This is a genomic window from Bacteroides sp. AM16-13, assembly GCF_003602705.1.
In the GTDB taxonomy this organism is placed as follows: Bacteria; Bacteroidota; Bacteroidia; order Bacteroidales; family Bacteroidaceae; genus Bacteroides; species Bacteroides xylanisolvens.
Genome location: NZ_QTLK01000017.1, coordinates 57,672 through 138,974, shown reverse-complemented (window position 1 = coordinate 138,974; position 81,303 = coordinate 57,672). Strand labels below are relative to the sequence as shown.

The following is an 81,303-nucleotide window of genomic DNA, read 5'->3' as shown; positions in this document are numbered from 1 at the left end:
ACAGTTCTTAATGGGGAATGCGGCGGTAACGCCGCAAACCTACATAACAAAAACCTGGAAAAGATATACGATCATGGAACATCCTCTTGCCCAATTCTTATATTGCCCTGAATGTGGTTCCTCTCATTTTGAGATCAACAACGAGAAATCTAAAAAATGTGCAGATTGCGGCTTTGTCTATTATTTCAATCCTTCTGCCGCCACAGTAGCACTCATCTTGAATGAGAAAAATGAACTGCTTGTCTGCAAACGTGCCAAAGAGCCAGCCAAAGGGACTCTCGATCTTCCCGGCGGATTCATCGATATGAATGAAACAGGCGAAGAAGGTGTTGCCCGCGAAGTACTGGAAGAAACAGGGCTGAAAGTTAAAAAAGCCGTTTACCAGTTCACACTTCCCAATATTTATGTTTATTCAGGTTTCCCTGTACATACTCTCGATATGTTTTTCCTCTGCACTGTAGAAGACATGAGCCATTTCTCCGCCATGGATGATGTAGCAGATTCTTTCTTCCTACCTCTCTCCGAGATTCATCCGGAAGATTTTGGGTTGGATTCTATCCGTCGCGGACTTAGCTTGTTTCTAGCTCAATGCCGCTAAGATAATCTCATCAGCCTGATAGATTGAGAGTATTTCATCTATAGTTATGTCCCATTTTTAAGATATTCCTCCAAAACATCAGATAAAAAAATAATGATCTGGAGAATAAAATGCATAAAAACATGCAACTGTATGCAAAATCACAGGCTAATACCGTATAAATTCAAGTCGAATATGCATCTTTTTCTATCAAGAAAAGATTCGTTGGTTTAAAACCAAGGAGTTCTTCCCCACCGAGGAACGCTTCCTTTCTCACCGACGAAGCAGCTTTTGCTCGGTGAGGAAGACAAATAAGGGAAAATTAAGACCGTTTTTCTTCTATTTCATCACAAATATCGAAAAGGCAACAAACAACAAAATGCCAGTTTCTAACCACATTTCAGTTTACACAACAAGTGAAAAAGAAGAAAAGCATTACAATTTAATCGACAAACATCTCATATAACAAAAAGAAAGAATTTCGCACCTACAAATCTCTGCGTTTTTTTATATTTCTCAATCCTCCCAGTAATTACGCCTTTTATTCTCGTTTAAATATTCCTTTTCTTAAGATGGGCCATTTTTCAGTAGCCAATTGATGTATTTGTAAAATAGAAGTTCATCTCAACCAAATAGATCAAAGTAATTTATCACATAATCTTAAACAATCATATTATATTACTATAAATGAACAAAATACAACATATTGTGTTATCTTTGTAACCACCATTAATTTAATGGCCATTAAATTAACTGCCATTAAGATAGCAATAATATGAAGTTCTACGACCGAAAGAAAGAAATGGCGATACTGTATGCAGCTAAAAAGCAATCACAAACGAGCGCTTGCTTTACTGTAATGACCGGACGCCGACGAATCGGAAAAACAGCTCTACTCTTAGAGTCTGTCAAAGACACCCGATTCGTATATATATTTGTAGCAAGAAAGAGTGAAGTCCTGCTTTGCGCACAATATCAACCTGTCATTCAGGAAACGCTTGGCATTCGTATCTATGGAGAAATCAGAGAGTTCGCACAGCTCTTTGAACTGCTGATGCAACATTCCCAAAAGGAAAATTTCACATTAATCATTGACGAATTTCAAGAATTTCTCTATGTCAATCCGTCTATCGTCAGTGACATACAACGTATTTGGGACCAATATCACGCGACTTCCAAAATCAATTTCATTGTATGCGGTTCCGTTTATTCAATGATGAAAAGAATATTCGAAGACCGCAAGGAGCCACTATACGGACGCCTTACCGCCCGAATTTCTCTGCATCCATTCACCACCACCGTTATCAAAGAGATTCTAGCAGACCATGCCCCCCAATTCACATCGGAAGATTTGCTTTGCTTGTATTTGCTGACAGGTGGAGTAGCCAAATACATCACCCTATTGATGGAAGCGAAAGCATTTAATAAAACAGCCATGATAGATTATGCGCTTTCCGAAGGCTCACCATTTCTGACAGAAGGCAAAGACATGTTGATTTCCGAGTTCGGGAAAGACTATGCCAATTATTTTTCTATCCTATCTCTCATTGCAGAAGGAAAAACAACACAACGAGAGATTGATTCCATCATCAATAAAAACACCGGTTCCTATTTAGCCAACCTTGAGGATGAATATTCATTAATCAAAAAAGTGAAACCGATGTTCGCTAAACCTAATAGTCGTGCTACCCGTTATTGCCTGCAAGACAATTTTCTACGATTCTGGTTTCGCTTTATTTTCCCAAACAACGCAGTACTGGAAATGGGGAAAAACCATTTACTGATAGAATATGTAGAAAAGAACTATGAACAATACAGCGGCCTATTGTTAGAAAAATATTTCCGTGAACTTATCGCTGAAGAAGAGGAAGTTACCGACGTAGGTAACTATTGGGACAAAAACGGAGAAAATGAAATAGACCTGATCGCCCTCAACCGGTTTAACAAAACAGCACTTATCGGAGAAGTAAAAAGAAATCCGAGAAAAATAAGTATCCCGGCATTGGAAAAGAAAGGAGAAACTTTACATAAAGAATTAAATGATTATAAAATAACTTTCAAAGGATTCTCATTGAAAGATATGTAGTACTTTTGCATAAACACCCGATTATGAAAAAAGAAATTACTAGACTCATTTGTGCCGCCATCTGCTGCACGCCCATTATAGGATTTGCCCAGACAGGTGATAAGTTCACTTCGACTGACAACCTTTATAAAGAAGGGAAAGAACTTTTCCAGGAAAGAAATTATGCAGCTGCTCTGCCGGCATTGAAAGCATTTGTAAAACAAAAGCCTGCAGCCAGCCTTCTTCAGAACGCAGAGTATATGCTAGTCAGTTCGGCTTACGAACTGAAAGACAAAAACCGCATCGAACTCCTCCGCAAATATCTCGACCGTTATCCTGATACTCCATACGCTAACCGCATTTATGCGCTGTTAGCCTCCTGCTATTTCTACGAAGGAAAATATGATGAAGCACTGGCACTCTTCAACTCTGCCGACCTCGATTTGTTAGGTAATGAAGAACGGGACGACTGCACCTACCAACTGGCTACCTGTTATCTGAAAACCGATAATCTAAGAGAAGCAGCCATCTGGTTTGAAACTTTGCGTGCCAACAGCCCCAAATACGCCAAAGATTGTGATTACTATCTTTCCTACATCCGCTATACACAAAAACGTTATACTGAAGCGTTGAAAGGCTTCCTCCCCTTACAGGACGACTCAAAATACAAAACCCTCGTCCCCTATTACATAGCCGAAATTTATGTGCAGCTCAAAAACTACGATAAAGCACAGATTGTAGCTCAAAACTATCTGTCAGCCTATCCGAATAATGAATACGCAGCAGAAATGTACCGTATTCTGGGAGATGTCTATTACCATTTCGGACAATATCACCAAGCCGTAGAAGCATTCAACAATTACTTGAATAAGGATCGCTCAGCTCCCCGGCGGGATGCCCTTTATATGCTAGGACTCTCCTACTACCAAACAAAAGTATACTCCAAAGCAGCCGAAACATTAGGTAAGGTAACAACTGACAACGATGCCCTTACCCAAAATGCATATCTCCACATGGGACTCTCTTATCTGCAACTGGCAGAGAAAAACAAAGCACGCATGGCTTTTGAACAGGCAGCCGCCTCCAATGCTAATATGCAAATCAAGGAACAGGCAGCTTACAATTACGCTCTTTGCCTGCACGAGACTTCTTTCTCCGCTTTCGGTGAATCAGTTACTGCCTTTGAGAAATTCCTGAATGAATTTCCGACTTCTCCATACGCTGAAAAAGTCAGCAGCTACCTAGTAGAAGTTTACATGAATACACGTAGCTACGATGCAGCTTTGAAATCAATCGACCGGATTGCCAAACCAAGCGCACAAATATTGGAAGCCAAACAGAAGATACTGTTCCAATTAGGAACTCAATCTTTCGCTAACGCCGACTTCGAACAAGCTCTGAAATATCTGAACCAATCCATTGCCATCGGACAATACAATCGTCAGACCAAGGCAGACGCTTACTATTGGTGCGGAGAATCCTATTACCGTCTAAACCGAATGGTAGAAGCCGCGCGTGATTTTAATGCTTATCTGCAACTCACCACCCAACCCAATAACGAAATGTATGCGCTTGCCAATTATAACTTAGGATATATCGCTTTCCACCGGAAAGACTATACGCAAGCAAGCAATTACTTCCAAAAATACATTCAACTGGAGAAAGGTGAAAATGCAACCGCACTTGCCGATGCATACAATCGTATTGGTGACTGCCACCTGCATGTACGTAACTTCGAAGAAGCCAAACAGTATTATTCGCAAGCCGAACAGATGAATACTTCTTCCGGAGACTATTCTTTCTATCAACTGGCTCTTGTATCCGGTCTGCAGAAAGACTATACCGGTAAGATTACCTTGCTGAACCGTCTGGTAGGAAAGTACCCTGCTTCTCCTTATGCCGTAAACGCTATTTACGAGAAAGGGCGTTCCTATGTTTTGATGGACAACAACAATCAAGCCATTACTTCTTTCAAAGAATTGCTTGCTAAATATCCTGAAAGTCCGGTCAGCAGGAAAGCTGCCGCCGAAATCGGATTATTATATTACCAAAAAGGAGATTACAACCAAGCAATCGAAGCCTACAAACAGGTTATCGAAAAATATCCGGGCAGTGAAGAAGCCCGCCTTGCCATGCGTGATTTGAAATCTATTTATGTGGATCTCAACCGCATCGACGAATTTGCTGCTTTAGCAAATGCCATGCCAGGACACATCCGTTTCGATGCTAACGAACAAGACTCGCTTACGTATGCCGCCGCAGAAAAGATTTATGCACGAGGCAGAATGGAAGAAGCCAAAACAAGCCTCAACAAATACCTGCAAACTTTCCCGGAAGGAGCCTTCAGCCTGAACGCACATTATTATCTCTGCCTGATCGGAAACGAGCAGAAAAATTATGATATGATTCTTCTCCATTCCGGTAAGTTGTTGGAATATCCAAACAATCCGTTTGCAGAAGAAGCATTGATCTTGCGTGCTGAAGTGCAATTCAACCAGCAAAATATGGCTGAAGCATTAGCTAGCTACAAAATGCTGAAAGAAAAAGCAACCAACGTAGAGCGCCGCCAACTTGCTGAAACGGGTATTCTGCGTTGCGCCTTCCTATTGCGAGATGACATAGAAACCATCCATGCAGCTACCGGCCTGCTTGCAGAAGCCAAACTTAGTCCGGAGCTAAGAAATGAAGCTCTTTATTACCGTGCTAAAGCCTACACCAAGCAAAAGGCTGACAAGAAAGCAATGGAAGACTATCGTGAACTGGCCAAAGACACACGTAACTCTTACGGTGCCGAAGCTAAATATCAGGTTGCACAATCCCTCTACGACGCAAAAGAATATGCCGCTGCAGAGAAAGAGTTGCTCAACTATATAGAACAGAGTACGCCACATGCTTATTGGCTAGCGCGCAGTTTTATCCTTCTATCCGACGTTTATCATGCTACGGGTAAAGATCTGGACGCACGCCAATATCTGCTAAGTCTGCAACAGAATTATCAAGGGAATGACGATATTGAAAGCATGATTGAAAGCAGACTTAGTAAATTGAAAGTTGAGAATTGAGAATAAAAAAATAGAAAAATATGAAACGATCTCATTATATAATAGGAGGACTCGCATTGGCAATCTCAATGCCATCCTGCCTTCAAGCCCAAACCACCCAACCGAAGGATACAACAATGACCCGCACGGTCGTTGTGGAACAAGAATATAACCCGGACATTATGGACGCTTCGAAAGTAAACGTCCTGCCTAAAGTAGAAGAACCGACAGTGAGCAAGAAAGAAGTAGAGTATGCTACAACATTCTTTCCGGCCACTTCCGTTCCGGCAGGCCTGATGCGCCCCTATACCGGAAAAGAAGTTCAACCCGGCACTACCCCGGGATATGTACGTGCCGGATATGGTAATTATGGCAATTTGGATATTCTTGCCAATTATCTATTCCGTCTGTCGCAGAAAGACAAATTGAATGTACGTTTCCAAATGGATGGAATGGATGGTAAGTTAACTCTTCCCTTCACAGATGGAGAAAAATGGAATGCATTTTATTATCGCACACGCGCAAATGTAGATTACACACACCAATTTAATAAACTGGATTTAAATATTGCCGGAAACTTCGGATTGAGCAACTTCAACTTCCAACCGGAAAGCGTAAACAGCAAGCAGAAATTCACATCCGGTGACTTCCATGCGGGCATTCATTTCACTGATGAGACTGCACCACTGCGTTTCAACGCAGAAACAAATCTGTTGATGTATGAACGTCAGCATAACATGTTCAATGAATCTGAAGCCAATACAGGTATCAAGGAAACAATCATACGTACCAAAGGCGATGTCACGGGAGCTATCAGCGACCAACAATTAATAACTATCGCTTTGGAAATGAACAATCTTCTCTACAACGGATATACAAAGAATGTTTCCACCGGAGATGAATACTTCAAAAACTACACAACGCTTCTTTTAAATCCATATTATGAACTGAATAATGATGACTGGAAATTGCATATCGGAGCCAATGTAGATTTATCTTTCGGATTTGATAAGTCTTTCCGTATTTCACCCGATATCACTGCACAGTATATTTTTTCTGATAGCTACATTGTTTATGCAAAAGCAACCGGCGGTAAGCAATTGAATGATTTCCGTAGATTAGAAAGTATCTGTCCTTACGGTGAACTGCCGGAGGCAAATACCACTGCTACTTTGGGATACGTACAACGTCCTTATGATACTTACGAGCAAATCAACGGTAGTATCGGATTCAAAGCAAGCCCTTATCCGGGACTTTGGTTCAACGTGTTCGGTGGTTATCAGAATCTAAAGAACGACTTATCTTATTTAGGTTTTGACCCAAGTAATATTCATTCAGGTTCTTATCTTTCTTTTGCTCAAGACAATACAGACAATCTTTACCTTGGAGGTGAAATCAGTTACGATTACAAAGATATCCTTGGAATATCAGCTAAATATACTTACCGTAATTGGGACAGCAAAACAGAGGAATATCTGTTGGCTGTGAAACCGGTCAGTGAAATGTCTTTCAATGTACGTATTCATCCGATCTCTGCTCTTAACATAAATCTAGGTTATGATTACATCAACCGGAAAGAAGTGAAAGAGTATGCAAAAATGACTGCAGTGAATGATTTGCATATCGGAGCCAGCTATAATGTATTCAAAGGAGTATCTGTCTATGCGCAAGTACATAACCTGCTGAACAAGAAATATCAATATTATTTAGGTTATCCTACGGAAGGATTCAATTTCTTAGGAGGATTGAGTTTCCGATTCTAAATTAATGAAAGGGGCGTTTCCATTTCCGGATAACGCCCCTTCTCAAAAACTTAAACTTCAATTATTTTGTTGTCTTCACTACAAATCCGTCACCAATAGATTTACAAACCTTGTATTTCTTCTGCCGACAGACCTGTTATCTGTGAAATAGTATTAATAGGAATATTCAAAGCCTTCATATTACGTGCTGTTTCTCTTTTTTCTTCCGCACGACCTTCCGCACGACCTTCTGCGCGACCTTCCGCACGGCCTTCTGCACGGCCTTCTGCACGTTCTGTCAATATATTATCTTTCAATATTACAATATTATCCAAATGACGATAATATGCTTCAAGTTCAGTTTTCGTCATTTTATCGAGTTTCAATCGTTCACGAGCCTCCGTCAAACCGGGAGCAGTAGCACTATCTGGTATATCACCTGTATTCAGATAACAAATCCATTCTTCCAACGGACTCTTGGCAACCTGATTAAAGTCATTCACCTTTAATATATAATATTCAGGATAAAGCTGACTGACAGCATCGACCTTAAACGTCTGTTTTTGGAACGGAGTCAACTCCAGCACATCATTCTGATGAATCCCTCTAAACTCCGTTTTACCATGATATACTATATCCTTTCCATTGCCTAATGAAAAATAGACAATATTGACGCTATACACTTTACGTACTTTATCATAACCTTCTCCACGATTGATGTACTCGGTCACCAATTTAGAAGTACCAAACAACATACGTTGGAAATAAGCATACTCATTGTTATTCTGAACTTCAATCAGAATAAGTTCTCCTTTAGAGTTCTCCGCAAGCATATCAACACGATTATACTTATCAAACTCATCTTCTTGATTTCCTTCACTTTCCAATAATTTCTGAATGACAATCTTTTCATTGAGAAGAGTAGTCAGAAAGCCTTCAAGAACTGCAAAATTGGCTTTATTACGCAATAAGCGTTTCATAGCCCAATCGAAACGAATATAATTACTAGCCATAGGTTCGTCTCCTTTCCCATTTTCTTTTTTCATGCAAACAAAGGTAAGCAGAAAATGTTTAATATCAAGTATATATATCCGATAAAATGACTCATCCTACCTTTATATAGACTACCGATCGTCCCGCTCCATACTTTTTTAAAATCCCTTTTTCAATAAATGCATTAATATCCTGCAATGCCTGTGTTTTTGTCTTTCCAACAAGTAAGGCATAATCCTGCCGATTAATACATGGATTCTTTTCCAAGAATTTATTTAATCGCTGCAAGCACTTTTCTTCTGCTAATGGATTCTTCACACGAAAAGGCGAATGATAACGTTGTAATACCAATTCAGTCTCAATATCCTTCTTAAACTGACGGTTGATTCTCAAATTAATATCTTTAAGAGATACTGACGGTGAACGCAAGTCTTTTGAATCAGTCACTTCTTTGTTCACATTCAAAGAAAGAGTAAAATAACCAATATCACCCAATTCAACGGAAAATCCCTTCAAAAGCAAATGTCTTAGTTCTTTCGAGATAGCTTCTATGACACCTACCACTTGCGCATGAGGCATATGCTGAAATGCAGTCACTTGTTCTACAAATTCTTCGGCTGTATAACTGCCCTTCAGTACGACACGTGCATGCAAAGGTTGTTCTTCCCCACTTTTTGTGAGATCGGGAGTCTCATAAAGATCATAATTTACACTCATTATTTATTAGTATTTCATTAGGAAAGATTAAACTCCACTTCCCTATATATTAATTATTTATCATGCTATTGAATTTTCGTTCGACTTAAGTCAAGCGATAGTTTTAGTTAAGTCAAGCGATAGTTCAACTTAAGTCAAACGAAAACCAACTTACTAATGAGACAAATGTACGTAGAATATAGAGAAACTAACCTATACCAATTGATATTTTATTTCCTGCAATAAAATGTAAATCTTAAGATTTTATTAAATTCTCCTTATAATATAAGGTAGGGAGAATCTTTTTTTTTACTTTTGTCCCCGAATATTGTGGTACAAGCCATTATAAAAGAAAGAATTATGCAGAAAAACCTTGTCATTGTCGAGTCTCCGGCAAAAGCAAAAACGATTGAAAAGTTTCTGGGGAAAGATTTCAAAGTCCTTTCTAGTTACGGACACATACGCGATCTGAAGAAGAAAGATTTCAGTATCGACGTAAATAATGATTTTAAACCCAGCTACGAAATCCCGGCAGACAAAAAGGCGCTGGTTAGCACACTAAAGACAGAAGCTAAAGAGGCAGAAACCGTATGGCTCGCATCCGATGAGGACCGCGAGGGAGAGGCGATTGCCTGGCATCTGTATGAGGTCTTAAAACTAAAACCTGAAAACACAAAACGAATCGTATTTCATGAAATTACGAAGAGCGCTATCTTAAAAGCTATTGAACAACCACGCGACATTGACCTCAACCTCGTAAATGCACAGCAAGCACGACGGATTCTGGACCGTATCGTAGGTTTCGAACTCTCTCCCGTACTTTGGAGAAAAGTGAAACCGGCACTCTCTGCCGGACGTGTTCAGTCTGTTGCCGTCCGCCTGATCGTTGAACGTGAACGTGAAATACATGCTTTCAAAACGGAAGCTGCTTATCGCGTCACTGCCGTATTCCTCGTCCCGGACGCGGATGGAAAGCTGGTGGAAATGAAAGCTGAACTGGCTCGCCGTATCAAAACAAAAAAAGAAGCAAAGGCTTTCCTCGACGCTTGTCAGGGAGCGAGCTTTGCAATCGATGATATTACCACCCGCCCAATCAAGAAAACGCCTCCTGCTCCGTTCACAACGTCTACTTTACAACAGGAAGCCGCACGCAAACTGGGATATACCGTAGCGCAGACCATGATGCTCGCGCAGCGTTTATACGAATCGGGATTCATCACTTACATGCGTACGGACTCTGTCAACCTTTCGGAATTTGCAACGGCAGGCAGTAAAGACGCTATCATCAAAATGATGGGCGACCGCTACGTACATCCCCGCCATTTCGAGACCAAGACCAAGGGTGCACAAGAAGCTCACGAGGCCATCCGCCCTACTTATATAGAAAACCAATCCGTTGAAGGAACAGCACAGGAGAAAAAACTGTATGACTTGATCTGGAAACGCACCATTGCTTCACAAATGGCAGATGCGGAACTGGAAAAGACGACTGCTACCATAACGATAAGTGGCAGCAGCGACGTATTTACAGCTATCGGTGAGGTGATTAAGTTCGACGGTTTCCTGCGCGTGTACCGTGAGTCTTATGATGACGACAACGAACAGGAAGATGAAAGCCACCTGCTTCCTCCTTTGAAGAAAGGCCAGAAGTTGGAACATGGACCTATCATCGCAACCGAACGTTTCACTCAACGCCCTCCACGCTATACGGAAGCAAGTCTTGTACGCAAGTTGGAAGAACTGGGCATCGGACGCCCGTCTACGTATGCGCCTACCATCTCTACCATCCAGCAACGTGAATATGTAGAGAAAGGCAATAAAGACGGTGAAGAACGTCAGTTTAATGTCATGACATTAAAGGATCATCAGATTAAAGACGAAAATCATACTGAAATTACCGGCGCAGAAAAAGCTAAATTACTACCAACGGATATTGGCACTGTGGTAAATGATTTCCTTACCGAATATTTCCCGGACATTCTGGATTTCAACTTTACCGCCAGCGTAGAAAAGGAATTTGACGAAATTGCAGAAGGAGAAGTAAAGTGGACTTCTATCATGAAGAATTTCTATGATAAGTTCCACCCGTCTGTAGAAAGCACGTTGGCTATCAAGACGGAACATAAAGTAGGCGAACGCATCCTGGGAGAAGACCCGGAGACAGGAAAACCCATTTCCGTTAAGATTGGCCGTTTCGGTCCTGTTGTACAGATTGGTACTGTAGAAGATGAAGAAAAACCACGCTTTGCACAAATGAAGAAGGGCCAGTCCATGGAAACCATTACATTGGAAGAAGCACTGGAATTATTCAAATTACCTCGTACATTGGGCGAATATGAAGGAAAGACAGTCAGTGTCGGTGTAGGCCGTTTCGGTCCGTATATCCTGCATAATAAGGTATATGTATCGCTCCCTAAAGGACTCGACCCGATGGAAGTTACTTTAGAAGAGGCGGAACAACTCATTTTAGACAAACGCCAGAAAGAAGTGGAACGCCACATCAAGAAGTTTGAAGAGGAACCGGAACTCGAGATTCTGAACGGACGCTATGGACCTTATATTACCTATAAAGGTTCCAATTATAAAATCCCCAAAGATATTGTCCCACAGGATTTAACGCTGAAAAGTTGTCTCGACTTAATCAAGCTTCAAGACGAAAAAGGAGCGAATCCAGCACCAAAAAAGAAGTTTTCGAAAAAGAAGTAAGAAAATAAAATAAGAATGATGGCAGATATATAAATCTTTTTATATATTTGCCATTTATTTTACTTATTTTCAAAAACTTATGAGACAAACAATATTTGTAAAAACATTAATGGGTCTATTTTGTGCCCCATTAATATGTGGTTGTGTAGACGACCAGCGTGATTTATTTCAAGAGCCGGAAAAACTTCCCAAAGAAAGCTTTTTTGATTTCAACATGAACCAGAATCTGGCTATAGACATTGACTATGGCTTCAAGGAAGATTACGTGGTTCTTTTTGAAATTTATGATCAAGACCCGATTGAAGTAAATGATAAAGATGGTAGCTGGAAGAAAAAAGACATAGAACCTTTCTACCGTGCCGCCACCAGCAAAAAGGGAACGTTCAATGAAGATGGAATAACTATACGGGCAGATATTTCAGAAGTATGGTTATCATCCGACTATTTAGGTGCTGCATCGCCTGTAAAACTCACAATTGGCGAAGACCATCGTATTTCTTTCAACCAAAATGAGTATATTCAATCTCTACTCGCAAAAGCATCAACACCCGTCAGCAGAGGAGTGACAACCAATCAGCATAAATATCAGGATGACTGGATGCTTCTACCCAATGTAGACTGGAACGACAACGGACGTCCCAATAACTTATCTGCAGAAAAAAACATTCCGCCTGCCAGCGTACTTTATAATATAAAAAACGTTTTTAGAAAAACGGACGGGAAAAGCATTCGTGACAACTATCCCGAATTCTTTAACGGAAAAATGATATCAGACATCCCTATCACTAAAGAAACCGAAGTAAGTCTTGTATTTGTCAATAGTACTGCCGCTTGGTACAACACTGTGGGATATTACACCTATCCTACTGGCGAAACACCAACTCTGGAAAATATCCAAAAGGTACTGGCATTTCCAAATGCTTCTCCTGTTTATAAAACAGCCGGAGTGGGTGCTTTAGTTTGTGGCGATGAAGTTAAATTGAAATACTGGAACGAAAAAGAAGGTAAATTTGAAGAAAAATTTCCTGCTGGGATCACTATTGGTTGGTGTCTGCAAGGCATGGGATTCAGAAGCAAGCCTTTAGATGAATACGTTCAAGGTGACCTTGTTCAAGGCATGGGAACCCGATACTCTACTACCATTTTGAACAAAGCGGGAAGTGATGGCATAAAGAGACAAAGAACCGTATCACTGCGAGATACAGAATCCAATCAAATTGTAGCAATAGGATTTGAAGATAATATAGACTTAGATTATTGCGATGCCATTTTCTATATCCATACTTCCGAAAAAAATGCGATTGATGAAGAAGTAGTTCCTCCTTTGCCCGAAGATCCTGAAGTTCCAACTGATGAAGACAACTACACTACTTACTCCGGAATATTGACATTCGAGGACTTATGGCCGGAACAGGGAGATTATGACATGAATGATGTCATGATACGATATAAGAGTAAAGTATATAAATCCATATTGACAAATCGGGTATACAAAATTGTTGATGAATTCACTCCGTTTCACCGAGGAGGTTATTTGATAAACGGCTTTGGCTATCAATTACATAACATCGCTAACAGCGATATTAGTGACGTTTCTATTGAAGGGCCTTCTTATGCCTCCAAATCTCAATATATGCCTGGGAAAACAGAGACCGGCCAATCTCATCCTACAATTTTATTATTTGATAACATGAGGATTTTTGACGGAAAAGAAGAAGCAGACAAAAAGTATACTGTAACAATTCAAGTGAATGATGTAAGCTCAAAAAACGTATTACCACCTTATAATCCGTTTATTTTCGTAGAGTCAGATAAAACCAGAGGTAGAGAAGTGCATTTGGTAAAATACCCCCCTACAGATAAAGCCAATCCATCACTATTAGGCACTGGCAAAGATGTTTCCAGACCTGACGAGGGATTATATTATGTTTCGATAGACTTAATGCCATTTGCTCTCAATATGCCAATTAGCGAATTCCCTATCCCTGAAGAAGGCGTAAGAATAGACGAATCATATCCGAAATTTGCAACATGGGTTAAATCTAATGGAGCACAAGCCAAAGACTGGTACAAATACCCTAAAAAATAACAGTCATCAACAATAATGAAAAGTCAGACTAGGGTTAAACTTAGTCTGACTTTTTCATTTGATCTTAAAACCTTTATCAGGAAATAACATATCAAACACAATCACAAATATAAAAACAGATGTCACCAGGATATTCATTGTCAATAAAGAAATGTGATAAGGCCAGGAAAGCAGTAAAGCTAAAGCAACCACAGCAATAATATGCGATAAAAAGAAGAATACGAATCGGCCTGGTATCCGGATTAAACCGGTTAGTCACCCAAATGGTGTGTTACCACAACATCCAGACAGCAAACCACAAGATGGTTTCTTTCAATAATCCTGCCCAAGTAAGATTATGGAGCAAATAATGTGAAAGCTGCGTGACCGAGAAAACATAGATCAGGTCAAACAGCAGTTCGGAATAAGAGACAGTAGCAGTTTCCGTTTCTCTCTTCCGAAGTAAGGGATGGGGGGGGGGGGGGGGAATAAAACATACGGGATTCCTTTTATATATAAAAGAAACCCCGCAGAAGTATATTTTGTTCAGAGAAAGTCTTACATTCTGGAAGGAACCTCAATACCCAGCAAGTTCATTCCCAAACGAACAACTTTGGCTACATTAGCAGACAGAGCGATACGGAATACTTTCACCGCCTCATTCTCTTCACGCAAAATGCTGAAGTCGTGATAGAATTGATTGTATTCTTTCACCAAATCATAGGTATAATTAGCGATAATAGACGGGCTATAATCTTCACCGGCTTGTTTTACAACAGCCGCAAAGTCAGCCACCATCTGAATCAAGCCTTCTTCTTTTTCGCTCAATTCAATGCCAGCCGGAATCTGTTCAGGAATGACAATACCCGATTCTGCCGCTTTCCGGAGCACCGACTGAATACGTGCATAAGTATATTGGATAAATGGCCCTGTATTACCATTGAAGTCGATAGATTCTTTCGGATTGAACGTCATGTTCTTACGGGCATCCACTTTCAGGATGAAATATTTCAAAGCTCCCAGACCAACGATACGGGCAATATCATCCGCTTCTTCCTGTGTCAAACCATCCAGTTTTCCGAGTTCTTGTGAAGTTTCTTTAGCAGTGGAAATCATTTCTTCCATCAAGTCGTCAGCGTCCACCACAGTACCTTCACGGGACTTCATCTTACCTTCCGGCAGTTCCACCATTCCGTAAGAGAAGTGAACCAGACTCTTACCCCATTCGAAACCAAGCTTATCAAGCAAAATAGAAAGTACCTGGAAGTGATAATTCTGTTCGTTACCCACTACATAAATCATCTTATCAATCGGATAATCAGCAAAACGAAGTTTAGCCGTACCTATATCCTGTGTCATATAGACAGAAGTACCGTCACCACGGAGGAGTAATTTGTGGTCCAGTCCTTCGGCAGTCAGGTCAGCCCATACGGAACCATCCTCTTTTTTGAAGAAAAAGCCTTTTTCCAGTCCTTCCATCACCTTCTCTTTTCCTTCGAGGTAGGTGTTGGATTCATAATATATCTTGTCGAAGCTGACACCCATCTTTTTATAGGTTTCGTCGAATCCGGCGTATACCCAGTTGTTCATCATTTCCCACAATCCGCGTACTTCGGGATCGCCAGCTTCCCACTTCACCAACATTTCACGGGCTTCCTGCATCAAAGGAGATGCTGCCTCGGCTTTCGCCTTAGCCTCATCGTCACTCATTCCCTGCGCTGTAAATCCAGCCATCAGTTCTGCCAGTTCCGCTTTATAATGTTTATCGAAAGAGACATAATAATCGCCTACCAGATGGTCGCCTTTCTTTCCGGAAGTCTCCGGAGTTTCGCCATTTCCATATTTCTTCCATGCCAGCATGGATTTACAGATATGGATACCACGGTCGTTTACGATATTAGTCTTTACCACCTTGTTGCCGTTGGCAGCTACAATGTTAGCCAATGCGTTACCTAAAAGGTTGTTACGCACGTGTCCCAAGTGAAGCGGTTTGTTTGTATTCGGAGAAGAATACTCGATCATTACCAACGGAGAAGTTTCGGTAGCTTTTACCAGACCATATTGCTCGTCAGCCTGAATCTCATTGAGCAGTTCAATCCAGGTAGCCGATGCGATAGTCAGGTTCAGGAAACCTTTTATCACATTAAAGGCAGCTACAGCCGGTTCATTGGCTTTCAGATATTCACCGATCTCCTGTGCCGTCTGTTCCGGTCCTTTTCTCGACATCTTCAGAAAAGGGAACACGACCAGTGTCAAATGTCCTTCAAATTCTTTCTTCGTTTTTTGCATCTGCACCATTTTTTCAGGGACTTCCTGACCGTAGAGTGCTTTCAGTCCGCTGATGACGGACGCTACAAGTTTATCTTCTATCTTCATAATCAAGTTATTTCTTGCGCGCAAAGATACAAAAAAAGGAGACGCATCGCGTCTCCTCTCCTAATTTCTTTCAACTATCTATCTTATTCAACAGCTGCAGATAATTCAGCACCAGCTTTAAATTTAGCTACTTTCTTAGCAGGAATAGTAATAGTTGCCTTTGTAGAAGGGTTAATACCAGTTCTTTCAGCTCTTTCGCTTACAGAGAAAGTACCAAAACCTACGAGAGATACTTTGTCACCAGCTTTCATAGCATTAGTAACTGAAGTGATGAAAGCATCAAGTGCTTTTTTTGCATCGGCTTTGCTCATTTGAGCTTCAGCAGCCATTGCACTAATAAGATCAGACTTATTCATAATACGTAAAATGATTAATTAATATATATGTTACACAAAAGATTATCCCACAATGGATTGATTCCACAAATATAGCCGAACAAAACAACATATCAAATAAAAACATAAAAAAAACGCAGCAAATTATTGAAAAAGAGCTAATAGGAAGCGTTTTTCATGCTTTAAAACAGAATTTATTCGTACTTTTGCGTCTATTATCTAAATATTCAGAAATTAAAATGATGCCAACTGTAACTAAAAACCTGATAATTATCAATGTACTAGTATTTTTCGGGACAATCGTAGCCCAACGTTACGGCCTGGATTTAACGAATTATCTGGGATTACATTTTTTCCTCGCAAGTGACTTTAATCCGGCACAGCTTATCACTTATATGTTCATGCACGGCGGATTCAGCCACATTTTCTTTAATATGTTTGCAGTTTTCATGTTCGGACCGATTCTCGAACAAACCTGGGGACCCAAACGTTTTCTCTTCTACTATATTCTCTGTGGTATCGGTGCGGGACTTATCCAGGAAGGAGTGCAATATATTCAATATGTGATAGAACTTAGCCAACATACACAAGTGAATTTGATCGGATATGGCGTTATCCCTATGGAGCAATATCTGAACATGATGACCACCGTAGGTGCCTCGGGAGCCGTTTACGCCATTTTGCTGGCATTTGGTATGCTGTTTCCCAACAACCGGTTGTTCATCTTTCCGCTGCCTTTCCCTATCAAAGCGAAGTTCTTCGTGATAGGATATGCCGCAATTGAATTATGGGCAGGGCTTGCCAATAGCGCCGGAGATAATGTCGCTCACTTTGCTCACCTGGGAGGAATGTTATTCGGATTGATCCTGATTTTATATTGGAGAAAAAAAAGCAATAACAATGGGACATATTATAGCTGATTTAAAGGAGACATTCAGAAGAGGAAATATTTTCATCCAACTGATTTATATCAACGTAGGCATCTTTCTGATCGGCACGTTGATTAACGTTTTCTTGCGACTTTTTGAAGTAAGTACCCCCGATATATTCGGTATATTTGCCTTACCGGCATCCTTTATCGGATTTATTCATCAGCCGTGGTCGTTATTTACTTATATGTTTATGCATGCCGGTATCCTGCATATTTTATTCAATATGCTCTGGCTGTATTGGTTCGGAAGTTTGTTTCTCTACTTTTTCTCGGCCAAACATTTAAGAGGACTATATGTATTGGGAGGTATCTGCGGAGGCTTACTGTATATGATCGCCTACAATGTATTTCCTTTATTCAGTTCGCAAGTGGTAGGCTCAACATTGGTAGGAGCGTCGGCTTCCGTATTAGCCATCGTAGCCGCTACGGCTTATCGTGAGCCTAATTACAGGGTGCAACTTTTTCTTTTCGGCGCTATTCGTCTCAAATACCTGGCACTGGTTGTTATCGGAATCGATGTATTATCCATCACCTCAAGTAATGCCGGAGGACATATCGCCCACCTGGGCGGTGCTCTTGCTGGACTTTGGTTTGCTGCCAGCCTAAATAAAGGAACTGATTTGACTTCCTGGACCAACTGGATTCTGGATGGTTTCATCTCCTTGTTTCAGAAGAAAACATGGGAACGGAAACCGAAAATGAAGGTACACTATGGAAACAGTGCCACCGGTCGCGAGAAGGATTATGATTACAATGCCCACAAAAAAGCACAGTCTGATGAGGTGGACCGTATTTTGGAAAAACTAAAAAAATCCGGTTACGACAGTCTGACAACTGAAGAAAAGAAAAGCTTGTTCGACGCAAGCAAAAGATAAAAGAATGGAACATATTGGCAAATTTGTCGCATATCTGATACTTGCTGTCAACGCTCTCTTCGTGGGAACGTTGATATTAAGCGCTTATAGCCCTTACCTTAACCCGAAAATAAACCCACTTGCCTCCAGCTTGGGACTTGCATTTCCGATATTCCTGACGATTAATCTGATTTTTATCGGCTTCTGGGCATTCGTCAACTACCGCTATGCACTCTTGCCTGCCATCGGTTTTCTGATTTGTATTCCGCAGATACGAACTTATATTCCTTTTAACTCCACCACTAAAACCATACCGGAAGGAAGCATCAAAATCCTATCCTATAACGTAATGAGTTTCAACAATCTGGAGAAGAAAGATGGAAAGAACCCTGTATTATCTTATCTTGTAGATAGCAACGCCGATATTATCTGTCTGCAAGAATATAACACCGCTACCAACAAGAAATACCTGACGGAACAGGATATTAAAAAAGCATTGAAAGCCTATCCTTACCAATCCGTCCACCAACAAGGGAAAGGAGATGTGCAACTTGCCTGTTTCTCCAAGTTCCCCATACTCTCGATACATCCCATCAAATATGAAAGTAATTATAACGGTTCCATGAAATATGTATTGAATGTAAATAACGACACTCTTACATTAATCAACAACCACCTGGAATCCAACAAACTCACCAAAGAAGACAGAGGGATGTATGAGGATATGATTAAAGACCCGAATGCCAAGAAAGTAAAAACCGGACTTAGGCAATTAATCAGAAAACTGGCGGAAGCATCGGCTATCCGGGCTTCACAAGCTGATTCTGTGGCTAAAGCCATTGCAGCATGTAAATATCCGACAACTATCGTATGCGGCGATTTCAACGACGGTTCTATCTCGTATACACATCGCATCCTGACTCAAAAACTAGACGATGCATTCACACAGTCCGGTAAAGGATTGGGCATTTCCTACAATCAGAACAAGTTCTATTTCCGCATAGACAATATCTTGATCAGCCCCAACCTGAAAGCCTACAATTGCACGGTAGACCGGTCTATCAAAGCATCAGACCACTACCCGATCTGGTGCTATATCAGTAAACGATGAGAACTGAAAACTCTAATAAAAAACACTTATGATGATTAAAAAGACACTAACCATTTTAGCAGTAAGTTGTATGATGTACTCCTGTGCTACGAAAACAGAAAGCAATCCTTTCTTTACAGAGTTTCAAACCCAGTATGGTGTTCCTTCTTTCGACAAGATTAAATTGGAGCACTATGAACCTGCCTTCCTGAAAGGGATAGAAGAGCAGAATCAAAACATCGAAGCTATCATCGAAAGTCCGGAAATTCCGACATTCGAAAATACAATTGTAGCTTTGGATAACAGCGCACCTATCCTGGACCGTGTGAGCGCCATTTTCTTCAATATGACAGATGCGGAAACGACTGACTCACTAACCGCACTTTCCATCAAACTGGCACCGGTTCTTTCAGAACATGATGATAATATCTCTCTGAACGAGAAACTGTTTAAGCGCGTGAACGACGTCTATCAAAAGAAGGATTCGCTGAACCTGACATCGGAACAAGAACGTCTGCTGGACAAGACTTATAAAAGATTTGTCCGTTCCGGAGCAAACCTTAATGCCGAAGACCAAACCCGCCTCCGCGAAATCAACAAGGAACTTTCTACACTCGGCATTACTTTCAGCAACAATATACTGAATGAGAATAATGCTTTCAAACTCTTCGTTGACAAAGAAGAAGATCTGGCAGGATTGCCCGAATGGTTCCGCCAAAGCGCCGCTGAAGAAGCAAAAGCAGCCGGACAACCCGGAAAATGGCTATTCACCCTGCATAATGCCAGCCGCCTGCCTTTCCTGCAATATTCAGAAAATCGCCCGCTTCGGGAACAAATATACAAAGCTTACATCAACCGCGGTAACAACAACGACGAAAACGATAACAAGGAAAATATCCGTAAGATCGTTTCTCTCCGCCTGGAAAAAGCTAAATTATTAGGTTTCGACTGCTATGCAAACTTCGTTCTCGACGAAACGATGGCAAAGAACGCCAGTAACGTAATGAGCCTTCTAAACAACCTTTGGAGCTATGCACTGCCAAAAGCAAAAGCGGAAGCTACCGAACTTCAGAAATTAATGGATAAGGAAGGCAAAGGAGAAAAACTGGAAGCATGGGATTGGTGGTATTATACCGAGAAACTACGGAAAGAAAAATACAACCTGTCCGAAGAAGATACAAAACCTTACTTCAAGCTGGAGAATGTGCGCAATGGCGCTTTCACTGTAGCCAACAAGCTATATGGTATCACTCTTACCAAGCTCGAAGGTGTCCCTACCTACCATCCTGATGTGGAAGTCTTCGAAGTGAAAGACGCAGACGGTTCGCAACTCGGTATCTTCTACGTCGATTATTTCCCACGCTCCGGAAAAAGCGGTGGCGCATGGATGAGCAACTACCGCGAACAACAAGGAGATACCCGTCCGTTAGTATGCAATGTTTGCAGCTTTACCAAACCGGTAGGCGATACTCCCTCTCTATTGACAATGGATGAAGTAGAAACTTTGTTCCACGAATTTGGGCACGCTCTGCATGGACTGCTGACAAAATGTGAATACAAAGGAACATCAGGCACTAATGTAGTACGCGATTTTGTAGAACTTCCTTCTCAAATCAATGAACACTGGGCTACTGAACCGGAAGTACTGAAAATGTATGCCAAACATTATCAGACAGGAGAAGTGATACCCGACGAAATCATCGAAAAGATACTGCAACAGAAGACTTTCAATCAGGGCTTCATGACTACCGAATTACTGGCTGCCGCCATCCTCGACATGAACCTGCACACCGTAACAGATGTAAAGAATATAGACATGCTTGCATTCGAAAAAGAAGCCATGGACAAGCTCGGTCTCATCCCCGAAATAGCACCGCGTTATCGCGTGACTTACTTCAATCATATCATTGGTGGTTACGCAGCCGGATACTACAGCTATCTATGGGCCAATGTACTGGATAATGATGCTTTTGAAGCCTTTAAAGAACATGGTATCTTTGATAAAAACACCGCCGACCTCTTCCGTCACAACGTATTGGAGAAGGGCGACAGCGAAGACCCGATGGTGCTTTACCGGAATTTCCGTGGAGCGGAACCAAGCTTGGAACCGCTACTGAAAAACAGAGGAATGAAATAATTCAGTAAAAAAGCCCTTAAACATCAAATATTTGAGGGCTTATTACACATGAATGTGAAAAAAAAACTATATTTGCAGCCTTGTATACGGCAAAAAGAACTTGTGTACGACAGAATTTAACTGAAAATTAAATTAAAAAAGTAATCATCATAAATTAAAAGTAAAATGCAAAACAAAGGATTTGTAAAGGTTTTTGCGGTATTACTCACGCTGGTATGCGTGTTCTACCTCTCCTTCTCCTTCGTAACACGCCATTATACCAACAAGGCGAAAGAAATTGCGAACGGCGACCCGAAAGTGGAACAAGACTACCTCGACTCTCTCTCTAACGAGAAAGTAATGCTGTGGAACTGGACACTGAAACAATGTCGTGAGATGGAGATTAGTTTAGGTTTGGACCTGAAGGGTGGTATGAACGTTATCCTCGAAGTTTCCGTACCTGATGTTATCAAAGCATTGGCAGACAACAAGCCTGACGAAGCTTTCAACAACGCATTGGCGACAGCTGCAAAACAGGCTGTCAACAGTCAGGATGATGTTATCACCCTGTTCATCAGAGAATACCACAAAATTGCTCCGGACGCAAAACTTTCCGAACTTTTCGCAACACAACAGTTGAAAGATAAAGTTAACCAGAAATCATCAGATGCAGAAGTTGAAAAAGTGCTGAGAGCAGAAGTAAAAGCTGCTGTTGAAAACTCATTCAACGTTCTTCGTACCCGTATCGACCGTTTTGGTGTTGTTCAACCGAACATCCAAAGTCTGGAAGACAAAATGGGACGTATCATGGTGGAACTTCCGGGTATTAAAGAGCCGGAACGTGTGAGAAAACTTCTCCAAGGTTCTGCCAACCTGGAATTCTGGGAAACTTATACAGCTAGAGAAGTTCTCCCTGCCATGCAATCTGCAGACGCCAAATTGCGTGTTATTTTAGCTGAAGGAACAACAGCTGATACAGATACTATTGAAGCAGTCCTTACCGAAGCCACTCCGGTTGAGAAAAAAACTGTAAGTGCTGCCGACAGCCTTGCAGCTGCCCTGAAAGGTGACGTAACTGCTGAAGATAAGTCTGCCGCAAATATGGAAGAAATCAAAAAGCAATATCCTTTGCTGTCCATACTTCAGTTGAATTCTAGCGGACAAGGTCCCGTTATTGGTTATGCCAACTACAAAGATACTGCTGACATCAACAAATATCTGGCTATGCCGGAAATCAAAGCTGATCTTCCAAAAGACCTTCGTCTGAAATGGGGTGTTTCTCCTTCTGAATTTGACAAGAAAGGACAGACTTTCGAATTATACGCTATCAAGTCTACCGAACGTAACGGCAAAGCTCCGTTGGAAGGTGACGTAGTAACAGATGCGAAAGATGAATTCGACCAATACAGCAAACCGGCTGTAAGCATGACAATGAACTCTGACGGTGCACGCCGCTGGGCTCAGTTGACTAAGCAGAACATTGGCCGTTCCATTGCTATCGTTCTTGATAACTATGTATATTCTGCACCAAACGTAAACTCTGAAATTACAGGTGGACGTTCACAGATTACAGGTCATTTCACTCCTGAACAAGCAAAAGACTTAGCTAACGTATTGAAATCAGGTAAGATGCCGGCTCCGGCTCACATCGTACAGGAAGATATCGTTGGTCCGTCACTGGGTCAAGAATCAATCAATGCGGGTATTTTCTCATTCGTTGTAGCCCTGATTCTGTTGATGATTTACATGTGCTCTATGTACGGCTTCATCCCAGGTATGGTTGCTAACTGCGCGTTAATCCTCAACTTCTTCTTCACGCTAGGTATTCTTTCATCCTTCCAGGCTGCGCTGACAATGTCCGGTATAGCCGGTATGGTATTGTCACTTGGTATGGCTGTGGATGCGAACGTACTTATCTATGAACGTACAAAAGAAGAGCTTCGTGCAGGTAAGGGTGTGAAGAAAGCACTTGCCGACGGTTATTCAAATGCATTCTCGGCTATCTTCGACTCTAACTTAACATCTATCATCACAGGTATCATCCTGTTTAACTTTGGTACCGGTCCAATTCGTGGTTTTGCTACGACATTGATTATCGGTATCTTGGTATCCTTCTTTACTGCAGTGTTCATTACTCGTATTGTTTATGAACACTTCATGAACAAAGACAAGTGGTTGAACCTGACATTCACAACCAAGATTTCAAAGAATCTGATGACCAATACACATTTCGATTTTATGGGTACAAACAAAAAGTCCCTTATTATCGTCAGTGCAATCATCGTTGTTTGTATCGGTTCATTTGCCATCCGTGGTTTGAGTCAGAGTATCGACTTCACTGGTGGGCGTAACTTTAAGGTACAATTTGAGAATCCTGTAGAACCGGAACAAGTTCGTGAATTGATCTCTAGCAAATTTGGCGACGCCAACGTAAGCGTTATTGCTATCGGTACAGACAAAAAGACCGTACGTATCAGTACAAACTACCGTATCGAAGATGAAGGCAACAATGTAGACTCTGAAATCGAATCATATCTATATGAAACCTTGAAGCCGGTATTGACTCAGAATATCACATTGGAAACTTTCATCGACCGTGACAATCACACAGGTGGCAGTATCGTAAGCTCACAGAAAGTAGGTCCGAGTATCGCAGATGACATCAAGACAGGCGCTATCTACTCTGTAGTATTGGCACTGCTCGCCATCGGTTTGTATATCTTGCTCCGTTTCCGCAACATTGCTTACAGTATCGGTTCTATCGTAGCTTTGAGTTGCGACACCATTATGATTATCGGTGCCTATTCACTGTTCTGGGGTATCCTGCCATTCTCTCTGGAAATCGACCAGACATTTATTGGTGCTATCCTGACAGCTATCGGTTACTCTATCAATGATAAGGTGGTAATCTTCGACCGTGTACGTGAGTTCTTCGGTTTATATCCGAAACGTGACAAACGAGTATTGTTTAACGACTCTCTGAACACAACTCTGGCTCGTACCATCAATACATCATTAAGTACATTGATCGTATTGCTGTGTATCTTCATCCTCGGTGGTGATTCAATCCGCAGCTTTGCATTCGCAATGATCCTGGGTGTTGTTATCGGTACATTATCTTCACTGTTTATTGCATCTCCGATTGCATACAACATGATGAAGAACAAGAAAGTCGTAGTACCAGCTACGGAAGAATAATAAACTCCACAAATAGAAAAGCCTCTTCCGAACATTCGGTAGAGGCTTTTTCTATTGATTATTAAAACAAATAGAAGCTATAAGACGTTCATCTTAAAAGAAGCTATTGTTACACTTAAAACTTGATACAATATGAAAGCAAAACAATACCACTCTCATAGATTCTTCTGTAGTAGCCCCGAGGGGAATCGAACCCCTATCTAAAGTTTAGGAAACTTCTATTCTATCCGTTGAACTACAAGGCCGCTTCAAATTTGCTTGCAAAGATAACGGTTTCTGTCGATTTAACAAGAATAAAAATGCAGGTTCCTTTCAGATATTTCAAATAATTGGCGTCAATAGGACAATAAAGTAGGATTTATTTTGATAATTCGATTAACTTTCCGACCTTTGCGCTCACAAATTGAAAGTAAAATCAGTTTTTAAATTAAATATAGTAATTAAAGTTATGGCAGACGAAATGATGGTTAAAGAATTGGAGGAAGTAGTAGTACGTTTCTCCGGCGACTCCGGCGATGGTATGCAGCTGGCCGGCAACATCTTCTCGAACGTGTCGGCTACAGTGGGAAATGACATCTGTACATTCCCTGACTATCCGGCAGACATCCGCGCCCCGCAAGGTTCGCTAACCGGTGTTTCCGGTTTCCAGGTCCACATCGGTGCCGGACAGGTTTACACTCCCGGAGACCGTTGCCACGTATTGGTGGCTATGAACCCTTCCGCACTGAAAACACAAATCAAATTCTGTAAACCGCAAGGACTTATCATCACCGACTCCGACTCATTCGAAGCCAGAGATTTGGAAAAGGCACAATTTAAAACCAACAATCCCTTTGAAGAATTAGGAATAAAACAGGAAGTATTGGAAGTTCCTATCTCTTCCATGTGCAAAGAGAGCCTGAAAGACTCCGGATTGGATAACAAATCGATTCTCCGTTGCAAAAATATGTTTGCACTCGGATTGGTTTGCTGGTTGTTCAACCGTAACCTTGCTGCTGCTGAAAAAATGCTGCGCGAGAAATTCGCCAAGAAACCCGAAATAGCAGAAGCTAATATTAAGGTATTGAACGATGGCTTCAACTACGGAGCAAACACTCATGCTTCTGTCTCTACTTATAAGATTGAAAGCAAAGCTCCGAAATCAAAAGGACTTTATACAGATATCAACGGTAATAAAGCAACCGCTTACGGGCTGATTGCCGCAGCTGAAAAAGCAGGTCTGGGGCTCTACCTGGGTTCTTATCCTATCACTCCGGCTACTGATATTCTGCACGAATTAGCTAAACATAAATCATTGGGAGTCAAAGCTGTACAGTGCGAAGATGAAATAGCCGGTTGTGCTTCTGCAGTTGGTGCCGCTTTTGCCGGTGCTTTGGCAGTGACTACGACTTCCGGCCCCGGTGTTTGCCTGAAGAGTGAGGCGATGAACCTTGCTGTAATCGGTGAACTTCCATTGGTGATTGTCAATGTACAGCGTGGCGGTCCGTCTACCGGTCTTCCTACTAAATCAGAACAGACCGACTTATTACAAGCCCTTTACGGACGCAACGGCGAAAGCCCGATGCCTGTAATCGCCGCAACATCGCCGACCAACTGTTTCGACGCCGCTTATATGGCATGCAAGATTGCCTTGGAACACATGACTCCGGTTGTATTGCTGACTGATGCTTTCGTAGCTAACGGTTCTGCCGCATGGAAACTCCCTAATCTGGATGAATATCCTGCCATCAATCCTCCGTATGTGACCCCGGATATGGCCGGCAACTGGACTCCTTACCAACGTAATCCGGAAACAGGCGTACGCTACTGGGCTACTCCGGGAACTGAAGGATTCATGCACCGCATCGGTGGTCTTGAAAAGAGCAACGAAACAGGCGCTATCTCTACCGAACCCGAAAACCACAATAAGATGGTTCATCTGCGTCAGGCCAAAGTGGATAAGATTGCAGACTATATCCCCGAACTCGAAGTATTGGGTGACGAAGATGCAGACTTATTGATTGTGGGTTGGGGTGGTACTTACGGTCATCTCCGTCTGGCTATGGACTTTATGCGTGATCACGGAAAAAAAGTGGCATTCGCACACTTCGAGTACATCAATCCGCTGCCGAAGAATACAGCCGATGTATTGCGTAAATACAAGAAAATCGTGGTAGCTGAACAGAATCTGGGACAATTCGCAGGTTATTTGCGCATGAAAGTGCCCGGATTGAACATCAGCCAGTTCAACCAAGTGAAAGGACAGCCTTTCGTTACGAGAGAATTGATAGATGCATTCACTAAATTATTGGAGGAATAAAAGATGAGCGATAAAGTATATACCGTACAAGATTATAAATCAGGCCAACCACGCTGGTGTCCGGGATGCGGTGACCACGCTTTCCTGAACTCACTGCACAAAGCTATGGCCGAACTGGGAGTAGCTCCGCACGATATTGCCGTCATTTCCGGTATCGGTTGTTCTTCCCGTCTGCCTTACTATGTAAATACATATGGGTTCCACACTATCCACGGACGTGCCGCTGCTGTTGCAACAGGAGCTAAAGTAGCCAATCCCAATTTGACTATCTGGCAGATTTCCGGTGATGGTGACGGTCTGGCAATTGGTGGTAACCACTTCATCCACGCATTACGCCGTAATGTCGACCTGAATATGATTCTTCTGAACAACCGTATCTACGGTCTGACAAAAGGACAATATTCACCGACTTCAGAACGCGGACTTGTCACCAAATCATCTCCTTACGGAACAGTGGAAGACCCGTTCCATCCGGCAGAGCTGGCTTTTGGCGCCCGCGGACGTTTCTTTGCACGCTGCATTGCAGTAGATGGTGCCGCTTCTGTAGAAGTGTTGAAAGCAGCAGCCAATCACAAAGGTGCTTCTGTTGTAGAAGTTCTACAGAACTGCGTGATCTTCAACGACGGAACTCACGCCAGCGTTGCCACCAAAGAAGGACGTGCCAAGAATGCTATCTATCTGGAACATGGCAAACCGATGTTATTTGGTGAAAACAAGGAGCTCGGATTGATGCAGGAAGGCTTCGGGCTGAAGGTAGTGAAACTGGGTGAGAACGGTATCACAGAAAAGGATATCCTTATCCACGACGCACACTGCCAAGATAATACGCTTCAACTGAAGCTGGCTTTGATGGAAGGTCCCGACTTCCCGATTGCACTCGGTGTAATCCGTGATGTAGACGCTCCGACTTACAACGATGCTGTCGTTGAACAAATCGAAGAAATCAAAGGCAAGAAGAAATATCACAATTTCCAGGAGCTGTTGATGACTAATGAGACTTGGGAAGTGAAGTAATTCACTGCTCATCAATAATATAAAAGCTGGAGGAAGGATAAAACAATCCCTTTCTCCAGCTTTCATTATAAATACACCTCAAGTTTGCTTAAAGGTCATCTTCAGTCATCCCACAGCATACTGGGCGTCACCCCACAAGCCGTGGTTTGTTTCATGCCATGAAACCATTTGTTTCTCGGTGTGAAACGAAATGTTTCAAGCAGGGAAACAAAGTGTTTCACGCCGAGAAACAAACAGTTCCAAACAGGGTTGGAACTAAACGGCTGCAATGAAATCAAAAGCGCTCCATTATCTCCATACACATACGCCCGTTATGGTAAGGACATTTCCAAAATCCGGCTTTATCATCCTCACGGTTGACAGTCCCATCAGCCGAAAAGCTCCAGTACCATTCTCCATTTGCATAATCAATTAAATGCTTTTTGATGAACTCCCAACACCGGACAGCGCGTGACAAAGATAGCTTGTCACCGAAATGTTGATATAGATTCATAAATCCTACCACTGTTTCAGCTTGTACCCACCAATGCCGGTCGGCATCAATAGACGAACTGTCAGTCCGTAATTCGTAAATCATTCCTCCGTCGGAAAGAAAGCCCTCCGCAGCAGCTTCAGCCATCTCAACGATATACATTTCTATTTCGGTCAATAGTTGGCGGTCAGCAAGTACGAGTGCCGCCTCATGAATAAGCCACGACGCTTCAATATCATGACCGTAAGATATAATATGGTAATTGCTTCGCCAGTTGTCGTCAAAGAAAAGTTGCAGATGCCTTGTGTCCATATCCATAATCTCATCAATGAACAAACGGATAAGATTATGCAACCGGCTTTTCAGCATTTCATCCTTCCATACCCGGAAAAGATTGGTATAAGGCTCAAGAATATGCAAATGAGTATTCATCGTTTTGCGTTCATTAGCATCCTTGTCACTGAGACGCATATCTGCTATTTCTCCCCATTCTCTGGAAAACGCTTCATAATACCCATTTTTTCCTTTGTCAAAACAATGCAATTCGATGTCATGAAAAAGGCGGACAGCATATTCCAAAGCCTCGTCGTCCGCCGTTGCCCGATGATACTCACTCAGTCCATAAATAGCAAATCCGATAGCATAGACCTGCTTCTTTGTATCCAAAGGCTGCCCATGAGCATCTATGCTCCAATAAATTCCTCCAAATTGTGTATCATAAAAGCGGTCGATTATTTCACGTTTGGCACGAGTGGCAATTTCCAGATATTCGGTCTTATGCAACAGGCGGTAAGCAGCAGAGAACGTCCACAGAATGCGTGCATTCATGACAGCTCCCTTCTCCGCTTCAGCAACCAAACATTCCTGCCCTGTGATGCGACCGTAAAATCCTCCATTCCCTCTATCCTGCATTTTTTCTATCCAGTAAGGAAGAATATTAGTGGTAAGCACTTGTTGCACTTCCTCTTTCAGGCATTCAATAGTAGTTTCCATAATCCTAAATGTTTAATGTTGGTTTCTCTTCTGTTCCAGTTCCCCGATGATTTCTTTCATTCTTCTTTCGGATAGCGGATACATGCTGATGAATAAAATACTCAATAAGGTACCTATGGCAGGCAAAAAGCTGAGAAACATCCTGATACCATTAATAGCCTGGTCGTTTTGCACCACATTCGCCTGGAAACCGAAGTACCCCAACAACCAGCCAGTGACAGCGCTGCCGATTGCCCACCCGAACTTCTGGCTCATGGATGAAGAAGAAAATATCAGTCCGGTAGCCCTGTTACCCGTTTTAAGTTCGGAATAGTCTACACAATCGGCATACATGCTCCATAAAAGAGGAAAAATACTGCCGGCACAAATACTGATAAGTATCTGGAAAATAAAAATGAGTACGAGATTCTCTTTATCGAACCAGTAGAAAACGATACTGAGCACCGTTGCAACTACCATAGCCCACATATAAGTTCTTTTCTTCCCGATGCGGTTGCTGACCGGAGCGGCCAAAACCACTCCGACAATATTAGCCGCCTGTCCAATAGCCAGGTACAGTCCGCTTAATACAAATGGGATACCTAGAAAAGTAACCGGCTCATTACTATTTTCTACAATAAAGTACTTGAAATAATACACAGTGGCACCGTCACGAATGGAATTGAAAATCAAGGCAGCAATACCCGCTCCCAACAAAATCCACCAGGGACGGTTGTGCAACAAATCTTTCAAATCATCTTTCAGCGGGGCTTGCTTCTCCCTGATAGGTTTCACACGCTCACGGGTCAAAGCAAAACAACCGATAAAAAAGACAGTACACATGACAGCTATCACAGTCACAGCCATTTCCCAACCATATTGCTCGCCATGTCCCTCGCTAAAAGCATTCACCATAGGCATGAACAGCAACAATGCGATGAAACTGCCCAAATAGGCAAATACCATGCGGTAGACAGACAGTACATTGCGGTCGTGCGGTTCGGCACTCATTACACCTAACAGAGAAGCATAAGGCACATTGATAGCAGAATAAACCATCATCATCAGTGAGTAAGTAATATAGGCATATACAATCTTCGCCGTCATGCTCCATTCGGGAGTAGTAAAAGTAAGGATTCCGATGAAGGCAAACGGAAAAGCAAGAAATAGCAGATAAGGGCGGAACTTCCCCCACCGTGAATGAGTGCGGTCGGCAATGATTCCGACAATAGGATCGAATGCCGAATCCCATACACGAGTGACGAGGAACATAGTCCCCACAACGGCTGCAGACATCCCGAATACATCCGTATAGAATATCATAAGATAAGAGCCGAACAACTTCCAGAACATAGAGGAAGCCATGTCTCCCAAACCGTAGCCAATCTTTTCTTTTAGTTTTATCATGGTAGACCGTTATTTAAGGATGCTGTGCATCAACTCATCAATTTCAGGTTTTTCGCAATCTGGCGTTTCAGTGTTTCCACAGAAGCAGATGAAGAATAACCGTCTTGCGGAGTATTCAGACAATAATCCACCAATCGGTCTATGGTAGAAGTTGCCACATGCATACGTGTATCACTCGAAGCGTAATAAATGAATACTGTTCCGTCTTCATCTGCAATCCAGCCATTGGAAAACAGTACATTCGAAACATCTCCCACACGCTCCCCGCCTTCGGGAACCATGATTGCCCCGGCAGGAGAAGCTATCACACGCGTCGGGTCTTCAAGAGAAGTCATATACATATAAAGAACATATCTTAACCCGGCGGCACATCCGCGAACCCCATGTGCCAGATGCAGCCACCCTTTAGGAGTCTTGATAGGATGCGGCCCTTCTCCATTCTTCACCTCTTTGATTGTATGATAATAGCGCCGGTCGATAATCGTTTCCTCTCTTACCTCCGCATGAGTCATATCGTCCACCAATGCCCAGCCGATTCCCCCTCCGCTTCCGGCATCGATGAATCCGTCCTGCGGACGGGTGTAAAGTGCATATTTCCCATTGACGAATTCGGGATGAAGCACGACATTGCGTTGCTGGCTTCCGGTCTTCAAATCAGGCAGCCGCTCCCAGTTCACAAAATCTTTGGTGCGAGCTATGGCAGCAGTGGCAGTTGCCGACGACAAGTCGCCCGCCGGTGCTGCCGGGTCATGTCTTTCCGCACAGAAAATGCCGTACACCCAGCCGTCTTCATGCGCCGTAAGGCGCATATCATAAATATTGGTAGCCGGAATCACATCTTCGGGCATCGTAATAGGATAATCCCAAAAACGGAAATTGTCAATGCCATTAGGACTCTCGGCCACCGCAAAAAACGATTTACGGTCGGCACCTTCCACACGTACTACCAACAGGTACTTGCCGTTCCATTTAATAGCTCCGGAATTCAATGTAGCGTTCATACCGATACGCTCCATCAGATTAGGGTTGGATTCAGGATCCAAATCATAACGCCAGAAGACAGGAGTATGGGCAGCTGTCAGTATCGGATACTTATAACGGGTGAAAATACCGTTACCGTCTTCCAAAGGCACATTCTTGCGGGTAATCAGTTTATTGTAATCATCAAACAGAGTATTCAACTTCTCTTTAAATGTAATCATATCAATCGTCAAATTAAATGTCGTTATTCTCTTATATATATTCACTTAACCTCTTCCAGATAAAGTACCCGGCTGGAATAATCACTCAACTTATGGTAATCCACTTTGTGATTATAAGGCATTTCCAGCCCGTTCGCCATCAGATACGCACCGCTGAAAGCTTTTCCTTCGTAATCCAGAGGCTGGTTGTCTATCTTGTTCAGCTCGGTCACCTTATAAATCTTATCCGGATGAAGCCCCGCCATCCTGATACGCGGCAAATGCTGGTTGCAAAAATGCTCGGTCTTCCACCAATAGAACACAGCCTTCTCTTTTTCCGGTGCGACATACATCAGCGAAGCTGCTCCCAGCCTGTCATACGGAGAAAGCAACCGGTAAATATCTCCCAACTGTACCACAGGACGAATCATTTTATAATCAGCAATAGCTTTACGGCATAGCTCTTTCTCTTCGTCTGTCATATTCTTGGGCTGTATTTCCATTCCCAAACGACCGCTCATAGCCACATCGATACGATATTTCAAAGGAATGGTGCGGAAAGTCTGATGATTGGGCGCAGCACTGATATGTGAAGCCATAGCTATAGCCGGGAAGAAATAAGAGGCTCCCCATTGCATATAAATTCGCTGCAACGCATCCGTATTGTCACTCACCCAAAACTCATCAAAGTAAGGAAGCACTCCATAATTGGCACGCCCGCCTCCACTGGCACACGCCTGTATGGTGAGTTCCGGATATTTGGCACGTATCCGGCGGCAAACATTCTCAAATCCCCGATGATAGGCAATATACAGATGACTTTGTTCATCCTTCGGCAGATAGTCCGACCCATGATTCATAATAGCCATGTTCGCATCCCATTTGATGTAATCTATTTCCGGATAATTGGTCATCAAAGTGTCTACAAGATTGAATATGAAATCCTGCACCTGCGGATTACCCAAGTCAAGCACCACCTGCGTCCCTCCACGCCCCAATACCGGTTCGCGCAAGGGAGCTTTCAATATCCATTCCGGATGTTTTTCGTAAAGTTCGCTAGTGGTATTGGCCATTTCCGGTTCAATCCATATACCGAACTTCACCTTATATTGGCGGGCATCGTCCACCAATTTACGGATACCACCGGGCAGCTTCCCGGTATCCACCTTCCAGTCGCCCAATGAAGAATTATCAGAGTTACGTTTGTATTTATCGCCAAACCACCCGTCATCCATCACAAACAGTTCACCGCCCATAGATGCGATATCTCCCATCATCTGGTTCATACCGTTCTCGTTGATATCAAAATACACTCCTTCCCAACTGTTCAGCAATATTTTACGGAGAGAATTTCCATGCGCCAGTTTGTATTTGCGCGCCCAACGATGAAAGTTACGGCTGCATCCACTCAACCCTTCGGCACTATAAGTCAATGCTAAAGCCGGAGTTATGAAAAGCTCTCCTTTCTTCAAGTTATAAACTGAATTTTCTTCATTTATGCCGGCATAAAACTGGTGATATTCACTGTCGTCCGTATCAATGCGCAGTTTGTAGTTTCCGCCATAACAAAGAGCTGCACCAATGACATTGCCATAGTTCTCCTGAGGTTTCCCGTCAAGCGAGAACATCACCTCGGCATGTGCCGTATGTGAATTTCTCACACCGTCCCGGTTCTTTATCACTTTCATGCCCGGTTCAAGAGGTTCCTGCACAAGCCTTCCCTCGTTGGCCCATGAGCCATACAGACTTGATAACCATACATCTCCCCTTCTCACAGGCAGAAAAGCCGAATCAAACTTACGTAACATAACGTTCTTTTTCTCCGCATGGGCTATCTCCGTCCAAGTCTCTATGATATCGACATCGGAGTAGGCCTTGTAGCACACATTCACAGAAAACGGATAGACCTTGTCTTTCAGTTTAATGACAGCAGTAACTGCTCCGTCAGTGTTCTTTATTTCCGTACCAGCCACTTCCATTTGCAAAGTCATATTCCCGTCGGCATGAGTCACTGCCAGCGCCGACTCACCCGGGCAGTTCATACCATATACCGGATAAGCCGCATGTTGCATGGTAGGTGCATTATAAACTTCGCGACAGTCATTTTCAGTAAGCTTACTGCCATAATATACATACTTCAACTCTCCTCCCGCCGGAGCCGAGAGCACCAGTGAGGTACGAGGGGTTGACAAATGTATATTTTGGGCAGCCAGGTCTCCTGTTACAAACAAAAGCATAGTAAACAGGCAGATTCTAATCAGGTTCTTCATCATGTTTCCTTATTTATAGAGTTCAAAATTGTCTCCGACAAACAATATTTTCGGAGACCGACTGAATTTCACAAAATCATCGGCAGATACTTGTCCGGGATAGGGAGCATAATAATGAGTGGACTTTTCACGCGCATTACGCCAAACCAGTACATAACTGAGGGGATATTTCTCAATGACAGGCAACAGAGTCCCTGTCCACCACAAAGAATCGGGAATGCCTTCCAATCCTGTTTCGGTCAGGGCAATAGGCTTATCGTGCTTCTTGCCCGCCTCGGTTAGAATCGTCAGCATCTTGTTCAATTGCTTGATATACTGGGAACGTTCAAACTGATATACATCCGTACCAAAAACATCTATAATATCATCCCCCGGATAGCGTTCAAGATATTCCTCAACCGTATCAGATTCCATTCCCGGAGAGTAAGCTAACAGCACATTATTCACTCCCTTCAGACGCAAACGGTCATTAGTCATCCGCCAAAGAGTCTTGTACTGTTCCGAAGAGCACAAATCCTTTCCCCACCAAAACCAGCTTCCGGTATGTTCATGCCAAGGACGGAACACCACAGGAATGAGTACACCCTCCTTTGTCTTCAGCGAAAGCAGGAAATCGGCCACACGGTCTATCCATTCGAGCATTTTCACATGGTTCTCTCCCCCTTGCATGACAGAAGCCACTACGGTGCTATCGGTCACATCCCATGAGTCACCGCCCGTTTTCGGATTACGTACATGCCAACTGAGCGAAATCATGCCGCCACGGGCATACTGCTCGATAATATATTCACGAAGATGCGCAAAGGATACTTTGTCAAGATTATGTGTTCCTCCGAGTTCAATCTCGCCCAAATCGAAAGACATCACCCCCGGATAGGCACCGCAGACACTTTTAACATCGCTACGACCCTTATCTCCTTCCCAGCCTATTCCGTAAGCAGTATCATCATGATGACCGAAAAGAATGCCTTTCCGTTCCGCCTGTTTCAAGTTCTGCAACAAGGCAACTGTTTCCGGAGTTTTTCCACCGGTCTCTCCACTTCCGCTACATGCAGTCGGCAAGAGGAGGCAAAATATCGCATTAATAGTCAGAATAATATATTTCATCATAAAAGTTGAATAGTCTGTTATTTAAACGAAGGCAAATCACTACGGCAAATCACACCAGGCTGGCTGAAAGCGTTGTTCCACCAGGCTTTGTCGGCATGTTCGTGCTGTCCGGAATTAAAAACAGGCGCAGTAGTGTCCTTTGTCACTTCATAATCATACCAAGTCATGAACCATGCCCATTGGGCTCCGGCTGCCAGTTGCTTGTCTATGGTTGCCACATCACCACATTCGCTAAGTGCAATCAGCTTGTCCGGAAAAGCTTTTTTTAGTGCATCAAAATCCGTTGCCAGTCCGGCAGCGCTGGTCTTGTGGTACACGTCCCGTCCGATAATATCCACGTATGCATCACCGGGATACCAGTCCCTGTCATTCGTTTCGCTAGTCCATACCCAGATAAGATTGTTCAGTCCTTTCTGCTTGAAAGTCTCATATACGAGTTTCCAGAGCCGTTTGTATGAAGCTGCATCTTTCCCCCACCAGAACCATTTGCCTGCAGCTTCGTGCAACGGTCTCCAAATTACAGGAATATTCTTCTGCTTCAAAAGCAGTAAGTAACCCGCCAATTCTTCCAAATCGGCTTTAATGATTTCATTTTCCCGGGTTCCCTCCTGCAATGCCTTGGCGATGTCAAAATCCGTTTCACTAATCATACATTTATACTCACTGCTATTTTCCGTGACCGGCACATTCCAATGCCAGCAAGCAGCAACCAATCCTCCGGCATTCCACCAGTCTTCAACAACCGATGTCTTATTATAATCAATCCAGTCGGCCGGTGAAGCGGGAAGGTTCATGTAATCAAAGCAGGCAATGGCAGGATACTTCCCGGTCTGACGATTTACCCATATTGCTTCATTGACGTTCCATGCCACGTTCGCCATTGTACTGCTCAAAGTTTTTCTCCCCCAGCAGTTTCTCAGATATGTATACACTTTCTTAGCCTCAACGGATGCACCTTCGGTGCAAAGTTCTTTCTTTATCAATGAATTGTCCACCGGTTCCGGCTTCGGAGCCGGAAAGTCTTCCCCGAACGAGGAAGAACATCCCGCTCCTATGCCGCAAAAGATGAAATAAATCAAAAAGTTATATATATTCTTCATACCTATTTTCTATAATCATTTACCGGATTTTCTTCTCAATACGGATATTGGCGAAACTATGGTCTACGTTCCAGTCCGAATTAGGTTGGAGAATGAATGACAACCCTGTCCATCCTTCCGAGAAAGCATTACCCGACACGGTCTGCAAATCAATCGAAACAGTACACCACTTCCCGTAAGTATTGAAACTGCCATTCGCAGAAGGATTCCACGGATAATTGCCATTATTGAGCTGAATCAGATAGCCATATCCAGCCGAATCGTAGAACGGATGTCCCGTAGGAGAGTAAACCTCAAACTTAAAGTTGTAATCGGCAGGAGCTGCCGCCACATCAGCCGGACAGTTGAATCCTCCGCAAACAAGATTCGTCCAATTCCAGGCACCATAACTGCCGGTTACTCTAAAATAAGGTCCATAGAGAATCTCGGGCTCATTGTCGCCTGCTTCATTGATGATAAGTTCTTTGCCTGCCCAGAGTCCGTAATCATCAGGATGAGAAAGGTTCCAGATAATCGCATCCGTCATACGATAAGGGATTTTTTCGGTATGTGCAACAGAACCCGCTCCCATATAACTCACTTCGATGACAGAGTTATCCTGAGCATCTTCAGGAATGACAACTGACATATATTTGTCCGAGATGGAATCTACCTCAAGCTCGACACCATTCATTTTGACAGTAGAAGTGGAATTCGCGCCTCCGAACCCATAGAGGTCGAAGTATTTACCTTTCAGCTGTACAGATGTGCCGGGAAGAGCAAACTCATTATACAGACCGTCCACCTGAACCAAAGGTACAGACACCGTGAAATCATAAGTGGTACTTCCCAACTCCGTTTCATAATAGAGTTTATTATTCACTTCCAACGGAATCTGACGGGGAATGGGAAGGTAGGCACTGCCGGCAGTCGCATATACCTCACCGACAGGAAGTTCAACATCATTGAACATCACTTTCCTCACACGGCTTAAATTGGAACCGTCGAGTACAATCATCTGCTCCAGATTTCCGTCAGTGATTGGCAACAATTTATCCCTGTCTTTGGAGTCATACACAGCGTCAATAACGGGGGCACCGCTTGACGCCATTTCGTCATCATAATTATCATTATAGGTCACTATGTCCTGACAAGCACCAAAGCTCAACGCCATACAGCACATAAGAGTTATGGATTTGAAAGATAATCTTTTCATGAAATATTGATTTTAAATTTCTGACTTTATTCTAGAATAGGGAAGGCACTTTAACTCCAACCCGGATTATTGCTGTCAATCGCTTCATTAGTAGAAACCTCATCAGAAGGCAATGGAAAGAGCAAATGACGCTGTTCACGATGTTTGTTCACACCGGCTTCATCGTAGTGGGTCTGAGAACCGTCCTTGTTGATTCCGCCGATAGAGTTCATCACTTCCACATAGATTCCCCAACGAATCAAATCCCATCGCCTGTCTCCTTCCAGCGCAAGTTCTTTGGCACGTTCTTCAAAAATGGCGGAACGCAGGGCTTGTTTGGAAGCAATGGCTCCATCACCGGAACTCGATGCAAGAGTAGCATTCGAACGGATACGTACCCTATTCAATGCACTGATAGCCTCCGAAGATACTCCATTATCCAATTCACATTTCGCTTCTGCGTAAATCAGCACGATGTCAGCCAGACGAAGGAAAGGCCAGTAGGCATCCGATTTTTTCTGTGTGGCGTCTGTAACGTCTGCATATTTGTTGGTGAATGCCAGACACTCGTTCGATACGTTAAAGTAATAGTTACGTCCGTCGTTGTAGGGAGCTTCCGGTTCTGCCACATAATTTCCGTTAGCATCATAGCCTGTGGCCTTCAGCACGTACTCCGGCGTGTTCGGATAGAAAAAGCCGCTCTTCGGTTTTCCCTCTTCGTCCTGATAGCTTACTATAAAACGATGTTTCACTCCTTGTGTGACACGGTAATCCTGAGAGGTGAACAGAGTATACCAGTGATAACGGTTGCCGATATACAGACCGCTGGCCACTACACCGCGTCCATTGTCAATCCCATTATACCATTCAAAGATACTGTTTCCATAAAGTTCATCACCGTTGGCACCTTGCAAGGCAAACAGGTGTTCGGTACTTTGCCCCAGTCCGGAACGCTTCCACAGTTGGTCATAAGGAAGCAGGTCATGGCTGCCGTAGTTGTTGTCCGGAGTAGGATAGAGCAGATATCCCGCCCATTTGGCAGCCTTTTCATAGCAATCCCTCCAATCGAAACTTTCGTAACCTTTCACCTGAGTCTTTACAAACTCCCGCCTTACAGGCATATCCAAGACTTTATCGTCACCATTGTATGAATAAGACGAACCAGTCATCACTGTCATTTTCTCACCTGCAGGAAGTGCACCGGAAGCCATGGTTGCATATACTTTAGCGAGCAGTCCGACAGCTGTTCCTGCACATACATGCCCTGTCTGATACTCCGCATCCGTATTCTTATAAAGACGGGGAATGGCTTCCTCTTCCAAAAGACGAACTATTTCAGCATAGACATCGGCTATCGGACGGCGAGGATTGTTGTATCCCGCCCCGTCCGTGACAGCCCTGTCAAACAACGGAATCTCACCATACGCCTTTACCAGCATAAAATAGGCAAAAGCCTTTTGGAAATACACCTCACCCAGACCATTCGTCTTTACCCGTTCATCGGCACCCGTGATTGCATTGATATATTTAATAGCCACATTAGCGCGATTAATCAAGTTATAGCAACCCTTCCAAATGGTATTGGTCACATCATCTCCCTGATAATTGCCGGCACCTGCATTGCTGAATGCCCAGTCAGGACCGGAAGCATAGTCACAGTCCATATCAAGCACGCGGGGGAAATTCCCCCAACGGAACATATCGTCCGCCCATTTACTGTACACGCCGGTCACCCATTGGCTGACTGCAGCATCATCGTTGCCCACCTCTTCCGGGCCCACAAAAGAATATGGCTTTTCGCTCAAGAAATCCTGGCAAGCGGAGAAAGTTGTCATGCCTGCTAAAGAAAGAGATAACAGGATATATATTTTTTTCAGTTTCATGGAGTTACATTTAATTGTTTATCATCTTAAAAATCTACTTTTATGCCTAATGAGAATGTGCGGCTGCTGGGATAGGAATACACATCAACACCACGCCGGGAGGCATCCGAACCGAAAGCATTCACTTCGGGGTCGAACCAGCTATAGCCGGTAATGGTGAAGAGATTGGTTGCGCTGGCATACACATTGACATTGCTGATACCTTTGAAATTAGGTTTCCAGACATATCCGATATTCAAGCTTTTCAGCTTCAAGTAAGAGCCGTCTTCTACATAACGGTTAGAGATAAGCATATTACGTTCGTAGCCCGAAACGGCTTTCGGCCACTTTGCCTGGGCGGCATTGGCTTCTGTCCAGCGGGTATTATAGGCTTCACGGGTGATATTACCCACATTCCCCATCTTCATATCCATCAGGTTGCCATTGAAAATGTCGTTTCCCTGACTTCCTTGCAGGAAAAAGCTCAATGTAACACCCTTCCACTCGAAGTTGCTGGTAAGTCCATAAACAAAATCAGGATTCGTATCTCCGATAATCACCCGGTCGGCCGAAGTAATATCGGGATTATCATCAAAGTTCCTGTATTTTATTTCACCAATCATACCGGCGCCTTTTGCGCGGATATCTGCACTGGGCGAAGCCATCACCTCTGCCAGATTATCATAGAATCCATCTTCTACATAACCATATATAGCCCCGATAGGACAACCGTTGCGCTGTATGAACACCTCATCAGCCGAACTCCATAATTTCTGCGCAAACTGGTCAGCTTTCAGTCCGCCAATCCTGTTGCGGTTGAACGAGATATTCGCATCGATATTCCATTTCAGCGGTGTATTCTGCAACACATAGAACTTACCGGTCAGTTCAAGCCCTTCATTAGTGATGTGTCCGCTATTGACCATCATGCTACCGAAACCGGTACTTGAAGGGATTTTCACATCCTGAAGCAAATCGCGTGTTTTCTTATGATAATAATCCACCGTCAGGTTAATACGGTTATTCAAGAATCCCATATCAATTCCCACATTATATTGGGCAGTCGTCTCCCAACGCAAGTCATCGGAAACCGGGCCTCTCCAGTCCACTTCGGCAAAGCCGCTGTTGATAGCCCCGCCAAAAGGATAGTTTGCCATATTAAGCATTGGCAGCGTACGATAACTTCCGATACCTTGGTTACCCGTTTCACCATAGCTCAGGCGCAACTTCAAGTTACTGAATATCCCCAAGTCTTTGATAAACTTCTCTTCCGACATACGCCATGCAATAGCTCCGGAAAGAAAACTAGCCCACTTGTTCTTATCGGTAAACTTACTCGAACCGTCAGCACGACAGGATGCGGTAAGGATATATTTATCCATGAGAGTGTAATTGACACGTGCCAGGAATGAAGCTAAAGCTGCATCTCCCCTGTCAGACCTCAATTTGCCCGGATTAGCTCCCAAACTCATATCGAAGTCCTGAGTGATGTCGTTGGGAAATCCCGTGGCCGACATTGCTTTGCTTCCCCAACTGGATTTCTCTGCCGTAAAACCTGCCACCGCATTAACGCTATGGATACCGAACGTCTTATCGAACGTCAGCAGTGATTCGGCGGTGATTCCCAACCACCAGTTGCTTGACTGTTCGGCCTTGCCATTGATATTAGTAGTGGACGAACCTTCCTGCGTTTCGCGGCCATAGTACATACCACGGTCATTGTTAGTGTAACTGATACCCAAATTCTGTCTGAACTTCAGAAAAGGCAAAAGTTTAACCTCCATATAGCTTGAATTGAACACATTTATGCTGCGCAAATTATCTTTTGTGTTGGTTATATAAGCCAACGGATTGGATGCAAGCCAGCTCAATTCACCAGTTTCCGCTTTATTCTTCTGCGGATCATACGTCGAGGGAAACACCAATGCAGAACGGATAACACCACAATCAGAAGAGTTGGTCTTCGAGAAATCCGTATCAGTATGTGTGAAACTGGTATTCATGCCCATTTCCAACCATTTGGTTATATACCTGCCTATATTGGAACGTAACGAATAACGAGTAAAACCGGAATTCTTGATGATACCGTCCTGTTTGAGGAAATTACCGGAGAATGAATGCCAGCCCTTGTCCGAACCGCCCGATACACTGATATTATATTCCTGCGAAAAGCCGTTCTGATAAATCAAATCCTGCCAGTCGGCCACCCCCACATAGGAAATGTTACCATATTCATCTACATAATCACCCGGTCGGAGGAAGTCTTCCGGTGCCGGCAGGTATTTGCCTGCAGAAGTATCGTTTCCGCCACCCGGCAAGGCCGGATATTCCCAAGCCCCGGGATACGGCAGCTTGCCATAAGGCTTATTACTATATTTATAATCATTGAGCACTTGTTCGTTTTGATAATTGGCATAAGTGAATGCGTCGAGCACATCCATACGTTTCGCTATCTTCGAGAATGTAAAGTTGGCACTGAATTCCACCTTTTCATTTCCCTTCTCACCTCGTTTGGTGGTTATGATAACAACCCCGTTCGCCCCACGGGAACCATATATGGCAGTCGCAGAAGCATCTTTCAAGACATCAATACTCTGAATGTCGTGCGGATTGATAAATGCCAATGGGTTTGATTTATTCTGACTGTTATTCGTGTCACTTGCAGGAGTATCTCCCGTATCAAACGGCACGCCGTCTACAATATAAAGAGGTTGTGAATTGGTAGAGAAAGAGTTCGTACCGCGAATTTGAATACTGATGCCGCCCCCCGGAGCGCCGTCACTCTGATTCACCTGCACACCGGCAATCTTGCCCGCCAACCCCTTACTCAAATCAGTAGGATTGCCTTTCATCAGGTCGTCACTTTTTATCTGCGAAACGGCACCGCTCAAATCACGTTTCTTCATTGTACCATAACCCACTACGACAACCTCGTCCAGCAGTTCCGCATCATCCTTAAGAACAACAGTCACCTGGGCCTGTCCGTTCTTTAAGGATACTTCCTGCTGCTTATAGCCAATAAAACTGACCTGTAAAACCGCCCCTTGCGAAACGGTTAATGTAAAATCACCGTTCAAATCAGTGATAGTTCCGTTTGTCGTACCTTTCTGTACTACATTTGCACCAATCACCGGTTCTCCCGAAGCATCCGTCACCCGTCCTTTTATTTTAACGGATTGCTGTTGTATCATTGCTGTCGTGTCGGCAGACGCATTAGCGGGAAGAGGAACACCACTAACCAGAGATGCCAGGCAGAGCCCTGTGATAAATACTGTTTTTCTGGATTTTAGATTCATAATATAAATATTTGATAGGTTTTTATTCTGTCGATTTAAGGACTTCCTTTTGACTGTGGCAAATGTACGAATAAAAAAGTACCGCCTATTTCTCATTTGATTTTCAAACTATCCGAATTGTATCCCGACCGGAGAATAATCGATTCGGGATAGAAAAAGATACAAAAGACACATATCTTCCCCTAAAATGATACATTCGGGATAAGGGATTTATGAACGGAATTCTTAACTTAGCAACGTGAAAAGATACAATTATGAAAAGACACTTACGAATTCCTTTGTTTCTTCTTATCTCCTTGCTGAATAGCCTGGCATCATACGCTTCAAACGAAATGAGTTTTCACCAGCTGGGAGTAAAAACAGGCATGTCCGACAATTATATTCAGGCGATAGAACGGGATAAATATGGGTTCATGTGGTTTGCTACCCGTGATGGCCTGAACCGCTATGACGGTTATCATTTCAAGACATATACCACCCTCCGGCAAGGAGCTTACAACAATAGCGTAGAATGGGTAGCAGAAGATGCAGCAGGCAATATATGGATAAAAACTCCGGTTAACTATTGTTTTTATGACCGTGAAATGGACGAACTGGATAACAGAACGGAGCTTCTTCTGCACAAGATAGGTATCTTTGAAAGCCCTAGGCAATTATTCATAGATGACGACAAGAACCTGTGGTGTGTTGCAGACAACACATTGTATTACTACATCTTCTCCGATGAAACGCTATACAAACAGTCACTTCCGGGCAGCGTAAACATTGCCGACATGGCATGCCGCAACAAGAGATGTTACATTCTCATGACCGATGGAAATGTAATTAACATAGACTGGATGCATAAATCCATAACCAAACTGTTTCATACGGAAATACATACCACTTATATGCCTCACATTTATCTGGACTTTTCTTCCCGGCTTTGGGTGTACGCCCCGCACAGCGCGGATGTCAAATGTTATTCTCTGACAGAAAACAACTGGATTGACTTTGCCGCCCGAACGGAACTCAGTAGAGAACGAACCATGATTACCACAATAACCGACGACGGCAAAGGGAATATCTGGATAGGAACCGATGGCAGAGGAATATTCATATGCCCGTATAATAAAGAAAAGGGCAAGGTGACGCGTCTATTCAAGGATGTCGACAAATTATATTCCCTGCCGGACAATCACGTGACCTATATCTACAAGGACAACCGCGACGTGATATGGATAGGAACCGGCAAACAGGGCGTAGCCTATTCAGGTTTGAACAATCTGATATTCGAAAACCATTATTGTCCCCAACTGGAGGATGTCAGTTGTTTCTACGAAGACGGAGAGGGCAAACTATGGCTAGGATTTGACGGTGAAGGCATAGCCAGTTACGACAAGGATAAAAACACCTATACTTATTATAAATCAAAGAACAAAGAGATTCCTTCCGACTTGATTGTTTGTTCTTTCCATGACAACAAAGGCAGAGTGTGGTGGGGAAGTTTCGGCGGTGGAGCGTTTTATTATCAGAATGGTCAGTTCACTCCGCTCAAAGCGGCGGAAAATAATCCGGTGGAACTGCCTCAATACATACGTCGTATCACACAGGATAATGCCGGTAACTTATGGTTTGCCACTTACTCGCAAGGACTCTACTGCCTGGAACCTTCCGGAATGCTCAAAGATTATACAATGAGTAATTCGACTTTACTGACCAATTACATTGCCGACCTGGCATACGTTGATGGTCATTCTCTTTATGTGGCTACCAGTTCCGGAGTGTACTACATGAATACTTCCACCCGGGAGATGACGATATTGGAACAAACTGCTGACGGTGAAGAAGTGATACAAGATAAGTTCGCCAATTGCATCTATCAAGATTCACGCGGACTACTATGGATAGGCGGACGGAAAGGGGTCAATGTGTATAGCCCGAAGCAAAATAAGTTAATCAATTTGAATACCGCAAACGGTGTTTCCCATTCATATATACGTGCCATTATCGAAGATGCATCTCACAATATGTGGCTCACTACAGACCATGGCATCACCCACGTGGAAGTAGTGGAATCCGATGCTGCCAGTATGCCCGACTTCCGTTGCCACCCTTATTATGAAGAGGATGGAATCGGTAACCTTACTTTCAATAATTTTTCAATCTTCTGCAATCACAGGAATGAAGTAATTGCTGGAGGCGGAGGAGGATACGTAAAAATTATCCCACGCGGCAATGACTTGTTTTACTTCGACCGCCAAGTAATATTCACCGACTTATATATTGATAATGAGTGTGTCAATGCAAACAGGCCCGCACACAACGGACGTATCATTCTCACAAAGAACATCCAGTTGCTTAACAACCTCAACCTGAACTATTCAGACAACAGTTTTGCTGTGGAAGTCTCGGCTATGGACTATGGCAATCTACACAAGCTACAATACGAATACAGACTCAATAAAAACGAAGAATGGACAAAGCTGGAGGGAAACCGGATTTATTTCAATAAACTGGCTCCCGGAACTTATCAACTTCAAGTACGGGTAATGAAGGTTCATGATTATGAAAACGATGCAAGTGCTACACTTTCCATCAATGTGTATCCGCCATTCTGGCTTTCTAATATAGCTTATAGCATCTATGCATTACTGTTGGTGAGTGCCATATCACTTATCTTTATCCACATGAAACGGAAACACCGTCGATTATTGCTTCAACAAAAACGTGATATGGAAACGGTGCAGCAGCATGAAATTGACGAAGCCAAATTACGCTTTTTCACTAATGTAAGCCATGACCTGCGCACTCCTTTGTCACTCATCATCACTCCTCTTGAGCAAATATTGGCTACTAATACGGCACAAGACATAAAAAAGGAATTGAAGTTGATTCATCGCAATGCATTGGCACTCCTGGACGTTATCAACCAACTGCTTGATTTACGTCGGCTGGACAATGGTAAAGCCCAACTCAATCCTTCCCACGGTGATTTGGCAGATTTCATCAAAGAAGTATGTGATTCTTTCTATTCGTACGGCGACAAAAAGAATATTGCCTTCAGCCTTTCATTGAAAACCGATAATCTGGAAACAGACTTTGATAAGAATAAAATGCAGCGCATAATGCTTAATCTATTATCGAACGCATTCAAATACAACGTGAATCACGGGAGCGTGAACGTAGTGCTGGATCATATCATAAAAGATGAAAGAGAATATGCCTGCATCCAAGTGGCGGATACCGGAATCGGGATACGTGAAGAAAACAAAGCTAAAATATTCGACCGTTTCTATCAAGAAGAACACTCATCCACTGATTATATCGGCAGTGGCATAGGCATGCATATAGTCAAAGAATATGTTACTCTCCATAATGGCGACATTCAAATTCGCGATAATCATCCCCAAGGTACTATCTTTGAATTTATGTTCCCCATACGACATAAATGCAAGAACATATATCCCACGGCAACGCCAACTGAAAGACCAGACATACAGGAAGAACCGGAGCAAGCAAAAACGCCAACAGGTTGTTCATTACTTATTGTGGAGGACAACGAAGATTTCCGACAATTCATTGTTGACTGCCTGAAAGACCGATTTACTGTTTATGAGGCCGAACAAGGTGAAAAAGCAATGGAGATATTGGCCCTGCATGATATCAGCCTTGTGATAAGCGATGTCCGTATGCCGATAATGAACGGACTGGAGCTATGTAATAAGATAAAGGGAGACTTCCGTTACTCACATATCCCTGTTATTTTACTGACTGCACGAACCGCCCAGGAACATATGCTGGAAGGATTGCGTGAAGGTGCCGATGACTATATAACCAAGCCTTTCAATCTGGATATTCTTCTACTCCGTATTCAAAAGCTGTTAGAATGGAGTAGCCGCAACCATCAACGATTCGGAAAAGTTGAAGTGTCTCCTGCCGAGATTACCATCAGCACTATTGATGAAAGGCTTATTGAGCGAGCCATACAAGCAGTGGAAGAGAATATGGACAATACAGATTTCTCTGTCGAAGACCTAAGCATGACTGTCGGAATGAGTCGTGGTCACTTATACAAAAAACTAATGACGATAACAGGCAAGTCCCCTCTTGAATTTATCCGTGTCTTGCGCATAAAAAGAGGAAAGCAATTATTGGAACAGAGTCAGGAAAGCATTTCTCAAATAGCTTATCAAGTGGGACTGTCACCCAAACAATTCGCTAAATATTTCAAGGAAGAGTTTGGATGCCTGCCTTCAGAATTCAACTGTAAAAAGGACTGATTCCCTATAAGAAAGCATACTTTTGTTGCAATGAAAAATAAAAGATGGAGAAAGAAACTCGGTTCCCTTTCTTGTTACAGTCAAATTCCTTACTAACTATTAGAATAAAAACCGCCTTCAGCCTTCAGTTCTTTAAAAAATCCCCTTTTCATCGGTGATTTTTGCTGAAAGCACTCCTGAAAGCAAAAGTATTTAACTCCAGTTACTTTTGCCATATTTACTTTCAACAGAGGCTCTGTTGTAACAAAACGGAGCCTGCATTTCATTGTAACAGAGCCTCTGTTTTACCCAAATACAGGCTCTGTTTTGTTCAGCCCACGTGCTGGCGTGTTCCAGCCCACGCGCAAGCAGCCATAAGCCCACATTTCACCTCACTTTTGCCCACGTGGTGGATCTATAGATCCCGTTTGGTGGACATGTATATTCAGCATGGTGAGTATATATACCCATCACGCTGAATATATAGCTCTATAGCTATGAGGGTATACGCCATTGTCCCATACGCCAGTTCTTAATGGAGTAAACCATACGATATACGAAAAATAAATGCAGTACACCATCGGGTTACCACGAGCAATCAAATCGCCTTTGGTGTGCTGCATTTACATTTGAGTCAAGTCATCTATAATACCATGGGGGTTGCTGCAAGACAGGCGGCAATGACCATTGTTAGTTAGTAATAGACAGCTCGGTTACCTTATATGGATGCTTTACTGCTGCATGGGCAGCTTTCTGGGCAACAGCTTTCCTCGCCTCATCCAACCCTTCCGGGACATAAGGATTCCCGACTACACTGTGTTTGAAGATACGTTCGAACCAGGTACAGGCAGCGGTATAACGTCCAATCTTCACATCCAGATGATAGCCGTCCCGATTCAGATGGTCGCCGATGAAAGAGGTGCGCGCATTTTGTATGGCAGTGCCCGAAGGGATGACAATCTTTATCTTATTCGCCTTAGCCGCTTTCTTCACTGCATCGGCAATAGCCTGATACATGGTCAGTTGATTGCAGTTGTAGTTTTTAAATCCACTATGCTTGGAAGTAGACGCATACGCCCAGGTTTGGTGCAGCATCAGCTTTGTTTTCTTTGGAAGGCGTGCTTTTACATATTCTATGAGCTCGGGAAGAGAGGCTTCATACGTCTCATACATTCCCGAAAAAGGACTTGCCTGTTGCAGGCTGACGTAATCCCAGTCTTCATCTGCCAGCACCGCTTCCAAAGACATCTTGCCTTTTTCCCGTTTCTTTCCATCCGTACCTATTCTCCGGTAGGCATAGGCGGGAGCATTGTCACGGGCATTTTTCACATGACGTTCCAGGGAACAGCCGCCGATAAACATATTGCCGATGATGGTTGAAATGCCTTCGGCTTCGGCAAGTTCATGCAGATATTGCTCCACGGCATCCTGGGAGAAACTGTTGCCGATAGCAAGTATCCTGACCGTTTTTTGCTGCGCATACACTCCTCCGGCAAGAAGGAGCAGTATGCACATACAAATCACTACATTTCTATATTGCTTCATTATATTCAAATATAACTAAACTTATCGGTTATTTCTCTTTTTCATGTAATAATCTCTCATCAAATACCACGCTTTCTTACGCATACCCTGGTCGGATATGAGTCCTTTGCGGTTCCAGCCATCTTGATTGGTGGGGTGGAAACGGAACGGCGAACGGAAGTCGAACAGAATCCAGGGAGATACACCACGCAGGTTCGGGATATTGTCGAACATACGGATATTATCCCTATACAGACGTGCCTGATATTCCTCACTCCAGGAGCTGACCACATTCTCATCACCGGACTGACCGTACAATGCTTCGCCGCCAAATTCCGAGATAATCAACGGTTTGTCCGTCACTACTTCCCATATAGCGTCTTTCGGTTCCACAGGCCACGGATGATACCAGCCCATATATTTATTGATAGCTACGACGTCCAGTTGGGAAGTAAAAGAATCTTCCATTACAAAACGCTGTTTTTCGCTATTGAAGTGCACAAGGTCGAAAGCGGCAACATACAGGCGGGTAGTGTCCAGCTGTTTTCCCGTTTCGAGCAGGGAAGTAAGGAATTCATTCCGTTCTTTGGAAGGCTGTGTTTCATTGGCAACACCCCAATAACCTACCGCGCAGCGGTTTTGATCGCGCTTAATCATTTCAGAAAGCATCCTCTGCGCTTTCTTACGGGTATCATCGTCTGTAAAATCAATGCCTTGCCAAATAGGAATCTCCTGCCAGAGAAGGAAACCCATCTTTTCCGCCAGGCGTACCGTGTACTCATTCTGCGGATAATGAGCCAGGCGAATCATGTTCACACCAAGTGCTTTCGCTTCATTTAACAACATAGCTGCATCGGCTTCCGAGAAAGCACGCCCCATACGTTGCGGGATTTCTTCGTGGAAAGAGATACAGCACATAAATGTCGGCTTCCCGTTCAGGTAAATATCAGTTCCTTTCACGGTGATATTACGGAAGCCGATTTGCTCTTCCACACGGTCGGCACTTGAAGATACAGTCACGCCATAGAGTTTCGGTTCTTCCGGCGACCAGCGTTGCAGCTTCTTCGCATTCAACACGGTTTCCGCCTTTCCTTCTGCATCGGTGGTAAGCTCCGCGTTGATTTTGAGTTCGGGGATGGCAACTGTTACTTTCTCACCTGCCTTTTTATCAGAAAGACGCACACAGGCAATTATCCGGTCGGGAGCATTTTTATCCAGTTGGATAAAATAATCTTCTATAAATGTCCGGGGAGTTTTCACCAGCAGCACATCTCTTGTGATGCCGCCATAGTTCCACCAGTCGAATGCCATAGCGGGAATGGCGTCTTTGGTACGGCGGTTGTTCACTTCTACCGCCAGGAAGTTGTCACCGTCTTTCAACAGGTCTGTCACTTCCACTTGGAAAGGAGTAAAACCACCTTCGTGCTCTGCTACCTCTTTCCCGTTCAGGTAGACTTTGCAACGATAGCTGACAGCACCGAAATAAAGGAACTGGCGTTTGTCTGCCAAGCGTTTGGCATCAAAGTGACGGGCATACCATACAGTGCCTTCGTAATACTTCAATTCGGGCGATTGGGAGTTCCAGTCACCCGGAACATTAAGACGCAACCCGCCTTCAAACGCGTATTCATAGAAATCGATATTTCCTTCCGGTTGCCGGTTCTCATAGATTTTCATCCGTTGCCCCTGGTCGTACAGGTCGATGATAGCATTCCATTTACCATTCAGCGAATGGATGTTGCGACCATATACATTCGTTATCAGCTCCTGTGCCGCAACGCTTCCAGCAAAAACGATTAGCAACAATAGACATAGACTTAATTTCTCACCTGTTTTCATTTAAGTATGTTGTTATAATTAGTGTATATAATAAGTTCAGGCACGGATTATACGGATTTCACGGTTTTTTAGAATAGAATAGGTAAAACAACAGTGTTAATCCGTGTAATCCGTGCTATTTCGATTTATTTTTCAGGAAATTCATTACCCAGTTCCAGGCTGCGCTCCACTGTTCGGCATAGGCATAATGAGCGGTCGTCTCAGCTACAAACAGCTCTTTCGGAGCATTAATCACGTTATAAGCGGAGTAAGTGGTGGTAGGCGGACAAACCATATCATTATAACCAAAAGTATAGAATCCCGGAACTTTGACCTGCCGGGCAAAGTTCACCACATCAAAATACTGAATGGTTTTCATCTTTTCCGGCGTCCGGTTCTTCGCATCCTTAAACAAATGCGGCCAACCGCCTGCACGACCGTGGGCATAACCCGCCATATCACACAAGGCTGGATAGAAAGAAACCAATCCCTTGACACGGTCATCGAGTCCGGCAATCACAATGGAAAGCGCACCGCCCTGGCTTCCTCCAAAGGTCGCCAGATTACCGTTAAATTCGGGAAGTGTGTAAATGAAATCAATGGCTCTCACACAGCCTGTATAAACCCGTTTGTAATAGTACTTGTCCCGATTGTCCATATTGAACGAGTGGTAATTCTTCAAAGCTCCGTTATAAAGCCGGTGATACACATCTCCCGTCAGGTTGACCGGAATGCCGTGGATACCGATTTCCAGAATGATAAAACCTTTTCCGGCACGTTCAGCTTCTCCGTTATAGGCACGGATGCCTGCGCCCGGCACTTTCAGAATCGCCGGATATTCCCCGGAAGCCTTCGGAACACAAAGGATGCCGTACATACGGGACGCATAGTCATTGTTCGCAAAGGAGACATGATATACGTTCACCTTATCCGTGCACCTTTCCGGCAGTAAAGTCATTATCGGTTCCAGTGCCCACTTTTCAGCGGCTTCTTTGGTACTTTTCCAAAATTCCAGAAAGTCGACGGGCAACGGAGTGGTCGGTTGCAATTTTTCAGGAGAAAAGCCGACGGTAGCCACGCCTTCATACTCACGCCCTTGGCAAGTGACAAAAGCACGGCAACGCAGGAACCCTTCTTTTTTCATAGTCCCTGCGTTAATTTCAAGCTTTTCATTCTTCAAAGGCTGTTTGCCTGTCTGATGAGGTTTCATCATGTCTTCCGAAATCTCATAACGTACTTCCAGATTATCCTGTGGGATATTGCATTTCAATACCACTACTTTGAATTTCACTTTTTCTCCCGGTTTATACAGCCAATTGGTGTGGTCTGGAGTGACCTGCACTTGAACCAGTCTTTCCTGCGGCTGTCCCCATGCAACTATCTGCATGGAGACAAATGCTATCAGGAGAAGAAGAAAACGTACACTTTTTACCATAGTTCCCTATTTTATTTCATTTGTCGTTGTTATATTAATATCCCATTTATCAGCTATTAATACTCATTGTCTCAACTATTAATACCTATCCGCCCAACTATTAATACCTGACAACTCAACTATTAACATCCAACAGCAGAGATATTAATGCTCCTCTTCACACATCATAACGCTCTGCAAATCAGAAGTTAACACATCATTTGTGATTAGCGTAAAAAGCAGATAGCCGCCTTTTTATGGTTTTACTTCGTATTGATAGAGTGCGAAAGAGTTCTTGTCATTTAGCTCGAAACTTACTCTACCCTGTGCGCCGACTTTTGCGGCAAACTTTTTGCCACTTCCCATTACAGGGGTAAAAGTAACTTTCTTACCCTCAGGAAGCCAAGTGTCAATAGTTCCCCTGGCTTGCTCATTATCTTCGCGGTAAACTACAAGATAGCCTTGCGTGCCGGAGACGGTCGATTGGAATCCGGTCCACGAACGTCCCGAAGGTTCCTCACCAATGGGCAGTATGACGCCTTGATGAAACCGGAGTTGCAAGGGTTGGTATTTCTTGAGTAGAGATGCCGTAATATAAGCCTCTTCGGGCAGGTTCGAAGCTTCCATCCAAGCCAATGGCTGTGCCGCCAAGGTGATGGCAAAGAGGTAATCGAAACTGTAACGGGCGGGGGCAAAAGGGTCGGCAGCGTCATACTTGTCGGCATTGCGCCATTTATTAAGGAACTCTATCTGCATCTTCTCCGCCGGTACATAGCGAGACAGCATCCAGAGGTTGCGCAAGGTGCGATAAGGGTAATAATTGCCCCAATCGGTATAGCGGTTTTCCAGAAAGATGTTGCCGTACTCGTTCATATAGTGATACCCGCCGCGACGACCGGCAGTGGCATCGAGGTTGAAAATCACTTCATAGTTGGTTTGCTCCAACACGGTATCAAACAGTCGGCGTAGATTCTGTTCGGCTGTCTTGGTAGGTATCTGCAGGCCGTCTATCTTAAAACAGCAGATGCCGTACTTCTTATAAAGTCCGATAATGGCTTGCGCATCTTTTTGCCAATCGGCAAAATCATTCTGTATGCTGGGATTGAACCATAATCCGATACGAATACCCAATTTCTTGCCTTTCTCTACAATAGGTTTCAGCCCATGAGGGAACTTTGTGGGGTTGGGCGTCCAGTAATCGCCACTTTTCCAGATATCCTTAAAACTACCTCCGGCAGTCTTCGAGTTAGGGCTTTTTCCGCTCTGCCAGCCATCGTCCAGTTGAAAGAGGGTGATGCCCATGCGTGCGGCACGGTCTAGTTCTGCCAGACAGAAAGCCTCATCTATTTTGGCATCCTGGCTACGGTCGCCCCAGGTATTGAGCATAATCATCTCATCCTGTGCGGCGGTGTGGTGGCGCAGTTGTTTCTGATAGAGGCGCAGGGCAGTAAGCGCTTCTTGCTCACCACCGGTATAGATGCCGGTAACGCATCCATAAACGCGGGTCCAGCTATCCGGCTTTACATCATGAGACGCAATGCCCAGCCCCACTACCATAAAATCGCTAAAGTCCGCCACGAAGTCAGAACCCGGATAATGTAATTGGGTACTGCTGCTAGGAGCCTCTTTCAAAAAAAAGAAGCCTTGACGCGTAACTACGTCATGAGCAAAAAGCAAATTACCACGATACGTATTGCGACGGTAAGGAAGCCAGGTACGCCCGGTCACCAGATTGTCGTTCCAATCGGTGTAGTCGAAAAACTCGATTGTGCGGGCACTCCAATGATTGCCGGATAGTTGCAACCTGTCGAGCGTGGGAGTTTTCACCCCCGTAGCCATATCGGCCGTGTGCTCTATATTTTTGCGGTCGGCGTTAGAGCGGTTATCCTCCTTATTCTGATAAAGTTCCACTTGCCCTTTCAGATAGGTGTCGCAAGCAATGGCGGGACAGTCTGCATAAATGCGATAGCGACGCTCTATATTCAGCGAACCGATAGTGCAAGCCACGGTAGCCTGCAGATAACTGGCGTGGATGCCGTTCGTCGGTATCTCGTTCACGGTAAGTGTAGCATCCGTAGAGATACCTTTCACAATCGAGAAATCGGGTTGTTTGCCCTGTGCCGGAATGGTTTTTCCGTGTTGCTTGTCAGTAAGGCTGATGGTAACAGGCGCACCGTTATTCCACAGCATGACGCGTTCCATATAGTTATTGCCCATACGTAGCGTGTCACCTTTCAGAAAAGCGTAATACTGTTGTCCTCCCCAAAGCGGCAAGGTACATATTGCCGATAGAAATATCGTGATAATATTTTTTTTGCTCATAGTTTGTCTACGGTTTGATGTAAGCTCCCGGAACTTCCAACAATTTGTTGGGTTCGTTGAAGCGTTGGTTATCGGGCACATCGCGTTTGCCCAGACCCGCTTGCATAAGTTGCTTCAGTTCCGGCAGGTGATGATGATAGATGTCGCGCGGCTCTACACGATGCTTGTGGCAGAGTCCGGCTGCCATACCTACTACTTCACCCATCATGCCGGTAGTACGCATCACACGTACCGTACCCAAAGCTACATGGGTGCAGCTCATATTGCGGCCTGCCATAAAGAGGTTGTCCACATTACGCGAATAGAGACAGCGATAGGGAACGGCATAAGGATGAATCCAACGATGCACCGTAGCCGACTTGAATTCATTGCCGGGAAAGCGGACACTGTTCACGCTGTCGGGGAAGTGAAGGTCGATGCTCCAAGTGGTGGTAAACGAAGCATCCTCGTACGCCACATTCTTGTCTATATCGTCCTGTGACAGTACGTAGTCGCCCAAGAGACGGCGTGATTCACGTTTGCCTGAAACATACGCCACCCAGTCGAGGGAACGGTTGGCGTACTTCTTATGGTCTTTATAGTGATTCTTCAGATAGCTCCAGTTGGAATATATCACCAAAAGTCCATAGTCGCGTACACGTTCAGCCTCGCTGACCTGATTGCGGTTCATACCTGTTTCCCATTTCCACTCGCCCATGGTTACAGGCTCACAGTTTTCAGCGTCAAAGCGCACGCCATATTCAAAATGAGGGAATGAGGTTTTCTTCTTCATATCCTTGCTATACCATTGAATAGAGGCCCCCATCACCAATGAGTCGGGTTGCTCGGGAGCAAGGCTCTCACCATATTCATCGCGGCCTTCACGTCCCATAGCCCAATCGGCACCGGCTAAATAGCCTATGGTAGCATCACCTGTGCAGTCGCTAAAGAGAGGAGCAGTAAGTTCAGTTTGTTCGCCCGTCTCGATGTGCTGGATAGTGACTGACACAATGCGGTCTCCTTGCATCTTCACGGCTACCGCACGCTGAGAGGCATAAAGGGTAATGTTCTTTTCGGCATCTATAAAGTCTTCCTTCTTCCGGTCTTCATAGTAGTCGCCCGGTTGGGCATTGCCGGAACGCTCATGGCCAAACTCACGTATCATACGACCCAATCCCTGATTAGGCCCCATTTCGATGATACCGCCGAGATGTACACGAATCTCCGACGAGTTATTGCCGCCCAATACAGGACGGTCATTCACTAGTGCTACCTTACAACCTAATCGGGCAGCAGATGCGGCAGCACACATTCCGGCTATTCCCCCTCCTACTACCACAAAGTCGTATTGATGAGCGGGCACCGTCTGTTGTTGTCGCAGGCGGGTACGAAGTGCCGCTGTCTCTGCCGTATCCCAGGTAGCGGGTTGCGTGTTCGCATCGGTCGTAAGGTAAATGGCATCGCAACGACCGTCGAAACCGGTGAGGTCTTTCAGGGCAAGGGTAGTAGTCCCTGCTTTCAATACTGTCTTTCCGGCAAATTGCCATTGCCAGGAATTACCTGTATGTCCTAATGTAGCTTTCAGCAATTTGCCGCCTAAAGCCAGGCGGAATTTTCCAGGACCTTCGGCATCGGTCCAAGGTGAAGTCCAGTTGTAAGTACGGGCATATACGTAGTAAGTGCCCGCCTGGGGAATGTTGATTTCTGCCGTAGCATCCGCCACAGGGATGCCCATGCCATGTGCCATGAGATAGGGCGAACCCATTTGATCCATGAACTGCTGGTCGAGCACCCAGCCGCCTCGCTGGCTGAAACTTTCAGCTTCGATGAGCAGTTCTTCGGCTACAGCCACAAGGCTACAAGCTACGGCTATGCATGTCAATAAGAATTTTTTCATCACAGTACAGCGTTTTTATGATTATTGTCTACTATCTTCACAGAGGGAACAGATTATCTCGCCATTTTGTAAATTTCATTGCCTGCCATCAAAAAAGCACCAACTCCATAAACCTCCGTCATGTCACGAGTCACTTTCTTCGGGTCGGCACCGATTTGCTGCACATAACCCAGTTTCCCATTCGGTTCCACAGCCGAGACTAATGCATTCCAGCCTTTTATCATTACAGGAAGATAAATTTCCTTATCCAATAAACCTTCGTTTATTCCATAAGCAATGGAATAGACAATGAAAGTAGTGCAACTCGTTTCCGGTGATGGATAAGAGGCAGGATCCAAGAGACTGGCATGCCAAAAACCGTCCGGATGCTGCAATCCGGCAACACGGGTAGCCAGTTTTACAAATAATTCCTCATAGAATTTGCGGTTCTTATCTTTCTTGGGCAGTTCCTTTAATATTTCAACTAGACCACCAAGCACCCAACCGTTGCCACGTCCCCAAAAGACTTTCTTACCATTGGCTTCGCGCTTATCAAAATAACGCCAGTCACGGTAGAACAAGTTTTCTTCTTTATCGAACAGGTAATCATAAGTCGCTTTATACTCACGATTCATAAATTTGATATATTTTTTCTCTCCGGTCAGCATATACAGTTTGGCATATACAGGGGGAGCCATAAAGAGAGCATCACACCAAGTCCAACGTTCCAAGGTCTTTAAGTCTCCCTCCACCAGCTTGAAACTGCCTTCGGACGGATGATTGACAATCCATTCCGTACGGGCGAGCGTAGGGATAATCATTGCTTCGTCTTTGTACTTGCGGTATAAATCCAAAAAGGACTGTGATACAGCGATGTCATCAGCATGGTAAAACCGTTTGTCCGGCTGCCAACAATTCCGCCGCCCGATACGAGTCAGCCACTTATAATATGTATCATCATTGTCTTCTTTTTCAGCCAATTCCGCCCAATCCACCATGCCGACATAAAGAGCACCTTGCGGCCAGTTCAAGTCGTCATGTTCAGGAGCGGGGTGTGGATTGGCAATCTGCCAATCCGCCACCTTTCGCATGATAGACTTTATTTCTGCTTTTTGAAAAGGAATCTCTGTTGCCATTATAAAAACGGAACATAACAGAGACGCTCCCAATAAAAGTGTTTTTTTCATTCTATATTTATTTGTTTATCATTCGGTCATTACAGTTCAACTGTAGCCTTTAAAGGCAATTGACTGGAAGCAGGCCCGACTAAGATCTCAAAGTCTCCTTTTTCCACTACAAAGCGGTGTTGATTCATATCGTAAAAAGAGAATGCATCCTCATCCAGCACAACAGCAACCCGCTTCTTCTCCCCTTTCTTCAAGAATACCTTTTCATATCCTTTCAGTTCTTTCAACGGACGGGGAACAGAAGACTGTACATCATGCACATACACCTGTGCCACTTCCGAAGCATCCATCTTACCTGTATTCTCTATATCAAAGCTAACGGTAACCTGATGCTTACCCGTTTTCTCTGCAGCCATATTACTATAAGCGAAAGTAGTATAGGACAAACCGTAGCCAAACGGATAGAAAGGTTCTTTTCCCGAACGGTCGTATCCACGATAACCGACAAAGACACCTTCGGAATAGTCTACACGCTTAATCTCCGCCTTTAAGTTCTCGTAATAACTGCCGTGCACCGGATTATCGTCCCATTTCCGCTCGATAGAAATCGGTAGCTTTCCACTTGGAGAAATCTTACCGGTCAGGATTTCAGCTATCGCCTGGCCGCCTTCCTGTCCCGGATACCAGGCCATAAGAATCGCTTTTGCGGCATCATACCAGTTGGTGAAATCCACACCGCCACCGGCGTTCAGTACAACCACAACATTGGGATGCATGGACGCAATCTTCTTGATAAACAATTCCTGATAGCGGAGCAAGGCAAACGGACGGTCAAAGCCTTCGCCTTCGGTATTACTATTGAAGCCTGTGCAGAACACTACATTATCCACCTTTGCCAATCCTTGACGAAGTTTCGCCTCATTAAGGCTATAAGCATTAAAACGAATGATAGCCGAAGAAATATTATCAAAGAATTCAATCCGGAAACGATATTCCTTACCACCCTCAACCGGCAGTTCAACTTCACGGCTAGAGTAGGAATGATTTCCCCAATCTCCCGTAATATGCTTGTCATTCACAAACAGACGATAACCGTCATCACCACCGATATGAAGTTTCAACTGACCGTCAGTTTGTGGCATGTAGCAGGCTGTCCAACGGACAGAGAATCCATCTGTCGGAAAGCCGTCCAAAGGTGCCCCATATCCCCAGTCATAATCAACAGAGGATTCCGTGCGTATTACTTCAGGCTGGCCCGAAAGGGTCTTGTTTTTAAAGTATTCAGCTTTGAAGCCTTTCATCTGACGATTAGCATCAGTATAAAACTCATGGACAATATCTTCATAAATCACATCATCCGTCAATAGTAACAGATTCTTTTTCTTCAATTCCTTCAAGCCTTGAGCCACTGAGACGGTAGAAAAAGGAGTGACAAACCCACTACCGCCACCGGTAGGAATCAAATTTGCATTAGGCCCCATCACGGCTGTCTTTCCTTTCAGCGGGAGCAAGTTTCCTTCATTCCTCAACAGGACTACACCCTCGCGCGCCAGTTCTAAAGCTGTTTGGCGGGAGAAAGGATTATCCTCTGCGATGTTGCTGTCTTTCTGTTCCTTATCCAACATACCATAAGCAATCAGAGTTTGCAGGATGTGTTGTACTTTCAGGTTGATGGTTTCTTCTGTCACTGTGCCAGTCTTGATAGCAGGCAACAGATTCTCCAAATTCATAAAACGTCCTTTCGGCATTTCGAGGTCAAGTCCGGCGTTAGCAGCGCCTACGGCGGAATATACAGAAGTCCAGTCCGACATCAGAATACCTTTGAAGCCCCAAAGATTGCGCAAGACATCAATATTCAGCCATTTATGTTCGGTGGCATGGACACCGTTCAACAGATTGTAACTGTTCATTACGGCGCCGACATTGGCTTCCTGTACAGCTTTTCGGAAAGCCGGGAAATAGATTTCCTGCAAAGTACGTTCGTCTATGTCAGAGCTGGCATGGTGGCGGCTCCATTCCTGGTTGTTGGCAGCAAAGTGTTTGATTGTAGCAATGACTCCTTCCGATTGTACTCCCAGGATATATTGTTTCGCCGTTTCACCTGTCAAGTAAGGGTCTTCACCGAAGTATTCAAAGTTACGGCCGCACAACGGAGCACGATAGATATTCACGCCCGGGCCCAACAGGATATTAACTCCTCTTGCCTTGGCGTCCTGTCCCAAGCCTTGCCCTAACTTATAAAGTAATTCCCGGTTCCAAGTAGAAGCGGAAAGTATTCCGGAAGGATATAAAGTGCTCTTGGGAGCATGATTACGAATTCCCTGCGGCCCGTCAGCCAACTTGATTTCAGGTATTCCCAAACGGGGAATGGCACGCAGAGAAAAACTGGTATATCCGGAGATATACTCTATTTTCTCTTGCAAAGTCATTTTTGTTACAATGTCCTTCGCACGTTGTTCGGCTTGGGGAGTGATTGTCTGTGCATGGGCTGTGATACCTACCATAAATAAAAACACACCTACGCTTCGTATTAATTTTCTCATTATCGAATTTTACTCTGTTAAGTCTATCTTTACTTTCTGGTCTTTTACCTGGATGTAATACTCTCCGATTTCCAAGAATCGTTTGCCGTTCCCGTCAACAAAACCAAAATCGCGTTCCAAGTCAACATCAAAACGGAATACTTTCGTTTCACCAGCCTTGATTAATTGCTTCTCAAAGTGTTTCAACTCTTTCACCGGACGGGTAATAGAACAATAAGGGTCGGAGATAAACCAATGTACCGTTTCCAAGCCATCACGTTTTCCTGTATTCGAAACAGATACTTCTACTGAAAGTTTTCCACCACGTTTGACTGTTGTTACAGAAGGAGTAACAGTGCCATATTTGAATTCTGTATAGCTCAGTCCGTGCCCGAACGAGTATAAGGGCTCACTCGTGATGTCCTTATAGAAGCCCTGATGTCCACGTCCACTCTTGCGACGATTATAATAAATAGGAATCTGCCCGGTTGAATAAGGGAAAGTCATAGCCAGTTTACCGGAAGGGTTGATACGTCCAGACAATATTCCAGCCATTGGAAGCGCACCATTCACACCCGGCTGCCAAATTTCCAATATAGCATCCGAAATCGGTTCCAACCGGTTCAATTCCAACGGGCGTCCGTTCACCAATACCAGTACGATAGGTTTGCCGGCTTTCTTCAGTTCTTTTGCCAGTTCCTCCTGAATTTGAGGCAATGCAATAGAGGAACGAGAAGCATTCTCACCACTCCAAGTCATCATTTCGCCCAAACAAAGAACAACGACATCAGACCAACGGGCTGCTTCTAATGCTTCTTCAAAACCTTTTCGATTATCCCCTTGTGTGCTACAACCTAACGCATAACGCAGTTCAGCTTTTCCCACAAACTCGGTTGCCAATCCGTTATAGAGCATTGCTACATCCGTATCTTTCCCATGCCCACACCAGGAACCTAACAAGTCCCAACCATTTTTTGCCATGGGGCCTACTACGGCAATCTTCTTCTTATCTGTCAGAGGCAGTATCCCGTTCTCGTTTTTCAACAATACCATCGACTCTGCTGCAAGCTGGGCTGCGATATCCATACTCTGCGGACGGAAGAAACGTTCTTTCTCATTTGTAACCGGGGTATAAGGGCGTTCAAACAAGCCCAAACGAAATTTCACCCGCAAAACACGACGAACTGATTCATCAACCTGCGCCATCGTTATCTTTCCCTCTTCGACAAGCTCTTTCATATAACGGTCGTAAGCATGAGACATCATATCCATCTCAAGCCCTGCATTAAAAGCATACACTGCAGCTTCTTTTTTGTTAGCTGCCAATCCCTGATTTTTCAATTGTTCGATTGCCCCCCAATCGGAAACTATAAATCCATCATGCCCCCAACGTTCTTTCAATATTTCCGTCATCGTATAGTGATTGGCCGATCCGGGAACTCCGCTGATATCATTAAAAGAGCTCATCAGGGTGGCCGCCCCCGCTTTCACACCCATTTCATAAGGCAGTAGATAGGTATCCCAAAGAGTTTGAGCAGAGATTTCAGTATAAACATAATCACGTCCGGCTTCGGAAGCGCCATAACCGATATAATGTTTCAGACAAGCCGCTATTCGGTCTTCGGCCGACATATCATCTCCTTGATAACCACGCACCGAAGCGGCGGCAAACACTCCATTAGCATATGGATCTTCACCATATCCTTCGGCTACACGTCCCCAACGAGGGTCACGCGCCACATCAATCATCGGCGAGAACGTCCAGTCCACTCCCGACATACGGGCTTCTTGTGCAGTAACGGCACATGCTTTTTCCACCAGTTCAGGATTCCATGAACAAGCCTGTCCCAAGGAAATAGGATATACAGTACGAAATCCGTGAATGGCATCGTAACCAAAAATAATAGGAATACCCAAGCGGGATTCTTCCATAGCCTTCTTTTGCACATTATTACGCAAAGCCGGATTCGTATCGTAATAAATCAACGAACCAATTTCCGCCGGCACTTTCTTAACCTCTTCTCCTATATTATTCACATTGTTATTCCGCCCCATGGTATATTGGTTTAGTTGCAGAATTTTCTCTTCCAAAGTCATGCGTGACAACAAATCATCAACCCGTTTTTCAATCGGTGCTTTGGCATCCTTATACAAAGGAATACTTTTTTTATCTTTTGCCGAAAGGGCACATGTTACTTCCAACAGGCATAAACCGAAAATTAATACTTTTCTTTTCATTGTGTTTTCGTCGGTTAGTTATTATTTAATCAATCAAATATAGCTTTTTCAGACAGACGTACTGTCTATCATTGTTTTTCATGCAAAGCTCTGCTAATTATCTTTTTTCAGATGTTTATCAGCAAACTGTACATACTGCGTCCAGTCATACAAATTAATGTCATGTTGCCCCGAACGGATATGATAACCAATGGTCCCGGACAACTCAGGCTCGTTGACAGCCGGCATCTCCTTCACCGGTAATCCCGGCAGACCGAACAATTCATAAACAGGAGAGGCATAAAGTCCGGAAAGGAACTCTCCTCTAGGATCGGCCCAACAGTCTTCTTCCGCGCTAGCGATATAAACAGGACGAGGAGCTATCAGAGCAATGAGTTCATGCTGATCAACAGGCAGGTTTTCTTCCTTATCGTTATATTGCCAGAAATTCCGACAGAACCAATGTGTAAATTGCCGATTTACAGCCCGCACGGTTTCTCCGACTTTTCTTCTCGATAACGCTGCACCACCACAACCTGAATCATTTGAGATGACCAATGCAAAACGCGGGTCTATCGCTCCGGCCCATAAAGTAGTTTTTCCAAGGCGCGAATGTCCGAAAATTGCTACACGTTTTGCGTCAATGTCTTTGTCTGTCTCAAAATAGTCCATTACACAGCTCATTCCCCATGCCCAAGCAGCCAAAGTTCCCCATTCATCGTCAGCCGGTCGTTTTTGCCCTTTCTTATAAAATAACGGATGAACCCCATTACGGAATGCATCATCAAAGTCCGGATCAATATCTCCACGATAAAAGGTAGCCAGCCCATAACCATGTTTCATCAGCATTTCTACCGGCCATCTGGAAGCAGCATTACCACGTGGAAACATGTATTTTCTGCCATAAGTCAGTAATTTTTCTTCCGACGGCAAAGTAATGCCTTCATCCGGGTGAATGGCATGATTACCCTTAAAGTTTATTCCGAAGAACATGGGTACCGCTCCTTGCCGTTGGTTAGGCAGATAGATAAGTACTGTCATATAATGCTTTTCATCTTTTGTGAGATAAACAGCCACTTCCCGCCGGGTAGCCAAGCCATTCAATGCGTTTTTGTCTTCGGTCAGCACCCGGAAATGTAAATCCTTCGGATGTGCCGGAGCTTTGCCATACATCTGCGTTTCGAAAAGATGAATCAATTCGGGACGACGTTTCTTCACCCATTCTTTTATGGTAACCACTTTTTGCCCGTTGTTTAGGGTCAATACGTCAGGAAGTGTATAAGCCGGAACTTTGCTTTCATCATAATTGACTTTCGCGGCAGGTTCTTTTAATTCAGTTAATTCCGTAATCCGGTCCGGATGCAACACTGCTCCATGGGCGGCTTTTTGAGCCACTTCCCGCTGATCATAATTCATACCTTCCGGATAATACGGATTTCCTACGACATTGCGCTCGAATATTTTCTCAAACCATGTACAAGCGGCCGTATAACGTCCGATTTTCAAATCGAGATGATAACCGTCACGATTCATGTGGTCACCGACAAATGAAGTACGGGCATTCTGAATAGCTGTACCCGTAGGGATTATCATTTTTATTTTTGTTAGTTTCGATGCCTTATCTACTGCTTTTACAATAGAATGATACATCGTTAGCTGATCCCGCCCATAATTCTTAAATCCGGTATTTGTTGCATTTGCAGCATATGCCCATATCTGATGCAACATCAATTCCGCTTTCTTAGGAAGACGTACTTTCACATATTCCACCAATTCCGGCAACGATGTCTCATAAGTCTCATACATGCCTGAGAAAGGACTAGCTTGCTGAAGGCTGACATAATCCCACTCTTCATCCGCTAGTACTGTTCCCAACGCCATTTTTTTCTTTTCTATCTTCTTACCGTCCAGACTGATCTTCCGATAGGCATAAGCGGAATCATTACTACGAGCATTCTTTACATGACGTTCCAAAGAACAACCTGCTATATACATATTTCCAATAATCACAGGAATACCTTCCGCATTTGCCAGCTCATACAAATACTGTTCCACCGCATCTTGTGAGAAGCTATTCCCGATAGCCAATATTTTAATAGCCTTTTGCTGCGCACATGCTCCACTCGCAAGAAATGATAGCAACAAAAGCAGAATTACAATCAGAACTTTATTTTGTTTCATTTTTATCTGAATATAGAAGAGAATGAGACCCAATTACTGCACCTGCTTTATAGACAACGCATTTAAATGTCCCTCTGTCGCAGCTCCGCTCAAACCGACAACCTCAATAACAACTTTACCGTCAGCAGTTGGCTCTACATTTTCAAACTTAGTGATATATTCTCCATAAGGAACTTCTTCAAAAGTTGCATACTCTCCATCATTAGTACCTAACTTCAAACCTGTCCTAATCTCTTTCGGACCGATAGTATTTTTTCCTTTCAGCGTATATTCAGATGTACGGGCCGCCTTGCTACCACCAAAGCGAACAGCCAATATCGTGAAATTATATTTACTTGCAGAACTCAAGCCTGTTACTTCAACTGTTGCCGGTTCAGTATTTCCGGCGTTAGCAACGCCACTTACAATAAGCCCGTCTTTCCATGCCGACATCGGAAATTCCACTTCATCCACAACCATTACTTTATCCGGTTCTCCAGATACTCCATTATAGACAGAAGTAAATCCGCCAGCTACTCTCACACTTACATTCGTAGCATTAGCCTTTGCATCAGACAATAACAATGGAGCAGCACTTACGGAAGAAGTATAATTATTCCATGGAGTAGCGGACGTTATAGTCAAACTACCAAAATCAACATAAATAGGAGCAGCCAATAGGTCCGAATCGACACGTTTCTTCAAATCAACTAACTCCGTCACGGTATTCGGACTCTGTACAGCCATATGAGCTGCTGTTTGAGCAACCTTTATAGTTTTCTCATCCAACCCTTTCGGGGCATATGTATTACCTACCACATTCTTGCCCGTAATCTTCTCAAACCAGACACAAGCAGCAGTATAGCGTCCGTAAGTTGTTTCCAAATGATAGTATCGCGTGGCGTCACCATTGTCAAGACGAGTGAAATTGTCGCCAATAAAGGAAGTACGTCCATTCTGAATAGCAGTTCCAGCAGGAATAATTATACTGATATTCTGGTCGGACGCTGCTTCATTTACTGCATTGACAATAGCACTGTACATTGTCATCTGATCATTACCATAGTTTTTAAAATCAGTATGATTTGAATAAGACGCATAAGCCCACGTCTGATGCAACATCAGTTTCATATATTTGTTAGTGGCACTCCCTTTTACATAATTAACCAAATTACTCAAATAAGGCTTGTATGTATCATATTGTCCGGATTTGCCACTCACTTGCTGAAGACTGATATAATCCCATTTATCATCTTTCAAAGCTGTTTCCAGTGTAGTATTCGCCTTAGTAGTCTTGCTCCCGTTCTCAATTTTGCGATAACTATATTTTGCCTGATTACCATTAGCATTGGCCCAATGAGTTTCCAAAGAACATCCTCCGATATACATATTACCGATAATAGCTTCAATGCCTTCCGCTTTCAACAATTCATACAGATATTGCTCGACTGCATCCTGCGAAAAACTGTTGCCAATTGCCAAAATACGAAGCGGAGATTGTTTGACCGTTACAGATATTACTTTAGAAAGCCGTTTAGTCTCTCCTGGAGATTCCACTTTGATGAAAGCCTTTCCTGCTTTCACACCTTCAACCTTTACATTGGTACCATTGTCCTCTATGATTTTCAGTATTTCCGGATCGGAAGATGTCCATATATATTCCAGGTTTTCAGCTTCCGTACTGCTAAAAATTGGATTAATAGCCATTTCATCACCAGTCTCCAAGCTAACAACATCTTCCACAATCATCCAATGATCACCCTTGATAGGATTGTCCACGTCATCGTCAGAACAAGATATAAACGCATTACCTATAAACAGAAATATCAGGAACATGCAAGATTTCCATGCTATGTCACTTTTTAAAAATACATTTTTCATAATACAGAAGTTTTAGTAGTCATACATTTTCTTATAATGAATAAAAAGGATATATAGAATTACCCCGCTCCTTCAATAAGGAGCGGAACAACATACTTCATGTAGATATTTATAACAGGAAAACTGTTATTTAACCGTTATATCCATTAGCTTCACCCAACCGGAGTCTAACAGGTTATTTTTAACTGCCATCCGCAGCCCTATTGTATTATCTTTAGTGGTATCCACAAGACCTACCGCCCACTTATAAGCACCCACGGAAACTCCTTTCAGTGTCAAATCAAAATTATAAGTAGTCGGTTTATTCTTCAACCACGTAGATAAATCTGTCTGGGTATCAACAAACACCTTTTTTACTTCGTTCTTATCGTCCAACAAAGCAAATGCTACTTTATAGCGTTGATTCCATTGCGGAATATTAGTGGGACAATATCCCCATCCCATATTATTCCAACGATGAACGATCGTTATTTTCTCGCCACTCTTAACATCTTTAGGCAATGAAACCATATCAGGATATAAACGATAACCACCTTCGGTAACAAAACGCTGTACAAGTCCGAAACATTTGAACCAAGACATGGTTTCGCTTCCTGCACGAAAATCCATCATATTGACCCGTGCCTCAGCTGATGCGTCGAATTCTCCCTGACGTACATCTTCCGGATGCCCTTCACGATACCCCATAGGATCAAGCCAATAACGATGCTGATTAACAATCCATCCTCCTTCCATTATGATAGGACGTTTATAGTTCCAACGAGCAGCAAACTGTTTTTCCCAATCCTGATAATAACCGTTCATACCAAAAGCATCATGACGCAAACTATATCCCTTGTTTATAGCACTCTCAAGCAAGCCTTCCGTTTCAGGGTCTAAAGCCCCCCAGCCGGATGTGTTTTCAGCACCAATCAAACGATGATAGTTAATAACTAACGGCACTTTGGTAAAGCATCGGGAATACAAATCTGTAATCCATTCGAAAACCTGCTTCTTTTTTGAATGATCTTCATAAATCATTGTATGTGCTTCACCCCATTTCCCCAATCCGTAAGCATCTATAAAGTCTACTTTATCTGGATCGTTAAATTCCTGTGCCAGTGCTTCGATGAACTTAGTATATTTTTCCTGAAAGATCTTATCATCCGGAAAAGGTGATTTACGTGCTAATGCAGTCGCCTCGTTAGTAGGTCCCGGGTCTTTATACCAATGTGCACCGGCGTCAAAAACATATTGGGGAGTATTTAATCCTTGGTCACGTCCATCCACTACAATTCGGAATGACAAACGCATCCCACGATCCAAAACACTTTTCAGCAATCTGGTCAAACGGGCAGTCGGATCTTTCCATATATATTTCCCTTCTTCCGGCTCCAATGAACTCCAACTTGTCCGTATATAGCAGGTACTGGCATAATCTGAAACTTTTACTGGTTCTGCCAGTTCCGGTACAGAAACATTATCGTAACCTTCTGTAGTCCAGAAATTTTCATCCCAACCACGTCCCATATAGATCACCCATCCGTTTAATGGATTACGCAATACTGTTTTCTTATCCGGAGTGATTTTCACTGTGACATTACCGGCAGGCAGTTCACCACTTCCATTTCCTTCATCACCATTATTATCACCACCCGAACATGCGGATAAATTTGCTGAACAGAAAAGCAAAAGAACTACACTCCAACTTTTCATAACAGATATTGTTTTTTCTATTTTCATATATTTCGATGTTGATATTAACTATTGCCGTATTTTGTGCAATACGGCAATAGTATAAATTCAAATTATTTATATGCTACAATCTTTTTATTTCGCAAATCTAAAACAACAAGAGTACTTGACGGAACATTAAAGTATGAGTTACGTTGCTCACCATCAGCTCCTCCAGTAATTGCTTGAGACACACCATATGTAAGTGTCTTTTGCTGGCGCAATCCATTCAATAATGCAGGAGAGAAGCAATAAGTATTATTGGCTTTACCACTTATATTTGCTATAAGGAACTTTATTTGGCTTCCGGATATGGGAGTACCTTTATGTACAAGTACTTGCGGATCGGCCAAACTTGGCGTAAAGTTTCCATCTACAGGCGTCCCCCAACCATTTATATTACCATGCAACCACAAATTCGTTACAGTAGTAGTTATTATATCTTCAGTAGCACTTCCATTATATCTCCATTCGAGTGTCAATGGTTCCAGTTGTTTACTTGGCGGATAGACAGCAACTGTTTTCGCTTGCATATCAACAACAACGCGATGCTCACCTGTTTCCGTAATCTTCCATCCGACAGCCGCTCCTTTTTGTCTCATAACTACAGATAATGTATCTATTTTATCGGCTGACAATGCAACATCATCCCCACTTTCGGGACTGATATAATTAATCTCACTTTCAAACTCAACAGGTATCTTCAACACTCCCGGTTTCAAATCCAATAAAGCTGCATACAGATATTCATTTTCCTGTGTCAATGTCATTTGTATCTTATCCGCACCTACCGCATCACCTTCCAGGAATACTTTATCGGCATCAAACACAATAGGTTTATAAGGACGCACATCTACATTGATTGTTCTCACTTCAGGCATCGCATATTTAGAACCACCATCCCATTTGGCAAGTACACGGAACTGCAAAGTAGCGGGTTTAGTATAAGTCCTTCCCCACTTTTCTACCAATAGCTTCTGCAATTGCTCGGTCGTATAGCTTCTGGAGAACACACCTTCATCCTCTTCTGTGCGTACACTGGAAGCAAAATCATTGCCTTCAATATCTAACTTTGTGACATAAGTAACCGAATATTCTTCCGGCATCTGGCGCGCTTCTGTCCAATCAAAAGTCAAAACCACTTTATTAGGTTCATTGCCGTCGAGTTCGATATTTGTACTTGACGCATGTACTTCCAATGTTTCCGCAGCAGCAAAAAAATCACTGTTGTCCACATTATCATCATCATTGCATGCACTTAAACAAATCCAAACAAATAACGGCAGTATATTATAGAATGATATAATTTTTCTCATATTTATCATTGTTTACTTAAATAAAACATTATCTCCACCATCCAGGCAATTGTCTCAGATTAGTATTCTTATCAATATCATCCTGAGGAATCGGCCACCAATAACTAATAAATCTTCTGGTTTGATAAAGGGTACGTTTATAATATTCATCTCTTTCGGTACTTTTAGCCAAGGCATTCATTCCATAGAATTTTCCATTCAAAGCTGTTTCAGCTTCTTTCCAACGACGTAAATCATCAAAACGTATACCAGCTTCACAATTCAACTCTACACGTCTTTCACGACGAATCAAATCACGCAATTGAGCTTCTGTGACAGGTATCTGATCCGCTCCCTTTCCATACTGAGGAATACCTGCTCTATAACGGACTCTATTAATATAATCCAGAATTTCTGTCTCATTATCCGTATATGTGCCCGTTGCCACACTATACTCATATAATGATTCTGCATAACTCAAATAAGCTTCTGCCAAGCGATAAAGTACTCCTTGACGTTTTTTGTAAGTACCACTACTAGAGGCAGGAATCGCAGAGGGGTCAACACGTTTACGTATCAAATACCCTGCACTAGGAGAGTCATGAGAAGGACCACCATCTTCACCACCTGAAAAGAAATTGGCAAACTTATTTTTTGCATTCGACTTATCTTTTCCCCAGTGATACTCTTCATTATAAAGTACTGAAATATAAAAACGAGGTTCACGACCGCAATACATTTTATACGTATTTTTAGGAACAATCACATGCTCTGTTTCCTGTTCAGTACCACCTTTCGTAGCATACATCCATGTAGTCTTATATGACTCGTCAACTGTAGAATATCCCGTCTCACTGTATCCTGATTCAAAATTGATAACTGGAGTAGCTCCATCATTTGTATAACCTGTGATAGGCACTAAACCATTGTTCATAAAGAATGCATCCACCAATGATTGGGTAACACCAATAGCACCTGCACCACCCATACTACGAGGATTAGCCTGACGGTCAAAATAACCTGCATCATCATATGTTCGTGGGAAAAGGATTTCCATATTTCCTTGATTATAACGTAACATCAATGCATTCTGATAAGATTGAAATGCATCTACATCATCTCCAATCGTCTCAATATATAACTTATGCCCCGCCTTTTCAGCCTCATCTATCAGCAACTTATTAGCATCAACAGCGGTCTTCCAACGTTCTGGTTTGAAGGTTGAATCAAAAATAGAAACACCGTCACAGTTTTTCATATTCACCATGTCCGGGTCCTGGTTACCATTCACCAAAGGACTAGCAGCAAATGTCAATAAACGGGCACGCATAGCGAGACAAATAATAGAAGTGATACGCCCATATTTATTATCTTCATCGTAATAAGCCGGTAGCAATTTAGAAGTCTCCAATAATTCATTTGCAGCCCAATCCACTACTGTATTAAACGGCTCCTGCTTCAACAACAGGGTTTCACCTGTAATCTCTTCTGTTGCATCACGAATAATAGGAACTGCTCCGTAAGTCATAGCCATCACAGCATGAAAGTAAGCAATGAAAAAGCGACATTCGGCTTTCATATAATTCACTTCCTTCTCTGTTACATCAGGAAGTGCATGCGCATATTTAATAAAGATATATGCTTGGCGAATACGCATAGGAAAAGTCTCCCAGTAGTTAATCACGCCACCGCTTGCAGACGTCCAGTTTCCATTCTGATAAAGAATAGCCTTAAATCCCTGTGATTCCCAACCAACAGAAGGTGCCAACTCGTCTGCTACTGCATCTGCACCATCATAATTATAGAACTTGGGAGTAGCATTATATATATAAGCTAACCAACGTTCCATATTTGTTTTATTCTCAAATACAGTTTCTAATGTCAACTGATCATCCGGCTCCTTATCCAAATAGTCAGAACAAGAAGATAGAGAAAACATGGCAATCATGCCTAATGCTATATATTTCCTTATTTTATTTTTCATACAATCAATTCTTAGAATTTAATTTCAAAACCTGCAGATATAGATTTCATAGCCGGATAAACTGCACCAGTCCTCGAAGCACCACTATCCGATGTAACTTCCGGATCCCACAAATCAAACTTAGAGAATGTCAGTAGATTTGAGCCTCTAACAAAAATACGCGCTCCGGAGATCAACATATTTTGCATCCATCTCTTCGGAAAAGAATATCCTAATTCTATATTTTTCATGCGTAAGAAACTCATATTACGTAACCACCATGTAGAACTCTGGCTGTTATTAGCATTTGTACCATAATCTAAACGTGGATAAAAGACATCCTGACTGGGATTATCCACCGTCCAGCGATCTTGATAATTAGTAAAGATATTATAGGTTGTACCCTTATTTGACGCAGGAATAATATTACCAGAAAGAACATTCCATGTTCGACCGATACCTTGAAATAACACACCAAAATCTAAATCTTTCCACTTCATATTTAACCCAAACCCATAAACGATTTCTGGGTTTATCGGCCCCCCAATTGGAGATACATCAAATGCATCAATCTTCCCATCTTGATTTACATCTACATATTTAATATCACCCGGGCGCAATTTAGCAGTAAAGGTTTGCGCAGGAATACCCTCTTTTAAAGTACCAGCTGCAACATCAGCAAAGTCATCATTTGTAAATAATCGTTCTGCAATATATCCTCTATTTTGTCCTGTTGGATATCCTGTTTCTGCCCGATTTGTACCAACAACAGCTGCCGGTTCATCCTTTTCTGTAATCTCATTATGAGCATATGTAAGTGTTCCCATCAAGCTCACAAACAAGTTCTTATTAAACTGTTTATTGATATTCAATGTAACCTCTGCCCCTTGATTCTTCATTTTACCATAATTATCCCAAGGTTGTTTTATAAATCCGGCAGTTATTGGAATCGATTCACGAGGCATAAAAATATTGTGACGGCGTTCGTCAAACAAATCAAATTGTAAATCTACCATACCATTAAATAGTCCCAATTCCAATCCCACATTCGCTTTATTTACTACTTCCCAGGTCAAATTAGGAACTGCAAACTCACCTTCAGCCATACCATTACGATTATACCCGCTCTCGGTACCCCAGTTATATTGTTTCAAATCATTCCATGAATCATTGATAGTAGAAAGATATGCAAAACGTCGTCCATTCAAAGTAGCATTACCTGTTTGCCCATAAGATGCACGTAATTTCAATTTAGAAATAGTTCTACGAAGAGGTTGCATAAATGATTCTTCTGACACAATCCAACCAATAGCCCCTGAAGGAAAAAAACCATAACGTTTTCCTTTTGCAAAATTTTCAGAGCCATTATATCCAAAATTGAACTCCCCTATATATTTCCCTGAATATGTATAAGATGCACGTCCTGCCATTCCCTGAGTTCGATAAGGTAGTTTCTCTCCTTTATCAAAATGACGACGATTAAATAACAACATGCCAGATACTGCATGTTTTTCCGCAAATGTATGATCATAAGACAAAGTTGCCTCCATATAGAGACTTTTAGTTCCATAAGTCCCAGTAGATTCATGTCCTAATGTATTGCTTCCATTCTCCTTTTTTGTCAACATCAATTCCCCCTCTTCCGTTCTTCCAGAAGCAGCATTATATATATCAGGCTTTGTTGAGCGTTTTACTGTCCCCGTAGAATAACGGTCAAAAGAGAATACCCCTTTTACCTTTAACCCCGGAGTTATAAATTTCAAGTCTTGTTCAAGTGAAAATAATGTTTCAATCTTACTAGCACTAGTACGCTGGTACCCCATCTGAGTTGCCATTGCCCACACATTAGACTCCTCAGTTCCTGCAATTTGTCCTGTAGAATATTGTGCTGGAAACTGAAATGGAACAGAACGGAAAGCTCTATTAAAAATCTCACTTACACTTTGTGTTGTAGAATTACGATCTTGCAAATATCCTCCAATATTAAAACGCAGCTGTGTAGTTGGAGATAGCTTTAAATCAACATTTGAACGGACATTATATCTCTGCAGCTTAATAGAAGGATCCCACTCTCGCTTTTTGTCACGTTCCAAAATACCGCGTTCATTATAAACAGCGGCCACAAATGAATAACGTAGGATTTCTGTACCACCAGAGATATCTACCGTCACACGCTGATTGGAAGCATGATCCTTAGATACTGCGTCAACCCAATCCACGTCTGGATATAAATCAGGATCATAATTGGCACGAGTTTTCGCAATTTTATCAGTATATATAGGTCTCTGTCCTGTATCGATTAAAACATCATCCAATAATTGCATGTAATCAGCAGCCCCAATATATTCCGGAAGTTTTATAGGTTGTGTAGCTGCAAACTCTGCTTTTACAGTTACACGTGGTTTCCCCACCTGTCCCCGTTTTGTATTAATCAAGATAACACCATTAGCACCGCGTACTCCATAAACAGCACTAGCGGCAGCATCTTTCAATACAGAAAAAGATTCAATTTCTTCCGGATCAATATTATTTAATTCACGTTCAATACCGTCAACTAAAACTAATGGATCGCCACCAACTTTTTGAAAGGTACTAATACCACGAATCCAAAAAGTTGAATTATCATATCCCGGTTCCCCCGAACGTTGAACTGCCAATACACCTGCAACCGTACCTGCTAAATTGTTACTCAACGAGCGACTGGTAGATACTTTTAATTTCGCAGGTTCAATTGTTGTAATAGAACCCACTACAGATTCTTTTTTTTGTGCGCCATAAGCCACAACGACAACTTCATCCAACTGACCGACATCTTCTACCATCTGTACATTGACTACTTTTCGATTATCAACGACCTCTTCTTTAGGCACAAAACCTATATAACGGAAAGAGAGCACTGACCTCTTTGCAGGAACAGTAATACTATAATTACCATTCATGTCTGTCAATGAATGTACTGTAGAATCATTTTTTAGAATAATTGTCACACCGATCAAAGGTTCTCCCTTCTCATCTGAAACGTTACCTGTTACCTTTATACCTTTTTGTTGTGTAGCTTGCTGTACTTTAGGAGCTTCTGGTATCGAAATTGTAATCTGTCTTCCCGACATCTTATAATTCAGTCCTGTCTCTGAAAACAGCTCTTTTAACACAGCATCTATTTTCTTATTGGAAACTGAAATGGAGACTTTGTTATTCAGATTTTTCTGAACATTAGCAGAGTATATAAAAATATATTTACTATGTTTTTCGATATAATCTAAAATATCTTTAACTGTAGCATTCTCATATTGTACTGAGAATAGATCTTCTTCGGAATTCCAACTAATAGAATTAGCACCGAATGAAGAAAATGGAATCATAAAAAAGACGTTTATAATGCAAAAAAGCTTAAGTCTTTTCTTTAAGTGTAAAAAAATACTTTTCTTTACCATAAAAATTTCTTTTTAGGTTAACAATTTTGGATTTATTGATTTAACTCAAGGAATTACTATCGGGTAAATACGGCAATATTTATCCGATTTTTTTGTGTATCATGAATAGTATTATCTGTTTCTCATAGGCTATATTGGTTTTATAAGATTAATTAAATTGTCATTATTTACTCAAGTATATACTAGTATCACTTTTTTCTACTTCAATAGGGATTGTCTGCCGGATACATTCAATCACCTCATCAATATCATCTTTCAAATCCAGTTTTCCATAAACCTTTTCTTTACCTACCATCGGTTCGCATTGAATAGGAATGCCATAATAAATACTCAACTTCTGAATAATATGAGATAAATCATTACCATTTAACAACATGACACCATCCACCCAGCTAATATATTCGGCTACGTCCACTTGCTTCTGATAGGCAATTGCGCCATTGGCTATATTCAGCAAATCACTAGGTACCAGTTGCGCTTTTCTCTCATTCCTATCGGTCACCTCAACAGAACCTTCCACCAATACAATATTAGTTGCCTCCCCCTTGTAGTTTGAAATATTAAACTTCGTACCTAATACCCGTAATTTGAAATCTTCAGATTCTACAATGAAAGGGTGTTGCTTATCATGAGCAACTTCCAGAAACACCTCTCCCTGGGCATATATTTTACGAATATCCCCATTAAAACGACAAGGATAAATCACTTTTGATTGAGAGTTGACAACCAATCGGGTTCCGTCAGACAGTTCAACCCGCACTCTTTTCCCTGCGGGAACAAGTAACTGGTTATATTCCGGTTCGACCTTTACTTTCTTTTCCTCTTTTTCTCTTATTACTTTAGAATTAACAGCAACCTTTCCTTCTTTTGAATAGGTAACAAAAGCATCCTCATCCAAATTGAGCTGTTCTTTAGCAGTGATAAGAGTCACTTCTTCAACAGACTGGCTGTCCATCTGTTCGGCAATAGCCTGAAAATCTAAATTAGTGTTTTCACTCTGAGTTAAGAAGTGGATGGTTGAAATACAAATTAAAATAGAAGCTGCGACAGAAGCAGAAGCTACTAAGAAATAATTTCTTCGACGCCTCATTACATCTCTCCGGATTTTTTGTTTGGTTCGCTCTATTATAGAAGAAGCATCAATCTTTTCATGCCCGCATTTTTCCCAAAAGAATTTCAGTTTCCCGCCTTCAGGTATAGCAGTAAAATCATCCTCAAGCTTTTCTTGAGAATTCAGTTTACCAAATAAATCAGCAAGGCAATGGTATCCTTTTAAGTCCATAATCTTCTTTAATGTTGTTCTATAAATAAAGACGCAACATTCAAAAAAATCTCCTAGTTAAAAATGAACTTTTTTTATTTTTCTCGAAAAGTAAAAATAGCAAGAATCTCTTTTAAACAATTATGCCCTTAAAATACAGATAATTAACAGTAGACCTTCAATCATTTCTTACGCAAAACCAGATTCAGATTTTTAGCAATTTCTTCTAAAGCAAAAGCAATATGATTATTAATAGTCTTCACAGATATATTTAATATGTCTGCAATATCTTTATAAGGTAGCCCATCCACTTTAGCCAGGAAAAAAACATGTTTACACTTGGGAGGAAGTTGTTGAATAGCCTCATTTATTCTGGCTATCTCTTCTTTACTAATCATCTCTTCGTCCGGAGATTGAACCGGATCAAATATGAATTCTCCTATCTCATCAAACAACAAATCACATTTTCCTGTTTCTTTCCTCAAAAAGGAGATAGCCTTTCGATAAGTGATTGTTTGAATCCAAGCATCCATATTATTAATCTGCGCCAAGTCTTTTCTATTTTTCCAGACCTCAAAAAAGACATCACTGACTATCTCTTCCGCTGGCTCTTTTTGTCCTAATAATGCAAATGCATAGTGATATAAACGCGAAGAATAATGTTCCATAAAACGGTTGAAAGCGAATTCATCACCATTTACAATTTTACGTATGTCATCATTCTCAAGTCTCACAGAAGTATTTACAGATTATTTCTAATTAACAAAATTGTGCCAAATATAGTAGTATATTAGCAATTATAAAAATAAAAAACCACAAAAACGGATTAAAAGTTATCAATTACGAAAGATTAAAAAGTAACTTGGTAGGACGTGCCATCAGAAATAGATTCTTTTACGCCTCACGCAATAAGTTTTCAAACATGGGGTTCACCTTTCACCTTTTCTTCGAAACCCTTTATTCATCGAGGGTAGCGGGTGAAGGCTCTTCTTTTCACCGAACTTTTCTCTCTGAACGCTGTACCGTCCTTACTTTAGTGGTTCTTTTTCAATTTAGTTGACTGGTCATTGTAACCCACTACTTCATCTCCAATCTATTAATAGATAAGTTCTGTTTCATTAGAAGTAAAGTTACTTTCGTCTAATAGTAAAGTTATTTCCGATAGTACGGAAACTATAAACGCAAATTCTGATTATAAAAATGCAATCTTTGTTTTTATAAACGCAAGTTTCATTTATAAAAATAAAACTTGCATTTACAGTTTGTATCCATTGAAAAACAACTTTACTCCTAGACCAAAAGAAGTTTGCATAGGAGCAAAAGCAAATTATCCAGTAATAGACTACATGTAAGCTATTACTAAATTACATAAAAGAATGACCCAATCATCATTCATGCATTTGCATCCGGTACAATTCAATTTTTTAATTAAATACGAGGTGAAGGAGTGCCCCTTCACCCGCTATCGATGATGAATAATGGGGTTCGAAGAAAAGGTGAAGAGTGAAGGGCATGTTCTCAACATTTCCTGTATGACCACTTAAAGTGATGCTTTTAGCAATCAGAAAGCATCGGGACTTTTGAAAGACCCAAGTATTGATTTATAAAAGCCTCTTACTTAAATAACGTACAGGATACCATACAGAAAGGAATCCGACTGCCAAAACGGTGATAAAAATAAGTACCACATCCCAAGCGTGAACACTGACAGGATAAGCGTCTACAACAAAAGTGCCACCACCGCCTCCCAATGAAATTATACCGAATTTCTGTTGGATAAAACATAGAATTAAGCCCAGGACAATACCGGAAATAGCGCCAAAAAGAGAAATGAGACGTCCTTCAAAAAGGAATATTCGGGAGATGAGTTTATCACTAGCTCCAAGACTCCGCAAAGTTACTACATCATCCTTCTTATCCAAGATCAACATAGAAAGAGAGCCTATCACATTAAAACAGGCTATCATTAAAATAAAAGTGAGGAACAAATAAGAGATTAGTTTCTCTATCTCCATAATACGGAAAATATCTGCCTGCTGCTGATAACGATTCTGAACAACAAAATCATCACCTAGTATGTTTTCTATTTTAGATTGTACCGATGAAGTATTTACATTAGATTTCAATTTCAATTCCATCGCAGAGACTTCTGTTGTATAATCCAGAAGCTGACGAAGAAAATCAAGAGAAGTCAGAATATATTTTCCATCATATTCTTGCTGATTCACCACAAATACGACACCTGGAGAATACAGATAATCACGGTTAAAAGAAGCGCCGGGATTTGCCATGTTTACTTTGGCATTTCGCTTGGGAAGATATACCTGAAGAGGATCGACAAACTCCAAACCAGTTCCCAAAGTCGCAACCAATTCCACTCCCATGACGCCATAATTCACGATCGAATCATGAAGAACGAATTCTCCCGCGCCATAAAGTATGCTGTCTATGGCCGTCAGTTCTTCAAAATTATCCTCCACCCCTTTTAGTACAACCATAGCCTGACGGTCCTTGTATTGCACCATTGCATTCTCTTCGAGCGTCTCTGTAAACACCTCCACTTCAGGAAGCACACAAACGGCACGAATCCGTTCATCTTGTGCATCAAAGACTTTTCCTTCACGGACCGTAATTTTCAACTGCGGATCAAAAGCCGTAAAAAAGCTGGCCACCATATCCTGAAAACCATTAAAAACAGAAAGAGTGCAAACCAAAGCAAGCGTAGCAAGAGCCACTCCACATACGGAAATGCCGGATATGATATTAATAGCATTATGCTTTTTCTTTGAAAAAAGATAACGCCTGGCTATATAAAAAGGGAAGTTCACCTCTGCAATGAGTTATTTCACTTCAGCAATGAATCTATTTTCTCAATATAATCCAATGAATCATCCACGAAGAATTTCAGTTCAGGAATGATACGCAGCTGGTGACGTACACGAGTCCCAAGCTCATAACGAATGGATTTCATATTGTTATTGATATTCTTCACCATCTCTTCTGCTTTCTCTGAAGGAAAAACACTGAGGTAGACACGGGCAATACTCATATCAGGACTGATGCGAACTGCGCTAACAGAGACCAATGTACCCGGCATGGACTTTGTTTGAAGCAGGAATATCTCACTTAGCTCTTTCTGCAACAAGCGAGATATCTTATTCTGTCTGGTTGTTTCCATAAAGTTATTTACTATTTTACAATTTACTACTTACTATTTTCTTCCTTATGATCGTTAATCCGTCACGCAAAGGAAGTATTACTTTTTCCACTCGCACATCTTGTGCTACCAAATCATTAAAGGCTTTAATACCAATCGTTTGAGCGTCCGTATTGCGAGGCTGTTCAAGCACATGCCCGTCCCACAAAGTATTATCAGCAATGATATATCCGCCTTCGGAAAGATACGCCAATGTCATCTCGTAGTATTCAATATACTTACGTTTATCGCCATCAATAAAAGCCATATCAAAAGTAACACCTAAACGCGGAACAAGTTCTAAAGCATCACCTATATAAAAACGAATTTTATCGGCAAACGGTGATTTCTCCAGCCATGGACGGGTAAAGTCCTCTTGTTCATCATTGATCTCAAACGTATGCAACAGTCCACCTTCCGGCAGACCTTCCGCCAAACAAAGGGCGGAGTAGCCGCTATACGTTCCGATTTCCAATATCTGACGAGGCTGAATCATTTCTACAAACATCTTCAGCATCCGTCCCTGCAAATGCCCGGAAGCCATACGAGGACGAAGGAGCTTTACATGCGTATCCCGATAGAGCGATTTCAAGTAATCGCTCTCGGGATCAATATGCTGCAAAATATATTCGTCTATCGATTCGGTTTCCTGCATAAAACTTACCTCTTTAAAAATTAAAGATAACGGTTGTTGTTAGGTAATACAGTCTCCTCTGCATGCTTCAAAGCATCTTCCACTACATTGATTTCGAGGAATGAGGTCTTTGTTCCTGCCTTACCACTACTTAAATAACCGACCATATCGGAAGGCTGCAAACGGCCTTCTTTCAACAGACGGCGCAATGCCGCAAAGTAATATTGCTGTCCGTTAGCCAATTCCGGCATATAGATAGCTTCCACACCATAAGACAAAGCCAAATGACGCATTGTCTTTTCTTTATAGCAGATAGCCAGCACTGGATACTTTCCACGGAAAGCAGCCAGATTACGAGCAGTGCGTCCGCTATAACTATCAGTAATAATAGCACGTATTTTTAACTTAGAAGTAGCTTTTACTGCTTGTTTAGCAAGGAACGCCGTAACATCATTACTATTCTCATCTAACGGAATACGGATATCATTTTCTTCCAGTTTATCTTTTTCTGCCTGAGCCGCAATTTTAGTCATCGTTTTCACCGCTTCTACCGGATACTTACCATAAGCGGTTTCTCCGCTCAACATCAAAGCATCTGTACGATAGTAGATTGCATTGGCAATATCAGTCACTTCCGCACGAGTCGGACGAGGATTATTTATCATTGTATGGAGCATTTGAGTAGCAACGATTACCGGCTTCTTTGCCAGAATACACTTGCGAATCAATACACGCTGGATTCCCGGAATACGTTCTTGAGGCACCTCGATACCTAAGTCACCACGGGCAACCATTACGCCATCTGCCACTTCCAGGATTTCATCGATATTATCCACCCCTTCCTGATTCTCAATCTTAGCAATAATCTTAATATCACTATTATGTGCATCCAGAATTTCACGTATGTCAAGTACATCCTGACGGTTGCGTACGAAAGAGTGAGCGATAAAATCAATATCCTTTTCGATAGCATAAAGAATATTGTTACGGTCTTTTTCCGTTAATGAAGGAAGATTGATGCGAACACCCGGGACATTTACGCTTTTACGGCTTCCCAAAGTAGCATCGTTCTTAACTTCACACAGCAAATAACCATCCGTCTTATCAATAACTTCCAGTTCCAGATCGCCATCATCAATCAGAATCGTACCGCCGATATTCAGGTCAGACACAAAGTTCGGATATGAAACAGCAATACACTCACGAGTTGTTTCCAAATCCGGATTACCTACAATCTTTACTTTCTCTCCTATTTTATATGGAATCGGCTCTGCATTAGCCGTCGTACGAACTTCCGGACCTTTTGTATCCATCAAAATCGCAATACGGTTGGACACAGCACGTACATTTGCAATCAAAGCTTCAAAACCTTCACGGCTAGCATGCGCTGTATTCATACGCACTACATTCATCCCAGCTTCAAACAACTGTTTTATAAAATCCACATCACAACGTCTATCCGAGATGGAAGCCACAATCTTAGTCTGTTTCAATAACATAGTCTTTCTACCTATTATATATTATTACCTTATTTATTATCTATCCAATAAAGCCTCCAAAGCCAAACGGTACGAATTTAGCCCAAAGCCACAAATCACTCCTTTACAAGCACAAGCAATCATCGATACGTGCCGGAAAGACTCGCGACTATGCACATTGGAAATATGCACCTCAATCACCGGAGATGTCACAGAACGAATAGCATCCTGCAAAGCTATGGAAGTATGTGTATACGCACCTGCATTCAAGATTATACCATCCACATCAAATCCCACCTGCTG

General features: G+C 42.7%; 48 protein-coding genes, 1 tRNA gene and 1 pseudogene (1 of these 50 cut by a window edge). 14 read left to right on the top strand and 36 right to left on the bottom strand.

Going from position 1 to position 81,303, the window contains the following annotated elements:
• Positions 1 to 73 precede the first annotated feature (73 nt).
• The 4 genes from DW173_RS15160 to DW173_RS15145 all read left to right on the top strand — a co-directional run bounded on the left by DW173_RS15160 (position 74) and on the right by DW173_RS15145 (position 7,446).
• Entirely contained in the window at positions 74 to 598 is a 525-nt protein-coding gene (locus DW173_RS15160) for an NUDIX hydrolase (RefSeq protein ID WP_120144694.1), read from the top strand.
• A gap of 754 nt (positions 599 to 1,352) precedes the next feature.
• Positions 1,353 to 2,663: an ATP-binding protein gene (locus DW173_RS15155; RefSeq protein ID WP_008646462.1), complete on the top strand. Its 1,311-nt coding sequence runs from the start codon at positions 1,353 to 1,355 to the stop codon at positions 2,661 to 2,663.
• Between the two features lie 23 nt (positions 2,664 to 2,686).
• Positions 2,687 to 5,704, top strand: a complete 3,018-nt coding sequence (locus DW173_RS15150) for a tetratricopeptide repeat protein (protein WP_120144689.1) — start codon at positions 2,687 to 2,689, stop codon at positions 5,702 to 5,704.
• 20 nt (positions 5,705 to 5,724) lie between these two features.
• Positions 5,725 to 7,446 (top strand): TonB-dependent receptor, encoded by a 1,722-nt coding sequence (locus tag DW173_RS15145; RefSeq protein ID WP_120144688.1) that lies wholly within the window; start codon positions 5,725 to 5,727, stop codon positions 7,444 to 7,446.
• Between the two features lie 101 nt (positions 7,447 to 7,547).
• Here the strand turns inward: DW173_RS15145 and DW173_RS15140 are convergent, their stop codons facing one another.
• Together DW173_RS15140 and DW173_RS15135 are read right to left on the bottom strand one after the other, a co-directional pair.
• Complete coding sequence (locus tag DW173_RS15140; RefSeq protein ID WP_120144687.1) at positions 7,548 to 8,471, bottom strand: Rpn family recombination-promoting nuclease/putative transposase; 924 nt, start codon at positions 8,469 to 8,471, stop codon at positions 7,548 to 7,550.
• A 58-nt stretch (positions 8,472 to 8,529) separates the two neighbouring features.
• Entirely contained in the window at positions 8,530 to 9,135 is a 606-nt protein-coding gene (locus DW173_RS15135) for a DsbA family protein (RefSeq protein ID WP_008023230.1), read from the bottom strand.
• A gap of 339 nt (positions 9,136 to 9,474) precedes the next feature.
• Between DW173_RS15135 and topA the strand changes: the two genes are divergently transcribed.
• Positions 9,475 to 11,820, top strand: a complete 2,346-nt coding sequence (gene topA / locus DW173_RS15130) for a type I DNA topoisomerase (RefSeq protein WP_055234336.1) — start codon at positions 9,475 to 9,477, stop codon at positions 11,818 to 11,820.
• A 79-nt stretch (positions 11,821 to 11,899) separates the two neighbouring features.
• Positions 11,900 to 13,909, top strand: a complete 2,010-nt coding sequence (locus DW173_RS15125; protein ID WP_049701321.1) for an LruC domain-containing protein — start codon at positions 11,900 to 11,902, stop codon at positions 13,907 to 13,909.
• A gap of 202 nt (positions 13,910 to 14,111) precedes the next feature.
• Here DW173_RS15125 and DW173_RS24415 read toward each other — a convergent pair.
• The 3 genes and pseudogenes from DW173_RS24415 to DW173_RS15110 form a co-directional block, all read right to left on the bottom strand.
• A pseudogene (locus DW173_RS24415) lies at positions 14,112 to 14,378 on the bottom strand (low temperature requirement protein A); the annotation flags it as partial.
• 68 nt (positions 14,379 to 14,446) lie between these two features.
• Positions 14,447 to 16,264: an arginine--tRNA ligase gene (gene argS, locus DW173_RS15115; RefSeq protein WP_074910553.1), complete on the bottom strand. Its 1,818-nt coding sequence runs from the start codon at positions 16,262 to 16,264 to the stop codon at positions 14,447 to 14,449.
• 83 nt (positions 16,265 to 16,347) lie between these two features.
• Entirely contained in the window at positions 16,348 to 16,620 is a 273-nt protein-coding gene (locus DW173_RS15110; RefSeq protein ID WP_004296482.1) for an HU family DNA-binding protein, read from the bottom strand.
• A gap of 221 nt (positions 16,621 to 16,841) precedes the next feature.
• Here DW173_RS15110 and DW173_RS15105 point away from each other — a divergent pair, with 221 nt between their 5' ends.
• The 5 genes from DW173_RS15105 (at position 16,842) to secDF (ending at position 24,788) form a co-directional block, all read left to right on the top strand.
• Positions 16,842 to 17,519 carry a rhomboid family intramembrane serine protease gene (locus DW173_RS15105; RefSeq protein WP_049701323.1) on the top strand — a complete coding sequence of 226 codons (678 nt, stop codon included), beginning with the start codon at positions 16,842 to 16,844 and terminating at the stop codon, positions 17,517 to 17,519.
• Complete coding sequence (locus DW173_RS15100) at positions 17,500 to 18,405, top strand: rhomboid family protein (protein ID WP_120144686.1); 906 nt, start codon at positions 17,500 to 17,502, stop codon at positions 18,403 to 18,405. The genes DW173_RS15105 and DW173_RS15100 overlap by 20 nt, the downstream gene beginning before the upstream one ends.
• Positions 18,406 to 18,409: 4 nt before the next feature.
• Entirely contained in the window at positions 18,410 to 19,495 is a 1,086-nt protein-coding gene (locus DW173_RS15095; RefSeq protein WP_004317192.1) for an endonuclease/exonuclease/phosphatase family protein, read from the top strand.
• A 31-nt stretch (positions 19,496 to 19,526) separates the two neighbouring features.
• Positions 19,527 to 21,611: a M3 family metallopeptidase gene (locus DW173_RS15090; protein WP_085929003.1), complete on the top strand. Its 2,085-nt coding sequence runs from the start codon at positions 19,527 to 19,529 to the stop codon at positions 21,609 to 21,611.
• Between the two features lie 165 nt (positions 21,612 to 21,776).
• Positions 21,777 to 24,788, top strand: coding sequence for a protein translocase subunit SecDF (gene secDF, locus DW173_RS15085; protein WP_004317186.1), 3,012 nt, complete (start codon positions 21,777 to 21,779; stop codon positions 24,786 to 24,788).
• 173 nt (positions 24,789 to 24,961) lie between these two features.
• Here the strand turns inward: secDF and DW173_RS15080 are convergent.
• A tRNA-Arg gene (locus tag DW173_RS15080) sits at positions 24,962 to 25,033 on the bottom strand.
• Positions 25,034 to 25,236: 203 nt separating this feature from the next.
• Here DW173_RS15080 and DW173_RS15075 point away from each other — a divergent pair.
• Both DW173_RS15075 and DW173_RS15070 read left to right on the top strand, forming a co-directional pair.
• Positions 25,237 to 27,087 (top strand): 2-oxoacid:acceptor oxidoreductase subunit alpha, encoded by a 1,851-nt coding sequence (locus tag DW173_RS15075; RefSeq protein ID WP_120144685.1) that lies wholly within the window; start codon positions 25,237 to 25,239, stop codon positions 27,085 to 27,087.
• A 3-nt stretch (positions 27,088 to 27,090) separates the two neighbouring features.
• Complete coding sequence (locus DW173_RS15070; protein ID WP_120144684.1) at positions 27,091 to 28,101, top strand: 2-oxoacid:ferredoxin oxidoreductase subunit beta; 1,011 nt, start codon at positions 27,091 to 27,093, stop codon at positions 28,099 to 28,101.
• A gap of 274 nt (positions 28,102 to 28,375) precedes the next feature.
• On the opposite strand, the gene DW173_RS15060 is transcribed toward DW173_RS15070, so the two are convergent.
• The 9 genes from DW173_RS15060 to DW173_RS15020 are packed head-to-tail and all read right to left on the bottom strand — an operon-like array spanning position 28,376 to position 42,945.
• The gene (locus DW173_RS15060) at positions 28,376 to 29,566 is read right to left on the bottom strand and encodes an AGE family epimerase/isomerase (RefSeq protein WP_120144683.1); all 1,191 of its coding nucleotides are present in this window, start codon (positions 29,564 to 29,566) and stop codon (positions 28,376 to 28,378) included.
• A 12-nt stretch (positions 29,567 to 29,578) separates the two neighbouring features.
• Positions 29,579 to 30,952, bottom strand: coding sequence for an MFS transporter (locus tag DW173_RS15055; protein WP_120144682.1), 1,374 nt, complete (start codon positions 30,950 to 30,952; stop codon positions 29,579 to 29,581).
• A gap of 29 nt (positions 30,953 to 30,981) precedes the next feature.
• On the bottom strand, positions 30,982 to 32,154 hold the full coding sequence (locus DW173_RS15050) for a glycosidase (protein WP_120144681.1): 1,173 nt from the start codon (positions 32,152 to 32,154) through the stop codon (positions 30,982 to 30,984).
• Between the two features lie 41 nt (positions 32,155 to 32,195).
• Positions 32,196 to 34,406 (bottom strand): alpha-galactosidase, encoded by a 2,211-nt coding sequence (locus tag DW173_RS15045; protein WP_120144680.1) that lies wholly within the window; start codon positions 34,404 to 34,406, stop codon positions 32,196 to 32,198.
• Positions 34,407 to 34,412: 6 nt separating this feature from the next.
• A complete protein-coding gene (locus DW173_RS15040; RefSeq protein WP_120144679.1) occupies positions 34,413 to 35,513 on the bottom strand; it encodes a glycoside hydrolase family 26 protein in 1,101 nt (366 codons plus the stop codon).
• A 17-nt stretch (positions 35,514 to 35,530) separates the two neighbouring features.
• Positions 35,531 to 36,613 (bottom strand): glycosyl hydrolase, encoded by a 1,083-nt coding sequence (locus tag DW173_RS15035; RefSeq protein ID WP_120144678.1) that lies wholly within the window; start codon positions 36,611 to 36,613, stop codon positions 35,531 to 35,533.
• A 19-nt stretch (positions 36,614 to 36,632) separates the two neighbouring features.
• Positions 36,633 to 37,808 (bottom strand): glycan-binding surface protein, encoded by a 1,176-nt coding sequence (locus tag DW173_RS15030; RefSeq protein WP_022276212.1) that lies wholly within the window; start codon positions 37,806 to 37,808, stop codon positions 36,633 to 36,635.
• Between the two features lie 50 nt (positions 37,809 to 37,858).
• Positions 37,859 to 39,670, bottom strand: a complete 1,812-nt coding sequence (locus DW173_RS15025) for a RagB/SusD family nutrient uptake outer membrane protein (RefSeq protein WP_009038900.1) — start codon at positions 39,668 to 39,670, stop codon at positions 37,859 to 37,861.
• Positions 39,671 to 39,696: 26 nt separating this feature from the next.
• A complete protein-coding gene (locus DW173_RS15020; RefSeq protein ID WP_120144677.1) occupies positions 39,697 to 42,945 on the bottom strand; it encodes a SusC/RagA family TonB-linked outer membrane protein in 3,249 nt (1,082 codons plus the stop codon).
• 254 nt (positions 42,946 to 43,199) lie between these two features.
• On the opposite strand from DW173_RS15020, the gene DW173_RS15015 reads away from it, so the two are divergent.
• The gene (locus DW173_RS15015) at positions 43,200 to 47,207 is read left to right on the top strand and encodes a hybrid sensor histidine kinase/response regulator transcription factor (protein ID WP_233562183.1); all 4,008 of its coding nucleotides are present in this window, start codon (positions 43,200 to 43,202) and stop codon (positions 47,205 to 47,207) included.
• A gap of 669 nt (positions 47,208 to 47,876) precedes the next feature.
• Here the strand turns inward: DW173_RS15015 and DW173_RS15010 are convergent.
• From DW173_RS15010 to aroQ, 21 genes are all read right to left on the bottom strand, one after another.
• Positions 47,877 to 48,731 carry a DUF4886 domain-containing protein gene (locus DW173_RS15010; RefSeq protein WP_120144692.1) on the bottom strand — a complete coding sequence of 285 codons (855 nt, stop codon included), beginning with the start codon at positions 48,729 to 48,731 and terminating at the stop codon, positions 47,877 to 47,879.
• 21 nt (positions 48,732 to 48,752) lie between these two features.
• On the bottom strand, positions 48,753 to 50,549 hold the full coding sequence (locus DW173_RS15005) for a glycoside hydrolase family 2 protein (protein WP_120144676.1): 1,797 nt from the start codon (positions 50,547 to 50,549) through the stop codon (positions 48,753 to 48,755).
• Between the two features lie 115 nt (positions 50,550 to 50,664).
• Positions 50,665 to 51,963, bottom strand: coding sequence for an acetylxylan esterase (locus DW173_RS15000; protein WP_120144675.1), 1,299 nt, complete (start codon positions 51,961 to 51,963; stop codon positions 50,665 to 50,667).
• 234 nt (positions 51,964 to 52,197) lie between these two features.
• Complete coding sequence (locus tag DW173_RS14995; protein ID WP_120144674.1) at positions 52,198 to 54,264, bottom strand: alpha-galactosidase; 2,067 nt, start codon at positions 54,262 to 54,264, stop codon at positions 52,198 to 52,200.
• A 7-nt stretch (positions 54,265 to 54,271) separates the two neighbouring features.
• Positions 54,272 to 56,140 (bottom strand): FAD-dependent oxidoreductase, encoded by a 1,869-nt coding sequence (locus DW173_RS14990; protein ID WP_120144673.1) that lies wholly within the window; start codon positions 56,138 to 56,140, stop codon positions 54,272 to 54,274.
• Between the two features lie 53 nt (positions 56,141 to 56,193).
• Complete coding sequence (locus DW173_RS14985; RefSeq protein WP_008023255.1) at positions 56,194 to 57,306, bottom strand: glycoside hydrolase family 105 protein; 1,113 nt, start codon at positions 57,304 to 57,306, stop codon at positions 56,194 to 56,196.
• Between the two features lie 29 nt (positions 57,307 to 57,335).
• Entirely contained in the window at positions 57,336 to 59,789 is a 2,454-nt protein-coding gene (locus DW173_RS14980) for a beta-glucosidase (RefSeq protein ID WP_120144672.1), read from the bottom strand.
• A gap of 9 nt (positions 59,790 to 59,798) precedes the next feature.
• Positions 59,799 to 62,006: a glycoside hydrolase family 3 N-terminal domain-containing protein gene (locus DW173_RS14975; RefSeq protein WP_120144671.1), complete on the bottom strand. Its 2,208-nt coding sequence runs from the start codon at positions 62,004 to 62,006 to the stop codon at positions 59,799 to 59,801.
• A 93-nt stretch (positions 62,007 to 62,099) separates the two neighbouring features.
• A complete protein-coding gene (locus tag DW173_RS24410) occupies positions 62,100 to 64,166 on the bottom strand; it encodes a DUF4886 domain-containing protein (RefSeq protein WP_120144670.1) in 2,067 nt (688 codons plus the stop codon).
• 33 nt (positions 64,167 to 64,199) lie between these two features.
• Positions 64,200 to 66,026: a DUF4886 domain-containing protein gene (locus DW173_RS14965; protein ID WP_008023263.1), complete on the bottom strand. Its 1,827-nt coding sequence runs from the start codon at positions 66,024 to 66,026 to the stop codon at positions 64,200 to 64,202.
• A 126-nt stretch (positions 66,027 to 66,152) separates the two neighbouring features.
• Complete coding sequence (locus DW173_RS14960) at positions 66,153 to 67,721, bottom strand: DUF4832 domain-containing protein (RefSeq protein WP_120144669.1); 1,569 nt, start codon at positions 67,719 to 67,721, stop codon at positions 66,153 to 66,155.
• A 92-nt stretch (positions 67,722 to 67,813) separates the two neighbouring features.
• Positions 67,814 to 69,055 carry a SusE domain-containing protein gene (locus DW173_RS14955; RefSeq protein WP_158593288.1) on the bottom strand — a complete coding sequence of 414 codons (1,242 nt, stop codon included), beginning with the start codon at positions 69,053 to 69,055 and terminating at the stop codon, positions 67,814 to 67,816.
• 28 nt (positions 69,056 to 69,083) lie between these two features.
• Entirely contained in the window at positions 69,084 to 71,018 is a 1,935-nt protein-coding gene (locus DW173_RS14950) for a RagB/SusD family nutrient uptake outer membrane protein (protein ID WP_120144667.1), read from the bottom strand.
• 11 nt (positions 71,019 to 71,029) lie between these two features.
• On the bottom strand, positions 71,030 to 74,431 hold the full coding sequence (locus tag DW173_RS14945) for a TonB-dependent receptor (RefSeq protein ID WP_120144666.1): 3,402 nt from the start codon (positions 74,429 to 74,431) through the stop codon (positions 71,030 to 71,032).
• Positions 74,432 to 74,594: 163 nt separating this feature from the next.
• On the bottom strand, positions 74,595 to 75,713 hold the full coding sequence (locus DW173_RS14940) for a FecR family protein (RefSeq protein ID WP_120144665.1): 1,119 nt from the start codon (positions 75,711 to 75,713) through the stop codon (positions 74,595 to 74,597).
• Between the two features lie 161 nt (positions 75,714 to 75,874).
• Positions 75,875 to 76,426 carry an RNA polymerase sigma factor gene (locus DW173_RS14935; RefSeq protein ID WP_008023270.1) on the bottom strand — a complete coding sequence of 184 codons (552 nt, stop codon included), beginning with the start codon at positions 76,424 to 76,426 and terminating at the stop codon, positions 75,875 to 75,877.
• Positions 76,427 to 77,293: 867 nt separating this feature from the next.
• Positions 77,294 to 78,520 (bottom strand): FtsX-like permease family protein, encoded by a 1,227-nt coding sequence (locus DW173_RS14925; protein ID WP_120144663.1) that lies wholly within the window; start codon positions 78,518 to 78,520, stop codon positions 77,294 to 77,296.
• A 17-nt stretch (positions 78,521 to 78,537) separates the two neighbouring features.
• A complete protein-coding gene (rbfA, locus tag DW173_RS14920) occupies positions 78,538 to 78,870 on the bottom strand; it encodes a 30S ribosome-binding factor RbfA (protein ID WP_004296522.1) in 333 nt (110 codons plus the stop codon).
• A 16-nt stretch (positions 78,871 to 78,886) separates the two neighbouring features.
• Positions 78,887 to 79,543: an O-methyltransferase gene (locus tag DW173_RS14915; RefSeq protein WP_087322164.1), complete on the bottom strand. Its 657-nt coding sequence runs from the start codon at positions 79,541 to 79,543 to the stop codon at positions 78,887 to 78,889.
• A gap of 20 nt (positions 79,544 to 79,563) precedes the next feature.
• On the bottom strand, positions 79,564 to 81,021 hold the full coding sequence (gene pyk / locus DW173_RS14910; protein ID WP_008023274.1) for a pyruvate kinase: 1,458 nt from the start codon (positions 81,019 to 81,021) through the stop codon (positions 79,564 to 79,566).
• 36 nt (positions 81,022 to 81,057) lie between these two features.
• A protein-coding gene (gene aroQ, locus DW173_RS14905) for a type II 3-dehydroquinate dehydratase (RefSeq protein WP_004311171.1) crosses the window boundary here: on the bottom strand, positions 81,058 to 81,303 show its 3' portion. 174 nt of this gene lie beyond the right edge of the window; the window shows 246 of its 420 coding nt (coding positions 175-420); the start codon falls outside the window, past its right edge; it ends in the stop codon at positions 81,058 to 81,060.

Coding starts and splice junctions, on each gene's coding strand:
- DW173_RS14940 (WP_120144665.1), bottom strand. CDS start 75,713: ATGGACTTAAAAGGATACCATTGCCTTGCTGATTTATTTGGTAAACTG.
- DW173_RS15025 (WP_009038900.1), bottom strand. CDS start 39,670: ATGAAACTGAAAAAAATATATATCCTGTTATCTCTTTCTTTAGCAGGC.
- DW173_RS15060 (WP_120144683.1), bottom strand. CDS start 29,566: ATGGAAACTACTATTGAATGCCTGAAAGAGGAAGTGCAACAAGTGCTT.
- DW173_RS15160 (WP_120144694.1), top strand. CDS start 74: ATGGAACATCCTCTTGCCCAATTCTTATATTGCCCTGAATGTGGTTCC.
- DW173_RS14995 (WP_120144674.1), bottom strand. CDS start 54,264: ATGAGCAAAAAAAATATTATCACGATATTTCTATCGGCAATATGTACC.
- DW173_RS14955 (WP_158593288.1), bottom strand. CDS start 69,055: ATGAGAAAAATTATATCATTCTATAATATACTGCCGTTATTTGTTTGG.
- DW173_RS15045 (WP_120144680.1), bottom strand. CDS start 34,406: ATGATGAAGAACCTGATTAGAATCTGCCTGTTTACTATGCTTTTGTTT.
- DW173_RS15095 (WP_004317192.1), top strand. CDS start 18,410: ATGGAACATATTGGCAAATTTGTCGCATATCTGATACTTGCTGTCAAC.
- DW173_RS15105 (WP_049701323.1), top strand. CDS start 16,842: ATGCCAACTGTAACTAAAAACCTGATAATTATCAATGTACTAGTATTT.
- DW173_RS15100 (WP_120144686.1), top strand. CDS start 17,500: ATGGGACATATTATAGCTGATTTAAAGGAGACATTCAGAAGAGGAAAT.
- DW173_RS14915 (WP_087322164.1), bottom strand. CDS start 79,543: ATGCAGGAAACCGAATCGATAGACGAATATATTTTGCAGCATATTGAT.
- pyk (WP_008023274.1), bottom strand. CDS start 81,021: ATGTTATTGAAACAGACTAAGATTGTGGCTTCCATCTCGGATAGACGT.
- DW173_RS15125 (WP_049701321.1), top strand. CDS start 11,900: ATGAGACAAACAATATTTGTAAAAACATTAATGGGTCTATTTTGTGCC.
- topA (WP_055234336.1), top strand. CDS start 9,475: ATGCAGAAAAACCTTGTCATTGTCGAGTCTCCGGCAAAAGCAAAAACG.
- DW173_RS15070 (WP_120144684.1), top strand. CDS start 27,091: ATGAGCGATAAAGTATATACCGTACAAGATTATAAATCAGGCCAACCA.
- DW173_RS14975 (WP_120144671.1), bottom strand. CDS start 62,006: ATGAAAAGAAAAGTATTAATTTTCGGTTTATGCCTGTTGGAAGTAACA.
- DW173_RS15015 (WP_233562183.1), top strand. CDS start 43,200: ATGAAAAGACACTTACGAATTCCTTTGTTTCTTCTTATCTCCTTGCTG.
- DW173_RS15140 (WP_120144687.1), bottom strand. CDS start 8,471: ATGAAAAAAGAAAATGGGAAAGGAGACGAACCTATGGCTAGTAATTAT.
- DW173_RS15150 (WP_120144689.1), top strand. CDS start 2,687: ATGAAAAAAGAAATTACTAGACTCATTTGTGCCGCCATCTGCTGCACG.
- DW173_RS14980 (WP_120144672.1), bottom strand. CDS start 59,789: ATGAGAAAATTAATACGAAGCGTAGGTGTGTTTTTATTTATGGTAGGT.
- DW173_RS15030 (WP_022276212.1), bottom strand. CDS start 37,808: ATGAAAAGATTATCTTTCAAATCCATAACTCTTATGTGCTGTATGGCG.
- DW173_RS14945 (WP_120144666.1), bottom strand. CDS start 74,431: ATGGTAAAGAAAAGTATTTTTTTACACTTAAAGAAAAGACTTAAGCTT.
- DW173_RS14965 (WP_008023263.1), bottom strand. CDS start 66,026: ATGAAAAATGTATTTTTAAAAAGTGACATAGCATGGAAATCTTGCATG.
- DW173_RS15055 (WP_120144682.1), bottom strand. CDS start 30,952: ATGATAAAACTAAAAGAAAAGATTGGCTACGGTTTGGGAGACATGGCT.
- DW173_RS15035 (WP_120144678.1), bottom strand. CDS start 36,613: ATGAAGAATATATATAACTTTTTGATTTATTTCATCTTTTGCGGCATA.
- DW173_RS15010 (WP_120144692.1), bottom strand. CDS start 48,731: ATGAAGCAATATAGAAATGTAGTGATTTGTATGTGCATACTGCTCCTT.
- DW173_RS15090 (WP_085929003.1), top strand. CDS start 19,527: ATGATTAAAAAGACACTAACCATTTTAGCAGTAAGTTGTATGATGTAC.
- DW173_RS15000 (WP_120144675.1), bottom strand. CDS start 51,963: ATGGTAAAAAGTGTACGTTTTCTTCTTCTCCTGATAGCATTTGTCTCC.
- DW173_RS15155 (WP_008646462.1), top strand. CDS start 1,353: ATGAAGTTCTACGACCGAAAGAAAGAAATGGCGATACTGTATGCAGCT.
- DW173_RS15145 (WP_120144688.1), top strand. CDS start 5,725: ATGAAACGATCTCATTATATAATAGGAGGACTCGCATTGGCAATCTCA.
- DW173_RS15005 (WP_120144676.1), bottom strand. CDS start 50,549: ATGAAAACAGGTGAGAAATTAAGTCTATGTCTATTGTTGCTAATCGTT.
- DW173_RS14985 (WP_008023255.1), bottom strand. CDS start 57,306: ATGAAAAAAACACTTTTATTGGGAGCGTCTCTGTTATGTTCCGTTTTT.
- DW173_RS15135 (WP_008023230.1), bottom strand. CDS start 9,135: ATGAGTGTAAATTATGATCTTTATGAGACTCCCGATCTCACAAAAAGT.
- DW173_RS14960 (WP_120144669.1), bottom strand. CDS start 67,721: ATGAAAAGTTGGAGTGTAGTTCTTTTGCTTTTCTGTTCAGCAAATTTA.
- DW173_RS15020 (WP_120144677.1), bottom strand. CDS start 42,945: ATGAATCTAAAATCCAGAAAAACAGTATTTATCACAGGGCTCTGCCTG.
- DW173_RS15040 (WP_120144679.1), bottom strand. CDS start 35,513: ATGATGAAATATATTATTCTGACTATTAATGCGATATTTTGCCTCCTC.
- rbfA (WP_004296522.1), bottom strand. CDS start 78,870: ATGGAAACAACCAGACAGAATAAGATATCTCGCTTGTTGCAGAAAGAG.
- secDF (WP_004317186.1), top strand. CDS start 21,777: ATGCAAAACAAAGGATTTGTAAAGGTTTTTGCGGTATTACTCACGCTG.
- DW173_RS24410 (WP_120144670.1), bottom strand. CDS start 64,166: ATGAAACAAAATAAAGTTCTGATTGTAATTCTGCTTTTGTTGCTATCA.
- DW173_RS14950 (WP_120144667.1), bottom strand. CDS start 71,018: ATGAAAAATAAAATAAGGAAATATATAGCATTAGGCATGATTGCCATG.
- DW173_RS15110 (WP_004296482.1), bottom strand. CDS start 16,620: ATGAATAAGTCTGATCTTATTAGTGCAATGGCTGCTGAAGCTCAAATG.
- argS (WP_074910553.1), bottom strand. CDS start 16,264: ATGAAGATAGAAGATAAACTTGTAGCGTCCGTCATCAGCGGACTGAAA.
- DW173_RS15075 (WP_120144685.1), top strand. CDS start 25,237: ATGGCAGACGAAATGATGGTTAAAGAATTGGAGGAAGTAGTAGTACGT.
- DW173_RS14990 (WP_120144673.1), bottom strand. CDS start 56,140: ATGAAAAAATTCTTATTGACATGCATAGCCGTAGCTTGTAGCCTTGTG.
- DW173_RS15050 (WP_120144681.1), bottom strand. CDS start 32,154: ATGATTACATTTAAAGAGAAGTTGAATACTCTGTTTGATGATTACAAT.